This is a genomic window from Microvirga brassicacearum (genome assembly GCF_008757455.1).
Classification (GTDB): Bacteria; Pseudomonadota; Alphaproteobacteria; order Rhizobiales; family Beijerinckiaceae; genus Microvirga; species Microvirga brassicacearum.
This window is the reverse complement of the sequence record NZ_VCMV01000013.1, coordinates 478,920-591,623: the sequence shown is the minus strand read 5'-3', so window position 1 is coordinate 591,623 and position 112,704 is coordinate 478,920. Positions and strand designations below refer to the sequence as shown.

Here is a 112,704-nt window from a genome sequence, read left to right as displayed (position 1 = left end):
CGGGTGTGTTGACCGTCGATCAGTCGTTTCGCGCCATCCACTGGACGACGGTCATACTGGTAGGTGCGATGATGCCGCTCTCGACAGCGATGGATCAGACCGGCGCGGCCGGCGTGATGGCCGAAACGCTGGTCGCGTTGGTGGGGGATGCGGGTCCATATGCCCTGTTGGCCGGCTTGTTCCTCTTGACCGCCATTCTCGGGCAGTTGATCAGCAACACGGCGACTGCACTGATCGTGATCCCGATCGCCGTCGCTGCAGCCAACAGCATCGGCGTTTCTCCGAGACCGGTTCTCATGAGCGTCGCCGTGGCTGCGGCAGCCGCTTTTCTGACGCCGATTGCCACCCCCACGAACCTGATGGTGATGGCGCCTGGAGGCTACAAGTTCGGAGATTATTGGAAGCTTGGGCTCCCGCTTTTGCTCTGGTTCTTTGTCATCGCGACGTTTTATGTTCCTTTGATCTGGCGCTTTTAATGGGGTGCAGGCGGTCAGGGCTAAGAACGCTCTGATGCGGTGAAAGTGAACGAGGCCGGTAAGAATTCGAGCCGCCGCGATGCTTCATCTCAACTTAACGAGACCGGACAAGCACGCGACAGCCGGGAGGCTCAAAGCCCACCCGACAATGAACTGGAAATAAAAACAGTTTAGCGCCCGATGGCCGAGCGGCTTACGGTTCATGCAGGGTCACCGCCTTGGGCTCGTCGCATCCTGGTGGACCGCTCACAACCCGTTCAATCTGCTGTTCTTCGTGCCACGTCAGCGCCATCGCTCCTCCAGTGCAGAGGCGGCGACACCGCTACAGGATCCTCGGCATACGAGGGATCGGATGCGTCGCGTACGTCAATTGTCCAGCGTGGCCAAGGTGATTGCGAGCATGCAACCCTGCCGAAATTCCGACAGTTCGACATATTCATTCACAGTATGAATTTCATGCTGTCCGGCACCGATCGTCACCGTCGGGACGCCGTGCTTGTCGAGCCAGTTGGCGTCCAATCCACCATTCGAGAATAGAAAAGTCGGCTGCAGCCCAAGCCGCTTGACCGCCTCGGCTGCACGCGCGGCCGCCGGGCTGGTCTCGTCGAGCTTGAAGGGCGGGTAGGCGGCGGAGTGTTCGAACCTGACCTCCGCGGTCACTCCGCCAGCGTCCTTTATTTCGCCCTGCGCCTTGGCAAACGCGTCTTTGTAGCCATCCGCAATTTTGGCAGCAAAGGCCGCTTCCGGACTGCGAGCCTCGCCTTTGACGTAGACGTAGTCGGTGACGACATTCGTCGCATCGCCGGCAGGCTGGCCATCCCTGCCGCCGAAGATGCCGACATTGCTGGTACCGTTGCCATCCGGCTTGACGACCTTGCCGAACCAGCCCGCGCGGTGTGCATCGGTGATGGCGACCGCTGCCACCAAGGTTGCGGAGATGCCCTTTTCGGGGGCGACTCCGGCATGCGCCGCCTTGCCTTTGATTTCGACTTCCCAATTCTCCTGGCCCACGGCCCCGATGAGCAACTCGGAGGGCAATTTGCCGTCCACGTTGAAGCACATCGTAGCCCCGCCGAGGTCCGCAGGCTTGAGTTCGCGGGCGCCGTGTAGACCGCTCTCCTCACGCACCGTGAACAGCAGCGTGATCGGCGGATGTAGCAGCTTCTGCTTCAGAAGCGTCTCCACGAGCGTGACAAGAACAGCGCAGCCAGTTCGGTTGTCCCCGCCAAGAGCGGTTGATCCATCGGAGACGATGCGGTCACCCTCGCGTTTTGGCTTTGCTCCGGCGCATAACGGAACCGTATCGAGGTGCGTCGCGAATAGAAGCCGCGGTCCTGGTCGGGTCCCGGGCAGATCGACAATCAGGTTTCCCGTTTCCGTCGGCACCGGGATGCGCGTGTTGGCATCGTCGAAGCGGATCGCCGATGCCGGCACTCCGAGCGCCTGCAGGTCCGCCGAAACCGCAGCAGCAATATTCGCCTCATGACCCGTAACGCCCTCGATCGCGAGATACCGCATCAGCCGATCCTCGGCCGCTTTCGCATCGAGAGGGATATTGGTTTCGCTCATGATCTCATCCCTTAGGCTTCACGTCACGAAAGTCGGCGCGCCGCCACGTCGACCGCCAACGCGCACTCAGAGTCCCCACGGCAATCCGAGCCACTGCCAGATGGCGAAGAGAACCGTCCAAAGGACGAACATCCACATGACATATGGCAGCATGAGCGACACGATGGTGCCGACGCCGGCATTCTTGTCGTATTTCTGCGCAAATCCGACAACGAGCGCGAAATAGGCGTTCAGCGGCGTGACCGCATTCATCGGCGAGTCGCCAACGCGATAGGCCGCGAGAACCGCTTCGGGCTCCACGCCCAGCTTGATCAGGAGCGGCACGAAGATCGGCGCGAAGATGGCCCATTTGGCGATGGCGCCGGTGAGCAGCAGATCGATGATCGCGACGACGACGATGAAGCCGATCAGCAACGGCAGGGCTCCGATATTCGCCGATTGCAAGACCTCCGCCAGTTTCAACGCCATGACCGTTCCCATGTTCGTGTAGGTGAAATAGGAAACGAACTGACTCAGCACGAAGAACAGGAAAATCGTGCCGCCGAGACCGGTGATGGCTTTCTCGATCGCCTTGATGACGTCGGTGAGCGTCCTGACTGTGTTGGCGCCGATCCCGTACATCCATCCGGTGACAAGGAACGTCAGCATGATGAGCGCGATGAGGCCATTCATGAAGGGCGAGTTGCCGATGAGCTCACCGGTGTCCGGGTTCCGAAGAGGCGCCCCGGCCGGCACCGTCAAGAAGCCAAAGACGATCACAAGACCGATCAGTCCCATGAGGGCAAATCTCAAACCGCGGCTTTCCGCGGCCGAGAGTTCTCCGCTTTCAGCTGGTTTGGCGAGACCGGCATGCTGGTCCGGCTCGTAAGTCCCCAAGCGCGGCGAGATGATGCGATCCGTGATGAAGGCGATGACCACCGTCAGGAACAGGACCGACGCGATGGAGAACCAGATGTTGGAAGCCAGACCGATCGACTTGTTCGGATCCACCAGATGGATCGCGTCGTTGGTGAACTCGACAAGGACGGCATCAAGCGGCTTGATCAGCATGTTGACCGTGAAGGCGCCGGCGACGGCGGCAAAACCGAGTGCCAATCCTGCAAGGGGATGACGTCCCACGCTGATATACGCAATGCCGGCCAGCGGAATCAAAACGAGATATCCCGCGTCGGCCGCAATGCTCGAGAGGATGCCGACGAACGACAGGATATAGGTCAATGCCCAGGCTGGCGACACCATGACCAACTTGCGGATCAGCGCGTTGACGAGCCCCGATTCCTCGGCGACGCCCGCGCCGATCATGGCCCCGATCATCAGACCGACGGCGGTGAAATTCATGAAGTTCGGAATTAGCGAACTGTACATGAAGCGGATGCCATCGACGTTGAGCAAACTTCGCAGCTCGGTCGTGACTTGTTCGATCTCGTGGGTTTCGGCGTTGATTCTCTCAAGCGTCACCGCCGTACCCATCAGGCTCAGAAGGTGCGACAGGACGATGACGATGGCGATGAGGATCAGGAAGATCACGACTGGGTGCGGGACCATATTCCCGACCCTCTCGACGACGTCGAGAAACTTCTGCATCACAGTCTTCGGTTCAACGGCTGTTTGGCTCATCGCATCACCTTCACTGCGCACGTCTTCACCGGCACCAAATGCACGCCACTAGAATTAGCCGTCAGGTCGTTGGCACCAACCTACAAGCGCGGCACAAATGCGCAAGTCCACAATGAATAGAGAGCCGTCCAATCCGCGCGAAAAATGCTTTGAATCTCAATGTACGCCAAGTGGTCCAGTAAAATTGACTAGCCCCGTGCACTTCGTCTTGTGAGATATATTGTTACGCAACCCGCAACAAAAAAATCATCTCACGCCTTTCTTGGCCAGACGCTATACCTGGCCAAATCCAAGTGATCCATACGCAGCCACGCGATTTCTGGTCCATCGGAGCGTGTTGATTATTATCTTCATGATCTCAACGACTTGACGTCAGAGGCATCGTCCATCTTGGTTCGCGCGGCAGCTCCCTCTTTCAGAGGCAGGCTTATTGTCTCGGGTGCAGGCCAAGCCGTGACGGCTCGCCATGCGCAGTATTGAACGCGCTTGAGAAGCGTCGTGCGGCTCGCATGAACTGATAGGGGTAGTTCCCTCAAGAAGTCGCGCCCACATGACGAGAGATGCTGGACCGCGGAAAGCTCCGCGAGTTTTCTGTCTGCTCGAGGCCCTGCATGATTCTCAGCACGTTGTAAGATATGTAGGCGCTGATCTCCGCATCCCCGTTGAACAAACCGCCGGCATTCGACAGGAAGAATACTCCAGCCTGTGATGCATCTGTGCCGGGATCGGAGCTAGGCAGGAATGCCATGAAACTCGAATATCCCGCCAAGTCGCCGTCCTTCCAGACGCACGCGAAGGTGTCGGTTGTCTCTGGTGTCAGGAACCACCCGAGACCGAGACTATCCTTCCACGGGGTCGTTACCGTCGTTGAGGGCGACTGAAGTGCCGGGAGCAGCGGGGACAGGATCGGATCCGTTTGAAGTCCCATGTTAAACCGGAGCCATGTCATCATGTCGTTTGGCGAGGCAACGATACCGCCGGCGCCGTTATAGGCCGGGAAGAATGGCCACCCCGGTTGAACAGGTGAGGCCACATTCTGAGAGTAATCGAAGCCTCGCGGCAGATGATTGATTCTTACCTCATCGAAGAATTTCGACGACATCGAGAGCCGATCGAAGATGTAGGTTGCGGCCAGATTCTCGAACGTACTGCCCTCACCTGCGATCGTGGGAAGAACGGCTCCCATGATGCCAAATGCCAAGTTTGAATAACGATAAGTCGCATCCGGCACTTGGGGATGAAGGGCATTCATGCTGAGATATCCGAGCATGCCTTGCGTTGAATACGGCTGTGCCAGGTATGGGAGATAGTCCCGGGCGTTCGCGTTATCCGTCGGCAGGCCCGATGTGTAGTTGATCAACGACACAAGCGGGATCGCGTTGAATTGCTGCGCGATATCGAGGCCAAAGTCACCAACGACTGGGGAGGGATCCGTGACCTGCTGGATGAGAAGGGCATAGAGCGTTGCGGTGAATGTCTTTGAGACGGATGCAATCTCGAACGGGGTGTCGCTGGTGAAAGGCAGCGCGAAGCCGTTCTGGTTGAGGAGATTCCCCGCAAGGTAAATGTTCTGGAAGTCAGGCCCGACATATCCGATTGCGAACCCGAGTCCCTGGGACTGTTGCGCAAGATAAGGAGCAACGAGATTGTCGAGTTGCTCAGTGGTAGGTTCGATGATCGACATGCTTGGCCCTCCTATCGCATCATTTACGACAGCCAAGCTTGTTGCAATCAGACTCTTTGCGTCAATTCAGAGAATCCGCATCGTTGTGTCCTCCCTAATTCATCGAGGACGCGTGCGCCGCCTCAGCACAGGCAAGCCGCTCGGCTTTGTTGCGGTTCCGGCTGATGCGTTGCGGGCAGGCATGGCTAAAGCCGAATTGCCTGAGAATGTCGTCAACAGTTGAGTGAGCATCCAGAACGACTTCGCGGCTGGGGCCTTCAACATTGTAACGGGCGATGTTGAACGCCTCGCAGGCCGTATTCCGAAGTCGCTTCGCTGAAGGGGAGCTGCCGTGCTCAGTCGCGCGCCATGCAACACTCCGCTGGGGAGCGAAAAAAAGGTCGGCGCGGCGGCAAGGCAACGGAGTGCGGCCAGAACGTCAGAGTCGCGATGGTTTCGCGACTCTGCACTCATTTGCTCGGTTGTGCGTCGGTTCGTTCGAAGCGTTCAATAGCAACGGGGATAAGGATAATAGCCGCACGGCGGAGGCGGCGGGGGAGCGTAGGGGTTATAATACGGTGCTGCGACCGCAGCTCCGACCGCCGCGCCCGCGACAGCCGCTCCTACAGCAGCCCCAGCGCCCGCACCGTACCAGGCGCCGCGATAAACGGGAGCATGCCAGTAGGCGCCTCCGCGATATCCTCCGCCAGCGGCGACACCGTGGAAACCGCCAGCGCCGCCCCACCGAGCCGCAAAGAAGTCAATGAACAAGGCGGCGGGTCCGGTCGCGCCGTTGAGCTTTCCTTCGAGGATGGCGACATCGAAGGTGAGCGTGGTGCCTTCCAGCTTGGCGGATTTCAGGGTCACGACTGCGTCGGCCACATCCGATCCATTCCCACCCAGCACCGATATGGTGGCATTCGGTGGATCGATGGCGAAACTGTCCTTGCCTTGATCCCATTGCATGATGAACTGTTCTGTCGTCACGTGTCCGGCGGCGCGGACCGGGCGGTCGGCAAACACAATCGAGTTTGCCGAGACGCCGGTCAGGATGAGTTTATCGCCTTCGAGGCGAGCCCCCGCCGAATTGATGACAGCAAGCGACGGCTCCGGCGCGGTCGCGGTGGCCACCCCTATGGTTTTCTGAAGAGGGACGTGAGTCTTCTTGGCCGCGTCTTGTGCCACGGCTTGGCCAGACGCCACCGCGATCCCTGTCAGCAGAAATGCCGCATGGACCAGATAATTGAGATTCATAATCGAGTTCCTCTGTCACTATGAGATGCATCGTCAGCGGGGGCTCCGACGAATCGGAGCGGAGATCGGTTTTTACCGACGCCAGCAATTTTGCGCGCAAGTTCCAGATTCCTGGTCGAATGCAAAAACCTGCTTCGATGATTCCTTCTGATGACGGACCACCTCATCGCAGTTGCGCATGGTAGAATGCCGATCGCGCAGTCCGTCCGCGGGATCATATGCCTATTATAGCCACTGGAGCAACGGAGGAGTCGCTCAAGATGTGCCCTCGTGTTGAACGCAATCTGTTTCGAGTCGGGGCGCGATCTGACCGGCAACCTCCCGCCGCTGCCGGGCATCTTTCCCGACTACGTGGCGCGATGGGCGTTCGGACCTCGCGCGACTTGCTTACGAAGTGCCCGCCTGCCACCGATCGGCAGGCGGACCACTTCAAGACAGCTTGGTAAAACCAGTTGTCGATTATCGCGGAGCCTGGAGTTGTTCCTGGATCATGCGGTTCAAACCGCCGCGAATGCGCTCGAGGTCCAACCCTTCGCTCAGTGATTTTTTAGTCTTGATTTCGTCCATCATGCTTTCGAGGATGTTTGCCGGATTGAAGCTCGGTGGGAACGAGCGCGGGGGAAACTCCTTGAACGTCGCCACGAACTGGAACACCTCGTCCATCATCCCGTAGGCGCTTCCGACGTGATTGAGTTGCCAATCCCAGAAGGTGTTGGATGTGATGTCGGCGCGTTCGAACGGATCTTGCATCAGGTTGAAAATCTTCTGCAGACGGAGCGTCGTGAAGGGTTCGGCCCACACGGCCATCGTCCCCTCTTTCCGCTGCTCCGAGAAGACGTATTTGTAGTCGCCCTGACGCATCCCGACCAGCAGGCCGTCATCGTCGGAATAGAAAAATTTGTTACGCGCGGTTTTGGCACCGTTATTGTTCGCTGCGCTGCCGCTTACATTGCGCAGGAAAGCGGATTGATCGTAGCCATCCAAGTGAACCTTGTAGTTGATTCCGTTCGCCGTATAGCCCCCCTTGAGCTTGTTCACGATGTCCGGCTCGCCCGCGATCGCACAGAACGTGGGGATCCAATCATTGTGGCTCATGAGTTCATTGGTCACCGTGCCAGGCTGGATCGCGCCCGGCCATCGTACCAAGCAGGGCACACGGAAGGCACCTTCCCAATTGGTGTTCTTCTCGCTGCGAAACCATGTCATGGCTCCGTCGGGCCACGTGTTCATGTGAGGCCCGTTGTCGGTCGAGTAGACGACGATTGTGTTCTCGGCGATGCCCATGTCGTCGAGAGATTTCAGTAGGTTTCCGACGATATCGTCGTGCTCCATCATGCCGTCGATATATTCGCTGTCGCCATGAGTATAGCGCCCGCGGCGCTCCGGTCGAACATGCGTGCGTAGGTGCATCCGCGTGCTGTTGAACCAGACGAAGAACGGTTTTCCGGACGATTGCTGCCGCTTCATATAGGCGATAGCGGCTTCCGACGTTTCATCGTCGATCGTTTCCATGCGCTTTTTGGTGAGCGCACCCGTGTCTTCGATCGTTTGCTTGCCGATCTTTCCGAAGCGTGGATCGATCGTGGGATCGTCGATGTCGCTCGCCTTACACCTGAGGACACCGCGCGGCCCGAACTTAGCTTTGTAGGAGGGGTCTTTTGGATAATCGGGAAGTTCCGGCTCTTCTTCGGCATTGAGATGGTAAAGATTGCCGAAGAACTCGTCGAAGCCGTTCACGGTGGGCAGCGACTCATTCCGATCACCAACGTGGTTCTTCCCGAACTGGCCGGTGGCGTATCCGAGATTCTTGAGCAATCCTCCAATCGACGGATCCAGCTGGCTCATGCCCATCGGCGCGCCGGGAAAGCCGACCTTGGTCAACCCGGTGCGAATGCCGTGCTGGCCGGTGAGGAAGGCGGCCCGCCCGGCGGTGCAGGATTGCTCGCCGTAATAGTGTTGGAACCGGATGCCTTCGCGGGCAATGCGATCGATGTTCGGGGTCTCGTAACCCATGAGGCCGTTGGAATATGCGCTGATGTTTGCGATGCCGATGTCATCACCCCAAATGACCAGGATGTTCGGCTTCTGTCCGGGCGGGCTCGCTGGCGTCGGACGCGCGAGTTGCGTCTGCGCAGCTGCCGGTGCCCCAGTGACGGTTGCAGCCGCCATGGCAGTGCCGGCAAGCAGGATATTGCGGCGGCTCAAGCCTGCTGCCGATCGATCCTCGCTTAGCTCGTTGTCTCGGGACACATCGTGGCTCATGATCCATTCCTCTCTCTAACGACGCATCGAAAACGGAAATGGCTGCTCGACATGTCGACGGGCTGAGCATGTCGCGCGCCGGGCGCGCGCAGGTGCATGACGAGACCCGGCTCGGCAGGTAAACTAGGTCGAAATGCGCAGGCGCGTCAAAGTTGTTCCTATGCAGTTCTGGCGATCTAGGCCGTCTGGACGGTCCGGTCCGCGTTGCAGATCAATTCGCAAGAGAACGGAAAATCGCGGCATCCGTCTGTCGAAGGTGTTCGCGCACATTCACGGACGTGAACGCCCCCACTCAAGGCCACAGGTGCCGCAACCGGGGATGTTCCTGAATATCCTTTATCGACGTGAAGGCGGCCCCGTCCCAACCGACGCTCCTCGCCAGGTCAACAATCTCAGGCTGATCGTCGAAGAACAACGGTCGCTCCCCCGCACTGATCCCAAGCGAGCGATTGATTGCTTCGAAGAACCGTACATCGTTCTTTGCGTACCCGATTTTGGCGCTGTAGAAAATTCCGTCAAAGAGCCTTGAGAAACCCAGCTCATTCCAGAGGTAGTGAGCGCGGTTGTGCTCCTGCCCGGTCGCAACGAACATCGGTGCTCCGCTGCGTTCCCTGATCTCCTCGACCAGGCTGATAACATCCGCATTCACGTTCGAATCCTTCTCGAACCAGTAGCGCATGAAATCGTCTACGCTGCCGTCGTAGCCCACCTGCGGAAGAGCTTCGGCCAACGCGTCTTTCAAATCGAGGCGACCCGAGACGCACTCAAACATCGGCGACGCGGATCGGCTACCGGGAGCGCCAAAAAACAGTTTCTGGAAGGCCTCGCGGTCGATTCCGAGATCGGCCTCGATCATCGCGTCCCATGGCTTGCGCAACGTGTTGTTTGCATGCCAGCCGTCGATGAGCACCCCATCAACGTCGAAAAAGATCATCATGACATCACCTGCCGGAATTCCTCTCGGGCCGATACCATGAAACGAGGCTGGGTGTTATTGGCCGCTTCTTCGATGAGGTTGCGGCGGAACTTGGACGGACGTTCGACTTCTCCAAACGTGCCGAAGAGCGAGAAGGGCGAAGTCCTCGCGGGTCGGGGTCCAAAATCGCGGCTGGATCTAATGGCGAACAGTCGAACGCGAGAGCGCGCAGTTCATGCACTTGAGGACTGCGGTGATGCAGCATCTGGTGTCAAACACAACCAACGCTCCGCGCCTTGTCTGAGGCAACGAAGTGGGTCCTCGCCTCACGATCACCATGCGGTAGAACGCGGTGGCAGCTCCAGTCCAGGAACCTGCGCCAGACCCGTAACGAGATGCTCTACAAGAGCACGGACCTTACGGGGGACAAACCGCCCTGACGAATACACCGCATGCAGATCCATCGGTGGATAGGCATAGTCTTCCAGGACCCGCACCAGCTCGCCGTTCTCGAGCAAGTCTTGGACTAGTGGCAGTTGCACACCGCCGACGCCGAGTCCTGATCGCAGCGCCTGCACGAGAACGAACGAATTATTGGCCCGAAAGCTCGATCTGACAGCAACCGTGACCGGACCCTGAGGACCGATCAGGGTCAGATGCTCGCCCGCAGACGTCCAGCTAAAGCGGACATGGTCGTGCCGGGTCAGCTCGTCCGGAGTTGCCGGATTCCCATGGGCCGCGACATAGCCCGGTGAAGCAACGAGGATGCGCGATACGGATCCGAGCTTCCGCGCAACGAGACTTGCGGAGGCGAGTGTTCCGAGACGGAACGCCACGTCCACGCCTTCTCCAATCAGATCAGCGACATGGTCGCCGAGGATCAGCTCGACCGTGAGACCCCGATGTTCGCGGTGGAACTCCACAATGAGCGGAGCAAGGTATTTCTGGCCCAGTCCGCTGGGCGCCTGCACGCGCAGACTGCCCTTGAGTTCGCTTGAGAGACAGAGGAGGTCTTCCTCGACCTCCGCCACCTCGTCCAAGATCTGCCGGGCCCGGGCGAGGTAGGTCTCCCCGCTCGCCGTCAGCGTCAGCTTTCGCGTGCTGCGATGAAACAGGCGAGTGCGGAGATGGCGCTCGAGGCTTGCGATCTGCTGGCTCACGGCCGGCTGGGTGAGGCCGAGCTCACGGGCAACCGCCGACAGGCTGCCCAGTTCCGCCACCCGCACAAAGGTGGCCATTGCCGCGAAGCGGTCCATAGGTGTTTATCTCTAAGTTCTGCTTATGGACGATAGTCGAAACACCCGCCTTCGCAAACCACGGTGAATGGCTCATGTCTTCTCCCGACAACACGCTCACGCAGCGCAGAACAGGAACTCGACATGGAATACAGACGTTTGGGAGCCTCAGGCTTGAAGGTTCCAGCCCTGAGCTTTGGAGCCGGAACCTTTGGCGGTCAGGGACCCCTCTTCGGCGCCTGGGGCCAAACGGACGCGCAGGAGGCACGCCGGCTGATCGACATCTGCCTGGAGGCCGGTGCCACGCTGTTCGACACCGCCGACGTGTACTCCAATGGAGCGTCCGAGGAGGTCTTGGGCGCCGCCATCAAGGGGCGCCGCGACTGGGTTATTATCTCGACGAAGACCAGCCTTCCGATGGGGGATGGACCAAATGATGCAGGCTCCTCCCGCTCCCGTCTGATCAGGGCGTGCGATGCGGCTCTGCGCCGGCTCGGCACCGACTACATCGACCTCCTGCAACTGCATGCCTTCGATGCGGGCACGCCTGTCGAAGAGGTGCTCGCGACCCTCGATGACCTCGTGCGAGCTGGCAAGATCCGGTATGTCGGCGTCTCCAACTTCTCGGGCTGGCAGGTGATGAAGTCGCTGGCTGTTTCCGACAGGCATGGTTGGTCGCGCTACGTTGCCCATCAGGTCTACTACTCGCTGATCAGTCGCGACTACGAATGGGAGCTCATGCCGCTCGGATTGGATCAGGGTGTCGGCGCCTTGGTGTGGAGCCCGCTTGGCTGGGGACGGCTGACCGGGAAGATCCGGCGGGGCCGGCCGTTGCCGCAGGGCAGCCGGCTACACGAGACCGCCGAATTCGGCCCTCCCGTCGACGATGAGCACCTGTTCCGCGTCGTGGATGCGCTCGATGAGATCGCGAATGAAACCGGCAAAACCATACCGCAGATCGCCATCAATTGGCTGCTGGGACGCCCGACGGTGTCGTCGGTCATCATCGGTGCTCGCAACGAGGAGCAGTTGCGCCAGAACCTGGGTGCTGTCGGCTGGACGCTCACCCCAGATCAAGTGGCGCGGCTGGATGCGGCCAGCGCTGTCACGGCACCCTACCCGTACTTCCCTTACCACCGTCAGGAAGGCTTCGCGCGATTGAACCCGCCGGCAGTCTGAGGATGCACGCAACTTAAGGCCTACAAAAACTTCATTTGTTTGGATCAGCGTTGGCGACCGTTAGTGTCCAATGCCGGAAAGGTCGCCCAGTCAGAAACAAGGGCCCGGCATTCGCGCGGTGCAAGTTCTCGGATGCATCGCGTGAAGGTCGGGTTGGGGGTTAAGGTGCGCGACGACTCGCTCTGGCTCGACAATCGGTTCTTTTAAAAGCCTGGGCAAGAAGGGTAGCGAGGCGAGTCCGGCCAAGCTCAAGGGCGCGTATTTCACGATCGGCGACAAGGCCAAGGATGCCGATGACTATCTGATCTACAACAAGAAGAACGGCAAACTCTATTATGACGCTGACGGCAGTGGCGACGGTGCGGCAATCCAGATCGCCACGTTATCTAAAAGTCGCATAGACGAACAAGGACTTCTTCGTCATGTGATACTTGCGGGGCGGCGGTTCTACGGCCGGAACCTATTCCCTTGCTACCGACCGTCGCGCGGGCAATGCCCTGGCGGTGTTTTTATCCCCATCAGGCAGCCTAATCGGCACGCTAAAGCTGATGCGGTTGGCGTGGCCGACTTTGTGGCCGCGCCTTTCAGCGCCAGCGCATCCTTCTTCGCGGCATGGTAGAACCGATACACGATCCGGCCGTCGCTGAGGTCGAACGAAGTTCAGGTCCCTCAGAAATCGAGGACGGTTTGGATAGCCGTGGGCGATTACCAAGGCCAGCGTATCGAGGTGAAGGGCTCAACCGACGGGGCAACCTTGCGGCCTAGTGAAAACTGTTGAAATGCAGGGAAATCGGCCCCAACGGCGTGCAACACACTCTCGGGCAATAAAAATCCCGCCAAGTCGTTGACCAAGCGGGCTTTTTAAAATGGTAGCGGAGGAGGGATTTGAACCCCCGACACAAGGATTATGATTCCTCTGCTCTGACCAACTGAGCTACTCCGCCCCAGAACGGGCCAAGCCCGCGTCAGAGGCCGCGATATAGGGAAGATTTTGTTGCCGTGTCAAGAATGAGCAGCGAGGTTTCGGGGGGATTTGGCACCCGAGAAAAGCGGCGCGACTTCTCCCAACCGGCGCGAGGCTCATCGCCCGACCGCTCAACGCCTCGGACGCCTATGTCAGCCCTTCGGCTTGTCGCGCCAGAGCTGGAACCCCTCACTGGCGATCGCCTGCTCGATGGCACGACGCGAGAACCGGTGGGGCGGCGCCGCGCGCGCTTGCAGGGTACCGGTAAGGCCCCACGGCCCGTATTTGGCCGGGAGCTTGCTGCCGGCCTCATCGTCGGCGAAAGCGTGAAGATCGTCCCTCGCCTGGGAGATGAACATGAAGATCCTCATGGAACGTTCCTTCGTGAGAGCAGCAAAACCTGTCCGAGTGAAGATAGCGCTCAGCAGAGAGAAGTCAGCTTGACGGCGTCAGCGCGAAGCCCGAACCGATCCGCCAGATGCCACTGAAGCTCCCGTGCCGAATGATACAGGTAGGTGCAGTCCACAAGATGGCTGATATCGCGTTTGGCGCCGAAATCCTGGGTCCAGATACCAGCGAGCGTGAAACCGGTCGTCCAGCCGTTGCTTCCCGCCGTTGGGCTAAAATGAAATTGCATGTCGAAGTCTTTTTTTTGCAGGCGTGGCCTGAGGCCGTCCGCCGAATGGAATGGGAGTCCCAAAACCGATGGTCGGAATGCGCCGACTCTGTCGAATGTCAGGAAATTCTTTGCTGCGGCACTCGGACCTGAGGGCTATCGACGTCCGTCGATCACCTCGTCGTTGGGCACGAGCCGCAAAGTCACAGCGATTATTCTCGATTTGAAGAAACGTCGAAATCATAGACCGCATGGTCGAAACGGTCGTGATTCGAACATCCATTCTAGCTGCAACGAACTCTATATATCCAGTGACAATGGAAATTGCAAGTTTGTTGTCTTATTTCCTCCGTTTCGACCTTGCTTTCGGCCTCTCCGGGTCAGTTTTTCTTCCGGATTCGCATCAATTTAAAGAAACCCATCGGGAAAAGGGATTTCAGTTCCACCACGTCCATGAAGCCGGTGCCGCGTGCCCACTCCTCCACCCGGGAGGCTTTGAAGGCGGAGCTCCAGCCGATCGCCTTCATCAGCGGCGAGGCGAACTCTTCCAAGGCGGCGACCGCCCCGGCGGGCTGGCCGAAATGGTTGGCCAGGATGATCTCACCGCCCGGTCGGAGTACACGGGCGAACTGGTCGAGGGCCGCCTCCGGCTCCGGCACGAGCGTAATGATGAACTGGGCGGTGACGGCGTCGAACATGCCGTCGGGAAAGGACAGATGGGTCACATCCATCACCTGCAGGCTCTTCACATGGGAAAGACCGCGCTTGTCGACCTTCGCTTGCGCCCTGCGCAGCATGTCCTCGGATAGGTCCACGCCATAGACCTCAGCCTCCGGCGGGTAATAACCGAGCGCCAACCCGGTGCCGACGCCGGCTTCCAGAACCCGCGGGCCGCAGGCAAAAGCCGCATTGACGGCGGCGCGGGCGGCAGGTTCGGTGAGCTTGTCGTAAACGACGTCGTAAATCGGGGCCCAGCGCGCGTAAGCCTTGCGCATCGGGGCCGTCGTCGGTCCGTCCGTCATGTAGAATCCCTGGTCGAAGTGTCAGGCGGCGGCGGGCGCTGCCTCGGCGGAGGTGCGGGCGATCGTCCCTCCTCCCAGAACCCGGGCGCGAGGCAAATCACTCTCATAGATGACACAAGCTTGACCGGGAGACACCCCGTCTTCCGCCGATAATAGCTCGACCGTTGCCGCGGTCCCATCGTGTCGGAGGATTGCGGGTCGCGGTTCGCGGGTGGAACGGACCCGGACGGCCACTTCAAGGCCGGCATTCCCGAGGCTCTCCACGGGTACGTCGCCCAGCCAATTGACGTCGGTGATGCGGATCATCCTCGTCGCCAAAGCCTCGCGGGGGCCGACCACGACGCGCGCCGCCTTTGCCTCAAGCCGGATGACGTAGAGAGGCTCGCCGGTGGAGACGCCAAGTCCTTTCCGCTGGCCCACCGTATAATGGATGATGCCGTTGTGCTGGCCGAGGACCCGGCCGTCGAGATGGACGATGTCGCCGCCTTGCACCGCGCCCGGCTTCAGCCGCTCGATCACGTCGCTGTAGCGCCCCTGCGTGACGAAGCAGATGTCCTGGCTGTCTGCCTTCTCGGCGACGGTCAGCCCGAACTCGCGGGCAAGCGCCCGGGTGTCGTCCTTCGGCAGCTCGCCCAAGGGAAATCGAAGCAGGTTCAACTGCTCCGGCGTCGTCGCATAGAGAAAGTAGCTCTGATCGCGGCCCGGATCGGCGGCGCGGTGCAGGGTGCGCCGCCCATCGGGCAACCCGCGGCTGGCGACGTAGTGGCCGGTCGCCAGAACGTCCGCGCCGAGCTCCCGCGCTGTCTCGAGCAGGTCTCGGAACTTGATGGAGCGGTTGCATTCGACGCAGGGGATCGGCGTCTCCCCATCAAGGTAGCTCTGGGTGAAACGGTCGATGACGGCCGCGCGGAAGCGGGCCTCGTAATCGAGCACGTAATGCGGAATCCCGATGGCTTCGGCGACCCGGCGCGCATCGTGAATATCCTGGCCTGCGCAACAGGCGCCTTTTCGATGCGCCGCCGCACCGTGATCGTAGAGCTGCAGGGTAATTCCAAGCACGTCGTAGCCCTCCCGTTTCAGGAGAGCGGCAACGACGGAGGAATCAACGCCACCCGACATGGCGACGACGACCCGCGTTTCCGACGGGTCGCGGGGAAGGCCGAGAGAATTGAGCATCACACCATCCAGAGGCGCCGTTCAAGGCGGCGCACGGGAAGCAGCAAAGAGATCTCTATAAGCGCTGCGGCCGTGGAATTCCAGAGCGCCAAGCAACATCAAAGAACGAGCTCTTAACCATTATGGCGAAATAGCGGCAGACAGGTAAGTTGCGTTCTGCGCTTAGGAAAACATTAAGTCCGGCCATGTAATTTGAGGTTCTACGAGGTCGTTGAATTTTTGTGTGAGCGTATCATGACCGAACCCCACCGCCCGAGGGTCAAGTATGTCATTGGGCCCGACGGCAGTCCGCTAACGATTGCTGACCTACCGCCTTCCAGTACTCGACGCTGGGTCATCCGTCGCAAAGCAGAGGTCGTGGCCGCTGTGCGCGGCGGTCTTCTCAGCCTCGACGAGGCCTGTCAGCGCTACACGCTGACGACCGAGGAATTCCTGAGCTGGCAACTTTCCATCGACCAGCATGGGCTTGCGGGACTCCGCACGACGCGGATCCAGCAATACAGGCAGTAAGAGCCATTACTTCCAAAAAAGGCATCGCTCGACTTGAGCGGTGCCTTTTTTGCTTGGTGAGTAAGACGGGCGGAAGCTTTCACTTCCGTTAAGCTATTCCTAACCACGATCGGTGCTAATCGGGCGGCACAGTTGCGGTGAAAGCAGGACCCCATTGCCTTTGGCCTTTGATACAGCAAGCTCCCCCGCCTCTTCCGGCAACCTGCGATTTGTCGGGCAGACCGTCGCCGATGTGGAACGTCACCTGATCCTCGACACGCTTGACTACTGCAAAGGCAACAGAACGCACGCGGCAAGGATTCTCGGAATTTCAATCCGCACCCTTCGCAACAAGCTCAACGAGTACAACGAGGCGGGAATCCGGGTGCCGGAGCCGGGCCAGATTCGCCCGCTTCCTTGCGTCTGAATTTGCTTAGCGCTTGCGCAGCCAGACGCTGGTCTCGTGGGCGTCAGGGCGGATCGGGATCTCGGCCAGAATGGCCGGCGCGGCCGGTCCCACCAGATGCCGGACGACAAAATGGCTGGCGAAAACCAGTTCGTAGCCGCCTCCCTGCAGAAGCGCGCCCACGACCATCTGCTCGTTATAGCCGCGCCAGTTCCAAGTCTCCGGGTAGGCGTATGGCAATGTGATATCGTGGATATGCACAAGCGCGCCCGACGCAAGGCGAGGCAGGACGTCGAGAAAGAGACGATCCACGTCAGTGCCGGGCATCGCGATGTGGCTCGAATCGACGAACAGCACATCGCCGCTCCCGATCGCGGCGAAAATCGCAGGATCAGCCTCGTGCAGCAGCACCGGGAGATGCCGCACTGCGAGGCGAGCAAGCGCTGCCCGCGGCGCGGGATCGATACAGACGATTTCCGTTGGGAGCGCCCCGTCCCGCACAGCCCGGGCAAGAAAGCGGGTGGAATGACCTGAGCCGATCTCGACGATCCGCCGTGGCTTGTGCGTTCGAACGATCGCATAGGCGGCAGCGGCATCGAGGCGCGGGAACCAGTCCTGATCGAAGCGGGCTTGATCGTCGTCCTGCTCGATGGCCCGCAGGTCGGCCGAGAGCGCGTTGATCTGCGCCAGAACCGCCGCGAACGATGACGATGCAGCCTCGAACAGGGGCTGGAGGGCCGGATAATCGAGCGCTGTGACGCTCTCCGCGTAACGGTAGGGGATAAAGAACCCGCGCTGCCTGAGCCCGAGCACCGTCGACAGACCAAATCCCGATCGGCGCCAGAAGGTCCTCACGGTCAGATCAGATCAGCGGGGACGGCGGCAGCGGCCCATCTCCGGGCGCCAGCCGTCCGCGCCAGGCCTGGGCCAACCGGGCGCGCTCGAAGAGCACGACCACGACAAGCGAGAGGGCGAAGGGGATCAGCAGATAGAACAGGCGAAAAACGATCAGCGCCGCCAGGACATCGGGCTTCGGAATGTCCGGCATGGCAGTGAGAAAAACCAGCTCGAAGACGCCGAGACCGCCAGGCGCATGGCTGACGAGCGCCGCCGAAAACGAGGCTAGAAAGACTGCGAGGACCACGACGAAGTTCGGCTCCAGATGGGCCGGCAGCGCGAAATAGATGATGCCGGCAGCGCCAAGCAATTCCAATGGTGCAGCCAGAAGCTGGCGCACCATGATGGTCGGGCGCGGGTATTCGAGCTTGGCCCTGCGGATGACCACCGGCGGCAGGTGCAGGATCGAACCCACCACATACAAGACGACGAAACCGAGAAGAAGCATCCCGACAATTCGGGCGGTGGCGGGGTTGGTCAAGGCAGCCGGGAGAAAGTCCTCCAGGCGGTGAAGAAGAGTGGGATCGAGTGTCAGAACCGCTCCGCCCAGCAGGATCGTGCCGAGGCCGAAAGTGAACGAACACAGGGCGACCAGCACGGCGATCTGAGGCGCTCCGAGGCCCTTCGACGTGTAGGCGCGATAGCGGACCACGGCACCGGAGAATACGGAAGCCCCGATATTGTGGGAAAGCGCATAGGTGGTGAACGAGGTGACCGAAACGAAAAGCCACGAGATGTGGCGGACGCCAAGATGGAGGAGCGCGATCCGGTCATACCAGGCGAGCGCCAGGTAGGCCACGATGGTCGAGGCCCCCGCCAGCGCGTAGCGCTGGCCCGGAATCGCCGTCAGACTGTCCCAGACATCGTCGAGAGAGAGCCCGCGAAGCTCACGATACAGAAGCCAACAAGAGACGACGACTGCGACAAGCCCGATCAGAGGCCAGATAAACTCACGCACATTTTTCATCGACGTCGTCAGTCTCCTTCAGCGACGATCCTTGTGTGCCAGAATCCCGTTGTTCTGCAAGGGGCATAGGCCCCGGTTTGTCCCTACCGACCGCCCAAGCTTCAAGAATGCGGCTCGGTTCGCGCCGGAGCAGGGTCGCTGAAATCACGCCGAAAATGCCGTCGGCAGGCTGACGCCTGATGCGCCCACCCGCCCTGGTGTGCGCATTGGCCGCCTCAATGGCCACACTGAACGCCTTCGGCTCGAGCAGCATCGACCCGAGTCCTTTCGAGTGTTGCCGATTGCTCTTGGGGCTGGCTCGTGAGAAATCCATCATTCTCAGTGCCAGGAGGACCATCCATGACGTCGCCGGACTCGATCCTCCTCAGTCTTGAGGGATATACCGACATTCCCCCCGGCAAGGTCGCGTCGATCGTCACATATTTGGAAATGCACGAGCCGCCGGCCACATCCAGAACCACGCCGCTGGGTGGGTACGCGCTCGAGCGGCTGACCCACGATCTGGGCCGCTACCGCGCACTCTTCGCCCAAATCGGCGAGCCGTGGCTCTGGTTCGGTCGCGCCGTCATGGACGATGCGAGTGTCAGCGAAATTCTCCGCCATCCCGATATCGAGGCCTTTGCGCTCGTGCTGGACGGTGTCGATATCGGGCTGCTGGAACTCGATTTCCGGCCCGAGAACGAGGTGGAACTGGCGTATTTCGGGCTCGTGCCGGGCACGACCGGCAAGGGGATTGGGCGGGCCCTCATGGAGGAAGCGATTCGACGCGCCTTCGAGCGGCCCGTGAAGCGCTTTTTTGTCCACACCTGTTCGCTCGACCATCCCGGCGCGGTCACGTTTTATGTGAGATCGGGCTTCCGGCCATATAAACGCGCGGTCGAAATCGCCGATGATCCCCGCCTCGAAGGTTTTTTGCCCCTGACCTGCGCGCCTCAGGTCCCGATCATCCATCCCCGTGACCCTGGCGCCCAACAGAAATAGGCGCGCTACCGCACGCTCATTCCTTGTTGGACTCTGACTCGAGAATGAATGCCGTCAGGCGGACGCGCGCATGACGCGCCGCTGCGCCAGATGGCTGATAACAGCCTGATCCCGAACCGCATCAAGACTGCGCTCGCGGTCGTCCAGGCTCTCGGCCTTCTTCAATTCCTCAAACGCCTCGCCGAGTTCGGCCTTGGCGTCGTCGAGTTGTGCGTGCAGGTTTGCGCCCGACTGGCGCAGATTGTCCCGGCGCTGCGCAGCGGCACGCGCATAGGTGGGGTAAGCGAAGTGGTTCGGGTCGGAGATTCCGGCCTTCTGCTCCTCCATGGCGATCTCCCGATCGAGATCAGCCGCCATGCGATCGAACTCTGCGATCATCATGTCGATCTGTGCGACCCGCCGACGTTTTTCGTCGACCTGAAAGCGCTTGAGGCGGATGAGCGTGTCCCGCGACTTCATATTGATTGAACTCCACACGTCGCTGTTTCATGTGCCCGGCTGATCGCTCAGTTACCCGCCGGCCATGCGCTACCATCTCGCATGGAGGTTGACCGTTCCTTACCGAAGCCGACGAAAGACACTAGCCCGCAGCCTTGCGCCCGACGCGGCGAGCTCCCGGCGGGAAGCATCAACCTTTCATTTACCCCTTTCGTTAAGACTGCGCGGGAGCCAGGCCGAGACCTCGGAATCGGACCTGCGCGAGGCTTTTCCGCCTCGTCGGCGAAGCTTTTTGGAAGGCAATGGGGTTTACGGATGGCAAGCCACCTGTCCGGCAACGGGCGCTACGAACAACTGATGTCTGGCATCAGGTCGTTAATCGCTTGCATGTGCGAATCAGGGTTTGTTAACCATTCCGTATTAGCGTTGCGAATCAGTTCAGAGGACATCCGCGACACGCCCTGTCGCGGGTGGGCAGCCAGAGGCTGTTCGGTGGTCCATGGGCAAGGGCTGGGGATTTAACATGCGCGTACTTCTTATCGAAGACGACAGCGCAACTGCGCAAAGCATCGAGCTGATGCTGAAGTCCGAGAACTTTAACGTCTATGCGACGGATCTCGGCGAAGAGGGCATCGACCTCGGCAAGCTCTACGACTACGATATCATCCTTCTCGACCTGAACCTCCCCGACATGTCGGGATATGAGGTTCTCCGCACCCTGCGGGTCGCCAAGGTGAAGACGCCGATCCTCATCCTGTCCGGCATGGCCGGCATCGAGGACAAGGTGAAGGGCCTCGGCTTCGGCGCCGACGACTACCTCACCAAGCCATTTCACAAGGACGAGCTGGTCGCGCGCATCCACGCCATCGTGCGGCGTTCCAAGGGCCACGCGCAATCCGTCATCACCACGGCCGACCTGGTGGTCAATCTCGACACCAAGACGGTCGAAGTCGGCAGCGCCCGCGTTCACCTGACCGGCAAGGAATACCAGATGCTGGAGCTGCTCTCGCTTCGCAAGGGCACGACCTTGACGAAGGAGATGTTCCTCAACCACCTCTATGGCGGAATGGATGAGCCGGAGCTGAAAATCATCGACGTGTTCATCTGCAAGCTGCGCAAGAAGCTCGCCAATGCGTCGCAAGGCAAGAACTACATCGAAACGGTATGGGGACGCGGCTACGTGCTGCGGGAGCCGACCGAGGCCGAGCAACGCATCGCGGTGTAATTTGCCCTCATACGGAACAAAAGCCCGGCTCGATGCCGGGCTTTTTCGTTAGACGTGAAGCTTCCTTCAGACGGTCGCCGAGCGAATGGTGACCTCGTCACCCTCGATGCTGAAGGCGACGTTCATGCCGGCGGCGCGTGCCACCTCGCCCGCGTAATAGACCTGGATCCCGTGCGCATCGACGGTTCCGCTTTCAGAATGGCCCGCCAGAAGGTCTTCGGCGTGGGCGGGGATGCGGGCGTTGATGCCTTTCGAGTTGATCAGGAACTCGCATTTTTCAGCATCGCCCGAAACGTGAACGGAAATCGAGCCGCCGCGCGGGATCGCCGTGGTGGCGATCATGATCAGGTTGAGCAGGAGCTTGACCCGGTTCTTCGGGAACAGAAGACGCGGGGCAGACCATGTGAACGAAACCTTGTCGTCCTGAAACATGCCACGCGCGACCTGCTCGGCATCGCCCAGGTCGATAGAGGCACCGGCCGATCCTGCGGCGCCGAAAGCGAGCCGCGCGAATTGCAGGCGGGCAGAAGCCTGGCGGGCGCTCTTTCCGATCAATTCCAAGGCAAATTCCCGCATCGAGAGGTCGTTGTCGTCTTCGAGAACCTCAAGCCCATTCACGATCGCTCCGACGGGCGAGATCACGTCGTGGCAAACGCGGGAGCAGAGAAGAGCGGCGAGGTCGAGCGATTCGAGCGAGATCGTTGCCATGAGGGCTCCAGAAAGACCGTGATTCGGCTAAATCCACCGACGTTCGAGGATTCGAACTGCCTTGAGGTAGCCGAGAAGAGAAGAAGACGTGAACCCGGATAACCGGCAATGAGTTCTTTGAAAAGCGGGCAAAAGAATCGACAGGCCTCGCACGAACGGGCACAAAGTCACCATGCGCCTTGATGATCAGGATGCCAACTCGATCGCCTTGAGCCTGGCGCCGATCGCCATCGGGGCCGGGCGCCTGCTGCGTCGCATGGAATGCGCCTTCATCGAAAAGCGCATCAAGGAAGACGGCTCTCCCACCACAATGGCCGATCTCGCCGCCGAGCAGTTGATCATTCGGCTGCTGGGCGAGGCATGGACAGGAGTGCCGGTCGTCGCCGAGGAAACGGCGAGCGACGTGCAGCCGGACCAATTTTTCTTTCTCGTCGACCCCCTCGACGGCACCGGCGATTTTATTCACGGCACCGGAGAATACAGCGTCAATATCGCGCTGATTCATGGCACCCGTCCTGTCGCCGCCGTGGTTGCCGCCCCGGCGTTGGCGCGCGTCTGGATCGCCGGGGATACGGCGCTGATGGCGGAGATCCCGCCGGAGGGCCATGACGGCATGGAGTGGCGGCCCGTCAGTGCCCGCACGGCTCCGGAATCCGATCTGATCGCCCTTGTCAGTCGCCGGCATGGCGACCACGCGACCGAAGCATGCCTGTCCGCTCTCTCCATCGGCACCCGCCGAATGACCTCCTCGGCGCTGAAATTCTGCCTGATCGCCTCGGGGGAGGCCGATATCTATGTGCGCTGTGGGCCGACGATGGAATGGGACACCGCGGCGGGCGATCACATCCTGAGCCGGGCCGGCGGGGTCGTGATCGGGCCTGGGGGCCCTCCCCTCACCTACGGCCATGCGGATCGCGGTTATTTGAACGGCCCTTTTGCGGCTTTGGGTGACGCGACAATCGCACCGCGGCTGTCCCTTCCGGTCACTTGCTCACCGGCGAAGGCCATGTCCTAGCGGCACGTCGGCGTAGACGGATTATTAGGGTTGATGGTCTTAAAATCGCACCATCGGCGGCATAACCGCCGGAAGTCCCTGGACGGATCTCGACCACATTGCCCGCATCCGTTCAATTTCATGCGGAGTCGCCCGAGCGGCGTCTCCCGCGAGGAGATTGCCTATGCGCTCGCGATACACGCTCATTGCCGCGGCCACTGCGGTGGCGGTTCTCGGTGCTCTCCCGTCAGGCGCGTCGGCCCAGCCGCTTCAACCGGCCAGGGCTGCCTATTCGAACCCCGGCGATCCGAACTCCTACCGGTCGGAGGATCTCGTCCAATCCGGCCACCAGTTCTTCGGATCGGCCTCTCGCGGCCTCGCCCTGACGGTTCAGGAAGCGGTCCGTCGGTGGGGCGAGCCGAACGGCTACATTCTCGGTCAGGAGGCGGCCGGCGCCTTTTTCGGCGGCCTTCGCTATGGCGAAGGCAAATTATTCACCCGCAACGCCGGCGAACGCCCGATTTTCTGGCAGGGGCCCTCTCTCGGCTTCGATGTGGGTGGCGAAGGCTCCCGCACCATGATGCTGGTCTACAACATGCCCAGCACCAACGCGCTTTATAAGAGGTTCGTCGGCATCGATGGCTCCGCCTATTTCATCGGCGGCTTCGGCATGACCGCGGCGGCGGCGGATGAAATGGTGGTGGTCCCCATCCGGACCGGGGTCGGAGCGCGGCTCGGCGTCAATATCGGCTACCTGAAATTCACCCCGGAACCGACCTGGAATCCCTTCTAGGACAAGGTTCGGCAATCTTGACGTGTTGATCCGGGGCATTTTCAGGCCAGCCGGACATCACAACCGGCTGGAAAGCGGTCGAGGATGCGCTACAACGAGCTTTCTTGAGCACTGCTCTGGAAAGCCGCGCAGGCACGAGGCAAGGTGCTTGAGCTTCTGAGTCAAGCAGCACCTTGGAGTGTGTGTCCGCGTGGTCGAAACCGTCATGATTTTCGTATTGGGGTTTTTGGCCGCGACCCTGATCGCCCTGCTCATGATTCCGGCCATCAATCAGCGGGCGGAGCGCTTGGCCCGGCGGCGCGCCGAAGCGCTGTTTCCCATGTCGATTGCCGAACTGACCGCCGAAAAGGACCATCTGCGCGCGGAGTTCGCGGTCCTGCAGCGCCGGATCGAGCGAAGGGCCGAAGAGGCACAGGCCGTCAAACATCAGAGCATGGCGGAACTCGGCCGCCGCGCCATGCACCTTGAGACCCTCGACAGCACGCTTGCCGAACGCAACGAGACGGTAGTGAGGCTCGGGAGCGATTTGGCTGAGGCGCAGGGCGCGCTCGCAGCGTGCGAAACATCGCTTGCCGAAACCACGGCCGCGCTCGCGGACCGCCGCGAGATCCTGGCGGCACTTGAGATTACCCACCGGGCGACAGTCGACGAACTCGCGACCATGAGACGGGATCGCGATCAGTTGCGAGCCTCCCTTTCGGTAACGACCTCGGAGTTGACCCGCACCTCCCATACCCTCGGCGAACTCGAGGACTCCTATGCCAGGATCGACGCGGCGCTCACCGCGGCCTTGAGTGAAATCGATGCGAAACGCATCACGATCTCGGACCTCGAAACGCGCCTGATGACCCAGAGCGCACGCGGAGACGACTTCGAGCGGGCCTTGAGCGAACGCCACAGCGAATTGTCGGACGAGCGGAAGCGGCTGGCTGTGCTGGCCAAGAGCCTGACCGCCGAGCAGGAACGAGGCCTGATCCTGGAACAGCATATTCGCGAGGTCGAAGCCGAGCGCGACGGGAAGGCGATGGAACTTTCGGCGCTTGCGCTGCAACTCGAGAACGCCCGTTCGAAGTCGGCAGAACATGCCGCGCGAGCCGCGCAAACTGCATCAGCCGAGAACGAAGAATTGCGCCTGCGGATCAAGCAGTTGGCCGATCAGATTCTCGCTGCCGGCAAAGCCGCCGCGCAAGGCGAGAGCAAAAGCGTGAAGAACGGCGGCAAAGCCAGCAACCGATCGGCGAAAGGCGCCGGCAGAAACTCGGGAAAACGCAAGCGGCCGGCGTAAGAGCACTTATTTCGGATCCAGTGTCCGATCCCGTGCGCCGGGACTGCCAGGCGGCGGGATCACGGGTGTGGTGCCCGGATCAGGCACAGGCGCCGGAACCGTCATCTCGGGCGTCGCGTCGACAGGCGGCCGGATGACGCCGTCACTCCTTCGCAGCTTGTCGCTCAGCGTCGAACCTGTCTCGGACGGATCCTGCGGCTCGATTTTTTCCGCAGGCATGTCCTTGGGTGCGGGCATGTTCGGCGCCTGCGGCGGCAAAACCGGCGTCTGGGCGAGAACTCCGCCGCCGGCGAAAGCCAGGACGCCCGCGGCAATAATGAAACGCTTCATGGATCCGCTCCTTTAGAAAGGAACGGACCACATTTGGCTTGGGTTCCGATAGGCTATTGAGCAGCCTCGGCGGGCACGCGGGCCATGTCGAGATAGAGGTGCCGCAATCTTTGCGTCAGGGGACCTGGCTTACCATCACCGACGGGGCGCCCGTCGATGGACACGACAGGCAGTACGAAATTCGACGCGCTGGTCAGAAAGGCTTCCGCGGCATCGTAGGCCTCCTGCACAGTGAACAGGCGCTCCTCGAGGGTGATCCCGGCCTCTTTCGACAACCTCAGGAGCGATTTTCGCGTGATTCCAGGCAGGATTGCGTTCGACAGGGGACGCACGACGATGTTGCCCGCTTTGGTCACGATGAAGGCGCTCGAGGAGCCGCCCTCGGTGACAAAGCCATCTTCCACCATCCACGCCTCCTGTGCGCCCGCATCGCCTGCAGCCTGCTTGGCGAGAACCTGCGCGAGCAGCGACACCGATTTGATGTCCCGTCGTCTCCAGCGCTGATCCTCCACGGTGATCACCGCGACGCCGGTCTCGGCCGCCGGCGAATTGGCGATGGACTTCGCCTGGGTGAACATCATCACCGTCGGATCGACGGCCTTGGGGAACATGAAATCTCGTTCCGCCACCCCGCGCGTAATCTGGATATAGAGAAATCCTTCCGCGACGCCGTTCCGACGCACCAGTTCTTCCTCGAGACGTGTCCACTCGGCGCGGGAATGCGGGTTCGTGATCTGGATCTCACGCATCGAGCGTTCGAAGCGCTCCAGGTGCGGCTCGTTATCGACGAGATGTCCACCCAGGATCCCGACTCCCTCATAGACGCCATCGGAGAACAGGAAGCCCCGGTCCATGACCGAAACCTTCGCCTCGTCGGCAGGCAAGAATGCACCATTCAGAAAAACAACACGCGCCATGGAAACCTCGGACCTTGCAAAACCATTCCACCTCTAAGCCTCGCCGCGCGGAGTGTAAATCTGCGTCACCGCAAGCCTGAACGGAATTGGCCGCATGATGAGATTCCCGTTATATCCGGTCTCGGTCTTGTTTGCGCTTGTCGGTTGGGCCGCGGCGACACCCGGCATGGCTGCGGGCGAGGCCGCGCGACGCTGGTTCGTCGAACAAGGTTATGCGCCCCCTAACGCCGGCCGTGTGGTGGCCTGCCACGGATATGGGTGCTCGCGGCGTTTATCGGTGATGCTCGACACCAGCATCATTCCGCGCGCGGCAGCGCTGTTGAAGGCGAGCAAATCGGCCGCGGCAGAGCGGCAAGCAGTGGGGGAAATCGTACGGGCTTACACCGCGCAATTGGCGCGTGAACTCGGCGGCCGTCCGGACAGTCCAGGGTCACCGCCGCAGATGTCGGGCCAACACGGGCAAATGGACTGCGTCGACGAGACCGCCAACACCACAAGCCTGCTGGTCGAGTTGGAAAGTCGGGGATTGCTCGCACACCATCGCGTCGAGCGGCCACAATCGCGCGGACTGTTCTTCGATGGTCGCTATCCACACGTGACGGCGGTGATCGCCGAAACAAAATCCGGGTTGGAGTGGGCGGTAGATCCCTGGCGGCAGGCTCCAGGGCAGAAGCCGGATATCCTGCCGCTCTCGCAATGGCGGCAGGATTCCTGAGATCGGCTGGTTACTTCTTGAGATGCTGGGCGAGGTGCTTGTTCATCTCGAACATCGTCACCTTGTCCTTGCCGAAGATCGGCTTCAGCTTCGCGTCAGCCAAAATTTCACGCTTGTTGGCGGGGTTCTGCAGGTTGTTCTTCTTGATGTATTCCCACATCTTGCTCACCACCTCGCCGCGCGACAGCGAAGCGGAACCCACCACAGCGGCCAACTCCTTGGACGGCTGAAGGGGTTGCTGAAGAGCATTGGGCTTGGACCCGGCCGCTTTGGCCGCGGCTGGCTTCTTCGCAGCTGCTTTTCCGTCTGTGGTCTTGGTCGCCATGGAGTCCTCCGAAAGTGATGGAATTACGTCTCGTCACCCGATGTGGGTTTTGAACCGTCAGTTGGTCTGCCTATGGCCGAGGATGTGGGACTCGTAAAGAGCCTGCGCCTCTGCGGCCGGGAGTTCGATACCCTTCGAGCTTATGGTTGCTCTCGGGTGGCAGCAAGATCGATTTGAGGCAGTCAAGCCGTTTTGGGAAAGTGGAGAATGTCCGCCGACGGCGTCTTTGTGGCCGCGGTCTCGTGCTGGGGGACCCGTTTGGTCCGAAGAACCGCCGATTGGACGTGGGACACGATCGCCTCGTTGGGACAGGGTTTGGCAAGGAATGCCGCACCGGGCGGAAGGTCGCCCCGCGCCGGCCATTGGCGCCCCGACAGAACCAGAATTTCGATATCTGGCCAGCACTTGCAGACGGTTTGGGCGAGTTCAAATCCGCTGTTGCCGCAGGGCATATCCACATCGGTCAGGAGCACATTGACGGTACGTCCTGCCTCGAGGATCGTCTGCGCCTCGAGGGCATTGGCGGCCTCGATGACCTTGAAACCCGACTCCTCCAAAAGCTCGGAGAGAAACAGACGAATAAGTGGCTCGTCCTCGACTAAAAGAACTGTGGACTGGTCTTCAGCCATTGAATCCGTAACCGGCTAGGCAACGACTTCTCGAACGCAAGCCCCGTTGACATCGTTCCATCGGGTCAGAAAAAACCTGTGCATCGTTTCCGATTCGGCAGACCGCCCCCTGACCGCGAGGAAATTTCCGCAGGGAGCCCCCTAGATGCTTTGGGCTCAGTTTGGCTTTCCCACGAGTTCGCAACAACGGTCTACCGACCGCAAGATCGTCGCTTCCTCATAGGGTTTTGGAATAAAGTCCATCGCTCTTAGCGGTTCGGGAATATCCGAGGGCGGCGACGCCGAAACGAACGCAAAGGGGATGCGGCGGTCCCGCAACTCCTCCGCGATGGCAAAGCTCTTGCCGTCTGCCACGTCCACATCGAGCAGGGCATAATCCAGATCCTCCGACAGATGGGCCCTGGCGTCGCCCGCGGACGTGACCGCTCCCACCACCTGGTGACCGTCACCTTCGAGGATGTATTGGAGGTCCATGGCGATGAACGGGTCGTCTTCCAAAATAAGTACGCGCACTGCACTACTCCCGGCCAGCGCCACCTGCCGAACAAAACAACACTGGCGCGAACACTTGGTGAACGTGAGGACAAGGCCACGCGTTCCGCCGAAAGCACCGCTACGTCAAGCATTTGCTCCATTACGGTAAACGGGGAATGAAGCTTCTCTGGCGAGAAGCCCTTGAAAAGGCCCGCAGTCGCCCCCATTTCCCGTTTAGCCGATGGGGCAATGCTCCATTGGACGCGGTCACGATGCCGAGGGGATGACGCCGAATGTACGCGCATCTTTTCGCCGTGGCCGTTTTGATTCAAAGCCACCGTGGCCCGTAAACGAGAAAAAGCGCCGGCGCCGGCGCTTTTTCTCGTTCGGGTGAAGTGGCATCAATGCCGGTTCATGCCCTCACGGTCAGGCTTGAATTCACTTTCATGCTTGCTGAACCGAGGATCTTCGCCTTCGAAGGTTTCTTCCACGAACTCGCGGCCCTTCTGGGTCGCCTCGCGGGCGTAGCGGACCCCCTGATGGCGTAACTCGTCGGCCCACTCGCCAAAAGCCTCATTCTCGCGTCTGGTCCGCGGCAGCAGGGCACCGATGAGCAGACCCGCCGCGAGTGCGACCAAGCCGACCACCATCGGATTTTCCGACACGTATTCCTGAACGCCTCCGGTCACGCGGCGCGCGGATTGGGCCGACCGCTGCCGCATCCGGGCAAGGCGCTCGCTCCTCGATTCATAAGCGTCGGAGGCCCACTCCGACACGCGGCCATAGGTATCCTCGGCCCATTCGGTTGCGCCCTCAAGCGCCTCGCTGGCCTTCTCTTTCACCGCTCCGGCTGTTTCGCGAGCGCTCTCCGTTATTCCGCCCGCGCCATCTCTTGCTGCGTCGAGTGCGCCCCCTCGGTCCTGACCGCCGGTCGCGGTTTGGCCCCGGTTGCGATCCGTGACCTGTCCGCCGAGCGGCTTGGACGTGTGGGATGCCAAGGTGGCGCTCTGGACGGATTTCGAAGCGTCACCCCCTTGGCCGTCTTTGCTCTGCGGCGGGGTTTTGTTGGTGTCGTTTTTCTGATCGGCCATGGAAAACTCCTGTTCTATTCTCAAATGCGGATATTCGCTGCGCGCCGGCGGCCTTCGAGGTCCTCGCGCGATTGAAGCGTGGTCGCCCCCGTCTGGTACAACCGGGGCTCAAGCGGTGCGGGCGGCAAATCTTCATCGACCGCGACCCGCGGCGAGCGCGTAGGTGCCTGTTTGGGTTTCGGCCCCAACCGATGGAGCAGCAGCCCAACCCCGGCTGCTACGAGCAGAATCGGAACAGGATTTCGTTTGATCGTGTCGAGTGCGTGGTCGAAGACGGGCGCGAACCGACCGCTCCGCGCGGTTCCGAGAAGATCATCCACAACCCCCGAAACCGTGAGCTTTTCCTCCAGCCGGTCCAGCGTGATGTCGAGCTTGGCCCGGCTTTGCTCGACTTCCCGCTGAAGTTCTTCAAGCGTTTGCGTCATCCGGCGACCCTTTCGGAAAGAACCTCGGCATCGCGTTTCACGGATCGGACAGCTCGATTCGGCACCAGCGACGCCGCCGAAATCGCGTGGCGACCGTAGAGCACCAAACCGACGGCAATGACCGCCATGACACCACCGACGATCAATGCCGACAGGGCCCGCGAATCAAGAAGGGTCGCAAGCCAATCGACGAGCGCCTCGGTGAAAAGCATCAGGGCGGCAATCGCGAAAACGGCCGCCGCGACCATCATTCCCAATCCCAGGAACATCCTTCGGACGTTCTGTGTCATCTCGGTTCGGAAGAGCGTGAATTCCTTCTGGGCCAGATCCCCGCTCTCGCGGAGAGCTTCGCCGAGCAGCGTCTTGATGGTCTGATTGACTTGGCCTGACATCACACTCCTCCGTCAGGCGCGCTGCCGCGCAGAACCGGCTTGGCGGTCAGGCGAATTGCGGTTTTGTTGTTGTCCGTCGCGCAGGCCTTCGGATGTGCTCTTGATGAAACGCGCCGTTGCGAAACCGAGAGCGAGCGCAGCCGCCCCGAAAACCGCCGGCCGCCGACGAACCATATTCTCTACATCGCTGAAAATATCCGCGAAGCTTCTGTCGCGAATGGATTCGGCGAGTTGCTCGAGCCCTTCGGCAGCGCTGTCCACAACTGCCTGGATGTTGGGGCGTTCGTCAAATGAACTGGTCGATTCTCGCAGGGAGGTCGCGAGATCGGCCACGGATTGCGCCACGTCGGCCTTGCGTTTGTCCGCATAGTCGCTGGCCTGATCCTTCGCAGAATCGATGAAGTGTCGCCCTTGCGATACTGCGGCTTCGGCAATCCCACCCACGTCGCTTCGCAGCGCGCCCCACTCGTCGGTTCCCGCGCCGGACGGTTTTGTCTGATCGCTATCCTGTTGCCCTACGCTCATCGTTCACCCCTCACAATCGCCAAACGGTAACCGCCTGACGGTCGGCTGGTTCCCCGAACCTGCCGGCTAAACCACTCGGACGGCTCCGAATTTCAGTCGTGCAACGTTTGTAGACGTAAGACGTTCAGTCGAATAGCCGAGAGCGGCAGCAGGCGATTTCAGATGAGCGACGCCCTTTCCAAACGAGTGAGCGAACATCGCGCTGGCGAGACGGCGCGCGGTCGCAATGCGGTCCAGCCGCACCACATCCCCTGGCGCGGGTGGAAGGACATCCTGTACCGCCTCTGGAACGAGGTGTCCGAGGATCGCGTCGGCACAGTTGCGGCCGGAACGACGTTTTTCCTCCTTCTGGCGATCTTTCCAGCACTTGCTGCCCTTGTGTCTCTCTACGGTCTTGTCGCTGATCCGGTCACGATGGCCGACCATGTGGCGGATATGAAAGGCTACGTGCCAGCCGCTGTCATCGACCTTGTCGGGCAGGAGCTGCAACGGCTGAACCAGAATCGCGGCACGGCGCTCAGCATCGGTTTCGTCAGCGGCATCCTGATCGCGCTGTGGAGCGCCAATAATGGCGTCAGGGCGTTATTCGACGCCCTGAATGTCGCCTACGACGAGACTGAAAAGCGAGGTTTCTTCAAGCTTCTCCTGACATCCCTTTGCTTTACGCTCGGCGGCCTCGCGTTCGCGATCGTGCTGTTGAACGTGGTGATCGGCGTGCCGCTGATCGTCCGGTTTCTTCAACTCGGGACGATCGGCGAATTGCTCGTGACGATCCTCCCGGCGCTGGTTCTGTTTGCGGTAGCGCTGCTGGGCCTTGCGATGCTCTACCGCTTCGGGCCAAGCCGGGCGAGGCCCAAATGGCGCTGGGTCACGGCGGGTTCTCTCGGTGCAGCGGTGGTCTGGTTGGTCTTTTCGGTGCTGTTCTCGTGGTACCTGTCCAAATGGACGGATTATTCTGCAACCTACGGATCCCTCGGCGCGATCATCGGCGTGATGATGTGGATCTATCTTTCCCTATGGGTCGTGCTCGTCGGCGCGGAGCTCAACGCCGAGATCGAACATCAGACCGCGCAAGACACCACAGTCGGGCCCGATAAGCCGCTGGGAAGCCGCGGCGCGTTCATGGCTGACGACGTCGGTCAATCGCAGCCGTAGCAGGCTCGGTGCTGGCAGCCAGCCATTCGACGAGATCCGCCACCTTTCGGCGAGCCTCGCCGTCCTTCAGCCGAACAAAGCTGCGAGCGAGCCTGTCGCTGTCGGCGATTGCCATGAACTCCGCCATCCCGCGCTTTTCGGCGGAAGGGAGACGGACGCCTGCTTCTGCCAAACCATCGAAAAAGAACTCGATGCCCACATCGAGAATGCCGGCGATCTGCAAGAGCCGGCTGGCGCCGATGCGATTTGCGCCTTTTTCATACTTCTGGACCTGCTGGAAGGTTAGGCCGAGCGCATCCCCCAGCGCCTCCTGGCTCATTCCAAGCGCCATGCGGCGCCGGCGAACACGTGTGCCGATGTGCCGGTCGACCGGAGTTGGCGACTTTTTCTCCACGGATCTCCCCCTCGGCGACAGAGCCAGACCTAGTCCTTATTCGCCTAATTTCCAAAACTAAAAGTAGATTTATTATTATATTCACCTTTAGATTGAATTCAACTATGGAGGGGCATCGTGAGCGGGGGCATGTTCAGCTATGCCGACGAGGCTTTTGCCTTCGTCGAAAACCTCGATCGCTTGGCGACACCGGCCGCCATCCTCGACGCGATGGAGACGTCCCTGTCGCGATTCGGGTTCGACAGCTTCATCGTCGCCGGTCTGCCTGGCCCAGGGGAAAGGGTTGAACGGGTCGTGCTTCTGAAAAAATGGCCGGCAGGATGGTTCGAGATCTACATCAACCGGGACTACATCCGCCATGATCCGATCATCCGCCGCTGCCGTAACGCCGTCCAGCCGTTCGAGTGGGCCGACGCTCCCTTCGATCCGAAAGCCGAACCCCGCTCGCTCGAGGTCATGAATCGAGCAACCGATTTCGGCATGAAGCGAGGGTTCTGTCTGCCGATCCATGGCATCAACGGCTACGAGGCCTGCATTTCCATGAGCGGAACCGATCTCGATCTCACATCCAGGACGAAGCCCGCGCTGCACCTCATGAGCATGTACGCTTTCGAGCGCATCAGATCTCACCTCAACCCCGCTCCGATACCCGGATTGAAGCGTCTGACCGGCCGCGAGCGCGAAATGCTGGCCTGGGCCGCCGCCGGCAAATCGGCGGCGGACACCGGCGATATCGTGGGAATCACCGAGCGGACGGTGACGGCGCATATCGTCAGCGCCTGCCAGAAACTCGAAGCGACAAACAAGACACAGGCCGTTGCAAGGGCGCTTCAATACCGCCTGATCAGCATCTGACCCTGTAGGATCCTACAATATCTTTCCGTGTGACGGCGCGCGACTATCCCCCAGCTCCAAAAGCAAAAGGGGGTATGATTCATGACGCTAATCCATGCAGTTACGACGCACAACAAGTCGCTATACGAAGATCAACTCGCTCAATATTTCCGGCTCCGGCACGATGTCTTCGTGAGCGAGCGGGGATGGGAGCAATTACGACGACCGGACGGCGTCGAACGCGACGAATATGACAACCTCAACGCGGTCTATCTGCTCGCGCTCGATGGTGAACGCGTGGTGGGAGGGCAGCGACTTTATCCAACCGCCCTTCCCCATATGATGAGTGAGGTGTTTCCGGGACTCGCCACTCGCGGCGTCCCGCGCGCAGCCTCAATCCTGGAATGCACGCGCTATTTCGTCGTGAAGGAGCGTCGAACCGGGCGAACGGATTGCCGGCTTCTCGCGGCGATGCAGGAATACTGCCTCGAGGCGGGTATCTCGGCGGTCACCGCGGTGGTGGAAATGTGGTGGTTGCCGCGTTGGCAGCAGGTCGGTTTCAAGGTGCGGCCGCTGGGTCTTCCCACATTGATCGAGAACGAACCCTGTATGGCCGCGCTGATCGAGGTGTCCCAACGAAGTCTCGATCAGGTGCGGCAGGTAGCAGGCCTTCGCGGCTCCAGTCTTCACCGCGAGAACGCGGCTGCGACGCATTACGAACGGGTGCCCCATGTCGCGGCGTGACAAGGCGTTTCCACTTAAATCCTTTCTTCAGGAGGAGATGACGCTGGCGCTCAGCGATACGATGCTGAATTCAATCGCCCTGTTGCCGTCGGTCACCCGATTGCGACTTCTGGCCTTTCTCCATTTTGTGGACGAGCCGAAATCACTTGCGGCGGAACTCAACTTCGCGGATTCCGGCGATCTGCGTCTCACGTTGATCGCGCGGCAACCCGCTGAATCCGGTAACAAGCATTAGCATGTTGCCTGGAACAACACGTTGTCTCGTGGCGTTCGTCACGAGCACAACAGGGAGAGTGACGTGGCGAATGGAATCTCGGACCAGCACGGTCGTGCTGAATTGAGCGCGGCGGAACGCGCCGCCTACATCATCGCCGGACTTGCTCTCGCGGCCGCCGGCGTGAAACCGCGTCCGAACCCATTGCTGAATGTCGTGGCGCTCGCCGGGGGCTCCTATCTCGCTTGGCGCGGCTACATGGGGACGTGCCCCGTGAAGGCCGCTCTCTATGGCGCGACGGGGAGCGCCGGCCGCATCACCGACGAGTCATGAGTTTGCGTCTGGGACCGCAGGAAGCGCGCGATCCCAGACGCAAATGTTCATCTTCGCAGCGCTAGTAGGTCGACGAAGAGCGACGGCCCGCGATCACGCCCCAGATGAACAGCACAACGATCGCGCCGACGATGGCACCGATGAATCCCGCACCCTCATCCGCCCGGTACCAGCCGAGCGCCTGTCCGAGATAGGTCGCGACGAATGCGCCGACGATGCCGAGGATCGTCGTCAGGATGAACCCGGATGGCTCGTTCGGCCCGGGCATGATGAACTTGGCGATAACGCCCGCAACAAATCCGATGATGATCGTCCAGATGATACTCATAATGGGATCCCCTTTGACTGGCCCATCTGGAAACGCGCAAGTGCGGTTAAGGTTGCGGCAAGTTGACACTGCGAGCCAAGAAATCCATCACTGCCGTTGTTTTTATGTCGTTATAACGAACCAGACACACCTAGTATTCCCACTCTGCGCCCACACCGAGAGACGTATTCCCATCCGCGTTGACTTCACCCTGGACGCGGATTCTCCGCGTGACATCGATGTCGACGGACACGCCGCTTTCCTCAGTCGAGGCTCCCGCCTTGACCCCGACGCTGACGCGATCGCTGATGGCGCGCGATATGCCGACTGTCGGCCCCCCAGCGGCTCCAAGCGAGATATCCAGGCCCTGTACGCCAAGGGACTTTCGCAAGCTTTCGAATGCATCGTCGCCACCACCGGAGAACTGGGCGGCCGCTTGGGCGAGGGTCAATGCCTGTGTGACCGAAAGGCCGCCAGAGGCCTTCGAGAAGAGGATGCGCGAGAGCACCTCATCCTGAGGCAGGTCCGGATCAGACGAGAATGCGAATTGCGGTTCGCGCGCCGACCCTGTGACCGACACACGCGCTGTGACCTCCCCGGCATTCGTTTCCGCTACGAAATCGAGCTCCGGCGTCAGGTCTCCCGTAAAGGTCAGCAGGCCACGGGTGAAATCGAGTCGAGTCCCGATGACCGTCAACCGGCCCCGCCGCAATTCGAAAGCTCCGATGGCAACAGGATCCTGCAACTTGCCGGTCAGTCGCAGATCACCGGCCAGTTCCGCATCGATTCCGCGGCCACGAACATAGACCCGATTCGGTGCGCTGAGCACGAGATCGAGCGTCGCGTTGAAGGCCGGCGCGCGCCGCGCATTCGCCCGCGCGCGCGCTTCCATCGCAAGGCGCTTCGCCACGATGGGCGGCGGCTGCACGTGTTTCGTGCCCGCAATCGGACGCACTGTTGCCGGCAGCCTCTCGGGAACAGTGACATCCATCGACACGATATGCACCTGTCCGCTGATGCGCGGATCCTGCGCAAGCGGGCCAGACAGCGCGAGCGCCAGATCGGCGACGATCGTCATGAGATCGTTGGACACGAGTTCTGCCCGCCGTCCCTCGATGCGGATCTCCCCCGGGAAACCCGCCGCGGGATCAAGCGTCACGCGGCCGCTTGCCGAGATCGTGCCGTTGTTGCGCGTCGCTGCCGTAAGGCGTTCGATCACGACCTCGGTTCCGCGCGCGGCGAAGCGACCCTGAATGTTGTCCAGGCGGACACCCTGTAGCGCATCGCGGAAGCTACCGCCGTTGACCGTTACCGAGCCGTTGACCGCCGGTTCGGCGACCGCACCGGTGATCCGCATGTCGATCGCGGCGGCGCCCGCAACCTGACGGCCTTCTGCCGAGAGGAAGCTATTGGCGACGGAAAGATCGAGACGACCCTGGAGAGAGAGATCGAGGGGTTGCTCCGTGTTGCGCGGCACGCGGCCATTCACTCGAAATGTTCCGGCACGTCCGGCATTGATCGTACCATCCACACTCGTTGAACCATCGGAAAGCCGGCCTTGCGCCGTCACGGTGATCGGTGGCACCCCGAACCCCTGCCCCTGAGCTGCGGCGAGCCGCGAAATCTGAACGCGCCAATCGCCTGTCGGTGCATCCGCGGTTCCACCGATCTGTGCGCTGCCCTCAAGCGTTCCGGACAGGTCGGTCCCGGGAACGATGATATCAGCCGCGGATAACGGCACCGCCTTTGCCGCCAATCGCAGGTCCAGCGTGGATCCTGCCCGGCCATCGGCGCTGATCGTTCCGCCATCAACCGAAAGCTCGAGTCTCTGAACGATCACTCCGCCATCCGCAAAAGTGATGGCCGCAGGGCGCGCTAGCGCAATCTGACGCCGGTCGCGCCGCGCCGTGAATGCCGTGATGTCGAAACGCAAGGGAGTCTCGGGGACAAGCCGGCCGCTGGCATCAAGCTCAAATCCCCGCGCGCGCGCCGTGAGAACGATATCGCTCGCAGTGGCCGTGCCTTTGGCCCCGAGCCTGATCTGAGAGAAGGTCTCTCCCCCAATGACAGCCCTATCTGCGGCGATTTCAGCGTTGATGATGGGTCTGGCGTAGAGATCCGCGAGCGAAGCCTTTGCGCTCATCCGATCGACCGAGACACCGGCGATCCGCATGCGCTCACCCTGAGCGTCGAGTTGCACGTTCTGCCTGCCGCCCGTCGCATCGAATACGAGGTCGGCTCGCACATCGCCCGACAACGGCGTCAGCACAAGAGGCGAAAGATCGTCCAGATCGCGCGCGTCGACGTTAAGGCGTCCGGTTGCCAAATCAGCAGCATCCAAGGTGAGATTGCCGCGAATATTCGCTGAACCGACGACCAGTTCCAGAGGGTCGAGAAGCCACCCACCTTCGGCGCGTTTCGCCAGGTGCAGCGCACCGGTCGTGCGCTTCCCGTCGACGAGCCCCGAGAGGGTGCCGCGGATATCGATCGGGCCTAAAAGGCTCATGGCCGTGGCATCGAGGGCGAGACGCGGGATGGGCCGGCCCAGCGCGGTAGCATCGCGAAGTTCGGCATGGAACGCGGCATTGGGTCGTTCCAGTGTGCCGGTGACCTGCGCGGTCATGGCGGCCTTGCCGGTCAAGCGCCTATCGGCGCGGCGCAGATCGGCGATATCGATCGCAGCATTCACTGCGACGTTTTCCGGCGTCGCATTTCCGTCAACACGCGCGGTCGCGTGCGCGCCAGTCAGTTGCAGGTCGTCGAAGCCAAATCCCCCTCGCGGCAACACGCGAACGACACCGTTCGCAGCGAGCTGGCCTCCCGCCCATCCGTCGATGGCGTTCAACCCGGTCGAAAATCGCGTTGCCTTGGCGTCGATTGTCGCGACGAGCGCCGCTTTCGACATGAGGCCCCGGACCTGCGCGTCAAGATCGAGCGCGCCGCGGAGACGGAGGGACGCGAGATCGCCAAACCGGGACAGGTCGGGTGCATTCACGCTCAATGTGCCGGCAGCGTCCTCTGCACCAAGGCGCCCCGAATACCGTGCGTCGATTGACGGGCTTATTAAGCGTGCGGTCTCCACGTCGGCAACGCCATCCGGAGATGCTGTCGCGCGGATCGTCAGCGTCATTTGGTCGCCAACTGCCCGAGCCAAGGCCGGATCTGCGAATGCAACGCCCATCGCGCTCGCGTCAGCAGTGATACCGATGCGTGTCGTGCTCTCGGAGAGAGCGCCGTTTGGCGATACGCTGAAGGTCGCATCGAGCTTCCCGAGCCGACCGATCGGAAGCTTGACATCCTCGGCCTGAAGGTTGCCGGCCACTTGAGGAGAGGAGAGTTGACCGGTCACGGATCCGTTGAAGGCGAGCGTCTTGATTTCCGCACCGCCAGCGACCGTCTTCTCCTGATCGGTCGGAACCGCGCGGGCGGAGAGCTTGAGATCGACCGCATTGTCCGCGTTCATTCTGCCGGACGTATCAAGCCGTGCGGTGCGCGACACGACAGACAGCTGGGGGATAGTGATGGTTCCATCATCCGCAAAGACCGCTTCGCCATCGAGTTCAGTCGTTCCGGCGAAAACAGGCGCAACCGGCGCTGGCAGAAGCCCTTCGACTTGTGCATTGAGATCCAGTGCGAGACGCCGACCGGTCCCCTGACGTTGAAGGGTCGCCTGGCCTGCGGCTCCAATGGTGTCGCCGGCGTTGAACGTGAGTTTTGCCCCGAAGGCATCGAGCGTTCCGGTTCCGGCAAGGTCGAGCCTCACCGGCGGCAAGCCGGGAATATTCGCCGCGCGCGCGAGAATTCCGCCCGCCGGTTCATTGAGCGCCAAAGTGAGGTCGAGTTTCTCGACTGCGTAATTCAGACGCGCAACGAGCGTACCCGGAGCATCCAGACGACGGGCATCAAAACGCAAGTTCAACCCCTCCGTGGGATCGCCCAAGGAGGCCGCGCCGGAGGCCGTCAATTGTGCCGCCACTCCGATCACCGGCTCTCCGAGCGCCAATTCTCGCAGCAGAAAATCGGCGATCTGCACCTTTACGGGCAGTTCTGGCAGAAGCGGCTGGTCCGCACCTGGATCGGTCTCATCCGCGGCAATCGGGCGACGCAGAATTTCGAGCTTGCCGATCTCGAGCTTGTCGACCTCCAACCGCCGCGACAGGAGCGCGAGGCGGCGCCACACGAAACGAACCCGGTCCAATCGGAACCAGACGCCGTCCTCGTCCGAAATGGTTATGTCGCGGATCGTCGCATCAGACGAGAGCGCGCCTTCGACGACGCCGATCGACACCCGTGTGGCGGGCGTCGACAGAGCGCGCGAAATGAGACCTGACAAGAACCCCTTGTCGGCCTCGTCACTTCTCGTTCCAAGGGTCAGCGCGAGAAAAATAGCCGCGGCGATCAGGAGAAGTGCGGGGATGAGGAAACGGCGCATCGTCGTCATCAGAAGGCCTGCCCAATGCTGACATAGATGGAAACGGGTTTGTCGCCGGGGCGGCGATCGAGCGGAGCCGCCACGTCCAAACGGATCGGACCGATGGCCGTGTAGTAGCGAAGGCCCAAGCCGGCGGAGAAGCGCATTTTGTCGTCAAAATCGGGGAACCCTGAATCGAAAGCCCCGCCGGCGTCCACGAAAGGCACGATACCAATTGTATCGGTCACCCTGATGCGCGCTTCCAGCGATCCTTCAAGCAGGCTGCGCCCGCCGACGACGAACCCGAACGGCCCCTGCGGGCCGATACTCTGATAGCGAAAGCCGCGCACAGACCCGCCGCCGCCCGCAAAGAAACGAAAATTGGCCGGGATCTCGTCAAGCGGCGCGCCGAGGATCGATCCGAGCCCGACCCGACCCGCGAGAATAAAGCGCGCATCCTCATCCAACGAATAATAGGCCGAGGCCGAGGCCTTGCTCACCGTCATTCCGACAGTCGAGCCGAGAAATGTCGGATACGGCACGATCGAGGCGGTAACGCGCATGCCCCGTGAGGGATCGAGCGGTTTGTCGGTCGAATCGTAAGTCAGGGATACGGGCGTGCCGACGACCAGATAATCAATCTGGCCGAGCACATCGCTCGTCTGCCCTTTTTGGATCTGCAAACCGGCTTGCATCGAGAATGTGTCGCTGAACCGGTGCCGAATGAAGCCCGTCAAATCGGCAAGGCGGCTCGTATAACCGCCGAAGCGATCGCCACCGGTGCGGTCCCGCTCCAGAAGTCCGTCGATGAGGAGATCGTTTCGCGTGCCGTAAAGAGCGGGTTTCAGGAAGCTGATCCTGAAGCGACCACCGATATCCGATGGCTCGAGATCGCCGATCCGCTTGATGCGTGTGCCGTCGTTGCGCGGCGCGAGAAAAATGTCGGACTCAAAACGCAGCCGTTCTGCTCCACCAAAGAGGTTCCGATGCTCCCAGTAGCCGTGCAGCGCCGGTCCGTCGATGGTTGAGTATCGTGCCGAAAAACCAACGACGCGCGGCTTTCTTTCCGTGACTTCGACAAAGACCGGCAATTGGCCCAAAGCATCGAGTGTTTCGGATTCACGGATGCGCACCGAGCCGAGGGCTTGTATCCGACCGACGGATTTTCGCATGTCGGCGATGGCCTTGGGCGAATAGGCGTCGCCGGGCTCCACATAGACGAACGAGCGAATGACGGCCGGATCCACATTCTCAGCGCCGGTGATCGAGATCTTGCCGATAGGCGCCACGGGACCGGGTGCCAGTGCGAACGACACATCCATAATCCGCGCCGGATGGAAGACCACCGGGTCGATCGACACGGCCTTCGCCAACGGACGAGATTGAGCCCGAAAGTAATCCACCATTCTGGCCTGCGCGGCCCTGAGATCGGCCGCGCGCGCGGGATCGCCGGGCGACAGCCCAATCACCTTGGAAGGGAGTTCCTGATTCGTAAAATGCCGACGTGTCTGGGCGTTCTCGGTCTGGATATTACGGAGCTCGAAAAGCGGGCCCGGATCGACGCGAGCGGTGATCGGCACCGCGGCACGCGCCCGGTATGCTTCTGCAGCTCGCGCGGCACGCCCCGCGTCGTCACCGAGGCTAAGGGGAACTCCCGCGATATCGAAGACTAGCGTGGCGTTGTAGTAACCAAGCCCCCACAGAGCATCGAGCAAGGGCCCAAAATCCGCCTGCGTCCGTCGCACCAGCGAATCTCCGTCTGCCGGCGCTTCATCGCGCAAACGATACAGCGTCGAGGTATCCTTCAGCGCTTGCTCGATTGCTTTCTTTTCGCCGGCGATTGCGAAGGTGAGGAAATAAGGTAGCGATTGCGACGACGCAGCGGGCGGGGTCTCTTTTGACCCGAACAATCGAAAAAAATCGAACGCCTGCGCTTCGCTTCTCTCAATAAAGGCGGTGTACGCGACAAAACATGCTGAGATTGAGAGCGCTTTGCGCCACGGCGATCGCTGCATCCAGTTCTCCAAACGTCGCAGACAGCGGCAACATTGCGGAATTTTTGTGATTGTGGCGAAGCAACCGTATCCAATGAGCCTCAGCATCGATGAAGGATCGGTGGCATTGCGGTTCAGCGTTAATAAACGCTTGCAGCTTGAGGAGGCAATCATCGTGGGCTCGCAGCGCGGCCCAGCGTCCCCAGTATTTTCGGCTGAGCGGTTGGTCAAATCGCCGATGCGCTGTCCCGGACGGTTGTTATCCGCCAAGCTCGCCCCATTTTTCAGACATGACCCGGAAAAACAACACTGACGACACCGCTCCAATGCCCGCCAACCTGAACAATGCCATCCAGGCTCATCTCGGAGAGCAGTTACGGGCTCTCTATGGCGACCCCGCATTACAAAAAATCCCCCGGGATCTGACGCAACTGATTGCGCGGGTGTCCCAGGTCATTCGCGCCCACCAGGAGCCGGTCGATCAGGACTTCATCGACGGGATCATGAGCAGCATTCCCAACCTGCGTGGCTTCGCGATTTCGTTGACCAAGAATGTCGATCGGGCGGAGGACCTGGTTCAGGACACAGTGCTGAAGGCGCTGAGCAAGCGCGAGAGTTTTCAGGACGGCACGAACCTGCGGGCATGGTTGTTCACGATTTTGCGGAACAACTTCTTCTCCACCCACCGCAAGAAGGGACGCGAGGTGGAGGATGCGGACGGTGCCCACGCCGCCACCATGATCACCATTCCCGACCAGCATGACAAACTCGTCCATCAGGATCTCCAGGCCGCATTGGCCCGCCTGTCTCCTGATCAGCGAGATGTCATCATTCTCGTCGGGGCAGAAGGCATGTCTTACGATGAAGCCGCCGCGGCACTCGGCTGCGCCGTCGGAACCGTGAAGAGCCGTGTCAACCGCGCGCGCAACCGTCTGGCCGAATTGATGGGACTTGCGGGGGAGGAAGGCATCGGCGGATCCCGGTCAAGGAGCGCCTGAGGCACAGTGTCCTCGTGAGCGCCCTCGATAAGAAAATTGTGCAGTGCAGCAACTCTTCTTTCCGCGTCGTGTTATTCCTTCTTCAGGATGGACATGATGGCACGATTAGGTAATACAGTTGCGCGACTGCTACGGCAGCAATCCGATTGGGGAAAAAGGTTTTCGAATGGGCTGGAGCAAGCCGTCCCGCCGTCCGTGAGGGGCACCGGGCTGCTGGAGGAAGTTCAGGATAGCGGAACGAATCCCGGCAACTTGCGGATGTTCCGTTATATTCCACGTATCGTTCAGCCGAAGCCGCCGCTCGTCGTCGCTCTTCACGGCTGTACCCAACAAGCCGCGGCCTATGCCGACGGCGCAGGCTGGGTCGAGCTCGCCGACCGTTACGGGTTTTGTCTGTTGATGCCGGAGCAGCGCCGCGCCAACAATCCCAATCTGTGTTTCAACTGGTTCGTTCCCGGCGATACCACGCGCGGTTCCGGAGAAGTCCAGTCCATCCGCCAGATGATCGCGCGCACGGTCGCCGATTGGGGCATCGATCAAGCCCGTGTGTTCATTACCGGCCTGTCGGCCGGCGGCGCCATGACGTCGGCGATGTTGGCCACCTATCCCGAGGTTTTCGCCGGCGGCGCGATCATCGCCGGCCTGCCGTATCAGAGCGCAACCAATGTTCCGAGCGCTTTTCAGGTGATGGCGGATGCGCGCATCATGCCGGCGGCCGGCTGGGCGAACCTGGTGCGCTCGGCCTCCCCTCACGAAGGCCCGTGGCCAAAAGTCTCGATCTGGCAGGGGGCGGCGGACCAGACCGTGGATCCCCAAAACTCCGGCGAGATTGCCAAGCAATGGACCCAACTCCACGGGACCGGTCAGAAGCCGGACGCGGTCGAGAAAAACGGAATCTACACGCGACGCGTCTGGAACGACGCGGCCGGCGAGCCGGCGGTCGAGGAATATGTCGTGGCAGGCCTCGGGCACGGGACGCCGCTGGCAACTGGAAACGGTCAGGAGCATTTCGGAACAGCCGCGCCCTTCCTGCTCGAAGCCGGCCTCTCCTCCAGCCACCGCATCGTAAAATTCTGGGATATTGCCCAAGGCGAGCCGACGCGGGTTTACGAGCCGGCCGCTCCGGCAATCCGCAGCACTTCGGATCAACCGCTTCGGATCCCGCAAGTCGGCGCGCAAAAGGAAAATGGGCGAAGCGTTGAACGGACCCGTCGCGCGAGCGCCCCGCCCGCGCGTTACGATATCGCCGCTATCATCAATCGCGCGCTCAAGAGCGCCGGGCTCATCAAGTAACTGCCGTCGTCGTTTCAGCCGAATGCGCCATTGGTCCGGGCGCGATGCTGCGCCTTTTTCTCAACTGCGCCTGTCGGAACTGTCCTGATCGCAGGAAGTTGAATCGACGGATCAACATTCCTCCACAGGAGTCCTGAATGGCCACGAAAGAAAAGACGCTTGAAGACCTGTTTCTCCATACCCTGAAAGATATTTATTACGCCGAAAAGCAGATCCTCAAAGCATTGCCGAAGATGGCGAAGAGCGCGGAATCCGAGGAACTCCAGGCTGCTTTCGAAACCCATCGCGAGCAGACGCAGGGCCAGATCGAGCGGCTGGAGGAAGTCTTCAAGATGCTTGGAAAGCCAGCGCGCGGCGCCGCCTGCGAGGCAATCAACGGCATCATCGAGGAAGGCAAGGAAGTCATGGAGGACTTCGCCGACAGCCCCGCTTTGGACGCGGGCATTCTCGCCGCGGCTCAGGCTGTCGAACATTATGAGATCACCCGCTACGGCTCCCTGAAGACCTGGGCCGGCGAACTGGGCATGAAGGATGCGGTCAAGCTTCTCGACCAGACTCTTCAGGAAGAGAAGGAAACCGACGTCCTTCTCAGCAGACTTGCCGAAGCGCGCGTCAACATAAAGGCCGCCTGACGCCTCTCCGGTCGCTCACTCAGATCACCCCTGCCGCCCGGCAGGGGTCTTTGCTATCGGACAATGTCGCTCCCGACATTTCATGGACGTGGGCCGGGAGTCGCCTGTCGTCCACCGGTATCGAGAACTTCGGTCGTTGGACGGTCGCTTCCAGGAGCGACTTCTTCGTGCCACCGGCCCTTTGCGTCCTCGTACTCGATGGGCGAGGTCTCTCCCGGAGTCTGTTGCTCGCTCGCTGCCCGTTCAGCGGCGTTCAGCGCCTCTTGGTGCGTAGCAAACGGTTCGGAAAAGACGCCCTGCGTCTTGTAAGCCCAGCCACCGTCGTGCTCGACAATTTCATACTGAACCTTCGTCACGACCGTTCTCCTTCTTGCGACCGAGAAGTGGAGATTTGCTCAGTGTTACTCCGGTAGGCATCCGTGCATTCGCCGCGGGCCACGATGAGAAGCATGCCGGCAGCGGGAGTTTGGTATCCGGCAACGGCGGCAGACCACCGGCCGGGTCGCGCCTGGCCCGAAAACAGCTGACGAACGACGTCCTGCGCCCGTTTGACGGAGTACGGATTGCACATGTGGAGAGGCTACCACGCCATTCGCCGTTACGGAATTGCCGCAGGGGTGGGACGGCGCGCTCTACTTCCGTGCCTTGCGAGCCGCATAGCGGGCATCGCGTGCAGCCTTGCGTTCGATCTCGAGGGCTGCCTCGTTAGCTTGACGCTCCACTGCTGCCGTCTCTTCGGCGATAGCAGCCTCCCGCTGAGCTTGCTCTTCAGCCGCACGTCGCGCCTTGTCTTCCGCCGCGCGGGCAATTTCCCGTTCTGCGAGACGCTCATCGCGGGCTTTGCTGAGGGCTTCACGGGCGGCCCTCCGCTCGGCCACGGCCGGGTCGTCCTGGCTGGGGCGGGACTTGAATTTCTCCAGCAGGGCCTTCTTGGCATCCGCCGCAGTCGTCAGTCTCTCGTTGAAATCCTTCTTGAGGCTCTTCACGTCGTTCCTTTGTCGTAAGCATTGCGATCGGCAAGAATGCCAATTGTTGCGATAGCCCTACGACTTTGGGCTTTCTTCATCAATCTTAAAGTGATGTCTTGTGGGTTTCGGCGCATCGACAAGCTGGACCGTCCAGGATCACCTGAAAAGCGGCCTCTGGTCCGCCCTCTCGGCCGAGTTCCCGGATTTGCCGCTTAGAAGACCCGGCGGCTGGCGACGCCGAAGTAACATAATCCATCGCCTGGCTTGGCGGTCCGGTTCGGGAACACGATGTATCCAGCGCCAGGCGCCGTCACTGCGTCGCCGTTCGCGCGGCGCGCGATGACCTGACCTGCCGCCACCGGGTCGCCCGTCTTCCACGCGCCCTCGATACGATCTCCCTCGGCCTGGCAAACAAACATGTCGACGATCTGAATGGCCGTTTTCATCGCCACCGGTGGTGGCGCGGCATCGATCAGGCGGAGATGCGCGAGCGCGTTCACGATCGCCACGTATCCCACTTCGGCCGATTCAGGGTCGTCATGCGCGCCGCATTCGAGGGTGACGCCGTACCCGCCCGAGAAGCGCATATATTCGGTCGTCCCCACACCTTCCGAGATCGTCCGGTTGGAAAAGCCGAGGCGCGCACGTTCGTGGAGAAAGCGGCCGTACACGTCGAGCCAGCCATGGATGACCACGCTCGTGCCAAGCCTCGCGGCGAACTCCCCCTCCGCTTTGGCAAAGCGAAATGGTTCGACGCTGCCGTTGTTGTCGAGCGGCCCGGCGAAGATAAACGGAACTCCCTCGCCGCTGAAGGAATGGATATCGAGCAGCACTTCATGCTCGCGCAGCATTGGACAGATGAGATTACCGATCCGGTCCTCGTAATCGTGCGGTATCGTCTTCTCGCGCAGATCACGATTGAGATTGCGATCGCCCTCGCGCGTGGCCTGATGATAAGCCTTGAGGTTCGCAACAGGAACGAATGTCACCTGCCCGCGCCGGATCGGCAAACGACCGGAGCGGCAATCCGCGATGGCGCGGAGGATGGCGTTCGGGCCGCAGGTCTCGTTGCCGTGAACGGCGCCCATGACAATGAGCTTCGGTCCTCGATTGAGACCCGCGAAGCGTATGGTCTCGAGCGGGCCTTCGACGTTTGTCTGAACATCGATCATCTTTGGCAACTTCCTGAAAGGTGAATTTGAACGTTACGCCGGCTCTCAGGCAAACTCGCCGACACGGCGACAGCGGACGAGATGATCCTCGGCGATGGCCTCGAGAAGCGGGGCCGGAGGAATGCGGCAGATATCGCGAGCCTCTGGACAACGGGGATGGAACCCGCATCCGGTCGGCGGATTCAACGGGTTGGGTATCTCGCCGGTGATCTTGACGCCCGTCGTGCGCGAGAACGGATCCGGGATCGCCGCGATCAGCGCCCGCGTATAGGGATGCTGCGGATTCGTGAAGATGGTTTCCCAGCCGCCGGTCTCGACGATGCGCCCGAGATACATCACCGCCACGCGATCGCTCATGTGCTCGACCACGCCGAGATCGTGGCTGATCATCACGTAGGAAAGGCCGAGGGTTTCCTTGAGTTCAAGCAGCAGGTTGATGATTTGGGCCCGGATCGACACGTCGAGCGCGGAGACCGGCTCATCGAGAATGATGATCTTGGGCCGCAGGATGAGCGCGCGCGCAATGCCGATGCGCTGGCGCTGGCCGCCGGAAAATTCGTGCGGAAAACGCTCCGCTTGGTCGGTCCGCAATCCCACATGCTTCAGGACATCTGCAATGCGATCATCGATCTCGCTCCGGCTCGTGACACCGTGGAGGCGGAGCGGCGCTTCCAGGGTCGTACGCACGGTCTGGCGCGGATTGAGCGACGAATAAGGGTCCTGAAAGACCATTTGAGCGAACCGGGCACGATCCTTGCGGTCCTTGCCGGCACTTCCGCTGACATCGTGTCCGTCGAGGATGATGCGCCCGCGCGTGGGCGCCTGAAGACCGAGAAGCGAAAGCGCGAGCGTCGATTTTCCGCACCCGGATTCGCCCACGAGGCCAAGGCACTCGCCGCGTTTGAGCTCAAGATCGACACCATCCACCGCGTGCAGCCATCGGCGTTGGCCGCCAAAGAGACCGCCGCCCATGGGAAAGTGAACGGCCAGATTCTCGACCCGCATGATCGTATCGCCGTGCGTCTCATTCATGATGATGGCACCTCACGGATCCGCCGTTGGGGAGCAACGTCACCTCCGGATCGGCGGCGACACAGATCTCCGTTGATGCGCGGCAGCGCGGATGAAAGCGGCATCCCGCGGGGAAGGCCGCGACCGGCGGCACGACGCCGGCAATCTCCATCAAGCGATGACGGCCTTGGCGCGCGCGGGCTCCCAACAGCGGCAGGGAGGCCACCAAGCCGCTGGTGTAGGGATGGCTCGGCGCACGAAATACGTCTTCGGCCGCGCGTTCCTCCACGATCCGTCCCGCATACATGACACCGACCCGTCGGCACATATTGGCGATCAGGCCGAGATCGTGGCTGATCATCAGCACGGCTGTGCCCCGTTCTGCGCACAAATCTCGGATAAGGTCGAGAATCTCCGCCTGCACGGTCACATCAAGCGCGGTTGTCGGCTCGTCGGCCAGCAACAGATCCGGACTGCACGCAAGTGCAATGGCGATCATCACACGCTGGCGCATGCCGCCCGACAGCTGATGCGGGTAATCCTTGACGCGCCTTTCCGGCGCCGGCACGCGAACGCTGGCAAGCGCCTCGACCGCTTGGCGCTCGGCATCTCTCCAGCTTGCGCCCTTGTGCAGCACGAACATCTCGGCAATCTGCCGACCGACCGGCGAGAGCGGATTGAGCGCCGTCATCGGCTCCTGAAAAATCATCGAAATCCGATCGCCGCGCAATTGACGCATCTGCGCCGGCGACAAGGATTGGATCTCGCGACCGTCGAAGCGGATGATGCCGCCGCCGATGCTGAGAGGATGACGCAAAAGGCCGATCAGTGCGAGAGCCGTAATGCTCTTGCCGCAACCGGATTCGCCGACGAGACCAAGCGTCTCGCCGCGTCCGATGGTGAACGAAACGTCCTGCACTGCTGGAAATTTCGTATCGCCGATCGAAAGATCGATCCGGAGGTTCTCGACTTCGAGGAGTGGTTTTTGGCTCATGCGCGACGCGTCCGCGATTGCGGGTCGAGAATGTCGCGCAAGCCGTCACCCAGAAGGTTCAGGCCCAGCACAGTCATGAAGATTGCAAGACCCGGAAAAACCGAAATCCACGGAGCGGTGGTGATCTGGTCGCGCGCATCGGACAGCATGCTGCCCCAGCTCGGAAAAGGAGGCCGGATGCCGAGTCCAAGGAACGACAGCGATGCTTCCGCAAGGACGGCGCCGCCCATCCCGAGCGTCCCGATGACGATGATCGGGCCGAGCATGTTGGGCAGAAGCTGCGTCAGCATGATGCGGATATCACCGTAACCCAGCACTTTCGCAGCCTGCACATAGCCCTGGCTCTTGAGCGACAAGGCCGAGGCACGTGCGAGACGACAGGTGAACGACCAGTTGGTAAGCCCGAGCGCGATAAGCAGGCTGGTCAAGCCCGGCGTGAGAATCGCCATGATGGCGAGCGCGAAAATCAATGACGGAATGGCAAGCATCAGGTTCGTCAGGCCGTTGACGAAATCGTCCCACCAACCGCCCCAGTAGCCGGCCGAAAGCCCGAGGCAGACGCCGATGACCGTGTTGATGAGCTGCGAGACGATGCCGACGGTCAGCGAAATGCGCGCGCCGTAAAGAACGCGACTGTAGATATCACGACCCTGGGCGTCGGTCCCGAACCAGAATTCTCCGCCGGGCGGTTCCTCTGCGAACATCAGGTTGGCGTCCATCACCGGATCGGTATGAGCAAGCAGGGGCGCCAGAATTCCCGCAAGGATGACGGTTGCAAACAGCACACCGCCGATCAGCAAATTGGCTCTGATCTTCATGGTGTCCTCAGGTGTATTTGATGCGCGGATCGATGATGGCGCAAAGGACATCGACGAGCGTGTTGACGAGAAGGAAGAACATCACGATCAAAAGAATCGCACCTTGGACGACCGGAATATCGCGCAGGGTTACGCTGTCGACGAGGAGCGAACCGAGCCCGGGCCAGGCAAATAGCTTCTCGATCACCACCGCCTGCCCGATCACCGTGCCGAATTGCAATCCGATCGTGGTCAGCACGATGACGAGCGCATTGCGTGCAAGATGCCATTGCACGACGCGCCACTCGCTCATGCCCTTGGAACGGGCCGTGCGGACAAAATCGGCATTCATGATTTCGAGAACGGCCGCGCGCGTCGTCCGCGCCAGCAAAGCCAACGGCGCGACGCCGAGCGCGACAGCGGGCAGAGTCAGGTAGCGCAATCCTCCGTCCCCATATCCGAAGCTCGGCAACCATCCGAGCTGAAGCGCGAAGAAGTACATCATCAGCAGCCCGAGCCAGAACTTCGGCACCGACAGCCCTGATACCGCGCCGACCATCGACACCGTATCGATGATGGAGCCGGGCCTCAACGCGGCGATGAAGCCGAGCGGAACACCGATGACGATCGAGAACATCATGGCGGCAAAAGAGAGCTGCAAGGTCGGCCACATCCGATCCGCCAAAACCGACGAAACCGGTTGCCGTGTGCGAAACGACATGCCGAGGTCGAGCTGCGCAAGTTGAGCAATGTACTTGCCAAAGCGCACATAGACCGGATCGGCGAGGCCGAATTCCTTGTTCATGCGCTCCATGACCTGCGCGTCCAGCATTCCGCGCCCATCATCGCCCATGCTGGACGCGAAGGTGCCCGGAATGACGCTGAACATCACGAAGATCAGCAACGCTACAGCAAGAATGATCGGTATGGTCTGCAGCAAGCGCCGCACGATAAAAGACAGCATTCATCACTCCCGATCCTGACATCCTGGAGAATTCCTCTCCGGATGCCAGGATCTGCCTGTCCGCCTGAGCTGTCGCTCGGTCCTTGGCTTATTTTGCCGCCGGCGAAGACTCTTCGACCCACAGCTCCTCAGGATACTGGATCGCGAGTTCGGTAGCGTTCGGCTGCAAGCCCTTGAGCCAGGGCTGGTAGGCCATGACGGCCTTGTTGTAGTTGAAGAACCACACCGGAGCTTCTTCCTGAACGATGGCGTTTGCCTTCTTCAGGAGCTCGATCCGCTTCTCGCCTTCGCTTGCGGCCGCTTCGTCCAGAACCTTGTCCAGATTCGCGTTTTTAAATGCGGTGTAGTTGCAGGCGGATTGCGGCGTGGCCGAATGGAAGCATTTCAGAGCCTCCAACGGGTCGGGCCCGGAGGTGTTCGACCAGATGTAAGCCTGGTATTCGCCCTTGCTGACGACTTCCGACAAGACCGTGCCTTCAACCGGCTTGATCTTGACCTTGATGCCGACCTTCTCGAGCATCGGGATGACCGCTTCGACGATGGGGATGCCCCAGCTCTCGTTGGAAGTCGCGGTCCATTCGAACTCGAATCCGTCCGCGTATCCGGCCTCAGCCAACAACTTCTTGGCCTTCTCGGGATCGTACGCGTAGGGCTTCAGGTTCTTGTCGTAGGCGGGCGAGGAGAGCGGCAGCCAGCCCGTGGCCCGATAGGCCTTGCCTTTGACCAGACGCTTGATGATCAGGTCTGAATCGATCGCGTGATTGATCGCCTGCCGCACGCGCTTGTCGGCGAACGGCTTGAAGTTCTGGTTCATGCCCATGTTGCGGGTATAAACCTCGGCGACTTCGAGCAGACCCTTGGAAAGCGCCGGGTCACCCTGATAGGCGACGTATTGCGCTGGACCAAGGATGGACGTGTCGATTTCCTTGTTGCGGAATGCCACATCGCGAGCGGCCGCCTCGCCCATGATCGAGATCGATACCTTGTCGGCATAGGGTTTGCCGGGCTTGTAGAATTTCTCCCAGCGCTCGCCCACAAGGCGCGAGCCGGGCACGTATTCGAGGAATTTATAAGGACCGAGGCCGATCGGCTTGCTGTTGAACGACTCCTTGACCGCCTCGTCGGCGGGATAGATCGACGTCATGGCCGCGTGGAAATAGAAGCCGGGATCGACCTTGCTGGTCAGGGTGATCTCGAGCGTCGTATCGTCGATCTTCTTCAGTCCCGAGATGGTCTTTGCCTGCCCCTTCTCGACATCGACCGCACCCTTGATGATGCGCACATAGCGCGCTCCAGGATAAGCCTTCGTACCGTCCATGAGCCGGTTGAACGTCCAGATGATGTCGTCGGCGGTCATTTTGCGACCGTGATGGAAGATCGCATCGTCGCGCAGCTTGAACGTGTAGACCAACCCGTCAGGGGAAGCCGTCACGCCCGTCGCAAGCTCAAGCACCGGCTTGTTGGCGGCCGAATCCCAGTTGTAGAGCGTGCGATGGATTGCCTTGGCGTAGATCTCGTCCTGAGCGCGGTTCGACGTATGGATGTCGAGATTTGCGAAACTCGAGCCATACGGCGCGGTCAGGCGGATCGTCCCGCCCTTTCGTGGCGTCTGCGCTTCTGCAATTCCGCCCATTGTGAGGGCGAGTGCCGAGGCGATAGCGAATGTCTTAAGCACGATAGATCCTCCCAAGCTTTTGCTTTCACGGGCCTGTCGGCGTCAAAGCCGCCCGCAAATTTCGACCACTCCGGTCGTTGAGTGCAGTCAGGTGTCCAGGCGCGTCCCCTGATTGTTTTTAAGCGACGCCAAGACGATCGTGAACGATCACACCGCCGCGGATGGTAAGATCGCAATGCGTATTGTCAAGGATGTCTTCAGGCGTGGCTTCGAGCAGGTTCCGCGAGAACACCGCAATATCGGCGAGTTGACCGGGTACCAGCCGGCCCTTGACGTGTTCCATCTTTTGCGAGAAGGCACCAAATTCGGTGTAAGCCTGAAGCGCCTCTTCGATGGAAACGCGCTCATCGGCGTCCATGACCGTGCCCTTCCAGGTCTTTCGGGTCACCATCGTGTAGAGATTAGGGAACGGATTGGGCTGGCAGACTGGCGCGTCGCTGCCGGTCGCAGGCTTTAGGCCGAGATCCATCCAGGTCCTGAACGGATAGCTGCTCAGTGCCCGTTCTTCACCAAGCACCGACACATAGGCATCGCCGAAATCATAGATGAACACCTGCTGCGGACACGGATAGATGCCGGCCTTGAGCATGCGCTCATGCTGCTCCGGCGTCGAGAAACCGCAATGCTCGACCCGGTGCCGTCGATCGGGATCGGGATGGGCCGCGAGAGCTTTCTCGTACGCGACGATGAGTTGTTCGATCGCCGCATCGCCGATGGCGTGGCACGCAAGTTGGTATCCCTTCGCGTGCGCATCCATTACGAGAGCATTAATCTGCTCGTCCGGCATCATTTGCACGCCTGTCGTGCGGTCGTCGCCGAGATAAGGCTCTGACATCCACGCCGTGCGTCCGCCAGCCGAGCCGTCGAGAAAGAATTTGACGGCTCCGACCATCAACATGTCGTCGCCGGTTCCGGAAATCAGCCCCGCATCATAACATTGCGGAACAATGCTGCGTTCGGGGTCACCGAGCAACACGAGCCAAGTGCGGACAGGGAGCCGTCCGTCGCGCTTCGCGCGATGATAGGCGGCGATTTCGCCGAACCCACCGCGCTGCCCGACCGCGGCATCCATGCAACTCGTGATGCCATATGACAGGAGGTGCTGACCGCCTCGCTCGATCCCTTCCACGAGATCGTCCTCATTCGGCGGCGGGATGACCGCCCACACGGGCGCGCGCGCATTCTCCGCCAGAAGGCCGGTGAGCCTGCCGTTCTGCTGCTCGATCAAACCGCCCGGCGGCGTTGGAGATGTCTCGTCGATGCCGGCCAGGTCCAAAGCGCGCGAGTTGCAGATCGAGACATGGCCGCATGCCCGCACCAGCATCACGGGATTTTCGGGTGCGGCTTCATCGAGTTCTTCGCGCAGGGGATGACGCCGCACATCAAGCTTCGTCTGGTCGTAGCCTCGCGCCAGCACCCACTCCCCTGGGCGGAGCGTCTGCGCCCGCGCCTTGATTCCCGCCATCAGCGCCGCAAGAGTCGGGGCGGCCTTCGGGCTTGCATCGACCCACTTCATGGTCAAACCGAGTGAGACCAGATGCAGGTGTGCATCGTTCAATCCGGGAGTAGCGAACTTGCCCTGAAGGTCGATGACGCGTGTCGACCGTCCGATCAGCGGCGCAATGTCGGAGTCGCGGCCGGTTGCAAGAATGCGGCCCTGCCAAATGGCGACCGATTCCACCACGCCATCATTGCGACCGCACCAGATCGCGCCGTTTCGCAACACGAGATCAGCCTTGGGGGACGCCGAGCTGTCCTTTTCGCGCGATCCGTCAACACCATGAGTCATAAGATTTTTCCTGCCTTGCATCAAATTTTAGAGCGGATCGAGAGGCCAGATCGGCCGCCGGATCTTCTTGTAGGGACGTTCCTTGAAATTTCGGGTCGACAGCGCGCCCGTATCGACCTCGAGAACGTCCCGCGCGATCGGCTCGAACGCGGCGCGGAAATGCTGCATCGACTTCACGATGATGGTTGACTTCCGGGTCGGATCGACACCGAGGGACGTAAATTGCCCGAGGTCGGTAGCTTGTCCATTATGAGTGATGACGATGATCTCGACGCCACCGACGCGCAACAACGCGCTCAATCCGTAATTGCGACGAGCGCCGCCGCCCATCGGGCCGTAGGCAATGAAACTGCCATCTGTGATCGCCACTACATGCGCGGTGATTTCGAGCGGGCCGCCCCCCATTGTCGGGTCGACCTTGCCGCCGAGTTTCAACGTCACACGGTTCCCGACCCCGGCGGCTTGCGCTTCGAGAACGGCCTCCGCATCGCGGATGGCGTGAAAGCCGACATTCTGCAGATCCGCGTCGAGCACGGCTTTCAAAAGCCGCGTTGCATCGCCGTATGCGCCGGAGCCGGGATTGTCCGAATAATCGGCGATGACGAGCGGTTTTTTCTCACCCGTGCCGGCTTTCGCCTTCGCGATCGCCTCGTCGAGGGGTGTGAAGTGAATCGACGAAAACGTCCTTTGCTCCCATGCATAATCCATGAGGTCCTCGGCAATCGCCTGGGCCGACGCATGGTCGTTTCCCGTCACCGCCACAGACGGGCCGATGTCATGAACGTCGGCGGAAGAGAAACCCGCTTGCACGCTGACGACGAGCGCCTCTCCGGCGGTTTCAATCTGGTCGCCGCGACGCAGCAACTCCATGAACGGCGGCGATGTTGTCCGACCACCATCGAGTGCATACAGAATGGGACGGCGCGCAAGCGCCACCCGAGGCGTCACCGTGCCGGCCATCGCCTTTTCGAGAAGTTCAGCGGCCTGCCACGTCCGCTCATATTGGTCGATATGGGGATAAGTCCGATAAGAGATCAGCGCGTTTGCGTTGTCGGCCATCTTCTGAGTGACGGTCGCGTGCAGATCGAGAACGGCGATTATGGGAACGCCGCCGCCGACACGCGTCCGGATGCGCAGAAGCAGCTCGCCCTCGCCATCATCGTGGCTCTGGGTCGACATCGAGCCATGAAGGTGAAGCAGGATTCCATCGACGCCGTCGCACCTATCCAGGATGAGCTTCGACATCGCCTCGAAACACGCATCCGTCACGCGCCCGGACGGGTTTGCCGACGCGGCCAACGGGTGCACGACGTCCCAACCGAATTTCGCCGCAGCCTCAAAAGCTGCACCGATCGAGGTCCGCGTGCCCTCGAAGGCCGGGCGGATATCCGCATCGGCGTAATAGCTTGAATTACGGAACGCATCTTCGTCGGCGAGCTGGACGCTGAAGGTGTTGGTCTCGTGCATGAACTCCGCGACCAGAACGCGTTTTTTCATGATGTCTTTCCCGTGTTTCCGCGCGGCGGAATCCTGTTTGCCAGTGATGTGTTGCGCGCGGCGTTTCCCCGAGCGAAGCCATCGAGGGCATCGCTTTTTTTTGGATCGTGACAGAGTTGAGACAATTCTCCAATGGAATTCTTGGTCAATCGACGTTGCTAATTTGCGCAACAATGGTGCAAATTGCCAAATCGGCAACACCCTCTATTCTCCGCACGGCCACTCCTCCGTTCTCCTCGGCAAAGGACTTTCGATGCAGCCCCACCCTATGGTTGCGCTCAGCGACGGCCGTTCAATCCCGCAGCTTGGTTTTGGCGTTTGGAAGGTACCAAACGAGGAGGCGTCCTCGACGGTGCAGGAAGCCATCAAAACCGGGTACCGGATGATCGACACCGCAGCGATCTATCGCAACGAGGAAGGTGTCGGCCAAGCAATCGAAGCCACGCCGACGCCTCGCCGCGAACTTTTTGTGACGACGAAGCTTTGGAACGCCGACCAAGGCTATGATTCGACACTTCGTGCTTTCGACGAGAGCCTGCGCAAGCTGAGGCTTGATTATGTCGATCTGTACCTGATCCACTGGCCGCTTCCGAAGAGCAACACCTATCTCGAGACGTGGCGCGCGTTCATCAAGATCCAGGAGGATGGTCGCGCCAGGTCGATCGGGGTCTCGAATTTCACGATTCCAACCCTGCGGCGGATGATCGACGAGACCGGCGTGCCGCCGGTCCTCAACCAGATCGAACTGCATCCTCGCTTCCAGCAGCGCGAATTGCGCGAATTTCAAGCGAAGAACGGGATCGTCACCGAGTCATGGTCCCCCCTCGGACGCGGTGCGTTCGAGGACAAGGCGATCAAGGCGATCGCCAGCAAACACGGCAAGACCCCGGCTCAAGTCGTGCTACGCTGGCATCTCGAGAGCGGTCTCGTGGTGATACCGAAATCGTCCACGCCGTCGCGCATCCGAGAGAATTTCGACCTTTTCGATTTCGCGCTCGACGTCGACGACATGGCGGCCATCGGCAAGCTCGACGACGCTTCGGGTCGCGTCGGCCCACATCCCGACGAAATGGAGTAGGATTGCGGAAGCGCCGGGGCAATCATACCGCCGTTCCGACGCCATGCTGAGCAAAAATTACATTATGTCCGATCAATCCGTCCGTTTCGAAACCGAAGGCGATATCGCTTTCATCGTTATCGCCAACCCACCGGTGAATGCGGCCTCGATAGCCGTTCGCGCCGGCCTTCGCGAGGCCGTGGTCAGGCTTGCGGCGGATAGCAGCCTGATCGCCGGCGTGATCATCGGGGATGGCAAAACCTTCGTCGCCGGGGCCGATATCAAGGAGTTCGGAAAGCCGCCTCTCGCCCCGGAGCTCCCCGCCGTCATAGAGGACATTGAACGTTGTCCGAAACCTCTGGCCGCGGCCATACATGGAGCGGCCCTCGGCGGCGGATTCGAGCTCGCACTCGCCTGCGACGCCCGCATTGCCACTCTCGAGGCCGTGGTGGGTTTGCCCGAAGTTCAACTCGGCTTGATCCCGGGAGCGGGCGGCACGCAGCGCCTGCCGCGATTGGTGGGCATCGCAAAGGCAATCGACCTTGTCGTTTCGGGGAAGCGACTGCGGGCGCCCGAGGCCTTGGCACTGGGCATCATCGATCAGATTGCGGATAGCGGCTCGTTGCGCGAAGCCGCGGCCACCTTTGCGCGTGGCTCACGGAAACGCGTACTCGGGACCCTGCGCGTCCCGGCGGATTTGCCCGGCGACATCACGATGGCCGAAGACGCAGCGCTCAAAAGCGGCCGCGGTCGGGAAGCCGTACGCGAGGCGGTGGAGGCCGTAAAACGCGCAGGGTCGATGCCCTTCGCGGCTGCGCTCCAAGAGGAGCGGTCGGTCTTCCAGCGTCTCAGAAACGGCGAGGAAGCGGCTGCGTTACGCTACAACTTCTTTGCGGAGCGTCAGGCGGGCAGGCTTAAGGACAGGGCCCATCCGCGCGAGGTGAAAACGGTCGGTGTCGTCGGCGCGGGCACGATGGGGGCCGGGATCGCTGCGGTTTTTGCCGCCGGCGGCTTTGATGTCGTCCTGACAGATGCGAAAGCGGACATTCTCGAGCGAGCCAAAAGCCGGATCGCGGAAGCTCTGGGCGATCTCGTCCGCGGTGGAAAAATTGAAGCGCGCGCGGCCGACGAGGCGCTGGCCCGCATCGGTTATTTTCACGATCTGACGGCGGTAGCCACTGCCGATCTTGTGATCGAAGCGGTGTTCGAGGAGTTGCGCGTCAAGTCGGACGTGCTCCAGCGCCTCGGCGCGATCGTCAGGAAAGATGCCGTCATCGCGTCCAACACGTCCTACCTCGATCTCGATTTACTGGCCGAGGCGACAGCACGCCCCAGCGACGTGGTCGGCCTGCATTTTTTCGCGCCCGTGCACCGCATGCGCCTCGTGGAGGTTGTGCGCGGCGCCATGACCGCGCCCGATGTGCTCGCAACAGGTGTCGCGGTCGCCAGGGCGATCGGAAAACTACCCGTCATCGCTGGGGTTTGTGAAGGTTTCATCGGCAACCGCATCTACGCAAAATATCGCGCCCAATGCGAGTTCATGCTTCAGGAGGGCGCGCTTCCGAACGAGATCGACCAGGCCATCGAGCGCCTGGGTTTCGCCATGGGACCGTTTGCGGTTTCCGACCTCTCCGGGCTCGACATTGCCTGGCTGACGCGCAAGCGCAAGGCCGTGGATCGCGATCCGCGCGAGCGCTACGTCGCGATCGCCGATCGCCTGTGCGAAATGGGACGGCTCGGACGAAAAGCCGGCGCGGGCTGGTACGATTATGCGGAGACAACTTCCGGCCGTGGCAAGGCTGATCCGATCGTCAACACCATCGTGAGGGAAGAGGCCGAAAAGCACGGGCCGAGCCGGACATTCACCGACCACGAAATTCAGCAGCGGGCCCTTGGCGCGATCGTCAACGAAGCGGCCTTGATCGTCGAGGAGGGCATTGCGCGATCCGCGGCCGACGTGGACCTGGTAATGGTCAACGGCTATGGCTTCTCGAAATTTCGCGGCGGCCCCCTCTTCGTCGCATCGCGCATGGACAACGCAGAGGTGATCAGCATGATCGATGCCGTCGATCAGGCGGTCGGCTTCGGTTTCAAGCGCGGCGACAGCATCGGGCTTCTCAACGCGATTCGAGGTTGAGCTCCGCGCCTGGACCAGAGGCAGCCCCGCGGCGCTCGGCGACGAAGGGATGCTCAGGTCCGGGTGATTCATTCGCTGAGAAATGGCGCGCCGCGAAGAGAAACTGGGCAGTCAATCGACGATCCGTCGCGGGCCGTCCGCGAGCAGACTCTCGGCTTGTTCGACCATGATATTGATCACGCGCGCAGCCGACTCCACGCTCTGGATCACGCCGACCGCTTCTCCCATGAGCACACCGGTGTTTTCAGCGTCGCCGGTGTGGAAAGCTTCCCAATAAAGCCTGCTCTGAGCCGTCAGCGTGGGCTCTTCAGCCAACTGATCTTCGTGGCCCTGCCACGCGGCGACAAATCGATTGTTCAGCACGCGGGCGACGAATTCGCTTGTCGGCCAACGATAATTGCGGGCGATGTCCACCGTAGTGGTCTTGATCGTCCGATCGCCATCGGCGGCGACGATCGCCTCACGAAACCCGTGCGGCGCGGCAGATTCCGCAGTTGCAATGAACCGCGTGCCGATCAGCACGCCGTCGGCACCAAGCATCAGCGCCGCAGCAAGCGACCGGCTGTCGCCAACGCCGCCTGCCGCAACGACAAGCGTCTCCGGCGCTATTTGCGCGACAAGATCGGCAATCTCGGGAACGAGCGTGAAGGTCGAGCGGTGGCCGCTATGGCCGCCGGCTTCGTTGCCCTGCGCGACGATTACATCCGCCCCGACATCGAGTGCCTCGCGGGCATGCAACATCGACTGGACCTGGCAGATGATCGGCACTCCCGCTTCCCTGACGCGCGCGGCGAGGGGCGCGGGCGAACCGAATGAAAACATGAGTGCCGCGGGTTGCCGCGCCAACACGAGATCGAGCAGATGCGGCTTGGTTGCCAGCGACCAGGTGATAAAGCCACATCCGACGCGCGCACTGCCCGCCGCGGCAAACTCCTTGTCCAGCCAGGCTTCATCGCCGTAGCCGCCGCCGATCAGACCAAGCCCACCGGCATTCGACACCGCAGCAGCAAGCCGCCCGCCTGCCATCACGCCCATCGGAGCGAGCAGGATGGGATGCCTGATCGCAAAACGTTCGGTCAATCGGGTTCTCAGGGGCACGGCTCGCGCTCGCCGAATCGTCGAAAGGATGCGGAAAATGCAGAATACGCAATGCACCATAGCAGGATTGTGGTCCCGCCTAAACTCGAGCGAGGAAAATCAAACTGCTTTGAGCGCTGTATCCTTCCCTGGACCGCAGGTTCCGGCTTACAGGCAAGATAAAGGCGCAGCCCCGGGCGCGAACCACCTGGCGAACGGATGACAGCACGAGGCGCGTCCGCGGCGAGATCGGCGCAGTGCTTATTCTAGACGGTGAAATGGCGCGCCCGAAAGGATTCGAACCTCTGACCCCCAGATTCGTAGTCTGGTGCTCTATCCAGCTGAGCTACGGGCGCCTGCGGTCGCTGCGCTGCAAGTGCGGCATCGACCGGAGGCGGCTGATTAGATCGTTCTCGCACGCTTGGCAAGCCTGTTTCTGCGGAGATTCGTCTGCGGCCGCCTATTGGCTCCCGTCATCCGCCTGCCGATCCGGAATGGTGAGGCGGAAACAGGTTCCCGATGCCCCTTGGTCGAGCGTGATCGTGCCGCCGTGGAGGCGGACGATTTCGGCGACGATCGGCAGGCCGAGACCGGTCCCGCCCTTTCGATTCGAGACCTGGAAGGGGGTGAACAGATCGGCGCGTAGCCGCTCGGGGATGCCAGGACCGTTATCCCTGACGCACATGACGACATTTCTCGCCTTCCGCACGGCCGCGACCTCGATCTGCGGAATGCTATCGTTTGCACCGGCCTGGCTCAGCGCCTGCACGGCATTGCGAACGAGGTTCACGAGAACGCGCGAGAGTTGGTCCTCATCCGCATCGACCACCAGATCCTCTGGCACCTCGGCCTTGAAGACGATCCCGAGTTCCGGGGCCAGATCCGTCAGGTTGGCCAGGTCGGCGACGATGGGCGCGAGGTGCAGGCGTCGTCGATGCGGGAGGCGCTCTGCCGCGCGGCCATAAGCCAGCGTGGTTTCGCAGAAGGCGATCGCGCGGTCGAGGGTGGCGACAAGGCGCGGGGCGATCCGCTGGACGGTCTCATCGGTGACACGGTCGAGACGGTCCGTCAGCAGGTGGGCGGTTGTGAGCATGTTGCGCAATTCGTGATTGATTTTGCTCACGGCAAGCCCCAGCTCCGCCAGGCGCCGCTTGTGCCGCAACTCGTCGGCCAACGTCGTTTCCATCTGCGCCAGCGCCTGCTCGGCGAGCCCGATCTCGTCGCCGCGATCGGTTGGGCGGATGACCCGGGAGGCATCCTCGGGGTTGTTCGAAAAATTCGCGATATTGCCGGTCAAGCGACGCACCGGGCGCACGATCACCCATTGCAGTACGAAATAAAGAAAACTTGCGGTGATCACCGAGATCAGCAGCGAAACAAGGAGGATATTGCGGGAAAATTCCAGCATGGCGGACCGCAACGGGTGCGGGTCGAGGATCAGTTCGACGAAATCCACACCCATGCCGGCGCCCACGACCCGGAGAGACTCGTTACTGGTGTCGAAAAGCGCCTCGAACGTATCGCGGGTCTGGGTCGTCCAGGACGTATCCCGCAGGTCTACGGTTTTGCCGACCGTGGCGGGCATATCGCCGGCGGCGAGAAGAGATCGCCTCCCTCCTCCGCGAATGGCGATCGCCTTGGCACCGACGCCGGCCAAGAGGCGCATCTCCAGCTCTTCCGGCAGGCTCTCTTCGGTGGCAGCGTCCAGCACGAGGGCCGCGATCTGCGCCGCAGCGAGCCTGTCGCTGAGCCACGCCCGCCGAAAGTTCACCACCGACGGCACGTAGATCAGCACCTCCGCCACCATTACGAAGAGAATCGTCAGCAGCAACAACCGGGCGGAAAGGCCGAAATGCCGGAGAAGGCCGAGAGGGGCGATATGGGACCGGTCGAGTTTCATTCCGGCTCCTAACTCCAAAGCCGGACAAAGCTGAGCGCCCGGCGCAACAAGGGTGCCTGGGCTGAAAGCTTCAGAAACTCCACCGCTATGGCCTTGGTCGCCTCTGAATAACCGGGATGCGGGCAAGCGGGGTCCGCCAGAGCGGAAACGGGCAGGCTCCGCTCCATCGCCAGCGCCCACGGCACGATCAAATCGTGGGCGCGCCGACCGATGATGGAACAGCCAAGAATTTTGCCGGACGGAGTCGCGACGGCCTTTATGTGACCGGGTGTCGCATGATCGGCGAGAGCCTGGTCATTGTCGGAAAAAGGCGCGCGCAGGACGCGGATCATAGAGAACTTCGCCCTCGCCTGCTCTTCGGTGAGGCCGACCGACGCCAGTTCCGGATCGCAATGGACAATCCGCGGAACCGGCGAAGGATCAAACCCTGTCGGGAGGCGCAGAACCGCGTTGCGGAAGGCGACGCCCGCCTGGCGAGCCGCCGCATGATTGAAGTGCCCGGTCGAATCGCCAACCGCGTAGACTCGTGAGTTGCTGCTGCGCATGCGCCGGTCGACGATGATGCCACCGGGTTTTGCCTGAATCCGCCCGGCTTCAAGGTGCAACCCCTCGAAACGTGGAACTCTCCCCGCCGCGACGACAAGATGGCTTCCCTCGACAGACGGCTCCCTGCCCTCGCTAAAATGGGCGACAATCTTGCCGTCACGCTGCTCGAATCCTGAAATCTCGGTGCCGAACCGAAAATCGATCCCTTCCTGGGCCAGATTTCGCTGTAGGACAGTGACGATCTCTGGATCTTCGCCGGCGAGAAGCCTCTCCTCAGGCGCCATGACGGTTATATGCGCGCCCAGGCGCCGATAAGCCTGTGCGAGCGACAAGCCGGCCGGATCGCCGCCCAACACCATGAGATGGCGGGGGCGTTCGGCGAGATCGAGAATTGTCTCCTCCGTCAGGTAGGCGACCGTGTCCAGGCCGGAGATCTCCGGGACGAGGGGACGGGATCCGGTCGCGATCACGAACCGGCGTGCCTTGATCGTCTTCTTCCCAGTCAAGACGGTATCCGGGTTCCTGAACTGCGCGCCGCCCTCGATCACCCGGACGCCCATGGCCCGGTAGCGATCGAGTGACCTCATCGGCGCCTGGCGCTCCACGGCGTCGCGCATGTGGGCCCGCATGGCGGAAAAATCGATCTCGGGCTCTTCACCTTGAAGCCCGATACCGAACCGAAATCCATTTCGAAGGGCATGGGCGTGGTTTGCCGAGGCTCTCAGGGCGGCCGCCGCCAGATCCCGATCCCCGGCGCTGAACGTGTCATCGGCGACAAGCACGATGGAAATTCCCATGAGGGCGCCGGCGGCAGCGATCGAAAGCCCTGCCGGCCCCGCTCCGATAATGCACAGGTCGGGCTGGAGAACCGTATCGCCGCTTCTCGGGGGCTGCTTCACCCTTTTGTCTCCTCGCGCAGAGCCTGCCATTTCCTCACAATGATGGGACCAAGCGCCAGGAGGCCAAGCAACCCCAGAGCTACCATGAGTTGGGGCGTGAGCAAGCTCTCGGGGCGAAAATCCATGTCGCAGCCTGTTTTCCCCAGCGCGAGGCACTCCGCCAGTTGCTGCTCGTGCGCCACAATGGCCGCCTCGAGCCCCGAACCTGCCGCTGCGAACGCATAGCAGATTGGGACCACGCCGATCTGGGTGGCGAGCAGAAATGTCTTGAACCGCATTCCAAAGACGGCGGCGGCCAGGTTCGTGATCCAGAACGGCATGATCGGGAGCAGTCGGAGGAAGAGCAGGTACGAAAATGAATCGGCCCGGAAGCTGGCGGCGAATCGCTGAATTCGCGGCCCGGCTCTCCGCAAAATCGGCTCCCCGATGGACGTTCTGGCGACCAGGAAGATGCTCGCGGCACCGAATGTCGATCCGATGGCCGCCAGAGCGCCCCCGAGCGGCCAGTCGAACAGGAACCCTCCCGTCATCGCCAGAAAGACAGAGACAGGAATCGAGAGCGCCACCATGGCCGTGTAGATCAGCAGGTACAGGGCAGCCGTCGCCACGGGATGTGCGGTCACGAAGCCGCGCATCGCCATATGATGCTCGACCAGCGTCTCGAAGGTGAACGACCGGTGCAATCCGGACATGAAAAAGGCGCCGAGAAGCAACACGACCAGACCGAGCGGCAGGAAACGCAAGGGGCGGGACGCCACCTTTCCCTCCCCGGGTTTGTTCCTTGTGCCGGCCACTCTGGCTCCTTTGCTGCGATCCATTCCATCTAGCGGAGCGAGCCATTTGCGCCTAGATGATCGAGCCTCGCCCAACGTTACTTCTGAGGCAGGTCGCACCCATACGAGCGTTGACTTTGAGCCGTCATTCCGTCATAAGCCCGCATCTGACGGCGCTCGGTTCGGGCGCTGATCGCATTTTAGAAACAATTTTGGGGCGAAAGCTCTCTAATTCAGACGGGCGCGAGCCAATGAGCACCGCTGCCCCTCATTCGACCGGAGAAGTGCCGTGAAGAGGACGTATCAACCGAGCAAGCTCGTTCGCAAGCGCCGCCATGGCTTTCGTGCGCGCATGGCGACGAAGGGTGGCCGCAAGGTGATTGCGGCCCGCCGCGCTCACGGCCGCAAGCGCCTGTCGGCGTAACCCGGCGTCTTGGGCCCGATGCGCGAGCCTTGCGCAGGTTCGATCGGGCGCCTCAAGAAACGACCTGACTTCGTCGCGGCGGCCTCGGGCCGCCGCTTTCATACGGAGCGGATGACGGTGCAGGGCCGCCTCAGAGAGGCGGATTGTGGGCTCCGGATTGGGTTGACTGTCACAAAACGAGTGGGTCATGCCACCGAGCGCAACCGGATCAAGCGGCGGCTGCGGACCGTCTGCCAGAAAGCCGGCCTCGATTACCGTCACGTCGATGCTGACATCGTGATCATTGGTCGGCGCGACATCCTGACCGCAGACTACGATTTGCTGATCGACGATCTTCGGCGTGCGCTTCGGGCGGTCACGAAGCCCAAGAGTACACGGTCGGAGGACCGTCCGCCCTCCTCCTCACCTCCCACCAACGGCGAGCGTCGCGGAAATTCCCATGCGTAACGAAAACAAGAACCTCATCGTGGCTATCGCGCTGTCGATGGCGATCCTGATCGGCTGGCAGTATTTCTTCGCCGCGCCGGAGGCTGAACGGCAACGTGCCGCCCAACAGCAATCGGCACAGGTCAATCCGAATGCGCCCGCCACGTCCGGAACACCGGCTCAGGCGCCCGCTCCTGGAGCCGTCCCGTCGCCGCCGGCCGTTTCCGTCGCCGAGTCCCGCGAGGCCGCCTTGTCGCGCTCGCCCCGCGTCGCCATCGACACTCCGGCCATCCGCGGCTCGCTCAACCTGCGCGGGGGGCGGATCGATGACGTCCTGCTCAGGAATTTCCACGAAACAGTGGACGCCAACAGCCCGAGCATCGTGCTCTTCTCGCCCTCCGGCACGCAAAACCCCTATTACGCCGAGTTCGGCTGGGTCGGCGCGCAGCCCGATTCCCTGCCGGGTCCCAACACTCTCTGGGCGGCCGATAAAAACGCCCTGACGCCTGCGAGCCCCGTGACTTTGACATGGGACAACGGACAGGGCCTAGTCTTCCGGCGCGTGGTCTCGGTCGACGACAAGTTCATGTTCACGGTCAAGGATTCGGTCGACAACCGCGGTTCCGCGCCGGTGACGCTCCATCCGTATGGTCTGGTCTCGCGCCACGGGACACCGACGACCCTCGGGTACTACGTCCTTCACGAAGGCCTGATCGGCGTATTGGGTGATCAGGGGCTCCAGGAATTCACCTACGCCACCCTCGACAAGGGTGAGCCCGTGTCCGGCCAGAACACCCTGGGCAAAATCTGGGACAACGCCGTTGGTGGCTTCGTCGGTATTACCGACAAATACTGGGCGGCGGCTGTCGTTCCGGACCAGACACAACCTTTCCAAGGCTCGTTCACGGCGCGCCAGGATCCGGCTGGAAAAGTCTATCAGGCCAATATCCTGGGAGGCGTCCAGACCCTTCAGCCCGGTGCCACCACCGAAACGACGAAACGCCTGTTCGCCGGCGCGAAGGAAGTCGCCGTCGTCGATCAATATCAGGACACGTACAGCATCAAGAACTTCGACCGGCTGATCGATTGGGGGTGGTTCTATTTCATCACCAAGCCGCTCTTCAAGGTTCTCGACTTCTTCTACCGCCTCGTCGGCAATTTCGGCGTCGCCATCCTGATCGTGACCGTCATTCTGAAGATCATCTTCTTCCCGCTCGCCAACAAATCTTATGCCTCCATGGCAAAGATGAAGGCGGTGCAGCCGGAAATGACCTCGATCCGTGAACGCTATGCGGATGACAAGCTCAAGCAGCAACAGGCGCTGATGGAGTTGTACAAGAAGGAGAAGATCAATCCGGTCGCCGGCTGCTGGCCGGTGCTGATCCAGATCCCGGTCTTCTTCGCGCTCTACAAGGTATTGTTCGTCACCATCGAAATGCGCCACGCGCCGTTCTTCGGCTGGATCCGCGATCTCGCGGCGCCGGACCCGACATCGGTCTTCAATCTGTTCGGGCTTCTCCCGTACAATCCGGGATCGGTTCCGATGATCGGCTCGTTCCTGATGCTCGGCGCATGGCCGCTCATCATGGGCATCACCATGTGGCTCCAGATGAAGATGAATCCGGAGCCGCCGGATCCGGTCCAGAAGCAGATCTTCGCCTGGATGCCGGTGATCTTCACCTTCATGCTCGGCTCGTTCCCGGCCGGCCTCGTGATCTATTGGGCCTGGAACAACCTGCTGTCGGTGACGCAGCAAGGATTCATCATGCGGCGTAATGGCGTGAAGATAGAGCTGTGGGACAACCTGCGCGGCCTCTTCGGCAAGAAAAGCCCGGCGAAGGGTTGATCCCGTGACCCTGTGAAATGAAAAACCCCGGATCGCTCCGGGGTTTTTTTGTCTGCCCGCCTCGCCTTTGCCCATCCGTGTCGCGCGCTATATGCGTGGGCGAACCAAGGCGAATGGCAACGGTTGCATGGCATCCGCACGGAAGCGCAAAAACTCGCCCGCGGACGACTCCGCCCCCCGTGAACATGAGTTGAAACTGGTTTGCAATTCTCGCGACATCGGCCACCTGCTCCACAATCCGGTCATCGCCGATGCACAGCCGCTTCCTGACAGCAGCGGCATTCTCACGGCAATCTATTTCGACACGCCCGATCAGGCCCTGCGGCGCGCCGGAATGTCCCTCCGCATCCGGGAACACCAGGGACGCCTCGTCCAGACCATCAAGGCCGAACAGGGGCCGCGCGGAGTTGCGTTCGACCGCGCAGAATGGGAAACGGAGGTCGACGGCACGCTCGACCAGACCGCAGCGAGAAAAACGCCGCTGCAGCCGTTCGTCGATGATGAAGCAACCCGCGTTCAAATTCGACCGCTCTTTACAGTCAGAACCAGGCGCCATGCGTTTCTGGTCGGGCGAGACAATTCCGCAATTGAACTGGTGCTCGACCGAACGATCGTGGCGGCGGGCGAGCGATCCGATCAGGTCACGGAAATCGAGCTCGAACTGAAGGACGGTGAACCTCGGGCACTTTTCCTCACCGTGAAGGATCTCCTGGGCGCCGCACCGATGCGCCTTTCGATGCTGGCGAAATCCGAACGGGGATATCGCCTTCTGGATGCCTTTCCGGCACAGCCGGTCAAGGCGGCGCATGCTGCTGTGCCGGCGGGGGAGCAGAGCGCGAACGCGTTTCAGATGATCGCCGCTGAAACGCTGTCGCAGATCGTTCAGAACGAGGAGTTGCTGCGATCCTACGGGGACCCTGAGGCGCTGCACCAGATGCGTGTGGGCTTCCGGCGCCTGCGAACCGCCCTGTCATTCTTCAAGGAGATGCTTGCCGGATCGGAGACCCGGGGGATCCGGAAGGAGTTGCGACGAGCTGCGAAGCTGTTGGCGGAGGCCCGCGACCTCGACGTCCTGCATCAGCGCCTTCACGAAAACGGCACGTTGGAGTCGTCGCAAGCCGCCCTGGATGAAGTCGAGGAGCAGCGAAACCGCGCCTACGCAACGCTGGCGCAAAATCTCGACAAGCCCCGCTTTAAAAAGGCGCTGCTGCGAGCAGCGATCTGGATTGAAGCGGGCACCTGGCTCACCGACGCCTCGGCGAGAACCGTTCGCGCGCGAGACAGGCCTGTCGAAAAGCTCGCCAGGAGGGCGCTCGCCAGGCGCTGGAACCGCATTCGACGCGATGCGAAACGCATCGACGATCTCTCCACCGAGAAGCGGCACAAATTTCGGATGCGCATCAAGGCGCTGCGGTACGGCTCCGAGTTCTTTGCGGATACCTTCAAGGGACGGGCCAGGGGATCGCGCCGAAAATCCTTGCTGAAATCCCTCGAACAGCTCCAGGACATTCTCGGCGAGATGAATGACCTGACGGTCCGGCGGCGCCTTTTGCCGTCCCTCGTCGACAGCCGAGCAGAAGCCGACGCGGCGCGACTCCAGACATTGATGCGCCGCGCAGGGGTCGCGGCGCGTCGGCTGCGGTCCGCGAAACCTTTCTGGAACTAGAACATCCGAGCAGCTGCCGAGGCGCCGATCTTCGATGCGTCTTGAAGAACAGCGCCGGAGCGTCGATAAGGAGCCCATGAACGACATGGATCCTGATACCGACCCCTTTATCGAAACTGGCCGCAAACTGTTTGCCGGCGAGGCAGATTTCATCTGGGCGGCGAACTCCCTGACGAACCTGCCCCCCATGTCCAAGGTGGAGATCGCCTTCGCGGGCCGCTCGAACGTGGGCAAATCGAGCCTCGTGAACGCTCTCACGGGGCGCAATACCCTCGCCAGGACCTCCCACACGCCGGGGCGAACGCAGCAGCTCAACTTCTTCGACATCGGCGGGCGCTTTCACCTCGTCGATATGCCCGGCTATGGTTATGCGGCAGTCGAAAAGGCCAAGGTTCAGGCCTGGACGAAGCTGATCCATGATTACCTGCGGGGCCGCTCCAGCCTCGCGCGGGTGTATCTGCTCATCGATGCTCGCCACGGCATCAAGCCGGTGGACGAGACCTTGCTGGAAACGCTCGACAAGGCAGCCGTCTCCTACCAGATCGTGCTGACGAAGGCCGACGAGTTGAAGCCTGGCGGGATCGAGGAACGGCTCGCTGAAACGGCCGTTAACATCGCCAAACGCGCCGCGGCTTTCCCCGAAATCATCCCGACGTCGAGCCGGACCGGCGCCGGTGTCGCCGATCTGCGGACCTCGGTTGCGCGGCTCCTGAGCGAAAGAGGCGCCGGATGAGCCTGGCCGACCGCACTCTCGCCGCTCTCGCGGCGCTGGCGGGATTGGCGGGCGTCGCTCTCTCGGCCGCGGCCACGCACATGACCGGAAACGGCTCGCTTCAAATCGCGGCGCAATTTCTGCTGTTTCATGCCCCGGCTCTCCTGGCCCTCGTCGCCCTGATGGCGAGCGCCGCCATCAACCTCAAGCTGGGGCGGCTCGCGGGCTATGTTCTGGCTCTCGGTCTCGTGCTGTTCTGCGGCGACCTCTCGCGACGGGCCTTGTCCGGTGTCGCGCTGGCGCCGATGGCCGCGCCAACCGGTGGCGTCCTGCTGATGCTCGGCTGGATTTTGGCGGGCGCTGCTGCTTTTGTTCGCCCCAGATCTTGAAGCGCCTGTTTCCAGACCGGCCCGGCTGGTCTAGAACGCATCCCGTTTCGTTCACCTCCCGAGCCGGAGTCGTCCATGTCCGAATCGCCTTCCCGGGTTGAGCAATTGCCCGACGTCCACGTTCAGGCGGAAGTGCTCGTGCAAGCGCTGCCTCATATGCAGCGCTACGACCAGGAGGTCGTCGTCATCAAGTATGGCGGCCACGCCATGGGTGATCGGGCAGCGGCGGAGGATTTCGCCGAGGACGTGGTTCTGCTCGAGCAATCGGGGATCAAGCCCATCGTGGTGCATGGCGGCGGCCCGCAGATCGGCAAGATGCTGGAAAAGCTCGGCATCAAGTCCGAGTTCAAGGCCGGCCTGCGGGTCACAGACCAAGCGACCGTCGAGGTCGTCGAGATGGTGCTGGCGGGTTCCATCAACAAGCAGATCGTCGGCTGGATCGGCGCCGAGGGCGGAAAGGCCGTCGGCCTTTGCGGCAAGGACGGCAATATGGTCACCGCCCGCAAGGTGACGCGCACGATGGTGGACCCCGATTCGAATATCGAGAAGGTGCTGGACCTTGGCTTCGTCGGGGAACCCGAGAAGGTGAACCGGGCGGTTCTCGACCAGGTGCTCAGCGCGGAGCTGATTCCGGTTCTGGCGCCGGTCGCCGTCGGTCAGGACGGCCAGACCTACAATGTCAATGCGGACACCTTCGCGGGTGCGATCGCGGGCGCCATGATGGCAAAACGCCTTCTGCTCCTGACGGACGTGCCAGGCGTCCTCGACAAGAACAAGAACCTGATTCCCGAGATGACCATCGACGATTGCCGGCGGCTCATTGCCGACGGCACCATCACCGACGGCATGATCCCCAAGATCGAGACCTGCATCTATGCCCTCGAGCGGGGCGTGGAGGCGGTGGTCATCCTCGACGGCAAGGTGCCCCATTCAGTCTTGCTGGAGCTGTTCACCGACCACGGCGCCGGCACCCTGATCCGCCGCGCCTGAGGGTCTTTAAATCGGCTCTCCGCGAGCGTATATTGAAACAGTGGGGCCCCGGCGGCCCCATTGTCATCTTTGGATACCATGAGAGCCCTCCCTGTCGACGGACACACATTGACTGCCTCGGATTCCCGACCGTTCTCGCATGTGGACACGTGGATCTTCGATCTCGACAATACGCTCTACCCGCATACGTCCTTGATCTGGCCTCAGGTCGACGAGCGCATCACGCTCTACATTGCCAACCTGTATGGGATCGACGGTCTCTCGGCGCGGGCGCTCCAGAAGTATTTCTATCACAAGTACGGCACGACCCTGCGGGCACTGATCGATGAGCACGACATCGATCCTTATGACTTTCTTGATTTCGCACACGACATCGACCATGCGGGCATCGAGCTCAATGCCAGCCTGGGCGAGGCGATCGAGAAGCTTCCCGGCCGCAAGCTGATCCTCACCAACGGCTCACGAAAGCATGCCGAGAACGTCGCGCGGAAGCTCGGGATTCTCGACCGTTTCGAGGATATCTTCGACATCGCCGCCGCCAATTTCGTTCCCAAGCCGGACCGGCGCGCCTACGAGACGTTCCTGGAGAAGCACGCGGTGGAACCGGCCCGCTCGGCCATGTTCGAGGACATCGCCAAGAACTTGGTGGTTCCTTACGAACTGGGAATGACCACGACCCTGATCGTGCCCCAGACCGTCGATCCTTTCCGCGAAGAGTTCGAGCAGGAAGCGGTCAGGACGCCGCATATCGACTACGTGACGGATGATCTGGCGGATTTCCTAAGGGAATGCGTGGCACGCTAGATTTCACGCCTAAAGGCGGCATGATAGCTCTCGGCGAAAGCCTATTGATCGGCCAAGATCCTCCTGTATGGTATGTTATCACATCATACAGGGTGCTGCCGTGGTCGATTACAATCCCTTCACCAATATCTACACGCTGGAACCCGGCGAGCTCGATTTAACGATCCCGGAAATACCGAATAACCCGAATGCAAGCGCAATCGGAAACGAGCTCAATAACACCATCACCGGGAACAGTGGAAATAACAGCATCTTAGGTGGGGACGGCTTAGACACGCTCAACGGCGGGGATGGTGCAGATAGCCTGATCGGAGGCGCTGGCAAAGACGTCCTCGATGGAGGGGTTGGGGCAGACACGCTCGAGGGCGGTGGCGGCAGCGACCTTTATCATGTCGACGACTCGGGTGATCTCATTATTGAGGCCGAGGGCGAAGGAGCCGATACGGTCTTTGCCTCGATTAGCCTGGACCTGAGCTTGGTCGCATTCTCCAATGTCGAAGACGCGATGCTCACCGGGCCGGGAAACTTGGATCTCACCGGCAACGGCCTCGCGAATATCCTCGTCGGGAACAGTGACAACAACTTCATATTTGGCGGATTGGGCGACGATGTCCTCGACGGCGGCGGCGGTTTGGATGAACTGGCCGGCGGTCAAGGCAACGACACATATTATATCAACGACGCCAGCACGGTCGTGACTGAAAATGCCAATGAAGGGGCTGACACAATATTCTCGACGATCGACATCGATCTGAATTTGACTGAGTACGCCCATATCGAACAAGTTATTTTGTTCGACGAGGACGATCACAATCTTACAGGGAACAATGACGCCAACGCGCTCTATGGCAACACCGGTGTCAACAGCATCGTCGGTGGTGCGGGCAACGATACGCTCAAAGGCTGCGGAGGGGCTGACACGCTGGAAGGTGGGCAGGGCGACGACATCTATCTTGTTGACGATACGGACGGTACACTGACGGAGCTTGTCGGCGAAGGTATAGATCTGGTGGTTGCGTCCATCAGCTACACTCTCGGCGACGGCGAGTTCGAAAGACTGGAACTGGCCGATCATGGCAACATCGACGGCACCGGCAATGACCTCGACAACCAGATCATCGGCAACGACGGAAGTAACAGGCTGAACGGCGGTGTCGGTGCGGACACTCTCGCGGGCAGCCTCGGCAACGATACTTACGTGATCGATGATGCTGACATCATCGAAGAATTTGCACTTGAAGGTACCGACACGATTGAGATCACCGCCGCCTACGCGGCGAATGCCTACACGCTCGGGGCATTCCTCGAGAGTGTCACGGTAACGGGCACGCGCGATTTCAATGCCACCGGTAACACGGGCGACAACCTCATCGTCGGCAATAGCGGCCGGAACACCCTCACGGGCGATGCCGGTTCCGATACGTTGATCGGCGGCGGCGGTGACGACATCATGGTCGGTGGCACCGGAGACGATCTCTACATCGTCGATTCCACTAGCGATATGGTGACTGAGTTAGCCGGCGGCGGCTCCTTCGATCGCGTTATCACCAGGGCCAACTACACGCTCGCAGCCAATCTGGAATATCTCGCCATGGAGAATGGCGCCGGCAACATCAGCGGCACCGGCAACGCGCTCGACAACACGATGTTCGGCAACGACGGAAACAATGTCATCGATGGCGGCGCAGGTCGCGATCAACTCAATGGCGCGACAGGCAACGATATCGTTTATGGCGGAGACGGTGACGATACGATCAATGAATCCGGCGACGGCAGCGACGTTCTTAACGGCGGCACGGGCAATGACGATCTTCGGGCAGAAGGCGGCAACGACGTCCTGGATGGTGGAACGGGCGCCGACCAGCTGAAGGGCGGATCAGGCAATGACGTCTACGTCGTCGACAACGCCTTTGATGTTGTGCTGGAAAGCGCCGGCGAAGGTACGGATAGCGTCACCGCCAGCGCAAGCTTCAATCTCACCGCCGGAGCATCGGTCGAGAAGCTGGTGGCCAATGCCGGAGGCGCCTCGATCAATCTCGGTGGCAACGAGGCAATCAACGCGATCATCGGCAATGCCGGCAGAAACAAGCTGGCGGGCATGGACGGCAACGACCTGCTGACCGGCGGCAAGGGCAAAGACATTTTCGTGTTCGAGACCAAGCTGAACAAGAAGACTAATCTCGACAAGATAACGGACTTCAGCGTCAAGGATGACAGCATCCAGCTCGACAACGCGATCTTCAAGAAGATCGGCAAAGGCACGCCGCTCAAGCCCGGCAAGCTGAACAAGGCCTTTTTTGCGCTCGACAAGCCGAAGGATAAAAACGACTACGTCATCTACAACAAGAAGAAGGGCGTCCTGTCCTATGACGCCGACGGCTCGGGCACGGCGAAGGCCACGGATTTCGCGGTCTTGAAGAAGGGACTGTCCCTGACGGCCGCCGATTTCTTCGTCATCTGAACCACCCACCGACAAAAAAATGAAGCCTCCCCGTTTCCGCGGGGAGGCTTCATTCCAAGTGGCAGAGACCAGCATTCTGGCGTCAGGCAGCCTTCGTGTTGATCTTGCTCTCGGCGATCCGCGTCAGCTTCTGATCGGTGGCCTTCTCCTGCTCGAGGATCTGATGAAGCACACCGGCGCAATCGTCACGGCCCAGTTGTTTCGCCCAGGCGACTAACGTGCCATAGCGCGTGATCTCGTAATGTTCGACAGCCTGCGCGGCTGCAAGAAGCGCGGCGTCGAGAACCTCCGGATCTTCCACGTCGCCGGCAATGTCCTGAGCTTCATCGATGATGCCGTCGATTGCCGGGCAGGTAACGCCCTGGGGATCGTGCCCATGCATGCGGAAGACCTGCTCGACCATTTTGACGTGCTGCTCGCTCTCGCCAAGATGCGTCTGAAAAGCCTGTTTCAACTGTGGATCGCTGGCCTTTTCGACCATATCAGGGAGCGCGTTCGTGATCTGCTGCTCGGCGTAATAAATGTCCTGAAGCGTATGAATGAAAAGGTCGTCCAACGTTTTGATGTCTTTAGAAAAAAGACCCATGGCGCGTTTCCTTCATGCTGGAGTGGAACGAACGGCGAGCACATCGTGCTGATCGAGGCTTCGCATTGCGTCTAGAGAACGTCGTGACGCGCGAGCAGTTCCGCTCAGTGGGCCGATTGAGAGAGGCCTCCGCGACGGCGGCAGCGCTAGTCAACGGCTCGGAGGTTGCGCCCCTGCAAGCGCAGCAATTCGACCTTGGCGGCGGATTCGCCGTCCTCGAATTCGAGCGTGTCGATCGAACGCCCCCGCTTGACGATCTTGTCAGTGGAAATGCGCACCTGCGAAATATCGTCCTGCGCCTGCTGGAAGTGCGTGGCGAGTTTGGTCACGCGTGTGTCGAGCCGTTCCACATCCTCGACAAGCTTCTGAACTTCGATCTGGATGACGCGACCTTCCTCGCGAATACGCGCATCTCGCACGAGCGCCTGCATCACCTGAATGGCCATTGCCAGCAACGAGGGTGACACGATCACGATGCGGGCTCGGTGTGCTTTCTGCACGACATCGTCGAAATGCTCTGAGAGATCCGCATAGATGGATTCCGCCGGCACGAACATCATCGCCATGTCCTGCGTCTCGCCCGGAATGAAATATTTGTCCGCCATATCCTTCACGTGGACGAGCATGTCGCTGCGAACCTTGGCGGCCGCGCGGATGCGTGCCTCTTCGCCCTTCGCGTCGCGAAACTGCGTAAATCCTTCCAGCGGGAACTTGGCGTCGACGACGAGGCCGCGCTCGTCCCCGGGCAGGTGCACGAGGCAGTCGGGGCGTGTCCGGTTCGACAAGGTCGGCTGGAACGCGAATGCGCCATTCGGCAGCCCGTCGCGGATGATCGCCTCCATGCGCCCCTGCCCATAGGCGCCACGGCTCTGCTTGTTTGACAGCACATCCTTGAGGCCGACGATTTCTCCGGTGAGATCCTTCAGGTTCTGCTGCGCCGCATCGATGACCGCCAGACGCTCGTGAAGCTTCGACAGGTTTTCGTTCTGATGGCGGCTCGTCGTCTCCAGCCCCTGCCCGACCCGATGCTGCAACCCGTCGATACGCTCCGAGATCATGCGCACGAAATCATTCTGGCGCGTTCCGAAGACCTCCGCGACGGTTTGCATCCGCCCGGTCATCTCGGCCTGCAGGCGGGTCATTTCGGCGACCTTGTCGTCAATTTCCCGGGCCCGTTCGGCGGAAACAGCAGCCTCAACCTCCCGCTCCCGTCGCGACCGCAGGAGGAGGATTGTCAGAACCATCAGAAGCCCAAGGCTCGCCACCGCCATGGTGATCGCAGCCTCTCCCCAAGTGAGAGAGAAGGAGCCGGCAGCGAGGGCGATATCGTTCATGAATCGGAGCATTCCAGTTGACGCTGCCATCCGAACATAAGACGAACGATTTGACCATCCCGAGCCAAATGCTTATCTCCGGCAATCATGACCATAAGACCCCTCATCATCCTTCCGGATTCCAAGCTCCGCCTCGTTTCCAAGCCGATCACGGCGGTGACCGACGAGGTCCGGCGGCTTGCGGACGACATGCTCGAAACCATGTATGATGCCCCCGGCGTGGGCCTCGCGGCCATTCAGGTCGGCGTTCCCGTGCGGATGGTCACCATGGATGTGTCGAAATCCGAGACCGAGCCCCAGCCGATGGTGCTCATCAACCCGGAAATTCTCTCCGCCTCCGAGGAGACCAGCACCTATGAGGAAGGCTGCCTGTCGATTCCCGAATATTACGAGGAGGTCGAGCGCCCCGCCCGTGTGCGCTTTCGCTACATGAACCTGCAGGGCGAGACGATCGAGCAGGAGGCCGCAGACCTGCTGGCGACCTGTGTGCAGCATGAGATCGACCACCTGAACGGCGTCCTGTTCATCGATTACCTGTCGAAACTGAAGCGGGACCGGGTGATGACCAAATTCAAGAAGGTGGCCAAGCGCGAGGCAAGCGGCGCATGAACCTCCGGGTCGTCTTCATGGGAACGCCGGATTTCGCGGTCCCGACCCTGGCGGAGATCGTCGGCCAAGGCCACGACGTGGTTGCGGTCTATACCCGCCCGCCGGCTGCTGCCGGACGCGGCATGGAACTCAAGCCCTCGCCGGTTCACCGGATGGCGGACCAGTTCGGGCTGCCGGTATTCAATCCCGTGACACTTCGCACCGGGGAGGCGAGCGCGACCTTTCGCGATCACGAGGCGGACGTCGCCGTCGTGGTGGCTTATGGCATGCTGCTGCCCGCCTCCATCCTCGACGCCCCTCAACTCGGCTGCCTGAATCTTCATGCGTCGCTTCTTCCCCGCTGGCGCGGCGCGGCGCCGATCCAGCGGGCGATCATGGCAGGCGATGTCGAGACCGGGATCGCTGTCATGAAGATGGAACAGGGCCTCGATACCGGCCCGGTCGCCATGACCGAACGTGTCGCCATCACCCCGGACATGACTGCCGGCGAACTTCACGACCGCCTGATGGGGCTCGGCGCGGACCTGATGGTGCGGGCGCTTGCTGCCCTGTCGCGCGGCGGCCTCGGCTTCACACCCCAACCCGAGGCCGGCGTGACCTATGCGCACAAGCTGCGCAACGAGGAATCGCTGATCGAGTGGTCTCGGTCCTCGCAATCCCTGCACGACCATGTGCGCGGCTTGTCGCCTTTCCCCACCGCATATTTTCTGGCGGATTTCGGCAAGGGCACGGAACGCGTGAAAGTTCTGCGGACCCGCGTCGAGGAAGGCGGCGGGGAGCCCGGCCTCCTGCTGGACGATCAGGGGCTCGTCGCCTGCGGCACGGGTGCGCTGCGCTTGCTGCAGGTGCAACGCGCCGGCAAAGGCCCGGTGACGGGGGCCGAATTTCTACGCGGCGTCAGACTCGGTGCCGGAGCCACGCTCATATGAGCGTCGGCCTGCATATCCGCCCGGAAGAACATTCCGATGAAGCGGCCATTCGCTCCATGGTCGCTGTCGCTTTCAAGAGCAACGCGGAGGCCGATCTCATCGACCGGTTGCGGCGCGAGGGCGACCTGACGCTGTCTCTGGTCGGCACGCGCGAGAAACCGGTCGGGCATGTGGCCTTCTCTCCCCTCCATCTGAAGGACGCTCCGCAGCTGAAAGCCTGCGCATTGGGGCCGCTCGCGGTGCTCCCCGGACACCAGAATAGCGGAATCGGAACGGAGCTTATCGAGGAAGCCCTGCGGCAATTGCGGGAGGCAGGGTTCGATCTGGTGCTGGTCCTTGGCGAGCCCGCCTATTACGGCCGCTTCGGATTCACCACTGAGGCCGCCCGGGCGCTGAAGACCCCTTATGACGGGCCTTATCTCCAGGCACTTCACCTGTCGGCAAAGGCAACCGGGGCGCGCGGCGCCGTCGTCTATGCGGATGCCTTCACTGGATTGTCCTGACATGCCGCGGTACAAGCTCGTCGTCGAATATGACGGAACGCCCTTCAACGGCTGGCAGTATCAAACCAATGGCTTGTCGGTGCAGCAGGTCATCGAGGAGGCAATCGAGCGATTTTCGGGCGAGAAGGTGCGCATCCACTGCGCCGGCCGCACCGACGCCGGCGTCCATGCGACGTCTCAGGTTGCTCATGTGGACCTGGCAAAGGACTGGCGTGCCGATACGGTGCGGGACGCCACGAACGCCTATCTCAAGGCCCTGCCCGTGTCGGTTCTCGCCGCGCAGGCTGTCCCGGATGGCTTTCACGCGCGCCTGTCCGCCATCAAGCGCCACTACGTTTATCGCATCGTGAACCGCCGCGCCCCGCCGGCGCTGGAGGCTAACCGTGTGTGGCACGTCGCGTGGCCTCTCGATGCGGCTAAGATGCATGAGGCAGCACAGTCTCTTCTGGGGCAGCACGACTTCACCACCTTCCGCGCGTCCGAATGCCAGGCCAACAGCCCGATCCGCACGCTCGACCGGCTTGATGTGGAAAGAATCGGCGAGGAGATCCGGGTCCATGCCTCGGCCCGCTCCTTCCTGCACCATCAGGTGCGGTCCATCGTCGGAACTCTCGAGCGCGTGGGGGTCGGCCGCTGGTCGGTGGATCAGGTTCGCGCGGCCCTCGACGCTCGTGACAGAACCCGCTGCGGTCCCATGGCGCCATCCACCGGGCTTTATCTGATCGGCGTCGATTATCGGACCTAGGCCAGCAGAGCCCGGGTGGACGCGCCGATGAGCAGGTTGAGCACCAGGCCGAGACTGACGATCGCCAGCGCGAGGATGTTGGGTACGCCGAGGGTCATCTTCGTGGCAAACCATTGCGCCCGAACGACGATCACGAAAAACGCGAGCGTAAACAATCCGGCCAGTGGCGGCGGCGCCCACCCGATCAACAGAAGAAGAGCCGGCATCGACATGACCAGCATACCGGCGACCGAGATCCAGTTCATCACGATGACGAACGGCACGTAGCGTGATGTGAGGCCGAGCGCGCGGGAGAGCCAGATCATTGCGACCGGAAGAGCAATGAAACTCGCCACATGCCCGAGGCCCACCACCAGATCGATCCAGACGCTGTCGAAGAGAGAGCTTTCCGCCAGCCGAAATCCGAGCCGGAGCCGCTCAAGCGCCAAAGACACGATGAAGGCCGGGAGGGTGAGAAGGATCGCCTCGAACGAGTGCCAGAACCCCCGTTCGCTCATATCGAACGCCCGGAGGCCCTCGACCCGGTTGTGAAGGAGTTCCAGCGTACCGCGGAACGAGCGATTGACCTCTTCGGCCGTTACGATCATCGGGCGATCCCTCAAAGGCGACATTCTCAACGGCCAACCAGCGTCCGTCGGAAATCGTTCCCCCAAGGTTAAACTTTAGTCGAAGACAGTCGTGCGATCAGCCGACGCAAAATAGGTATCGAGAATCCGGCGGTAGATTGCTGCAAGGCGGTCGAGATCGGCAACGGCGACCCGCTCGTCGACCTGATGCATGGTCTGCCCGACAAGCCCGAACTCGACCACCGGGCAATGCCGGACGATGAAACGCGCATCCGACGTACCGCCGGTGGTGGACAGCCTTGGTTTATGGCCGGTCTCAGCCTCGATTGCGTCGGCGACAAAGCCGACAAAATCGTTGGGAGGCGTGAGAAACGCGACCGCGTTGGTCGGCTCCAGAACCAGTTCGTAGCGCACTTGGTTGCCGGCCGCTTCCCGCAGACGCCGATCAATCTCGTGGCCGAGGCTCTCAGGCGTCCAGATATCGTTGAAACGGACGTTGAACGTCGCGCGCGCCTGCGCGGCGATCACGTTGGCGGCGGGGTTGCCGACGTCGAAGGTGGTGACTTCGAGGTTGGACGCGTCGAAATGCTCCGTACCCGCATCGAGGGGATCGCGCAGGAGACCGTTGAGCAGGCGCATCATGCTGGGAATCGGGTTTTCGGCCAGATGCGGATAGGCCACGTGGCCCTGCTTGCCCTCCACGACGATGCGGCCGGTCAGCGAGCCGCGGCGCCCGATCTTGATCATGTCGCCGAGTTGGTTGGGATTGGTCGGCTCGCCAAGGATGCAGTGATCGAACCGCTCGCCGCGCGCCCTCGCCCATTCGAGAAGCTTGACGCTGCCGTTGACCGCCGGCCCCTCTTCGTCGCCGGTGATCAGGAAGCCGATGGAGCCTTTGAAATCGGGCTGAACCGCGAGGAATTCGAGCGCAGCCGCCATCATGCAGGCGATCCCGCCTTTCATGTCGACCGCGCCGCGGCCATAGAGCTCGCCGCCGTCGATCACCCCACTGAACGGATCATGCCGCCAGCGCGCCGCATCGCCGGGCGGCACGACGTCCGTGTGACCGGCGAAGAGCAGATACGGCTCACCAATCCCATAGCGGGCATAGAGATTCTCGACGTCGGGCGTGCCGGGCTCGGAGAAGATCGGCCGATGCACCTCGAAACCGGCGTCCCGCAGCACCGATTCGATGAACGCGAGAGCACCGCCTTCGTCCGGCGTTACGGAGGGGCAGCGCAAGAGCGACTGGGCGAGGGCGAGGGCCGTGGTGTCCATGATCTCAGTCGCGCAACAATTCGTTGATCGCCGTCTTGGCCCGCGTCTGTGCGTCCACACGTTTCACGATGACGGCGCAATAAAGCGAAGGGCCAGGGCTGCCATCGGGCAGCGACTTTCCGGGGAGCGAGCCCGGCACGACAACCGAGTAAGGCGGCACGCGTCCGACGAAGACCTCGCCGGTGCTGCGGTCGATGATTTTTGTCGAAGCACTGATGAAGACGCCCATGGAGAGCACCGAGCCCTCGCCGACGACCACACCCTCAACCACCTCGGAGCGCGCACCGATGAAGCAATTGTCCTCGATGATGGTGGGATTGGCTTGCAGCGGCTCCAGAACACCGCCGATGCCGACGCCGCCCGATAGGTGAACGTGCTTGCCGATCTGCGCGCAGGATCCGACCGTGGCCCAGGTATCGACCATCGTGCCCTCGTCCACATAGGCGCCGAGATTGACGAAGGACGGCATCAGCACTACGCCGGGCGCGATATAGGCGCCGCGCCGCACGGTGCAGTTGGGGACCGCGCGAAAGCCCGCAGCCGTGAACTCGCCGGCGGACCAGCCGTCGAATTTCGACGGAACCTTGTCCCACCACACGGCGTCGCCAGGGCCGCCCTTGATCACCGCCATGTCGTTTAGGCGAAACGACAGCAGCACGGCCTTCTTCAGCCATTGGCGCACCTGCCACTCGTCCGCGACCTTCTCCGCCACGCGTGCCTTGCCGGAATCGAGCAGTTGGAGCGACATTTCGACCGCATCTCGGACCGCGCCCCTAATGGACACGTTCACGTTGGCCCGGTCTTCCCAGGCGGTGTCGATGGTTGCGGCAAGATCATGATGTTGCATGGAGAACTCGAAGAAGCGGGTTGCGCAAAGGGTGGCGAAACCCTTGCTTAGCAACCGCTCCGCGGCCTGTCACCCTGATGGTGCGCCTCGCGATCCGTCGTCAGAAGCTCGTGCGCTGGCGGATTGCCGCAGAGAGCGTTCCCTCGTCAAGATAGTCGAGTTCGCCGCCCACTGGCACGCCGTGGGCCAGTTTGGTCACTTTCACCGGCAGGTGAGCCAGAAGTTCGGTGATGTAATGCGCCGTCGTCTGGCCGTCGACCGTGGCATTCAGCGCCAGAATGATCTCGGAGACCTCGGCGTCGGACGCCCGCGCCACTAGGCGGTCGAAATTCAGATGCTCGGGGCGGATCCCGTCGAGGGGCGAGAGAACGCCGCCCAACACATGATAGCGCGCGGTGACGGCGCCGGATCGCTCCAGCGCCCAGAGATCCGACACGTCCTCCACCACCACGAGAATCGACGGATCGCGGCGCTGGTCGCGGCAGATGGTGCAGGGATCGGCGGTATCGACGTTGCCGCAGGTCGAGCAGACGATGATGCGCTCGCTCGCCACCCGCATCGCGTCGCTCAACGGCGTCAGCAGCGTATCGCGTTTCTTGATGAGATGAAGGGCCGCGCGCCTCGCGGAGCGCGGTCCGAGGCCTGGCAGGCGCGCCAGTAGCTGAATTAGACGCTCGATCTCGGGGCCGGCAACGGATTGCGCCATCAAGCCCTCAGAACAGCTTCAGGCCGGGCGGGAGCGGCAGACCCTTGGTGAGATCCGCCATGCGGTCCTGCGTCACCCGGTCGGCCTTGGTCCGCGCATCGTTCATGGCCGCGACGATAAGATCCTCGAGGATCTCCTTCTCGTCGGCGTTCAGGAGCGACGGATCGATGCTGATCGCCTTGAGGGCGCCCTTCCCCGACACTTTGACGAGAACGACGCCGCCGCCGGCGGTCCCTTCGACTTCGATGGTCTCGAGCTCGGCCTGTGCGTCCTGCAGCTTCTGCTGCATGGCCTGAGCCTGTTTCATCAAACCCATCATGTCGCGCATCGCATCGTCTCCTTAGATCTTACAGATCGTCGTCGCCATCGAGGTCTTGTCCGTCGAGCCCGAGAGGCGCCGGATCAGCCGGACCACCATCCCCGGTCTTTTCCGAGCGGTCGACCACGTTGACGATCTGGGCGCCCGGGAATTTCGCCAGGACCGCTTGCACCAGCGGATGGTTCGCCGCCCCCTCCTTGCGTTCCCGCTCCACGGTCTCGGCCTGATGGTGCAGCGTCGGCGCTCCGGCATCCGACGACAGGGCCACCATCCAGCGCTGCCCGGTCCATTGCTGGAGAGCGCGGGAGAGGTCGTTGGCGACGGTTCGATTCGCGCCGTCGACGAGGCTGAACTCGATATGCCCTTCCTCGAATCGCACGAGATGCACGTCTCGCTCAAGGGCCCGCTTCAGCACGATGTCGCGCTGCTCGCCGGCCATCGCCACAACGTCCTCGAACCGGCGAAGGCGGATTGCGGGCGTCGCATCGGGAGCAGGTTCCGGCCTCGGCTGCGGTCGCGCCTGCGAGGTCGCCAGCGCCATGTTGCCCGAGACCGACGATCCGGCGGGACGCGGCGGCGAAGGGGCGCTCGGCGGCGCGCCGACATTGACCGGGCTGCCGTCCTTCAGCGCGCGCAAGGCCTCATCCGGCGTCGGCAGATCGGCCGCATAGGCAAGGCGCACCAGCACCATCTCGGCTGTCGCCAGCGGCCGGTTGGACGCCTGTACCTCGGGGATGCCCTTGAGAAGGATTTGCCAGGCGCGCGACAGCGAACGGACCGAAAGCGTCCGGGCGTATTCGAGCCCCCGGGTGCGCTCGGCTTCGGAAAGCACCGGATCCTTCGCGGCGTCGGGGATGAGCTTGAGACGGGTCACCACATGCGAGAAGGTGGCGAGATCGGAGAGGATCACCGCCGGGTCGGCCCCCGCGTCGTATTGCGCGCGCAATCCTGCAAAAGCCGCCGGGACGTCCCCGCGCATGATGGCTTCGAAAAGGTCGATAACCTGCGTCCGATCGGCAAGGCCCAACATTTCGCGAACGGTATCGCCGGTGACGACGCCAGCGCCATGGGCGATGGCCTGATCCATCAGCGAAAGCGAATCACGTGCCGAGCCCTCGGCCGCACGGGCAATCGAGGCAAGCGCTTCCGCATCGGCCTGGACGCCTTCGGATGTGCAGATCCGTCCCAGATGCGCGACCAGCTTGTCGGCCTCGATCCGGCGCAGATCGAAGCGCTGGCAGCGGGACAGGATGGTGACGGGAACCTTGCGGATTTCGGTGGTGGCGAAGATGAATTTGGCATGCGGCGGCGGCTCTTCGAGCGTCTTCAGGAAGGCGTTGAACGCCTTCTCGGACAGCATGTGAACCTCGTCGATGATGTAGACCTTGTAGCGCGCCGTCACCGGCGAATAGCGGATGCCGTCGATGATCTGGCGAACGTCGTCGATGCCGGTATGCGAGGCAGCGTCCATCTCGAGCACGTCGACGTGACGTGATTCCATGATGGCTTCGCAATGCAGGCCCAGATCCGGCATATGAATGGTCGGAGCGCCCGAGCCATCGGCCTTCTGGTAATTGAGGCCGCGCGCCAGGATGCGGGCCGTCGTGGTCTTGCCGACGCCGCGTACCCCGGTCAGCATCCATGCTTGCGGAATGCGCCCGGTTTCGAAGGCGTTCGACAAGGTACGGACCATGGCCTCCTGGCCGATGAGGTCCTCGAAGGTGCGGGGGCGGTATTTGCGGGCCAGAACCCGGTAGGGCGAGCCCGCGGCGGCCGGCGGCTCAAGCGGAAAGCCCGGCAGAGCCGGCTCGTCATTCAAGGGCGTGCCGGCTGCGGTTTCGTCCATCGGCCAAGGTGCTTTGGGATCAATTTGAGACGCCCGAAAAGCGCCGGGGTGGGAGGCTGGACGAAGACCCGTTCGGTCTCGTTAGGGCTGCTTCCTTCCGGACCTGACCCAGTTGGCGAGTGAGACGTCCCTCGCCAACCTCCCGCCGCCTATATGGAGTTTTCGATAGCGGAACGCAAGTTGGAACGAGCCCCATGATGGGTCTTGATGAGGTTGGGGTAGGCACCGGCCCGAAAGCTCAGCTAACGTGGCTGCATGACCTCAGATTTTCAACTTGATTCCCGGCTCGAAGCCGACACGATCCCGGTCGGAGACCTGTCCCTCTGCTCGGTCCTCTTGCTGAACGACGCCCGTTTTCCATGGTTTGTTCTCGTGCCGCGGCTGGCAGGCATGAGCGAGCTGACCGATCTTTCCGACGAGCAGGCGCAGGAGTTGATGCGGGAGATCCGGCTGGCAACGGCGGTCATGACCACTCTGGCAAAGCCCGATAAGGTGAATGTGGGAGCGCTCGGCAATATCGTGACGCAGCTTCATGTACACGTTATCGGGCGTTTCCTGTCGGATCCCGCCTGGCCCGGGCCCGTCTGGGGCCACGGCTCGAAGACCCCCTATCCCCACCATGCCGCAACGGCGCTGATCGAGCGCGCTGCAGGCCTTTTCGCAGCAGCTTGATTCGCATGAACACCCCTCTCGGCTACATCAAGAACTCCCTCACCCGCCATAGTGCCGAGAGAGATCCCGAAGCTCTCGAGCGTCACCATCAGAACCGCGATGGCGCGGTCATTCTCGTGGCGGGAGGCGTGCCGATCCTTCAAGCGGGTGAGCCGGGTACCTGCCTGCTGCCCTCCTCGATTCTGGAACGGCTGCACGGCCATGACGAGCAGGTGTTTCTCGGCACCCTGGGAGATCGGCCCGTCGTCGCGACATTGGCGTCGGGTGAGGCGGCCGATCTCTTCCGCGACGACCCGGCCTTCGCGGTCACCGATTTGCGCACCATCGCGGTCTCCGGCCTCGTGCCGGAGGGCGAGCTCGGCCTCCTGGCGATGGCGAAATCAATGCTGGACTGGCATTCACGCCACCGCTTCTGCGCCAATTGCGGCGCTCGCACGATGGTGGCGCATGCGGGCTTTCGTCGCGACTGCCCGGCCTGCGAGACGCAACATTTCCCGCGCACCGATCCTGTGGTGATCATGCTGGTGACGCACGGCGACAAGTGCCTGCTGGGGCGGCAATCCCGGTTCCAATCCAGAACCTATTCGTGCCTCGCAGGATTTCTCGAGCCGGGCGAGACGGTCGAGGATGCAGTCCGCCGCGAGACCTTCGAGGAGGCGGGCATCCGCGTCGGCGCGGTGCGCTACCTCGCGTCGCAACCGTGGCCGTTTCCGTCATCGCTGATGATCGGCTGCGCCGGGGAGGCCGAGACCGTCGACATCGTCATCGACAAGACGGAGCTCGAAGACGTCCGCTGGTTCTCCAAGGACGATATCGGGCAGATGCTCGATGGGACGCATACCGAGTTCGCAGCGCCCTCCCCCATCGCGATCGCGCATCACCTCCTGCTCGAGTGGATGCGGCGTTAAGCGTTACTCCGCCGCTTCCTTGACTTTGTCGCGAAACGGATCCGCCGGATAAACGCCGAGAATCCGCATTTCGCGGGAAAAGAACTCCAGTTCCTCCAGCGCGCGTTTCAGGCTGACATCCTCGGGGTGGCCATCCACCTCGGCGTAGAACTGGGTCGCCAGAAATTCGCCTTCGAGCATATAGCTCTCAAGCTTGGTCATGTTGATGCCGTTGGTCGCAAAACCGCCGAGCGCCTTATAGAGCGCCGCCGGGAGGTTGCGGACGCGGAAGACAAAACTGGTCACCGTCGGCGCGTCCTTGGCCGGCGCCCATTTGGGCGTCTTCGACAGGATCACGAACCGGGTCGTGTTATGCGTCTCGTCCTCCACATCCTCGGCCAGGATTTCAAGGCCGTAAATCGCCGCCGCCATGCGGGGCGCGAGGGACGCCTTGGTGGGATCCCCCCACTCCGCGACCTCGCGCGCCGAGCCCGCAGTATCGCCGCTCACCACCGCTTTCAGCCCGAGCTTGCGGATGATCTTGCGGCATTGTCCGAGCGCATGAACGTGGCTGTGCACGCTCCTGATGGTCTCAAGGCGCGTTCCCGGCAGACCCATCATCTGGAAATGGATCGGCAGGAAGTGCTCGCCTACGATGTGGAGGCCGGAAGTGGGCAGCAGGTGATGAATATCCGCAACGCGGCCCGCGATCGAATTCTCGATCGGGATCATCGCAAGACCCGCCTGCCCCTCGGACACGGCGGCGAACGCATCCTCGAATGTCGCGGAGGGCAGCACCTTCCAGTCGGGGACAACCTCCTCGCACGCGATATGGGAATTGGCCCCAGGTTCGCCCTGGAATGAAATGACCTTGTTCATGGCATTCTCCGGGCCGCCAGCATCTCGCGCGCCCTTTCGAGATCGTGTGGTGTATCGACGCCCAGCGGCACGTCATCGACGATCACGGCGTCGATGCGCATTCCGGCCTCGAGAGCACGAAGCTGTTCCAGCTTTTCGCGCATCTCGAGCGGCGACGGCGGCAGGCCGACAAAGCGTTGCAGCGCCTTGCGGCGATAGGCGTACAGGCCGATGTGGTGGTAGAGCGGACCCTCGCCGTAAGGGGCGGTCGCACGCGTGAAATAAAGCGCGCGAAAGCGCGTCGGCGACAGGGGCGAGCCCACCATCTTGACTACGTTGGGATTGGCCCGCTCGTCATCCCGCCGGATCGCGGCAACCAGGGTCGCGAGATCGACGGCGGCGTCCGAAAGCGGAACGATCGAACTCGCGATCGCCAACGGATCGATGGTCGGCAAGTCGCCCTGCACGTTGACCACGACATCGTGCCGTCCCGTCGGGTCGAGCTTTTCCACAGCTTCGAAGATCCGGTCCGAGCCTGAGACATGATCCGAGCGGGTCATGACGGCAAGACCGCCGACCCGCGTCACAGCCCGGGCGATTTCATCGGAATCGGTTGCGACCGCCACGGGTCCGATGCCGGCTTCCATGGCGCGACGCCAGACATGCACGATCATCGGCTCGCCGCCGATATCAGCCAAGGGCTTGTTCGGCAGCCGGGTCGCCGACAGGCGGGCGGGGATCAGGATGACTGGGTTGGACATGGTGCTTTGTGTGAGAAAAGGCCGCGCCTCCATACCAAGGCGGCTTTGGATTGTCATGGTCGCGGTCGAAACAACGCCGGAACGGATAGCACGCACGCTTTGGCGAACCAAACTCCGAACTGCGACCACGAGACCGAGCGAAACCCCATTGTCAAACCCCCGTCTCTGCGGCTAAGCAACGCCACGGTCGCGGGTTACCGCCCGCGCCAAACCCTTCCGTTGCGCTGGATCGCCGTCTTCCTGAGGCGAGGAGAGCTAAATTCATGAATATCGAGACCAATAAGATCGCGGGCGCAGTCTTCGGCTCGCTCCTCTTCGTGGTCGGCGTCAACGTCATCGCCGGGGGCCTGTTTTCGCCGCATCGGCCGGCCGTTCCAGGATACGACCTTCCGGCGCCCGAACAGGCGGCTGTCGGGGGGGCCGGTGCACCCGCCGCTCCCGCGGAGCCGCTCCCCGTTCTCCTCGCCAAGGCAGATCCGGCAAAGGGCGCATCGGCGGCCAAGAAATGCCAAGCGTGTCACAGCTTCGAGAAGGGCGGCGCCAACAAGGTCGGACCGAATCTCTACGGAGTTGTCGACCGCACGCTCGCCTCCCATGAGGGATTCAACTATTCGGCAGCCCTGAAGGGCAAGGGCGGCGAGTGGACCTTTCAAGCGCTCGACGACTTCATCCACGCTCCCAAAAAGGCCGTTCCGGGCACGATCATGGCCTTCGCGGGCGTGGCGCAGGCGCAAGAGCGCGCGGACATTCTCGCTTATCTTCGGAGCCTGTCCGATACTCCGGCCCCGCTGCCAGCCGCGCAATAATCCGGCGCCTTACCTTTGTTTCATGAACAGCCGGGCCTTGTGTCCGGTTTTTCTTTTATGCGCTATCCCTTGCGCTCGGCGCCGCGGGCGCAAAAATGTACCGCACCGCCAAAAGAAGTCGGGCAGAGGAGACATCTTGTGATCCGCATCATTCTGCCGGGCCTGATCGTTGCCTGTCTTGCCGCGTCACCCGTCTGCGCGCAGGAGGCCAAGCCGCCGACCTCCAGCCAGTGGCGGCACGGATCGGCGCTTCTCGACACGCCTAAATACCCTCCTGACTTCAAACACTTCGACTATGTGAACCCGGACGCGCCCAAAGGCGGGCTCGTGCGCCTCGGCGCTCAAGGCACGTTCGACAGCTTCAATATCGTTGTCGCGGGGGTGAAAGGCGCACCGGAACAGGGCCTCGGGTTGATCTACGAGACGCTGACCACGTCCTCCCTCGATGAACCGAGCGCCTCTTATGGGTTGCTGGCGGAGGCGTTCTCCTATCCGGACGATTATTCGTCGGTCACATTCCGGATGCGGCCGCAGGCCCGCTGGCACGACGGCAAGCCTGTCACGGTCGAGGATGTGATCTTCTCGTTCGAGGTTTTGAAAGCGAACAGTCCCACTTACGCATTTTACTACGGCAACGTGATCAAGGCGGAGAAGATCGGGGACCGCGAGGTCAAGTTCACCTTCGATGAGGCAGGCAATCGTGAACTCCCGCAAATCATGGGGCAGCTTCTGATTCTGCCGAAGCACTGGTGGGAGGGAACGGCTCCGGACGGACGCCAGCGGGACGTGACGCAGACGACGCTTGAGCCGCCCCTCGGGTCGGGCCAATACAGAATCAAGAATTTTGCCGCCGGTCGCAACGCCGCCTACGAGCGCGTGAGAGATTATTGGGGCGAGACCCTCAACGTGAATGTCGGGAAATACAATTTCGACGAGATCCGCTACGAGTATTATCGCGACGCGACGGTGCTGCTGGAAGCGTTCAAGGGCGATCGCATCGACTTTCGCGTCGAGAACAGCGCCCGCAACTGGGCGACCGGCTACAACTTCCCTGCGCGCGAAGACGGCCGCGTGATCCTCGAGGAATTCCCAGCGCGCGCCTCCGGCGTGATGCAGGCGTTTGTCCTGAATCTCCGGCGGGAGAAGTTCAGCGATCCGCGTGTGCGGCGCGCGCTCAATCTCGCCTTCCCGTTCGAGGATATCCGCAAGACGATCTTCTCGGGTCAGTACGAGCGCGTCTCGAGCTACTTCCACGGCCTTGACATCGCCTCCTCGGGTTTGCCCGAGGGGCAGGAGTTGGCGATTCTCGAATCGGTTCGCGACAAGGTTCCGGCGAAGGTCTTTACAGAGCCATACATGAATCCGGTCGGAGAAACGCCCGAGGCCGTTCGCAACAATCTCCGCGAAGCCGACCGCCTGCTTCGCGAGGCCGGCTGGGAGTTGAAGGACCGCCGGCGCGTGAATGCAAAGGGCGAAACACTGACGATCGAACTTCTCGGTGACAGCCCGAATGACGAGCGCGTTTTTCTCCCCTACAAATCGTCGCTGGACCGGCTCGGTATCGTCACGTCGGTGCGAATTGTCGACGATGTCCAACACGTGAACCGAACGCGCTCTTTCGACTTCGACATCGTGTCGGGAATCTGGGGTCAGTCGCTTTCCCCGGGCAACGAGCAGCGCGAATTCTGGGGATCGCAAGCCGCCAAACGGGAAGGCTCGCGCAATCTCGCGGGTATCTCGGATCCCGGCGTCGATGCGCTGATCGACCGGGTGATCTTCGCGCGTGATCGTGCCGAGCTTGTGGCGGCCACCAAGGCACTTGACCGGGTTCTGCTCGCCCATGACTACATGGTGCCGCAATGGACATATGGCATGCAGCGCACGGCACGTTGGAACCGTTTCAGCCGCCCTGAAACGCTTCCCCGCTACGGCGCCTCGGGCTTTCCGACCGTGTGGTGGTTCGATCAGGCGAAGGCCGAGAAAACAGGAGCCATCCGATGAGTTTTCCTACGCGCAGAGGCGTCATCATCGGAGGCGCTGCCGCAAGCTTTGTCGCGTCTCGCGCGGGCCGTGCCTTGGCGCAGGGCTCGACCGGGGAAGTCCACGGCATGTCGAGCTTCGGCGATTTGAAATACGGCGCCGACTTCAAACATTTCGACTATGTGAACCCGGCCGCACCCAAGGGCGGAACGCTGGCAATCCAGCTCAGACAATCGATCGGCAACCAGAACTTCGACACGTTCAACACATTGAATGTGTTCGTCCTCAGGGGCGACGGAGCCGCGGGAATACCGGCGACATTCGACACCCTCATGGTGGGCTCAGGCGACGAGCCAGACGCTGTCTATGGTCTCGTGGCGAAGAGCGCGGAAGCCTCCGAAGACAGACTCACCTATCGCTTCCGTCTTCGTCCGGAAGCGCGCTTCCACGATGGTTCCCGCCTCACCGCAGCGGACGTGGCGTTCTCTCTGCTTGTCCTGAAGGAGAAGGGACACCCGATCTACCGCTCGATCCTGGCGCAGATGGCGGCGGCAGAGGCCGAGACGGAAGATCTGCTCGTCGTTCGCTTCTCGCCCGAGCGCAGCCGCGACCTTCATCTCGTGATCGCCAGCATACCGATCTTTTCGGAGCGCTATTGGCAAGGCCGCGATTTCGAAGCGGCCACGCTGGAGGCTCCGCTCGCTTCGGGACCCTACAAGGTGGGACGGTTTGAGCCGGGCCGATTCATCGAGCTGGATCGCGTGCCGGATTATTGGGCAAGGGACCTGCCGGTGAATGTCGGCCAGAACAATTTCGATCGCATCCGCTACGAATATTTCCGCGACCGGACTGTGGCCTTCGAGGCTTTCAAGAACGGGACGCTGAATTTTCAGGAAGAGTATACCTCGCGGATCTGGGCGACTGGCTACGATTTTCCGGCTCTGCGCGAGGGGCGGGTCAAAAAGGAGACCATCCCCAACGATTCACCTGCGCCGATCCAGGGCTGGTATTTCAACACCAGGCGCGACGCCTTCAAGGATCCCCGAATCCGCGAAGCCATCGGCCTCGCGTTCGACTTCGAGTGGACCAACGCCAACATCATGTACGGGTCCTACAAGCGCCTGACGTCGTATTTCGAGAATACCGACATGAAGGCGGAGGGGATTCCGTCACCCGAGGAGCTCGCGCTGCTCGAGCCGTTTCGCAAGACGTTTCCAGCCTCGGTTTTCGGCGAACCATACACCGCTCCCGTCTCCGACGGATCCGGCCAGGATCGCCGATTGCTGCGGCGCGCCGACGAGCTTTTGCGCGAGGCAGGATGCAAGCGGGACGGAAGCATCCTCAAGCTTCCCAACGGCCAGCCCTTCACCATCGAGTTCCTCGACTTTCAAAGCGCTCTTCAGCCCCATACGCAGCCGTTTCAGGCCAACCTCAAGAAGCTTGGGATCGAGGCACGCTCGCGCATCGTCGATGCGGCTCAGTACCAGCGACGCATGGACGAATACGACTTCGACATGGCCAGTCGTGCACTCTCCGGCGCGGGGACGCCGGGCGACAGCCTGCGCATCGTCTATGGCTCGCAAGCCGCGAAGACGCCGGGGAGCCGGAACATCGCGGGCATCGCCGACCCAGCAGTCGATGCCCTGGTGGAGCGGATCGCGAACGCGAAGACCCGGCAGGAACTGGTGGTGGCATGCCGCGCACTCGACCGGGTTCTCCGGGCCGGCCTCTACTGGGTGCCCATGTGGTACAAGGCCAATGATTGGCTGGCCTATTGGGACGAATTGGATCGGCCCGCGACCAAGCCGGAGCTCAGCTCAGGCGCGCCCGCGACCTGGTGGCACGATGCCGTAAGGGCAAAGCAGATCGGACGAGGCTGACGCTTGAATTTGGCGTTCCACTCTATGTTAGGATAGGGCTTGAACGACCTGTCCGGCTGTGTGACCCCCATTTAGGCCGCATGAGCCGCAAAACCGAAAGAGCCTGATGCTCGCATATATCGCGCGCCGCATCCTTCTCATGATCCCGACGCTGTTCGGCATCATGCTGATCTCGTTCGCCATCGTGCAATTTGCTCCCGGCGGCCCGGTCGAGCGGATCATCGCGCAGCTCCAGGGCCAGGATTCCGGCGCAACCTCGCGCATCTCGGGCGGAGGCGGCGATTTTTCGGGAGGGCAGAGTACGACGGGCGGCGGCGTGTCCGACCAATCCTCGTCTCGCTATCGCGGCGCACAGGGACTCGATCCGCAATTCATCAAGCAGCTCGAAACGCAGTTCGGCTTCGACAAACCGGCCCCTGAGCGCTTTTTCAAGATGCTGTGGGACTACGCGCGCTTCGATTTCGGCAAGAGCTATTTTCGCGACATATCGGTGTTGCAGCTCATCGGCGAAAAGCTGCCGGTCTCGATCTCCCTCGGCCTGTGGATGACACTTCTCTCCTACGCCATCTCGATCCCGCTCGGCATCAGAAAAGCCGTCAAGGACGGCTCGTCCTTCGATGTCTGGACATCAGGTGTCGTCATCGTCGGCTATGCGATCCCCGGCTTCCTTTTCGCCATCCTGCTGATCGTGCTTTTCGCCGGCGGCTCGTTCTGGCAGATCTTCCCGTTGCGCGGGCTGACATCCGAGAATTGGGCGCAGCTCTCGCTCGGCGGCAAAATCCTTGACTATCTCTGGCACATCACGCTGCCGATCATCGCCATGGCGCTCGGTGCGTTCGCGACCTCGACCCTGCTGACGAAAAATTCCTTCCTCGACGAGATCCGCAAGCAATATGTCATCACGGCGCGCATGAAGGGTTTGTCCGAGAGGCAGGTTCTTTACGGCCACGTCTTCCGCAATGCCATGCTGATCGTCATCGCGGGCTTTCCGGGAGCTTTCATCGGTGCGTTCTTCGCCGGCGCGCTGCTGATCGAGACCATCTTTTCTCTCGACGGGCTGGGGCTTCTCTCGTTCGAGTCGATCGTCAACCGCGACTACCCGGTGGTGTTCGCCAACCTCTACATCTTCTCGCTCGTCGGGCTTGCGGTCAATCTGCTCTCCGATCTCACCTACACCTGGATCGACCCGCGCATCGATTTCGAGACACGGGAGGTGTGAGATGAATGAAACCATCACTCTCCCGTCACCCGCGCAAGCGCCCGTCGCGCCGCCGCTGCCGAAGCAGGGTGTGATCAAGCTGTCACCGCTGAACCGGCGCCGATTTCAGAACTTCAAGGCCAATCGACGCGGCTACTGGTCGTTCTGGATTTTTCTTGTCCTGTTCGTTCTGAGCCTGTTCGCCGAGTTTCTCGCGAACGACAAGCCCATCCTCATCTCCTACAAAGGCGAGCTGCTGTCGCCGGTTCTTGTCGATTACCCTGAGGAGAAGTTCGGCGGTTTTCTAGCCCAGACCGATTACCGGGATCCGGTCATCTCGAAGGAGATCGACGAGAACGGATGGATTCTCTGGGCGCCGGTCCGCTTCTCCTACAACACGCACAATCTCGACCTGCCCGTTCCCGCGCCCGCTCCCCCCACCTGGATGCTGAGCGATGAGCAATGCCGCCCCATCGCTCAGCGCAAAGGCGGCGTGGGCTGCCGCGACATCGAATGGAATTGGCTTGGCACCGATGACCAGGGCCGCGACGTGGTGGCGCGGCTGATCTACGGCTTTCGCATCTCGGTGCTGTTTGGTCTCATCCTGGCCGGCATCTCATCCGTCGTCGGCGTACTGGCCGGCGCCGTGCAGGGCTATTTCGGCGGCTGGGTCGATCTGATCTTCCAGCGTTTCATCGAGGTCTGGACGGCCATCCCCGCCCTATATCTTCTCATCATCATCTCGGCGATCATCACGCCAAGTTTCTTCGTGCTTCTCGGCATCCTGTTGCTGTTCTCGTGGGTTTCCCTCGTCGGCGTCGTCCGCGCCGAATTCCTGCGCGCCCGCAACCTCGAATACGTGCGCGCCGCGCGCGCCTTAGGCCTCTCGAACACGGCGATCATGTTCCGGCACCTGTTGCCGAACGCGATGGTGGCAACGCTGACCTTCCTGCCGTTCATTCTCAACGGCTCGATTGCGACCCTCACATCGCTCGACTTCCTCGGCTTCGGCCTGCCACCGGGTTCGCCTTCGCTTGGCGAAATGCTCGCGCAAGGCAAGGCCAACCTGCAGGCGCCGTGGTTGGGGTTGACCGGCTTTTTCGTGATCGCTCTCATGCTGAGCCTGCTGATTTTCATCGGCGAGGCGGTGCGTGATGCGTTCGATCCGCGCAAGGCGTTCCAATGACCGAGCCGCTTCTCTCCATTCAGGATCTGTCCGTCGCCTTCAGGCAAAGCGGCAACGACACGCTGGCGGTGGACCGCATCTCGTTCGACATCCAGCACGGCGAGACAGTGGCGCTGGTGGGCGAATCAGGATCCGGAAAGTCCGTCTCGGCGCTCTCCATCCTCAAGCTGCTTCCCTATCCTTCGGCCCATCACCCGTCCGGTCGCATTTTGTTCAAGGGCAACGACCTGATCGCTGCCGATGAGAACGCCATGCGACGGGTGCGCGGCGAAGACATCACGATGGTGTTCCAGGAGCCGATGACATCGCTCAACCCGCTCCACACCATCGAGCGGCAAGTCGGTGAAATTCTCAAAGTCCATCGCGGAATGTCCGATCGGGATGCGCGGATCCGGACGCTCGAACTCATGTCGCTTGTGGGAATCCGCGACGCGGAGAGCAGGCTCGGCGCCTATCCGCATCAGCTTTCCGGCGGGCAGCGTCAGCGCGTGATGATCGCCATGTGCTTGGCAAACGAGCCGGACCTCCTCATCGCCGATGAACCAACGACGGCGCTCGACGTGACGGTGCAGGCACAGATCCTGAAATTGCTGGCGGAACTGAAGAGCCGGTTGAACATGTCGATGCTCTTCATCACCCACGACCTCGGCATCGTGCGAAAAGTGGCGGACCGCGTTTGCGTGATGTTGAAGGGCCAGATCGTCGAACAGGGACCGGTCGAGGAGGTGTTCGGCAACCCGCGGCACGAGTACACCAGGAAACTCCTCGCCGCCGAGCCGAAAGGCCGCGCCAATCCTGTGCCGCGCGATGCGCCGACGGTTGTCGAAGCTGGCCCCATCAAAGTCTGGTTTCCCATCAAGCGCGGCTTCCTTCGCAAGACCGTCGGGCATGTGAAGGCGGTGGACGGTGTCTCGGTTCGCATCCGAAAGGGCGAGACGGTGGGGGTTGTCGGCGAGTCAGGCTCGGGCAAGACCACGCTCGGGCTCGCCGTCATCCGGCTGGTTTCGTCCGAAGGGCCGATCGTCTTCCTCGGCAACCGCATCGATGGTTTGCGCTCGAACGACATCCGCCCGATGCGCAAGGACCTTCAGGTGGTGTTTCAGGATCCTTATGGTTCGCTGTCGCCGCGCATGTCCGTCGCCGAGATCGTGGCGGAAGGGTTGCAGGTTCAGAACAAGGATCTGAGCTATCTGGAGCGCCGCGATGTCGTGGCACGCGCTCTGTTCGACGTCGGCCTCGATCCGGCGACCATGGACCGCTATCCGCATGAGTTTTCCGGCGGCCAGCGGCAGCGCATTGCGATTGCCCGCGCGATGGCGCTGGAGCCCCGCTTCATCATGCTCGATGAGCCGACTTCGGCGCTCGACATGTCGGTGCAGGCGCAGATCGTTGAACTGCTGCGCGACCTGCAGAAGCGCCGTGACCTCGCCTACATGTTCATCAGCCACGACCTGCGGGTTGTCCGTGCCCTGGCGAACCACGTGATCGTGATGCAAAATGGCAAAGTCGTCGAAGAGGGCTCGGCCGAGCGCATCTTCGAGGCACCGCAAACCGATTACACGCGCGCGCTTTTCGCGGCCGCCTTCAATCTCGAAGCGGACGTTATCGACGCGGTCCGGCAATAACCTCAGCAACAGGCCCATGCACACGCATCATCATCACGCCGGTCATTCTCACGGACACGCTCACCCGACAGGGCATGGACGCGCCTTCATCATCGGCATCGTTCTCAACCTAGCGTTCGTCGTCATCGAGGCGACCTATGGTTTCCTTGCGGATTCGATGGCGCTGCTGTCGGATGCCGGGCACAACCTGAGCGATGTTCTCGGCCTCGCGATCGCCGGGGGCGCAGCCCTGCTGGCCAAACGGGGCGCCACACCACGCTTCACCTATGGCTTGAAATCCAGCACGATTCTGGCGGCGCTCTTCAACGCGCTGCTCCTGCTCGTGGCGGTTGGCGGCATCGTATGGGAATCGATCGAACGGCTGCTCAACCCCGCCCCCGTCGCGGCCGTCACGGTGATGATCGTCGCCAGCATCGGGATCCTCATCAACGGGTTCACGGCGTGGCTTTTCGTCCGCGGCAGCCAGGATGACATCAACATCCGCGGGGCGTTCCTGCATATGGCGGCCGACGCTGCCGTGTCGCTCGGGGTGGTTCTTGCGGGTGCGTTCATCCTTTGGACGGGAGCAACCTGGATCGATCCCTTGATCAGCCTCGTCATCGCCGGCGTCATCGTCTGGACCACCTGGGATCTGCTGCGGCAATCGTTGACATTGTCGCTGCAGGGGGTGCCGAGCAATATCGCCATGCCGAAGGTCCGGGCAGCGCTTGAAGCATTGCCCGGCGTCGCGCGGATTCATCATCTCCACGTGTGGGCCGTGAGCACGACCGAGACAGCCCTCACCGTGCACCTCGTCATGCCGGGCGGCCATCCCGGCAACGACTTTTTGTCCGCCGCGCAAAAGTCTCTGAAAAGCCGATTCGGCATCGGTCATGCGACGCTTCAGATCGAAGTCAGCGGTGTGACAGAGCATGGCGGGCACGAGACTTGCCCTCTCGATGCCGAGGATCATGCGCATCATGACCACGCGCATGACCCGGCGCGTGGGCACGCTCATTCCGGCGGCCACAAGCATTAGCCTTTTGCTCGGCCGCATTGTAATGCCGTATCGATTACGTGTCTGCCAAGACGAAGGACGTCACCATGCCGCGTGCTCTCATCATTGTGCTGGATTCCGTCGGCATCGGCGGCGCGAAAGATGCGCATGAATACGGCGATGCCGGCGCCGACACGGTCGGGCACATCGCCGAAGCCTGTGCGGCGGGCCGGGGCGATCGCGCAGGCTTGCGGCAAGGGCCGCTCCGGCTGCCGCATCTGTCGGATCTCGGCCTCGGCCTTGCCTGCGAAGCCTCGACCGGCCGCATGCCGCAAGGGCTCGCACCTCCGGGCCCGGTTACGGGGGCATGGGGTTACGGGGTGGAGACGTCGAAGGGCAAGGATACACCCTCCGGCCACTGGGAAATCGCCGGTGTGCCGGTCGATTTCAACTGGGGCTACTTTCCAAACACCATTCCGTCCTTTCCCCCCTTTCTCACCGATGCGCTGATCGCACGCGCCAAGCTGCCCGGCATCCTCGGCAACAAACATGCCTCCGGCACGGAGATCATCGACGAATTGGGTGCCGCGCATCTCGAGACAGGCAAACCCATTTGCTACACGTCGGTCGACAGCGTGCTGCAGATCGCAGCCCATGAGGAAAGCTTTGGGCTCGAACGGCTTTACGACCTTTGCCGGATTGCGCGCGAACTCTGCGATCCGCTCAACATCGGGCGCGTCATCGCGCGGCCCTTCGTCGGCTCGGTGGAAGGCGGGTTCAAACGCACCGGCAACCGCAGGGATTTCGCCACCCAGCCGCCCAGCGACACCATTCTGGACACGCTCATAAAAGCTGGGCGAGCAGTCGTCACAATCGGCAAGATCGGCGACATCTTCGCCCATCGCAGCACGGGTCAAGAGATCAAGCCGCACGGCAACGATGCCTGCCTCACGGCTGCCATCGAGGCCATGAGCCATCTGCCGGATGGCGGCCTCGTCTTCGCCAATCTCGTCGATTTCGACAGCGAGTACGGCCACCGCCGCGACATTCCGGGTTATGCGGCGGCTCTCGAAGCGTTCGATCGTCGTGTGCCTGAGATCAGGGCGTCCCTGCGCAAGGGCGACCTTGCCATCATCACGGCCGATCACGGCAACGATCCGACATGGCGCGGCACCGACCACACCCGCGAGCACGTGCCCATCCTCTGCTTCGGGCCGGAGGTCGAGCCCGGATCCATCGGGCGGCGAGCGAGTTTTGCGGATATTGGCGCGCAAGCGCTTGCGCATGTTGGTCTTCGCCCACCCGGAAAAGGGGAGCCTTGGCCCTGAGGCGGTCAGGTCCGACCCAAGCCGGTGGCGGCGCATTCCCTGAGGCGAGGTCGCGTCGATTGCAGCGGCATTCTAAGCCGTTGACGCCGCCGTTACTTTGGATCAGATTCTGACAGATCGTCAGGAGGCTCTCCGCACGATCGTCTGGGGAGTCTTCCCGCTCTTGCGTGGAAGATGAGTTAATGAATTCGCCCAACCGCTCGACGCATATCAGGCTGACCTCCCATCCCGAGCCGAACACCGCCACCGCGCGACGCCCTGTCGCCTGGGCTGCGGGCGATCCGAAGGCGCGCGGGCCCATTGTCGGATCGGTGACCAATCCGGCGGACCGCAACGTCATCGGCGCCCATGGCGGGTCTTATGCGCTCTACCGCGCGCTCGCGATCTCGGCCCGTGCGCTCAATCCGCTGACCCGGCCTGATCTGCACAACACCCACCCCACCGCCACCATCGGCCCGCATCCGCAATGGTCTGAGCCCGGCAAGATCGTTTCGCTCGACCCTTGGGGCCACATGGTGGGTGAGATTTACGCCGAGGAAATCGCCAGCGGCATCGATATCCGTCCGACCATCGCCATCACGAAGGCGCGGCTGAACATGCCGGAAATCCTCGGCGCCATGAGCGCCAAACGCCTGAAGGCCGACGGGGTCGTGCTGCACGAAACGGGCGACATCTCCGTCACCAAGGTGGCGATCGATCCGGTCTGGTATCTGCCCGGCGTGGCGGCGCGGTTCGGCACCTCGGAAGGCGAATTGCGGCGCACCCTGTTCGAACAGACCGGCGGCATGTTTCCCGAGCTGGTGACCCGTCCGGACATGAACGTTTTCCTTCCCCCCATCGGCAACATCACTGTCTACATCATGGGCGACGTGACCGGCTTGGGTGATCCGAAGCGGCGTATCGCCTGCCGCGTTCACGACGAGTGCAACGGATCGGACGTGTTCGGTTCCGACATTTGCACTTGCCGCCCTTACCTGGTGCACGGCATCGAGGAATCGGTGCGGGAGGCGCAGAACGGCGGTGTCGGCGTCATCGCGTATAATCGCAAGGAGGGCCGCGCGCTCGGCGAAGTGACGAAGTTCCTCGTCTACAACGCCCGCAAGCGCCAGGAAGGCGGAGATTCCGCCGCAACCTATTTCGAGCGTACGGAATGCGTCGCAGGCGTTCAGGATGCGCGGTTCCAGCAACTCATGCCCGATGTGCTGCACTGGCTCGGCATCCGCCGCATCGATCGGCTGATGTCCATGTCGAACATGAAATACGACGCCATCGTGGGTTCGGGCATCGAGGTCGTCGAGCGCGTGCCCATCCCGCCCGGCCTCGTGCCGCCCGACGCGCAGGTGGAGATAGAAGCCAAGAAGGCGGCTGGCTACTACACCTCCGAAGGCCCGTCCGACGCCTCCGATCTCGATCAGGTCAAAGGCCGCGATCTGGAGCGCTTCTAGCGCTTAACCTTGACTTGAAGTCGTTCGGGCGGGGACGTCCCCGACAAGCGGGGATGTGTGATATCGCTTCCCTTCAGTGAGCGAGCGGAGCTTGGCGTGGCGGAACAGTCGATCCTTACTTCAGAGGCGCAGGCGGCGAAAAGCCTCTTGAGCGCAGCAGCCGTCCGGGAGCGCGCTCACCGGATGCTGCAACTGGCGCTGGACGATCGCCTCGATCATTTTCGCGTCGATCTCAGACGCCTTGATGCCTGCGCCGACGAGGTCGTGGCGACGATCCGGGATGCTTATCCGTCCCTTGAGATCCCCTTCCATGCCCGATGGCGGCATTTTTCGGCCGGCGGTCATGAGAGATGGGGCGCAGTCATGCACAGCGCTCCCTGGGCCGAGGCTGGTCAGATGGGACGGGCCGCCTTCGATCTCGCCATCGTGTCGGTTCTGCTCGATGCCGGCGCCGGTGCTGACTGGTGCTACATCGAGGGACGAACGGGCGAGACCTATAGCCGATCCGAAGGTCTGGCCGTGGCAAGCTTCGACATGTTCATCGCCGGGGCCTTCTCGAGCGATCCAGAAGACCCTTTCCGCGTCGATGCCGACGTGCTGCTCACGTTGACGGCGGATGACCTTGCAGCGGGTTTTCAGGTAACTCCGGCAAATCCGATCATCGGGCTGGAAGGACGGGCGGGCCTGCTCAACCGACTTGGGCGCACGGTCGTCATCAATCCCGACATTTTCGGCCAGCACGACAATCCGCGGCCCGGCGGCCTGTTCGACGTCATCGTGGCGACCGCGGAGGAGGACCGGATCAGGGCCACGTCCATCCTCGATGCACTTCTGACCTATCTCGGTCCGATCTGGCCCGGACGGATTGCGCTCGCCGGCACCGACCTGGGCGATACGTGGCGACATCCCGCACTCCAAACCCATGATTCGACCGACGGCCTGGTGCCGTTCCATAAACTCTCCCAGTGGCTCTCCTACTCGTTGATCGAGCCGCTGGAATGGGCGGGCTATACCGTGGTGGACATGGACGAACTGACGGGACTTCCCGAATATCGCAACGGCGGCCTTTTTCTGGATACCGGCGTCATCGCCCTGAAGGACTCGACCGAGGCGGCGAAACCCCACACGGTCGATTCCACCCTCGTGGTGGAATGGCGGGCGCTGACGGTGGCTCTCCTCGATTTGATCGCCGATCCGATCCGGCAGAAACTGGGCCTGGACCCGAGTCGCTTCCCGCTCGCAAAAGTGCTCGAAGGCGGCACCTGGGCGACGGGACGCCGGCTGGCGAAGGAACGGCGAGGCGACGGCTCGCCCCCTCTCGCTGTCATCAGCGACGGGACGGTTTTCTAGGTGGCTGACAAAATGACAACAAATGAGGGCAAGGCCATGCAGGGCGTTACCGTAGTCGATCATCCGCTCGTTCAGCACAAGTTGACGCTGATGCGGGAGAAGGAGCGGTCGACAAAGGGTTTCCGGCAGTTGCTGAACGAGATCGGCATGCTGTTGTGCTACGAGGTCACGCGCGACCTGCCCATCGAGCGGATCAAGATCGAGACGCCGTTGACCACCATGGAGGGCGCTCAGATTGCCGGCAAGAAGCTTGTCCTGGCGCCGATCCTGCGCGCAGGCGTCGGCTTTCTCGACGGTATGTTGACTCTCGTTCCGGCTGCCCGCGTGGCCCATATCGGTCTTTATCGTGATCCCGAATCGCTGCAGGCGGTCGAGTATTATTTCAAGGCGCCGTCGGATCTCGCCGATCGCATGGTCCTTGTGCTCGATCCGATGCTGGCGACGGCGAACTCGGCTGTGGCGGCGATCGACCGGCTGAAGGAGCGTGGCGCGAAGGATCTGCGCTTCGTTTGTCTGCTGGCGGCCCCCGAGGGCATCGAAAAGCTGCGCGGTGCTCATCCGGATGTCCATATCTGGACTGCCGCCATCGACGATCACCTGAACGACCACGGCTATATCCTGCCGGGGCTCGGGGATGCGGGCGACCGCATGTACGGAACGCGCTGATCCTCTGGCCGGTTAAGTCTTCGTCGAATCTGAGCGGGGAAAGTTGCCTTGCGTTTCATTGTTGCCGATTGGGGAACGACGCGCTTTCGCGCCTATCTGGTTGAGGACGAGACGATCCTTGACGAGGTGGCATCGGAGGACGGCGTTTCCGCCTTGCAAACGGGTCAGCATCGGGACGTGTTTCTCCGCAATTGCGGCCGTTGGCTGGGCGCCGAGCCTGATGCGCCGGTCCTGCTCGTCGGGATGGTCGGCAGCCGTGAAGGCTGGGTCATGGCACCCTACGCGACGTGCCCTGCGGGACCGGTCGAGATCGCCCGTGCGATGATCCCAGTGGAGATCGGCAACGGCCGAAACGCCTACATCGTGCCGGGGCTTTTTTGCGAGCCGGCCCCGAAGGCCGCCGATGTGATGCGTGGCGAAGAGACGCTCGTGCTGGGGTCCGGCGTCCGGGACGGCCTTATCTGCTCTCCGGGCACCCATCCGAAATGGATCACCATGAAGGATGGGCGCATCGAGCGCTTCGCCACCTACATGACCGGCGAGATGTATTCGCTGCTGCTCGAACATTCGATGATCGGCCGCCCGGCGACGGAACCAGAGGATCCAGCGGGCTTCGATCTCGGTCTTGACGCAGCAGAACGCAATTCCGGCGCGACGGGGGACCGGCGCGTCGGGCTTCTCCACCTTCTGTTCGGTGCTCGCGCGGCCGTCGTCTCGGGCCACATGAAACCGAACCTTCTCCGACCTTACCTGTCGGGACTTTTGACCGGAGATGAACTGAACGGCGCCTTGTCGCAATTTCGTCACCCTTCTCCGGTGACTATCTTGGCCGATCCACCACGGGCCGATCTCTACATGCGGGCATTGGCGCGCCGCGGCGTTGAAACGACCATGAGATCTCCCCGAACGGCTCTCCTCGCGGGATTGACCCGTATTCTCCGCGAGGGCGCCATGACCCAAGGTCAGGCTTTCTGACCCATCTCGCCCACCCTATTTGCCATGGTGGGTGGTCAGCACTCATTCATCGCGGTACCCTAAAGGTCACGCACCGACCCACCTCCACATCCGGATGGACCATGTTTCCCAAGCCCCAAGTCGCCTTGTCGCCCAACACCTTTGAGTATGAATCATTTCCTCTCGTGAAGCCGACCGGATTCCGCGAATACGACGCGCGCTGGCTCTTCGAGAAAGAGATCAACCTGATGGGAGTTCAGGCGCTCGGGATGGGTCTCGGCACGCTCGTCCACGAGATGGGGGTTCGCCCTGACATCGTGACCGGCCACGACTTTCGAGGCTACTCGTCGTCCATCAAATATGCGCTGATTTCCGGCATGATGGCCGCAGGTTTGCGCGTGAAGGATGTGGGCCTCGCGCTCTCGCCGATGGCATATTTCGGCCAGTTCGAACTCGATTGCCCGGCCGTCGCCATGGTCACCGCCTCGCATAACGACAACGGCTGGACCGGCGTGAAGATGGGCGCGAACCGCCCGATGACGTTCGGGCCCGAGGAAATGGGCCGGCTCAAGGACATCGTTATGAACGCAGCCTTCAAGCTGCGCGAGGGCGGCGCCTATGAGTTCGTGGCCAATTTCCGCGACCGCTATATCGCCGATCTCACCGACCGGCCGAAACTGAAGCGCAAGCTGAAGGTCGTGGCCGCATGCGGCAACGGCACCGCGGGCGCGTTTGCGCCGCAGGTGCTGGAGATGATCGGCTGCGAGGTCATCCCGCTGGACGTCAATCTCGACCACACGTTCCCGCGCTATAATCCCAATCCCGAAGACATGAAGATGCTGCACGCGATCGCCGACAAGGTGCGCGAAACCGGCGCCGATGTTGGCCTCGGCTTTGACGGCGATGGAGACCGCTGCGGCGTCGTCGACAACAATGGCGATGAGATCTTCGCCGACAAGATCGGCGTCATGCTGGCGCGCGACCTGTCGAAGCTGCACGCCAATGCGCAATTCGTCGTCGACGTTAAATCCACCGGCTTGTTTGCAACCGATCCGGTGTTGAAGGCGCAAGGAGCGAAGACCGATTACTGGAAGACCGGGCATTCCTACATCAAGCGCCGCGTCAACGAATTGTCGGCGCTGGCAGGTTTCGAGAAATCCGGCCATTTCTTCTTCAACAAGCCGGTCGGACGCGGCTATGACGATGGCGTCCTGACGGCCATCGCCGTTTGCGAAATGCTCGACAGAAATCCCGGCAGGTCGATGGCCGACCTCTACAACGCCGTGCCCAAGACGTGGGGTTCACCCACCATGGCGGCAAAATGCGCCGACGAGGTGAAGTATGGCGTCGTCGATCGCGTGGTCGAACGCTTCGCGCAGATCAGCCGGAATGGTGAGAACGTCGGCGGGCATCCCATCGTCGATCTCATCACCGTCAACGGCGTGCGCGTCGTGACCGATGACGGCACCTGGGGTCTCGTGCGCGCATCCTCCAACAAACCCGAACTCGTCGTCGTCGTCGAAAGCCCCGTCTCCGAGGCGCGGATGCGCGACATGTTCAAGGTCGTTGACGACGTGCTGCGCGAAAACGCGGAAGTCGGCGCGTATAACCAGACGATCTGACATTTCGAACAATGCCCGGCGCGGGTTGTTCCCGCCGGGCAGTGCCTTTTTCATTTCCGAGTGTCCTCATGGCTCATCCGCTCCTCGCGTCCCCTTCCGAATCCTCGCTTCCGATGTGGCTTGCGACCGAAAGCAATTGGCACGGCATTTGTGAAAGCCTGCCTGCCAGCGCGCGAACATTCGCGAAAGCTCAAGGTTTTGAAGGCAAGGCCGGAAGCCACTGCCTTTTGCCGGATTCCAATGGCGGACTTGCAGGCGTCGCATTCGGTGTCGATGGTGACGAGGCGGGACGGGCCGATCCATTTCTCGTGGGGAAGCTCGCCACACTGTTGCCCGAGGGCGTTTACAGGTTCGAAACCAGGTCGGCGGATCCGACTCTCGCGGCCCTGGCATGGTTGCTGGGTTCCTATGCGTTCAACCGCTACCGCAATCGCGCTCCAAAATCGGTGAGACTGGTCGTTCCTGAAGGGGTCGACGCGGATGAGGTTTCGCGCATCGCTGATGCGGTGAACAACAGCCGCGATCTCGTCAACACGCCCACCAGCGATCTCGGGCCGGATGGAATTGAAGCCGCCGCCAAAACTCTGGCCGACAGGCATGGCGCATCATTCGCCAGCATCATTGGTGACGATCTGCTCAAACAGAACTTTCCGATGATCCACGCGGTCGGGCGTGCATCGGCCGTTGCGCCGCGCCTGATCGATTTCACGTGGGGCAACACATCCGCGCCGCGTATCACGCTTGTCGGCAAAGGCGTGGCGTTCGATACCGGCGGCCTCGATATCAAGCCCCCATCCTCGATGCTGATGATGCGCAAAGATATGGGCGGCGCGGCCGCAGCGCTCGCGCTTGCCGACATGATCATGGGCGCGAAGCTGCCCGTTCGGCTGCGGGTGCTGATTCCGGCCGTGGAGAATTCGATTTCGAGCAACGCGTTCCGGCCAGGCGACATTCTGGCGAGCCGCAAGGGCATCAGCGTGGAAATCGGAAACACGGATGCGGAGGGCCGGCTCATTCTTGCCGACGCGCTGACGCTTGCCGACGAGGAAAGCCCTGAACTCATCGTCGATTTCGCCACCCTCACGGGGGCGGCGCGCGTGGCGCTGGGGCCGGAGCTGCCGCCGTTCTTTACCGACGACGACAGCTTGGCGGCGGAGATCGCCTCGCACGGGATCGCAGTGAACGACCCGGTCTGGCGGCTGCCGCTTTGGTATCCCTATCAATCGCTGCTCGACTCGAAATTCGCCGACATGAACAACACCGGCGGACCAATGGCGGGCTCGGTTACCGCCGCCCTCTTCCTCCGCAGGTTCGTCTCGGTCGCCAAGGCCTACGTCCATTTCGACATCTTTGCGTGGAACAACGCCACCCGGCCGGGGCGGCCCGAGGGTGGTGACGTGCAGGCGGCGCGGCTCATGTTCTCGCTTCTGAAGACACGCTACGGTTCGTGAGGCTTGCGCCCTCATTTCGGGTGCAATAATACGGATCCGAAACGAATGGGGCAGCGATGCCTGTTGAACTTCGGCCCTCGCAAAGTCTCCGGCTCTGGCACGATGTCCATCTCGACCTCGTGCATCAGGGCGGGGACCTGTCGTCGCGCCAGATGGCCATCCTGTTGACGATCTATCTTGAATCGCCGCCGCACACCGTGCGAGGGCTTGCACAGAAGCTCGGCGTTACCAAGCCGGTGATCACGCGGGCGCTCGACACGATGGGAAAGCTCGACCTCGTGTCTCGACGTCGAGACGAACGCGACAGGCGCAACGTCATCATCCAACGCACAGTCGCCGGCGCCTTGGCGGTGGAACGTCTGGGGGATATCATCTCAGTCCGCGCCAAGGAATTACCGCGATGAATTTCGACCGCCGCATCACGCCCTTCCGCACCGATCTCGCCGCCGAGCGGCTGCGTGGTCAGGTCGAAGCGGAGCGGTACACAACCGGAATCCCGAAGCGGCTCACCACGTCGTTCCAATCCTTGCATCGCCATCCCTCTGCCGATGCTCCCATCGACACGCAGGTCCTGTTCGGAGAAGTGGCGGACGTGTTTGAAGAGCGTGAGGGCTGGGCCTGGGTTCAATTGCAGGACGACGGCTACGTAGGCTATCTCCCGGCGGGTTCGCTCGGCGATGCTGGGACGCCGCCGACCCATCGCATCAAGGCGCTTCGCACGTTCGTTTATCCCGGTCCGAACCTGAAGCTGCCGAACCAGGGATTGCTGACGTTGAACAGCCGCGTCACCGTCACGGAAATCGAGGGCGAGTATGCGTGTCTCGGCACCGGCGGATACGTGATGGCGGCGCATCTGAGCGACGTCAGCGAGCACGAGACCGACTTCGTCGCTATTGCCGAACGCTTCCTCCACACGCCGTATCTTTGGGGCGGGAAAACCAGCATCGGCATCGATTGTTCGGGTCTTGCGCAAATATCTCTTCTCGCAGCAGGCATTCACGCCCCGCGTGACAGCGACATGCAGGAGAGTGCGCTTGGCACGCCCGTCGCAATCCGGCCGGATCTGAGTGGCCTGCAGCGCGGCGATCTGGTGTTCTGGAAAGGTCACGTGGCGATCATGCTCGACGAGACTCGTATGGTCCACGCGACCGGCCACACCATGACCGTCTCGATCGAACCGCTCGCCGTCGCCGAGGAGCGCATCCGGACCGTCAGCTACGGTCCCATCACGGCGATCAAACGCCTGTCGACGCTGGGCGCTTAAGCGCCGATCCGCTCCAGCACGGTGTCCTTGCTCTCTACCGGACCTTCGCCGAGCGTGTAGGCGCGCTGCAGCGCACGCGCAGCAGCGTCCGCCTCGGCTTCCGTCCGCGCATGCACGATGCCGAGGGGACGCTCGTGGTCGACCTGTTCGCCAATCCCCGCAAGATCCGTCAGACCAACGGCGTGGTCGACGGCGTCCTGTGGGCGCGTCCGACCGCCGCCCAACGCAACCACGGCGACGCCGGTCTCGCGCGTTCGGATCGCATGGACCGTGCCGTGCCGCTCGGGATGAACGGCGCGGACGACCGGTGCGGTTTTCAGGTGGTGTTTCGGGCGCTCGACAAGATCGTGCGGCCCGCCGAGCGCCACCACCATCCGCTGGAAGATTTCCGCTGCTCTCCCCGATGCGATGGCGTCTTCGATCCTGGCGCGCGCATCGGCGATATCCGCCGCGAGTTTTCCGAGGACGAGCATCTCCGCGCTCAGTTCCACCGTCACTTCATGGAACCGTGCCTCGCGCCGACGGCCGGAGAGATAGTCGGCGATGTAGGCCACTTCGACGGCGTTGCCCGCATGCGATGCCAGCGGCTCATTCATGTCGGTCAGCAACGCGCTCGTGGGCAAGCCCGCGCCGGTCGCAACCAGCACGAGGCTTTCAGCGAGCTTGCGGGCGTCGGCGGCATTATTCATGAACGCGCCCGAGCCGAATTTCACGTCCATCACGAGGCCATGCAATCCCGCGGCGAGTTTTTTCGACAGAATGGAGGACGTGACAAGGTCGATGGATTCGACCGTCGCCGTCACGTCACGAATGGAATAGAGGCGCTTGTCGGCAGGCGCGAGATCGGCCGTCTGCCCGATGATGGCGCAGCCCACCTCACGGGTCACACGCCGAAAAGTCTCGATATCCGGTTGGGACATGTAGCCGGGAATGGAATCGAGCTTGTCGAGTGTCCCACCCGTGTGACCCAGCCCCCGACCGGATATCATCGGCACGTAACCGCCGCACGCGGCAACCGCGGGAGCCAGCGCGAGACTGACCGTATCGCCGACGCCGCCGGTCGAATGTTTGTCCAAAACGGGACCAGGAAGATCCCACGTGAGAACTTCGCCCGAATCCCGCATCGCGCATGTCAGCGCGACCCGCTCGGGAACGGACAGGCCGCGGAAGAACACCGCCATGGCGAAGGACGCAACCTGGCCCTCCGAGACGCGACCGGACGTCATGCCTTCAACGAAGCTCTGGATCTGCTCGGCACTGAGTTCACCGCCATCGCGCTTGCGGCGGATGATTTCCTGCGGAAGAAAGTTCATATCAATAGGCTCCGGCGGGCATCGTTTCGGCCCGCCCTTCGATGATGGCGATCAATGCGTCATAGATACTGCTCGCGCCGATGCGGAAGGTTTTCGGCGTGGCCCAATCGGGACCCATGATGCGATCGGCAAGGTCGAGATAGATTTTTGCATCGGCCAGAGTACGGATTCCACCGGAGGGCTTCAGCCCCACAGGTTGGCCCGACGCTTTGATGGCATTCAGCATGATCTCGGCGGCGTCAGCAGTCGCGGAAACGGGCGTTTTTCCCGTCGAGGTCTTGATGAAATCAGCGCCCGCCAAAATCGCCAGGCGGCTGGCCTTTTCGATCAGCGCAGGCTCGACCAGCTCGCCGGTCTCAAGGATCACCTTGAGGAGGCGGCCCTGATCGACCTTCTCGCGCACCGCCTCGACCATAGCGATGGCAACCGCGAGATCGCCGCGTCGCACCGCATTGTATGGCAGAACGAGATCGATCTCGTTTGCGCCGTCTGCCAGCGCCTCGCCCACATCGTCGCAAACACGTGCTACATCCTCACGGCCAGCGGGAAAATTGACGACCGTTGCGACGCGAACCGCCGAGCCCTTCAACGCATCGGCCGCCTGCCGGACGAATTGCGGCCAGATGCAGACCGCAGCGACCGGCCCGTGCGGATCCATCGCTTTGCCGCAAAGCACATCGATTGCCGAGTCTGTGCAGTTATCGGTCAGATCGGTGAGGTCGAGGCTGCGCAAGGCGCGTGTGGCAATTTCAACGTCGGGCATCACCGAAGCTCCGCAACGAATGAACGAACGAGGCGCTTGAATTCTGCCGAGGCTCCGGCCGCCGTATCCTTGGTTTCCTGATGCGATGGCGACGCGCCCTCGATTCCGGCGGCGAGATTGGTCACCAGCGAGATCGCCGCAACCTTGAGACCATAATAACGCGCGAGAATGACTTCCGGCACCGTCGACATGCCGACAAGATCACCGCCCAGAATCCGGGTCATGCGGATCTCTGCCGGTGTCTCGAAACTCGGGCCCGACAGCCACGCATAAACACCCTCCGGCACAACGATCCCGGACCTCTTGGCCGCGCGCTGCAACGTCTCGCGCAGCGCCGCATCGTAGGCGTCGGTCATCGACACGAACCGTCCCTCGGTGTGATCGCCCATGAGCGGGTTTGCACCGGAAAGGTTGATGTGGTCGTTGATCGCCACCAGGCTTCCCGGGCGGATATCAGGACGAACCGACCCGGCGGCGTTTGTCAGCACCACGACGGGGATGCCGAGTTCCCTGATCACGCCGAGCGGCACGCGCATGGCGCCTGCGTCGCTCGTCTCGTAATAATGCGCGCGGCCCTGAAACAGCAGCACGCGCTTGCCCTCAAGCATGCCCGCAACGAGCCTGCCGGCGTGACCCGAAACGCCGCTCCGTGGAAAATGCGGAATATCCGCATACGATAGGGCGCGAGCGTCGCTCACCTCATCGACGAGCGGGCCTAATCCTGTACCCAGCACGAACGCCGCATCGAACGGTCCCGCCAGGCCACGGGCGCGAATGAAAGCAGCGGCGTCCTCAATATTCTGGCTCATCGTCATCATCTCTATCGATCGATCAGGTTGTCGGGGCCGAATGAATGCGGCAGCAATTCCTCCAGCGTGAAACTGCGCCTTATCCCGTCGGGTCCCGCCACATGAATGATTGTGTCCGGCGCGGCGAACTCGCGAATGCGCTGGCGGCACCCGCCGCATGGTGTCACGAGATGCGCGCCCTCCCCCATGACAACGATCGTTGCAATCCGGTCGCCACCGGCAGCGATCATCGCCGAAATGGCACCAGCTTCGGCGCAAGTGCCGACCGGATACGCCGCGTTCTCGACATTGCAGCCCGAAAAGATCCTGCCATCCGGCGTCGCGAGCGCGGCGCCCACCTTGAACCGCGAATAGGGCGCATAAGCCCTCGCCTGAATTGCTCGAGCGGCTTCAAAGAGAGCATCGAGATCGGACATGTCAACGCTCCTTGACATAAGGAATGCCCGACGCGCGCGGCGGCGTGGCGCGCCCGATGACGCCGGCGAGCAGGATCACGGTCATGAGATATGGCAAAGCCTGGATCGCCTGCACCGGAACTTCGCCGATGCCCGGCAGGACGATTCCCTGCAGGCGAATTGAAATTGCGTCCAGAAGGCCGAAAAGGAAGCAGGCGCCCAGCGCAGGCCATGCGCGCCATTTGGCGAAGATCAACGCCGCCAGAGCGATGAAGCCTTTGCCCGCCGTCATGTTCGGCAGAAAGCCGGCCGATTGCGCCACCGACAGATAGGTGCCGGCCAAGCCGCACAGGACGCCACCGATGATCACAGCCGCATAGCGAAGTCCGGTGACGGAAATTCCGGCCGTATCAACCGCAGCCGGATTCTCGCCGACGGCGCGCAGGCGCAGTCCGGAACGCGTTCGCCCGAGGACGAACGCCGTGAGGGGCACAGCGAGCAGCGCAAAGAACACCAGCGCTGAATGACCCAGAATCGCGTCGCCGAAACGCTGCTCGCCTTCAAGCGGCGGCGTGCGGCCGCCCTGCCCGTACCACGCATTGCCGACAATCGCAGTCAGGCCCGCGGCCAGCATATTGATGGCAACGCCGGAGACGATCTGATTGCCGCGCTGGCTGATGGATGCGAAGCCGTGAACGAGCGCGAAGGCCACCGATGCTCCCAGGCCGGCGAACAATCCGATCCACGCCGAGTCGAAGGCATGAGCCGCGGCCGCCGCCGCAAAGGCTGCCACCAGCATCTTCCCCTCAAGCCCGATATCGACGACACCAGCGCGCTCGGACCATAAGCCGGCGAGGCACGCGGCGAGGAGCGGGATCGACAATCGCAGTGCCGAATCGAGGATCGTAATGAAGCTCGTGACGTCCATGCTCATGCCCTCGCCAGAGCGGGACGTGGGAGCAGCCGCGCGACAAGGCGCCGGAACAACCCGTCAAGCGCCCCCGCGAACAGAATGATGATCCCGCCGATGACGATGATCATGTCGCGCGTGATTGCGGGCTGTTCGAACGCCAGTTCCGCACCGCCCTGATAGAGGATGCCGAAGAGCAGGGAAGCCAGCACGATGCCGGCGGGATGCGCGCGTCCCATCAGCGCCACCGCGATGCCGACAAAGCCATAGCCGGCCGTAAATTCGAGCAGCAGGCGATGCTGGTACCCCATCAACTCGTTCACGGCGAGGCCGCCGGCGAGCGCGCCCGAAATCACCATTGCGATGATGATGACGCGGGCCGGCGAGATCCCCGCATAGATCGCGGCCGTCGGGCTGGAGCCGACCACGCGGATCGCATATCCGAGCCGCGAGCGATAGATCAGAAGCCACACGGCAACACATGCCGCGAGCGCGAGCAGGAGAGTCAAATTGAGCTGCGACGGCGGGATGTCGATGCCAAATGCTGCGAATACCTCGTGCATGAACGGAATGTGCGATTGCAGCGGGAACTCGCGCGTTTCAGGGTTCATCGATTGCGGCTCGCGCAGCACGTTCACCAGCAGATACACGATGAGAACGCTGGCGAGCCAATTGAACATGATCGTCGTGATGACGATGTGACTGCCGCGCTTTGCCTGAAGATAACCCGGGACGGCCGCCCAGGCCGCGCCGAACGCGGCGGCGCCGAGGATGCCGAGCGGCGCAAGCAGGAAACCGGGCAGGAAGCTGAGATTGTTGACCGTGAGCGCAATCCCTAACCCCGCCAGCGTCGCCTGCCCTTCGCCACCGATATTGAACAAGCCCGCATGGTAGGCGACGGCGACGGCGAGGCCGACGAAAATAAAATCGGTCATGTAGAAAAGCGTGAAGCCCAAGCCTTCGCCGCTCCCAAGACTGCCCTGCAGAAGCAGTCGCGTCGCCGTCAAAGGATTTTCACCGATGCCGAGAACCACGAGGCCCGCCACCAGGAATGCCGCGACAACGGAGACGGCAGGCACCAGAACCGTGTCAGCCCATCTCGGCAGATCGATGGGGACACTCACTTGACGCTGTCCGGCAGGAACATGTGGCCTTGCTCATCGAGCGGAAACGCCGGATTCCACGCGACCTCCCAGAGATGTCCATCGGGATCGGCGAAATAGCCCGAATAGCCGCCCCAGAAAACGTCGTGCAATGGCTTGACCGCCTTCGCACCGGCCGCGATCGCCAAGGCATAAACCTCGTCCGCTTCTTCCTTCGAGCGCGCGTTATAGGCAAGCGACACCGCCGAAAAGCCGGTCGGCTTGTCTTCGATCCCGGCGTCCTCGGCAAGATCGGCGCGGCTCCACAAGGCCAGCGCCAATCCGTTGGCCTGAAAGAACACGACTTCCGGCTGGCTCGCCGACGACGCCTTCCAGCCCCATGCCTCATAGAAAGCGCGCGCTCTGGCGAGGTCGGACACGCCCAGGGTGACGAGGGTCAAACGTGGTTGCATCATGCTGCCTCATCGTTGACGCCGGCCATCAGCAGGCCAAGATCCTGTTCGCTAGCTTCGGACGCCTTGCGTTCGCCGGTAATTTGGCCGCCGCACATGGTGAGAATGCGATCGGACAGGTTCATGATCTCTTCGAGTTCCACGGAGACCAGCAGAATTCCGACACCTGCATCCCGGAGGGAAATCAGGCGGCGGTGGATGAACTCGATGGCCCCGATATCGACGCCGCGGGTCGGCTGTCCCACGAGGAGCACTTTCGGGCTGCGCTCGATCTCACGCGCCAGCACCATCTTCTGCTGATTGCCGCCGGAAAATTTCGACGTCTTCAGCCGCGGCGCCTGCGGACGCACGTCGTAATGCTCCATTTTGGCGGCGAGATCGCCGATCATGCGGGCGTGATCGAGAAGCGGGCCGCGCCCCAGCTTGCGGTCATCGGTGAAGCCGAGGATGGCGCTCTCAAATGCCTGGAAGGAGGGCACGAGGCCCATGCGCAGGCGATCTTCCGGCACATGCAGCAGGCCGAGCTGGCGCATCCGGTGCGGGT

General features: G+C 61.8%; 113 protein-coding genes, 2 tRNA genes, 1 other RNA gene and 1 pseudogene (2 of these 117 running past the window's edge). 53 read left to right on the top strand and 64 right to left on the bottom strand.

Annotation, left to right across the window (positions count from 1 at the left end; translation table 11 throughout):
• Positions 1-476, top strand: partial view of an SLC13 family permease gene (locus FEZ63_RS10385; protein WP_150943969.1) — the 3' end only. 1,339 nt of this gene lie to the left of the window's left edge; the window shows 476 of its 1,815 coding nt (coding positions 1,340-1,815); its start codon lies off the left edge, out of view; the stop codon is at positions 474-476.
• Between the two features lie 366 nt (positions 477-842).
• Here FEZ63_RS10385 and FEZ63_RS10380 read toward each other — a convergent pair whose 3' ends face one another.
• The 3 genes from FEZ63_RS10380 to FEZ63_RS10370 form a co-directional block, all read right to left on the bottom strand.
• The gene (locus FEZ63_RS10380; protein ID WP_150943968.1) at positions 843-2,045 is read right to left on the bottom strand and encodes a M20/M25/M40 family metallo-hydrolase; all 1,203 of its coding nucleotides are present in this window, start codon (positions 2,043-2,045) and stop codon (positions 843-845) included.
• A gap of 66 nt (positions 2,046-2,111) precedes the next feature.
• A complete protein-coding gene (locus tag FEZ63_RS10375; RefSeq protein WP_150943967.1) occupies positions 2,112-3,662 on the bottom strand; it encodes an AbgT family transporter in 1,551 nt (516 codons plus the stop codon).
• 532 nt (positions 3,663-4,194) lie between these two features.
• Positions 4,195-5,346: a serine hydrolase domain-containing protein gene (locus FEZ63_RS10370; RefSeq protein ID WP_150943965.1), complete on the bottom strand. Its 1,152-nt coding sequence runs from the start codon at positions 5,344-5,346 to the stop codon at positions 4,195-4,197.
• On the opposite strand from FEZ63_RS10370, the gene FEZ63_RS10365 reads away from it, so the two are divergent.
• Positions 5,336-5,569 carry a hypothetical protein gene (locus FEZ63_RS10365; protein ID WP_150943963.1) on the top strand — a complete coding sequence of 78 codons (234 nt, stop codon included), beginning with the start codon at positions 5,336-5,338 and terminating at the stop codon, positions 5,567-5,569. The genes FEZ63_RS10370 and FEZ63_RS10365 overlap by 11 nt on opposite strands.
• A gap of 263 nt (positions 5,570-5,832) precedes the next feature.
• Here the strand turns inward: FEZ63_RS10365 and FEZ63_RS10355 are convergent, their stop codons facing one another.
• The 4 genes from FEZ63_RS10355 to FEZ63_RS10340 all read right to left on the bottom strand — a co-directional run bounded on the left by FEZ63_RS10355 (position 5,833) and on the right by FEZ63_RS10340 (position 11,013).
• Positions 5,833-6,579 carry a hypothetical protein gene (locus FEZ63_RS10355; protein WP_201274129.1) on the bottom strand — a complete coding sequence of 249 codons (747 nt, stop codon included), beginning with the start codon at positions 6,577-6,579 and terminating at the stop codon, positions 5,833-5,835.
• Positions 6,580-7,038: 459 nt separating this feature from the next.
• Positions 7,039-8,841, bottom strand: a complete 1,803-nt coding sequence (locus FEZ63_RS10350; RefSeq protein ID WP_150943961.1) for an arylsulfatase — start codon at positions 8,839-8,841, stop codon at positions 7,039-7,041.
• Positions 8,842-9,133: 292 nt separating this feature from the next.
• Positions 9,134-9,778: an HAD family hydrolase gene (locus FEZ63_RS10345; RefSeq protein ID WP_150943960.1), complete on the bottom strand. Its 645-nt coding sequence runs from the start codon at positions 9,776-9,778 to the stop codon at positions 9,134-9,136.
• Positions 9,779-10,089: 311 nt separating this feature from the next.
• On the bottom strand, positions 10,090-11,013 hold the full coding sequence (locus tag FEZ63_RS10340) for a LysR family transcriptional regulator (RefSeq protein WP_150943958.1): 924 nt from the start codon (positions 11,011-11,013) through the stop codon (positions 10,090-10,092).
• Positions 11,014-11,136: 123 nt separating this feature from the next.
• Here FEZ63_RS10340 and FEZ63_RS10335 point away from each other — a divergent pair, with 123 nt between their 5' ends.
• Positions 11,137-12,171: an aldo/keto reductase gene (locus FEZ63_RS10335; RefSeq protein WP_150943956.1), complete on the top strand. Its 1,035-nt coding sequence runs from the start codon at positions 11,137-11,139 to the stop codon at positions 12,169-12,171.
• Positions 12,172-13,038: 867 nt separating this feature from the next.
• Here FEZ63_RS10335 and FEZ63_RS10330 read toward each other — a convergent pair.
• The 5 genes from FEZ63_RS10330 to mnmA form a co-directional block, all read right to left on the bottom strand.
• Positions 13,039-13,115 (bottom strand) — tRNA-Met (locus FEZ63_RS10330).
• 172 nt (positions 13,116-13,287) lie between these two features.
• Positions 13,288-13,506, bottom strand: coding sequence for a hypothetical protein (locus FEZ63_RS10325; RefSeq protein ID WP_150943954.1), 219 nt, complete (start codon positions 13,504-13,506; stop codon positions 13,288-13,290).
• Between the two features lie 50 nt (positions 13,507-13,556).
• Positions 13,557-13,772 (bottom strand): hypothetical protein, encoded by a 216-nt coding sequence (locus tag FEZ63_RS10320; protein ID WP_150943952.1) that lies wholly within the window; start codon positions 13,770-13,772, stop codon positions 13,557-13,559.
• Between the two features lie 359 nt (positions 13,773-14,131).
• Complete coding sequence (locus FEZ63_RS10315) at positions 14,132-14,773, bottom strand: class I SAM-dependent methyltransferase (RefSeq protein ID WP_150943950.1); 642 nt, start codon at positions 14,771-14,773, stop codon at positions 14,132-14,134.
• Between the two features lie 21 nt (positions 14,774-14,794).
• Positions 14,795-15,949 carry a tRNA 2-thiouridine(34) synthase MnmA gene (mnmA, locus tag FEZ63_RS10310; RefSeq protein ID WP_150943948.1) on the bottom strand — a complete coding sequence of 385 codons (1,155 nt, stop codon included), beginning with the start codon at positions 15,947-15,949 and terminating at the stop codon, positions 14,795-14,797.
• Positions 15,950-16,183: 234 nt separating this feature from the next.
• Here mnmA and sciP point away from each other — a divergent pair, with 234 nt between their 5' ends.
• Positions 16,184-16,459 carry a CtrA inhibitor SciP gene (gene sciP / locus FEZ63_RS10305; RefSeq protein ID WP_150943946.1) on the top strand — a complete coding sequence of 92 codons (276 nt, stop codon included), beginning with the start codon at positions 16,184-16,186 and terminating at the stop codon, positions 16,457-16,459.
• Positions 16,460-16,670: 211 nt separating this feature from the next.
• Positions 16,671-16,865: pseudogene (locus FEZ63_RS10295) on the top strand (helix-turn-helix domain-containing protein); the annotation flags it as partial.
• Positions 16,866-16,871: 6 nt separating this feature from the next.
• Here FEZ63_RS10295 and FEZ63_RS10290 read toward each other — a convergent pair.
• The 3 genes from FEZ63_RS10290 to FEZ63_RS10280 are packed head-to-tail and all read right to left on the bottom strand — an operon-like array spanning position 16,872 to position 18,961.
• Positions 16,872-17,699, bottom strand: coding sequence for a class I SAM-dependent methyltransferase (locus FEZ63_RS10290; protein ID WP_150943944.1), 828 nt, complete (start codon positions 17,697-17,699; stop codon positions 16,872-16,874).
• A 7-nt stretch (positions 17,700-17,706) separates the two neighbouring features.
• Entirely contained in the window at positions 17,707-18,708 is a 1,002-nt protein-coding gene (locus tag FEZ63_RS10285) for a lysylphosphatidylglycerol synthase domain-containing protein (RefSeq protein WP_150943942.1), read from the bottom strand.
• Entirely contained in the window at positions 18,692-18,961 is a 270-nt protein-coding gene (locus FEZ63_RS10280) for a hypothetical protein (protein WP_150943940.1), read from the bottom strand. The genes FEZ63_RS10285 and FEZ63_RS10280 overlap by 17 nt, the downstream gene beginning before the upstream one ends.
• Before the next feature lie 86 nt (positions 18,962-19,047).
• Between FEZ63_RS10280 and FEZ63_RS10275 the strand changes: the two genes are divergently transcribed.
• Complete coding sequence (locus FEZ63_RS10275; RefSeq protein WP_150943938.1) at positions 19,048-19,689, top strand: GNAT family N-acetyltransferase; 642 nt, start codon at positions 19,048-19,050, stop codon at positions 19,687-19,689.
• Positions 19,690-19,743: 54 nt separating this feature from the next.
• Here FEZ63_RS10275 and fliJ read toward each other — a convergent pair whose 3' ends face one another.
• Positions 19,744-20,148 carry a flagellar export protein FliJ gene (fliJ, locus tag FEZ63_RS10270; protein WP_150943936.1) on the bottom strand — a complete coding sequence of 135 codons (405 nt, stop codon included), beginning with the start codon at positions 20,146-20,148 and terminating at the stop codon, positions 19,744-19,746.
• A 502-nt stretch (positions 20,149-20,650) separates the two neighbouring features.
• On the opposite strand from fliJ, the gene ctrA reads away from it, so the two are divergent.
• On the top strand, positions 20,651-21,352 hold the full coding sequence (ctrA, locus tag FEZ63_RS10265; RefSeq protein WP_150943934.1) for a response regulator transcription factor CtrA: 702 nt from the start codon (positions 20,651-20,653) through the stop codon (positions 21,350-21,352).
• A 66-nt stretch (positions 21,353-21,418) separates the two neighbouring features.
• Here ctrA and chpT read toward each other — a convergent pair whose 3' ends face one another.
• The gene (gene chpT / locus FEZ63_RS10260) at positions 21,419-22,060 is read right to left on the bottom strand and encodes a histidine phosphotransferase ChpT (RefSeq protein ID WP_150943932.1); all 642 of its coding nucleotides are present in this window, start codon (positions 22,058-22,060) and stop codon (positions 21,419-21,421) included.
• Between the two features lie 172 nt (positions 22,061-22,232).
• On the opposite strand from chpT, the gene FEZ63_RS10255 reads away from it, so the two are divergent.
• The 3 genes from FEZ63_RS10255 (at position 22,233) to FEZ63_RS10245 (ending at position 25,132) form a co-directional block, all read left to right on the top strand.
• Positions 22,233-23,075, top strand: coding sequence for a 3'(2'),5'-bisphosphate nucleotidase CysQ family protein (locus tag FEZ63_RS10255; protein ID WP_150943930.1), 843 nt, complete (start codon positions 22,233-22,235; stop codon positions 23,073-23,075).
• A gap of 163 nt (positions 23,076-23,238) precedes the next feature.
• The gene (locus tag FEZ63_RS10250; protein ID WP_150943928.1) at positions 23,239-23,847 is read left to right on the top strand and encodes a DUF1134 domain-containing protein; all 609 of its coding nucleotides are present in this window, start codon (positions 23,239-23,241) and stop codon (positions 23,845-23,847) included.
• Between the two features lie 205 nt (positions 23,848-24,052).
• Positions 24,053-25,132 carry a coiled-coil domain-containing protein gene (locus FEZ63_RS10245; protein ID WP_150943926.1) on the top strand — a complete coding sequence of 360 codons (1,080 nt, stop codon included), beginning with the start codon at positions 24,053-24,055 and terminating at the stop codon, positions 25,130-25,132.
• Between the two features lie 6 nt (positions 25,133-25,138).
• Here FEZ63_RS10245 and FEZ63_RS10240 read toward each other — a convergent pair whose 3' ends face one another.
• Together FEZ63_RS10240 and FEZ63_RS10235 are read right to left on the bottom strand one after the other, a co-directional pair.
• Positions 25,139-25,462 carry a hypothetical protein gene (locus tag FEZ63_RS10240; protein WP_150943924.1) on the bottom strand — a complete coding sequence of 108 codons (324 nt, stop codon included), beginning with the start codon at positions 25,460-25,462 and terminating at the stop codon, positions 25,139-25,141.
• A gap of 53 nt (positions 25,463-25,515) precedes the next feature.
• Positions 25,516-26,379 carry a D-amino-acid transaminase gene (locus tag FEZ63_RS10235; RefSeq protein WP_150943922.1) on the bottom strand — a complete coding sequence of 288 codons (864 nt, stop codon included), beginning with the start codon at positions 26,377-26,379 and terminating at the stop codon, positions 25,516-25,518.
• A 94-nt stretch (positions 26,380-26,473) separates the two neighbouring features.
• Here FEZ63_RS10235 and FEZ63_RS10230 point away from each other — a divergent pair, with 94 nt between their 5' ends.
• The gene (locus tag FEZ63_RS10230) at positions 26,474-27,094 is read left to right on the top strand and encodes a hypothetical protein (protein ID WP_150943920.1); all 621 of its coding nucleotides are present in this window, start codon (positions 26,474-26,476) and stop codon (positions 27,092-27,094) included.
• A 10-nt stretch (positions 27,095-27,104) separates the two neighbouring features.
• On the opposite strand, the gene FEZ63_RS10225 is transcribed toward FEZ63_RS10230, so the two are convergent.
• The 7 genes from FEZ63_RS10225 to FEZ63_RS10195 all read right to left on the bottom strand — a co-directional run bounded on the left by FEZ63_RS10225 (position 27,105) and on the right by FEZ63_RS10195 (position 30,955).
• A complete protein-coding gene (locus tag FEZ63_RS10225; protein ID WP_150943918.1) occupies positions 27,105-27,419 on the bottom strand; it encodes an SWIB/MDM2 domain-containing protein in 315 nt (104 codons plus the stop codon).
• Between the two features lie 182 nt (positions 27,420-27,601).
• Positions 27,602-28,048 carry a response regulator gene (locus tag FEZ63_RS10220; RefSeq protein ID WP_150943915.1) on the bottom strand — a complete coding sequence of 149 codons (447 nt, stop codon included), beginning with the start codon at positions 28,046-28,048 and terminating at the stop codon, positions 27,602-27,604.
• A 156-nt stretch (positions 28,049-28,204) separates the two neighbouring features.
• On the bottom strand, positions 28,205-28,561 hold the full coding sequence (locus FEZ63_RS10215; RefSeq protein ID WP_150943913.1) for a response regulator: 357 nt from the start codon (positions 28,559-28,561) through the stop codon (positions 28,205-28,207).
• 362 nt (positions 28,562-28,923) lie between these two features.
• Entirely contained in the window at positions 28,924-29,613 is a 690-nt protein-coding gene (locus FEZ63_RS10210; RefSeq protein ID WP_150943911.1) for a hypothetical protein, read from the bottom strand.
• A gap of 20 nt (positions 29,614-29,633) precedes the next feature.
• Complete coding sequence (locus FEZ63_RS10205) at positions 29,634-30,038, bottom strand: DUF3618 domain-containing protein (protein ID WP_150943909.1); 405 nt, start codon at positions 30,036-30,038, stop codon at positions 29,634-29,636.
• Positions 30,035-30,430: a phage holin family protein gene (locus tag FEZ63_RS10200; RefSeq protein WP_150943908.1), complete on the bottom strand. Its 396-nt coding sequence runs from the start codon at positions 30,428-30,430 to the stop codon at positions 30,035-30,037. Before FEZ63_RS10200 ends, FEZ63_RS10205 begins: the two co-directional genes overlap by 4 nt.
• A 12-nt stretch (positions 30,431-30,442) precedes the next feature.
• Positions 30,443-30,955 (bottom strand): hypothetical protein, encoded by a 513-nt coding sequence (locus tag FEZ63_RS10195; protein ID WP_150943906.1) that lies wholly within the window; start codon positions 30,953-30,955, stop codon positions 30,443-30,445.
• A 162-nt stretch (positions 30,956-31,117) separates the two neighbouring features.
• Between FEZ63_RS10195 and FEZ63_RS10190 the strand changes: the two genes are divergently transcribed.
• Complete coding sequence (locus FEZ63_RS10190; protein ID WP_150943903.1) at positions 31,118-32,110, top strand: YihY/virulence factor BrkB family protein; 993 nt, start codon at positions 31,118-31,120, stop codon at positions 32,108-32,110.
• On the opposite strand, the gene FEZ63_RS10185 is transcribed toward FEZ63_RS10190, so the two are convergent.
• Positions 32,076-32,504, bottom strand: coding sequence for a helix-turn-helix domain-containing protein (locus FEZ63_RS10185; RefSeq protein ID WP_150943902.1), 429 nt, complete (start codon positions 32,502-32,504; stop codon positions 32,076-32,078). The two genes, FEZ63_RS10190 and FEZ63_RS10185, sit on opposite strands and share 35 nt — an antisense overlap.
• A gap of 117 nt (positions 32,505-32,621) precedes the next feature.
• Between FEZ63_RS10185 and FEZ63_RS10180 the strand changes: the two genes are divergently transcribed.
• From FEZ63_RS10180 to FEZ63_RS10165, 4 genes are all read left to right on the top strand, one after another.
• Positions 32,622-33,359: a LuxR family transcriptional regulator gene (locus FEZ63_RS10180; protein WP_150943900.1), complete on the top strand. Its 738-nt coding sequence runs from the start codon at positions 32,622-32,624 to the stop codon at positions 33,357-33,359.
• 81 nt (positions 33,360-33,440) lie between these two features.
• On the top strand, positions 33,441-34,082 hold the full coding sequence (locus FEZ63_RS10175) for an acyl-homoserine-lactone synthase (RefSeq protein ID WP_150943898.1): 642 nt from the start codon (positions 33,441-33,443) through the stop codon (positions 34,080-34,082).
• Positions 34,069-34,317, top strand: coding sequence for a hypothetical protein (locus tag FEZ63_RS10170; protein WP_150943896.1), 249 nt, complete (start codon positions 34,069-34,071; stop codon positions 34,315-34,317). Before FEZ63_RS10175 ends, FEZ63_RS10170 begins: the two co-directional genes overlap by 14 nt.
• Before the next feature lie 63 nt (positions 34,318-34,380).
• Positions 34,381-34,629 (top strand): YgaP-like transmembrane domain, encoded by a 249-nt coding sequence (locus tag FEZ63_RS10165; protein WP_150943894.1) that lies wholly within the window; start codon positions 34,381-34,383, stop codon positions 34,627-34,629.
• Positions 34,630-34,690: 61 nt separating this feature from the next.
• On the opposite strand, the gene FEZ63_RS10160 is transcribed toward FEZ63_RS10165, so the two are convergent.
• The 3 genes from FEZ63_RS10160 to FEZ63_RS10150 form a co-directional block, all read right to left on the bottom strand.
• Entirely contained in the window at positions 34,691-34,957 is a 267-nt protein-coding gene (locus FEZ63_RS10160) for a GlsB/YeaQ/YmgE family stress response membrane protein (RefSeq protein WP_150943892.1), read from the bottom strand.
• A gap of 130 nt (positions 34,958-35,087) precedes the next feature.
• Positions 35,088-39,377, bottom strand: a complete 4,290-nt coding sequence (locus FEZ63_RS10155) for a translocation/assembly module TamB domain-containing protein (protein ID WP_150943890.1) — start codon at positions 39,375-39,377, stop codon at positions 35,088-35,090.
• On the bottom strand, positions 39,377-41,362 hold the full coding sequence (locus FEZ63_RS10150) for an autotransporter assembly complex protein TamA (protein WP_150943888.1): 1,986 nt from the start codon (positions 41,360-41,362) through the stop codon (positions 39,377-39,379). The genes FEZ63_RS10155 and FEZ63_RS10150 overlap by 1 nt, the downstream gene beginning before the upstream one ends.
• Before the next feature lie 73 nt (positions 41,363-41,435).
• Between FEZ63_RS10150 and FEZ63_RS25155 the strand changes: the two genes are divergently transcribed.
• The 4 genes from FEZ63_RS25155 (at position 41,436) to FEZ63_RS10135 (ending at position 44,264) form a co-directional block, all read left to right on the top strand.
• The gene (locus FEZ63_RS25155; RefSeq protein ID WP_201274144.1) at positions 41,436-41,654 is read left to right on the top strand and encodes a hypothetical protein; all 219 of its coding nucleotides are present in this window, start codon (positions 41,436-41,438) and stop codon (positions 41,652-41,654) included.
• 13 nt (positions 41,655-41,667) lie between these two features.
• Positions 41,668-42,339 (top strand): sigma-70 family RNA polymerase sigma factor, encoded by a 672-nt coding sequence (locus tag FEZ63_RS10145; RefSeq protein WP_244622730.1) that lies wholly within the window; start codon positions 41,668-41,670, stop codon positions 42,337-42,339.
• An 87-nt stretch (positions 42,340-42,426) separates the two neighbouring features.
• On the top strand, positions 42,427-43,632 hold the full coding sequence (locus FEZ63_RS10140; RefSeq protein WP_476738960.1) for an extracellular catalytic domain type 1 short-chain-length polyhydroxyalkanoate depolymerase: 1,206 nt from the start codon (positions 42,427-42,429) through the stop codon (positions 43,630-43,632).
• 137 nt (positions 43,633-43,769) lie between these two features.
• Positions 43,770-44,264 (top strand): YciE/YciF ferroxidase family protein, encoded by a 495-nt coding sequence (locus FEZ63_RS10135; protein WP_150943885.1) that lies wholly within the window; start codon positions 43,770-43,772, stop codon positions 44,262-44,264.
• A gap of 80 nt (positions 44,265-44,344) precedes the next feature.
• Here FEZ63_RS10135 and FEZ63_RS10130 read toward each other — a convergent pair whose 3' ends face one another.
• From FEZ63_RS10130 to FEZ63_RS10085, 10 genes are all read right to left on the bottom strand, one after another.
• Positions 44,345-44,620: a DUF2188 domain-containing protein gene (locus tag FEZ63_RS10130; RefSeq protein ID WP_150943883.1), complete on the bottom strand. Its 276-nt coding sequence runs from the start codon at positions 44,618-44,620 to the stop codon at positions 44,345-44,347.
• Positions 44,621-44,896: 276 nt separating this feature from the next.
• Complete coding sequence (locus FEZ63_RS10125) at positions 44,897-45,250, bottom strand: DUF6481 family protein (protein WP_150943881.1); 354 nt, start codon at positions 45,248-45,250, stop codon at positions 44,897-44,899.
• Between the two features lie 194 nt (positions 45,251-45,444).
• Entirely contained in the window at positions 45,445-46,404 is a 960-nt protein-coding gene (locus FEZ63_RS10120) for a succinylglutamate desuccinylase/aspartoacylase family protein (RefSeq protein WP_150943879.1), read from the bottom strand.
• A 45-nt stretch (positions 46,405-46,449) separates the two neighbouring features.
• Positions 46,450-47,436 carry an ABC transporter ATP-binding protein gene (locus FEZ63_RS10115; protein ID WP_150943877.1) on the bottom strand — a complete coding sequence of 329 codons (987 nt, stop codon included), beginning with the start codon at positions 47,434-47,436 and terminating at the stop codon, positions 46,450-46,452.
• On the bottom strand, positions 47,429-48,409 hold the full coding sequence (locus FEZ63_RS10110; RefSeq protein WP_150943875.1) for an ABC transporter ATP-binding protein: 981 nt from the start codon (positions 48,407-48,409) through the stop codon (positions 47,429-47,431). The genes FEZ63_RS10115 and FEZ63_RS10110 overlap by 8 nt, the downstream gene beginning before the upstream one ends.
• Positions 48,406-49,227 carry an ABC transporter permease gene (locus FEZ63_RS10105; RefSeq protein WP_150943873.1) on the bottom strand — a complete coding sequence of 274 codons (822 nt, stop codon included), beginning with the start codon at positions 49,225-49,227 and terminating at the stop codon, positions 48,406-48,408. Before FEZ63_RS10105 ends, FEZ63_RS10110 begins: the two co-directional genes overlap by 4 nt.
• A gap of 7 nt (positions 49,228-49,234) precedes the next feature.
• Positions 49,235-50,170 (bottom strand): ABC transporter permease, encoded by a 936-nt coding sequence (locus FEZ63_RS10100; RefSeq protein WP_150943871.1) that lies wholly within the window; start codon positions 50,168-50,170, stop codon positions 49,235-49,237.
• 88 nt (positions 50,171-50,258) lie between these two features.
• Positions 50,259-51,803: an ABC transporter substrate-binding protein gene (locus tag FEZ63_RS10095; protein WP_150944185.1), complete on the bottom strand. Its 1,545-nt coding sequence runs from the start codon at positions 51,801-51,803 to the stop codon at positions 50,259-50,261.
• A gap of 160 nt (positions 51,804-51,963) precedes the next feature.
• Positions 51,964-53,634, bottom strand: coding sequence for an amidohydrolase (locus FEZ63_RS10090; protein WP_150943869.1), 1,671 nt, complete (start codon positions 53,632-53,634; stop codon positions 51,964-51,966).
• Between the two features lie 27 nt (positions 53,635-53,661).
• On the bottom strand, positions 53,662-55,131 hold the full coding sequence (locus FEZ63_RS10085) for a M81 family metallopeptidase (protein WP_150943867.1): 1,470 nt from the start codon (positions 55,129-55,131) through the stop codon (positions 53,662-53,664).
• 253 nt (positions 55,132-55,384) lie between these two features.
• Between FEZ63_RS10085 and FEZ63_RS10080 the strand changes: the two genes are divergently transcribed.
• Together FEZ63_RS10080 and FEZ63_RS10075 are read left to right on the top strand one after the other, a co-directional pair.
• Complete coding sequence (locus FEZ63_RS10080; RefSeq protein WP_150943865.1) at positions 55,385-56,209, top strand: aldo/keto reductase; 825 nt, start codon at positions 55,385-55,387, stop codon at positions 56,207-56,209.
• Positions 56,210-56,273: 64 nt separating this feature from the next.
• Positions 56,274-58,325 carry a 3-hydroxyacyl-CoA dehydrogenase NAD-binding domain-containing protein gene (locus FEZ63_RS10075; protein WP_150943863.1) on the top strand — a complete coding sequence of 684 codons (2,052 nt, stop codon included), beginning with the start codon at positions 56,274-56,276 and terminating at the stop codon, positions 58,323-58,325.
• A 111-nt stretch (positions 58,326-58,436) separates the two neighbouring features.
• Here the strand turns inward: FEZ63_RS10075 and FEZ63_RS10070 are convergent, their stop codons facing one another.
• From FEZ63_RS10070 to FEZ63_RS10050, 5 genes are all read right to left on the bottom strand, one after another.
• Positions 58,437-59,405, bottom strand: coding sequence for an NAD(P)H-dependent flavin oxidoreductase (locus tag FEZ63_RS10070; protein WP_244622728.1), 969 nt, complete (start codon positions 59,403-59,405; stop codon positions 58,437-58,439).
• A 276-nt stretch (positions 59,406-59,681) separates the two neighbouring features.
• Positions 59,682-59,758: transfer RNA gene (locus FEZ63_RS10065), tRNA-Arg, on the bottom strand.
• A gap of 104 nt (positions 59,759-59,862) precedes the next feature.
• Positions 59,863-61,302 (bottom strand): sensor histidine kinase, encoded by a 1,440-nt coding sequence (locus FEZ63_RS10060; RefSeq protein WP_150943859.1) that lies wholly within the window; start codon positions 61,300-61,302, stop codon positions 59,863-59,865.
• Between the two features lie 8 nt (positions 61,303-61,310).
• On the bottom strand, positions 61,311-62,747 hold the full coding sequence (locus tag FEZ63_RS10055) for a dihydrolipoyl dehydrogenase family protein (RefSeq protein ID WP_162419723.1): 1,437 nt from the start codon (positions 62,745-62,747) through the stop codon (positions 61,311-61,313).
• A complete protein-coding gene (locus tag FEZ63_RS10050; RefSeq protein WP_162419722.1) occupies positions 62,744-63,505 on the bottom strand; it encodes a TVP38/TMEM64 family protein in 762 nt (253 codons plus the stop codon). The genes FEZ63_RS10055 and FEZ63_RS10050 overlap by 4 nt, the downstream gene beginning before the upstream one ends.
• A gap of 304 nt (positions 63,506-63,809) precedes the next feature.
• Here FEZ63_RS10050 and rpmH point away from each other — a divergent pair, with 304 nt between their 5' ends.
• From rpmH to FEZ63_RS10005, 9 genes are all read left to right on the top strand, one after another.
• Complete coding sequence (gene rpmH / locus FEZ63_RS10045; protein ID WP_027314822.1) at positions 63,810-63,944, top strand: 50S ribosomal protein L34; 135 nt, start codon at positions 63,810-63,812, stop codon at positions 63,942-63,944.
• Between the two features lie 18 nt (positions 63,945-63,962).
• Positions 63,963-64,391, top strand: coding sequence for a ribonuclease P protein component (gene rnpA / locus FEZ63_RS10040; protein ID WP_150943853.1), 429 nt, complete (start codon positions 63,963-63,965; stop codon positions 64,389-64,391).
• Entirely contained in the window at positions 64,384-66,216 is a 1,833-nt protein-coding gene (gene yidC / locus FEZ63_RS10035) for a membrane protein insertase YidC (protein ID WP_150943851.1), read from the top strand. The genes rnpA and yidC overlap by 8 nt, the downstream gene beginning before the upstream one ends.
• Positions 66,217-66,406: 190 nt before the next feature.
• Positions 66,407-67,882 carry a CYTH and CHAD domain-containing protein gene (locus tag FEZ63_RS10030; protein ID WP_162419721.1) on the top strand — a complete coding sequence of 492 codons (1,476 nt, stop codon included), beginning with the start codon at positions 66,407-66,409 and terminating at the stop codon, positions 67,880-67,882.
• Between the two features lie 76 nt (positions 67,883-67,958).
• On the top strand, positions 67,959-68,615 hold the full coding sequence (gene yihA / locus FEZ63_RS10025; protein ID WP_150943847.1) for a ribosome biogenesis GTP-binding protein YihA/YsxC: 657 nt from the start codon (positions 67,959-67,961) through the stop codon (positions 68,613-68,615).
• Entirely contained in the window at positions 68,612-68,983 is a 372-nt protein-coding gene (locus FEZ63_RS10020; RefSeq protein ID WP_150943845.1) for a DUF423 domain-containing protein, read from the top strand. Before yihA ends, FEZ63_RS10020 begins: the two co-directional genes overlap by 4 nt.
• Before the next feature lie 75 nt (positions 68,984-69,058).
• Positions 69,059-69,973, top strand: coding sequence for an acetylglutamate kinase (gene argB / locus FEZ63_RS10015; protein WP_150943843.1), 915 nt, complete (start codon positions 69,059-69,061; stop codon positions 69,971-69,973).
• 78 nt (positions 69,974-70,051) lie between these two features.
• Positions 70,052-70,777 carry a pyrimidine 5'-nucleotidase gene (locus FEZ63_RS10010; protein ID WP_150943841.1) on the top strand — a complete coding sequence of 242 codons (726 nt, stop codon included), beginning with the start codon at positions 70,052-70,054 and terminating at the stop codon, positions 70,775-70,777.
• Positions 70,778-70,877: 100 nt separating this feature from the next.
• On the top strand, positions 70,878-73,238 hold the full coding sequence (locus FEZ63_RS10005; protein ID WP_162419720.1) for a calcium-binding protein: 2,361 nt from the start codon (positions 70,878-70,880) through the stop codon (positions 73,236-73,238).
• Between the two features lie 82 nt (positions 73,239-73,320).
• Here the strand turns inward: FEZ63_RS10005 and FEZ63_RS10000 are convergent, their stop codons facing one another.
• Together FEZ63_RS10000 and FEZ63_RS09995 are read right to left on the bottom strand one after the other, a co-directional pair.
• Entirely contained in the window at positions 73,321-73,824 is a 504-nt protein-coding gene (locus FEZ63_RS10000) for a YciE/YciF ferroxidase family protein (protein WP_150943837.1), read from the bottom strand.
• A 146-nt stretch (positions 73,825-73,970) separates the two neighbouring features.
• On the bottom strand, positions 73,971-75,158 hold the full coding sequence (locus FEZ63_RS09995; protein ID WP_150943836.1) for a DNA recombination protein RmuC: 1,188 nt from the start codon (positions 75,156-75,158) through the stop codon (positions 73,971-73,973).
• Between the two features lie 87 nt (positions 75,159-75,245).
• Here FEZ63_RS09995 and def point away from each other — a divergent pair, with 87 nt between their 5' ends.
• From def to truA, 4 genes are read left to right on the top strand one after another with little or no spacing between them, the layout of a single operon-like run.
• Positions 75,246-75,767 carry a peptide deformylase gene (def, locus tag FEZ63_RS09990; protein ID WP_150943834.1) on the top strand — a complete coding sequence of 174 codons (522 nt, stop codon included), beginning with the start codon at positions 75,246-75,248 and terminating at the stop codon, positions 75,765-75,767.
• On the top strand, positions 75,764-76,696 hold the full coding sequence (gene fmt, locus FEZ63_RS09985; protein WP_150943832.1) for a methionyl-tRNA formyltransferase: 933 nt from the start codon (positions 75,764-75,766) through the stop codon (positions 76,694-76,696). The genes def and fmt overlap by 4 nt, the downstream gene beginning before the upstream one ends.
• Positions 76,693-77,199: a GNAT family N-acetyltransferase gene (locus FEZ63_RS09980; protein ID WP_150943830.1), complete on the top strand. Its 507-nt coding sequence runs from the start codon at positions 76,693-76,695 to the stop codon at positions 77,197-77,199. Before fmt ends, FEZ63_RS09980 begins: the two co-directional genes overlap by 4 nt.
• 1 nt (position 77,200) lies before the next feature.
• Positions 77,201-77,944 carry a tRNA pseudouridine(38-40) synthase TruA gene (truA, locus tag FEZ63_RS09975; protein ID WP_150943827.1) on the top strand — a complete coding sequence of 248 codons (744 nt, stop codon included), beginning with the start codon at positions 77,201-77,203 and terminating at the stop codon, positions 77,942-77,944.
• Here the strand turns inward: truA and FEZ63_RS09970 are convergent.
• The 7 genes from FEZ63_RS09970 to ffs form a co-directional block, all read right to left on the bottom strand.
• Positions 77,941-78,531 (bottom strand): ABC transporter permease family protein, encoded by a 591-nt coding sequence (locus FEZ63_RS09970; RefSeq protein WP_150943826.1) that lies wholly within the window; start codon positions 78,529-78,531, stop codon positions 77,941-77,943. The genes truA and FEZ63_RS09970 overlap by 4 nt on opposite strands.
• 75 nt (positions 78,532-78,606) lie before the next feature.
• Positions 78,607-79,788 carry a succinyl-diaminopimelate desuccinylase gene (gene dapE / locus FEZ63_RS09965; RefSeq protein ID WP_150943824.1) on the bottom strand — a complete coding sequence of 394 codons (1,182 nt, stop codon included), beginning with the start codon at positions 79,786-79,788 and terminating at the stop codon, positions 78,607-78,609.
• Between the two features lie 4 nt (positions 79,789-79,792).
• On the bottom strand, positions 79,793-80,635 hold the full coding sequence (gene dapD, locus FEZ63_RS09960; RefSeq protein WP_150943822.1) for a 2,3,4,5-tetrahydropyridine-2,6-dicarboxylate N-succinyltransferase: 843 nt from the start codon (positions 80,633-80,635) through the stop codon (positions 79,793-79,795).
• 100 nt (positions 80,636-80,735) lie between these two features.
• Complete coding sequence (gene recR / locus FEZ63_RS09955; protein WP_150943820.1) at positions 80,736-81,341, bottom strand: recombination mediator RecR; 606 nt, start codon at positions 81,339-81,341, stop codon at positions 80,736-80,738.
• A 7-nt stretch (positions 81,342-81,348) separates the two neighbouring features.
• Entirely contained in the window at positions 81,349-81,669 is a 321-nt protein-coding gene (locus FEZ63_RS09950) for a YbaB/EbfC family nucleoid-associated protein (RefSeq protein ID WP_150943818.1), read from the bottom strand.
• Positions 81,670-81,688: 19 nt separating this feature from the next.
• Positions 81,689-83,506: a DNA polymerase III subunit gamma/tau gene (locus tag FEZ63_RS09945; protein WP_150943816.1), complete on the bottom strand. Its 1,818-nt coding sequence runs from the start codon at positions 83,504-83,506 to the stop codon at positions 81,689-81,691.
• A 47-nt stretch (positions 83,507-83,553) separates the two neighbouring features.
• Positions 83,554-83,650, bottom strand: an RNA gene (gene ffs, locus FEZ63_RS09940) — signal recognition particle sRNA small type.
• A gap of 111 nt (positions 83,651-83,761) precedes the next feature.
• Between ffs and FEZ63_RS09935 the strand changes: the two genes are divergently transcribed.
• Positions 83,762-84,178 (top strand): HIT domain-containing protein, encoded by a 417-nt coding sequence (locus FEZ63_RS09935; protein ID WP_150943814.1) that lies wholly within the window; start codon positions 83,762-83,764, stop codon positions 84,176-84,178.
• Positions 84,179-84,183: 5 nt separating this feature from the next.
• The gene (gene nudC, locus FEZ63_RS09930) at positions 84,184-85,086 is read left to right on the top strand and encodes an NAD(+) diphosphatase (RefSeq protein ID WP_150943812.1); all 903 of its coding nucleotides are present in this window, start codon (positions 84,184-84,186) and stop codon (positions 85,084-85,086) included.
• A gap of 3 nt (positions 85,087-85,089) precedes the next feature.
• Here the strand turns inward: nudC and FEZ63_RS09925 are convergent, their stop codons facing one another.
• Positions 85,090-85,944: a prephenate dehydratase gene (locus tag FEZ63_RS09925; protein WP_150943809.1), complete on the bottom strand. Its 855-nt coding sequence runs from the start codon at positions 85,942-85,944 to the stop codon at positions 85,090-85,092.
• Entirely contained in the window at positions 85,941-86,684 is a 744-nt protein-coding gene (locus FEZ63_RS09920; RefSeq protein WP_150943807.1) for a 3-deoxy-manno-octulosonate cytidylyltransferase, read from the bottom strand. The genes FEZ63_RS09925 and FEZ63_RS09920 overlap by 4 nt, the downstream gene beginning before the upstream one ends.
• Positions 86,685-86,947: 263 nt before the next feature.
• On the opposite strand from FEZ63_RS09920, the gene FEZ63_RS09915 reads away from it, so the two are divergent.
• From FEZ63_RS09915 to FEZ63_RS09840, 16 genes are all read left to right on the top strand, one after another.
• On the top strand, positions 86,948-87,490 hold the full coding sequence (locus FEZ63_RS09915; RefSeq protein WP_150943805.1) for a c-type cytochrome: 543 nt from the start codon (positions 86,948-86,950) through the stop codon (positions 87,488-87,490).
• A 138-nt stretch (positions 87,491-87,628) separates the two neighbouring features.
• A complete protein-coding gene (locus FEZ63_RS09910) occupies positions 87,629-89,491 on the top strand; it encodes an extracellular solute-binding protein (protein ID WP_244622727.1) in 1,863 nt (620 codons plus the stop codon).
• Positions 89,488-91,350, top strand: a complete 1,863-nt coding sequence (locus FEZ63_RS09905; protein WP_150943801.1) for an extracellular solute-binding protein — start codon at positions 89,488-89,490, stop codon at positions 91,348-91,350. Before FEZ63_RS09910 ends, FEZ63_RS09905 begins: the two co-directional genes overlap by 4 nt.
• A 106-nt stretch (positions 91,351-91,456) precedes the next feature.
• On the top strand, positions 91,457-92,569 hold the full coding sequence (locus tag FEZ63_RS09900; protein ID WP_150943799.1) for a microcin C ABC transporter permease YejB: 1,113 nt from the start codon (positions 91,457-91,459) through the stop codon (positions 92,567-92,569).
• A 1-nt stretch (position 92,570) separates the two neighbouring features.
• The gene (locus FEZ63_RS09895; protein WP_150943797.1) at positions 92,571-93,734 is read left to right on the top strand and encodes an ABC transporter permease; all 1,164 of its coding nucleotides are present in this window, start codon (positions 92,571-92,573) and stop codon (positions 93,732-93,734) included.
• Positions 93,731-95,359, top strand: a complete 1,629-nt coding sequence (locus FEZ63_RS09890) for an ABC transporter ATP-binding protein (protein WP_150943795.1) — start codon at positions 93,731-93,733, stop codon at positions 95,357-95,359. Before FEZ63_RS09895 ends, FEZ63_RS09890 begins: the two co-directional genes overlap by 4 nt.
• A gap of 16 nt (positions 95,360-95,375) precedes the next feature.
• A complete protein-coding gene (locus tag FEZ63_RS09885) occupies positions 95,376-96,377 on the top strand; it encodes a cation diffusion facilitator family transporter (RefSeq protein ID WP_150943793.1) in 1,002 nt (333 codons plus the stop codon).
• A gap of 65 nt (positions 96,378-96,442) precedes the next feature.
• A complete protein-coding gene (locus tag FEZ63_RS09880) occupies positions 96,443-97,663 on the top strand; it encodes a phosphopentomutase (protein WP_150943791.1) in 1,221 nt (406 codons plus the stop codon).
• 182 nt (positions 97,664-97,845) lie between these two features.
• Positions 97,846-99,108 carry a GTP cyclohydrolase II gene (locus FEZ63_RS09875; RefSeq protein ID WP_150943789.1) on the top strand — a complete coding sequence of 421 codons (1,263 nt, stop codon included), beginning with the start codon at positions 97,846-97,848 and terminating at the stop codon, positions 99,106-99,108.
• Positions 99,109-99,204: 96 nt separating this feature from the next.
• The gene (locus tag FEZ63_RS09870; protein ID WP_150943787.1) at positions 99,205-100,458 is read left to right on the top strand and encodes a URC4/urg3 family protein; all 1,254 of its coding nucleotides are present in this window, start codon (positions 99,205-99,207) and stop codon (positions 100,456-100,458) included.
• Between the two features lie 36 nt (positions 100,459-100,494).
• Positions 100,495-101,124, top strand: coding sequence for a uracil phosphoribosyltransferase (gene upp / locus FEZ63_RS09865; protein WP_150944183.1), 630 nt, complete (start codon positions 100,495-100,497; stop codon positions 101,122-101,124).
• A gap of 48 nt (positions 101,125-101,172) precedes the next feature.
• Positions 101,173-102,099 carry a 2-dehydro-3-deoxygalactonokinase gene (locus tag FEZ63_RS09860; protein WP_150943785.1) on the top strand — a complete coding sequence of 309 codons (927 nt, stop codon included), beginning with the start codon at positions 101,173-101,175 and terminating at the stop codon, positions 102,097-102,099.
• A gap of 101 nt (positions 102,100-102,200) precedes the next feature.
• On the top strand, positions 102,201-103,700 hold the full coding sequence (locus FEZ63_RS09855) for a phosphomannomutase/phosphoglucomutase (protein WP_150943783.1): 1,500 nt from the start codon (positions 102,201-102,203) through the stop codon (positions 103,698-103,700).
• A 68-nt stretch (positions 103,701-103,768) separates the two neighbouring features.
• Positions 103,769-105,151, top strand: coding sequence for a leucyl aminopeptidase family protein (locus FEZ63_RS09850; RefSeq protein ID WP_150943781.1), 1,383 nt, complete (start codon positions 103,769-103,771; stop codon positions 105,149-105,151).
• A gap of 56 nt (positions 105,152-105,207) precedes the next feature.
• A complete protein-coding gene (locus FEZ63_RS09845) occupies positions 105,208-105,555 on the top strand; it encodes a MarR family winged helix-turn-helix transcriptional regulator (protein ID WP_150943780.1) in 348 nt (115 codons plus the stop codon).
• Positions 105,552-106,415, top strand: a complete 864-nt coding sequence (locus tag FEZ63_RS09840) for a C40 family peptidase (protein WP_150943778.1) — start codon at positions 105,552-105,554, stop codon at positions 106,413-106,415. Before FEZ63_RS09845 ends, FEZ63_RS09840 begins: the two co-directional genes overlap by 4 nt.
• Here the strand turns inward: FEZ63_RS09840 and deoA are convergent.
• The 8 genes in view from deoA to FEZ63_RS09800 are tightly spaced (at most 5 nt apart) and all read right to left on the bottom strand, a layout consistent with a single transcriptional unit that may run on beyond the window.
• Positions 106,412-107,728, bottom strand: coding sequence for a thymidine phosphorylase (gene deoA, locus FEZ63_RS09835; protein WP_150943776.1), 1,317 nt, complete (start codon positions 107,726-107,728; stop codon positions 106,412-106,414). The two genes, FEZ63_RS09840 and deoA, sit on opposite strands and share 4 nt — an antisense overlap.
• A gap of 1 nt (position 107,729) precedes the next feature.
• Entirely contained in the window at positions 107,730-108,491 is a 762-nt protein-coding gene (gene deoC, locus FEZ63_RS09830) for a deoxyribose-phosphate aldolase (protein ID WP_150943774.1), read from the bottom strand.
• A complete protein-coding gene (locus FEZ63_RS09825) occupies positions 108,491-109,306 on the bottom strand; it encodes a purine-nucleoside phosphorylase (RefSeq protein WP_150944181.1) in 816 nt (271 codons plus the stop codon). The genes deoC and FEZ63_RS09825 overlap by 1 nt, the downstream gene beginning before the upstream one ends.
• Positions 109,307-109,311: 5 nt before the next feature.
• Entirely contained in the window at positions 109,312-109,716 is a 405-nt protein-coding gene (locus tag FEZ63_RS09820; RefSeq protein WP_150943772.1) for a cytidine deaminase, read from the bottom strand.
• A 1-nt stretch (position 109,717) separates the two neighbouring features.
• Entirely contained in the window at positions 109,718-110,623 is a 906-nt protein-coding gene (locus FEZ63_RS09815; RefSeq protein WP_150944180.1) for an ABC transporter permease, read from the bottom strand.
• Between the two features lie 2 nt (positions 110,624-110,625).
• Complete coding sequence (locus FEZ63_RS09810) at positions 110,626-111,729, bottom strand: ABC transporter permease (RefSeq protein WP_150943770.1); 1,104 nt, start codon at positions 111,727-111,729, stop codon at positions 110,626-110,628.
• Positions 111,726-112,160, bottom strand: a complete 435-nt coding sequence (locus FEZ63_RS09805; protein ID WP_150944177.1) for a VOC family protein — start codon at positions 112,158-112,160, stop codon at positions 111,726-111,728. Before FEZ63_RS09805 ends, FEZ63_RS09810 begins: the two co-directional genes overlap by 4 nt.
• Positions 112,160-112,704: the final stretch of an ABC transporter ATP-binding protein gene (locus FEZ63_RS09800; protein ID WP_150943768.1), read on the bottom strand. It continues 979 nt past the right edge of the window; 545 of the gene's 1,524 nt are visible here — the last part of the coding sequence; its start codon lies off the right edge, out of view — the gene reads right to left on this strand; the stop codon is at positions 112,160-112,162. The genes FEZ63_RS09805 and FEZ63_RS09800 overlap by 1 nt, the downstream gene beginning before the upstream one ends.

Bases quoted from the DNA above. Each gene is read 5' to 3' on its own strand.
- FEZ63_RS09820 (WP_150943772.1), bottom strand. From the start codon at position 109,716: ATGTCCGATCTCGATGCTCTCTTTGAAGCCGCTCGAGCAATTCAGGCG.
- FEZ63_RS10275 (WP_150943938.1), top strand. From the start codon at position 19,048: ATGACGTCGCCGGACTCGATCCTCCTCAGTCTTGAGGGATATACCGAC.
- FEZ63_RS10235 (WP_150943922.1), bottom strand. From the start codon at position 26,379: ATGGCGCGTGTTGTTTTTCTGAATGGTGCATTCTTGCCTGCCGACGAG.
- FEZ63_RS10155 (WP_150943890.1), bottom strand. From the start codon at position 39,377: ATGACGACGATGCGCCGTTTCCTCATCCCCGCACTTCTCCTGATCGCC.
- FEZ63_RS09875 (WP_150943789.1), top strand. From the start codon at position 97,846: ATGAATTCGCCCAACCGCTCGACGCATATCAGGCTGACCTCCCATCCC.
- FEZ63_RS10240 (WP_150943924.1), bottom strand. From the start codon at position 25,462: ATGAAGCGTTTCATTATTGCCGCGGGCGTCCTGGCTTTCGCCGGCGGC.
- FEZ63_RS10095 (WP_150944185.1), bottom strand. From the start codon at position 51,803: ATGGGCGGAATTGCAGAAGCGCAGACGCCACGAAAGGGCGGGACGATC.
- FEZ63_RS10220 (WP_150943915.1), bottom strand. From the start codon at position 28,048: ATGGCTGAAGACCAGTCCACAGTTCTTTTAGTCGAGGACGAGCCACTT.
- FEZ63_RS09950 (WP_150943818.1), bottom strand. From the start codon at position 81,669: ATGCGCGACATGATGGGTTTGATGAAACAGGCTCAGGCCATGCAGCAG.
- FEZ63_RS10340 (WP_150943958.1), bottom strand. From the start codon at position 11,013: ATGGACCGCTTCGCGGCAATGGCCACCTTTGTGCGGGTGGCGGAACTG.
- fmt (WP_150943832.1), top strand. From the start codon at position 75,764: ATGAACCTCCGGGTCGTCTTCATGGGAACGCCGGATTTCGCGGTCCCG.
- def (WP_150943834.1), top strand. From the start codon at position 75,246: ATGACCATAAGACCCCTCATCATCCTTCCGGATTCCAAGCTCCGCCTC.
- rnpA (WP_150943853.1), top strand. From the start codon at position 63,963: ATGCGCGAGCCTTGCGCAGGTTCGATCGGGCGCCTCAAGAAACGACCT.
- FEZ63_RS10105 (WP_150943873.1), bottom strand. From the start codon at position 49,227: ATGAAGATCAGAGCCAATTTGCTGATCGGCGGTGTGCTGTTTGCAACC.
- FEZ63_RS10145 (WP_244622730.1), top strand. From the start codon at position 41,668: ATGCCCGCCAACCTGAACAATGCCATCCAGGCTCATCTCGGAGAGCAG.
- FEZ63_RS10010 (WP_150943841.1), top strand. From the start codon at position 70,052: ATGAGAGCCCTCCCTGTCGACGGACACACATTGACTGCCTCGGATTCC.
- FEZ63_RS10320 (WP_150943952.1), bottom strand. From the start codon at position 13,772: ATGCAATTTCATTTTAGCCCAACGGCGGGAAGCAACGGCTGGACGACC.
- FEZ63_RS09920 (WP_150943807.1), bottom strand. From the start codon at position 86,684: ATGTCCAACCCAGTCATCCTGATCCCCGCCCGCCTGTCGGCGACCCGG.
- yihA (WP_150943847.1), top strand. From the start codon at position 67,959: ATGAACGACATGGATCCTGATACCGACCCCTTTATCGAAACTGGCCGC.
- FEZ63_RS09895 (WP_150943797.1), top strand. From the start codon at position 92,571: ATGAATGAAACCATCACTCTCCCGTCACCCGCGCAAGCGCCCGTCGCG.
- FEZ63_RS10195 (WP_150943906.1), bottom strand. From the start codon at position 30,955: ATGAGCGTAGGGCAACAGGATAGCGATCAGACAAAACCGTCCGGCGCG.
- FEZ63_RS10200 (WP_150943908.1), bottom strand. From the start codon at position 30,430: ATGTCAGGCCAAGTCAATCAGACCATCAAGACGCTGCTCGGCGAAGCT.
- FEZ63_RS10150 (WP_150943888.1), bottom strand. From the start codon at position 41,362: ATGCAGCGATCGCCGTGGCGCAAAGCGCTCTCAATCTCAGCATGTTTT.
- FEZ63_RS09805 (WP_150944177.1), bottom strand. From the start codon at position 112,160: ATGCAACCACGTTTGACCCTCGTCACCCTGGGCGTGTCCGACCTCGCC.
- FEZ63_RS09855 (WP_150943783.1), top strand. From the start codon at position 102,201: ATGTTTCCCAAGCCCCAAGTCGCCTTGTCGCCCAACACCTTTGAGTAT.
- FEZ63_RS10135 (WP_150943885.1), top strand. From the start codon at position 43,770: ATGGCCACGAAAGAAAAGACGCTTGAAGACCTGTTTCTCCATACCCTG.
- FEZ63_RS09900 (WP_150943799.1), top strand. From the start codon at position 91,457: ATGCTCGCATATATCGCGCGCCGCATCCTTCTCATGATCCCGACGCTG.
- FEZ63_RS10335 (WP_150943956.1), top strand. From the start codon at position 11,137: ATGGAATACAGACGTTTGGGAGCCTCAGGCTTGAAGGTTCCAGCCCTG.
- FEZ63_RS10080 (WP_150943865.1), top strand. From the start codon at position 55,385: ATGCAGCCCCACCCTATGGTTGCGCTCAGCGACGGCCGTTCAATCCCG.
- FEZ63_RS09825 (WP_150944181.1), bottom strand. From the start codon at position 109,306: ATGACGATGAGCCAGAATATTGAGGACGCCGCTGCTTTCATTCGCGCC.
- FEZ63_RS10250 (WP_150943928.1), top strand. From the start codon at position 23,239: ATGCGCTCGCGATACACGCTCATTGCCGCGGCCACTGCGGTGGCGGTT.
- sciP (WP_150943946.1), top strand. From the start codon at position 16,184: ATGACCGAACCCCACCGCCCGAGGGTCAAGTATGTCATTGGGCCCGAC.
- deoC (WP_150943774.1), bottom strand. From the start codon at position 108,491: ATGCCCGACGTTGAAATTGCCACACGCGCCTTGCGCAGCCTCGACCTC.
- FEZ63_RS10325 (WP_150943954.1), bottom strand. From the start codon at position 13,506: ATGAGGATCTTCATGTTCATCTCCCAGGCGAGGGACGATCTTCACGCT.
- FEZ63_RS10280 (WP_150943940.1), bottom strand. From the start codon at position 18,961: ATGCTGCTCGAGCCGAAGGCGTTCAGTGTGGCCATTGAGGCGGCCAAT.
- FEZ63_RS10170 (WP_150943896.1), top strand. From the start codon at position 34,069: ATGTCGCGGCGTGACAAGGCGTTTCCACTTAAATCCTTTCTTCAGGAG.
- FEZ63_RS10350 (WP_150943961.1), bottom strand. From the start codon at position 8,841: ATGAGCCACGATGTGTCCCGAGACAACGAGCTAAGCGAGGATCGATCG.
- FEZ63_RS09815 (WP_150944180.1), bottom strand. From the start codon at position 110,623: ATGGACGTCACGAGCTTCATTACGATCCTCGATTCGGCACTGCGATTG.
- FEZ63_RS10230 (WP_150943920.1), top strand. From the start codon at position 26,474: ATGATGAGATTCCCGTTATATCCGGTCTCGGTCTTGTTTGCGCTTGTC.
- chpT (WP_150943932.1), bottom strand. From the start codon at position 22,060: ATGGCAACGATCTCGCTCGAATCGCTCGACCTCGCCGCTCTTCTCTGC.
- FEZ63_RS10175 (WP_150943898.1), top strand. From the start codon at position 33,441: ATGACGCTAATCCATGCAGTTACGACGCACAACAAGTCGCTATACGAA.
- FEZ63_RS10060 (WP_150943859.1), bottom strand. From the start codon at position 61,302: ATGAAACTCGACCGGTCCCATATCGCCCCTCTCGGCCTTCTCCGGCAT.
- FEZ63_RS09945 (WP_150943816.1), bottom strand. From the start codon at position 83,506: ATGGACGAAACCGCAGCCGGCACGCCCTTGAATGACGAGCCGGCTCTG.
- FEZ63_RS09995 (WP_150943836.1), bottom strand. From the start codon at position 75,158: ATGAACGATATCGCCCTCGCTGCCGGCTCCTTCTCTCTCACTTGGGGA.
- fliJ (WP_150943936.1), bottom strand. From the start codon at position 20,148: ATGAAGTCGCGGGACACGCTCATCCGCCTCAAGCGCTTTCAGGTCGAC.
- FEZ63_RS10075 (WP_150943863.1), top strand. From the start codon at position 56,274: ATGTCCGATCAATCCGTCCGTTTCGAAACCGAAGGCGATATCGCTTTC.
- FEZ63_RS25155 (WP_201274144.1), top strand. From the start codon at position 41,436: ATGAGCCTCAGCATCGATGAAGGATCGGTGGCATTGCGGTTCAGCGTT.
- FEZ63_RS10205 (WP_150943909.1), bottom strand. From the start codon at position 30,038: ATGACGCAAACGCTTGAAGAACTTCAGCGGGAAGTCGAGCAAAGCCGG.
- argB (WP_150943843.1), top strand. From the start codon at position 69,059: ATGTCCGAATCGCCTTCCCGGGTTGAGCAATTGCCCGACGTCCACGTT.
- FEZ63_RS09935 (WP_150943814.1), top strand. From the start codon at position 83,762: ATGACCTCAGATTTTCAACTTGATTCCCGGCTCGAAGCCGACACGATC.
- FEZ63_RS10120 (WP_150943879.1), bottom strand. From the start codon at position 46,404: ATGATCGATGTTCAGACAAACGTCGAAGGCCCGCTCGAGACCATACGC.
- FEZ63_RS10315 (WP_150943950.1), bottom strand. From the start codon at position 14,773: ATGACGGACGGACCGACGACGGCCCCGATGCGCAAGGCTTACGCGCGC.
- FEZ63_RS09890 (WP_150943795.1), top strand. From the start codon at position 93,731: ATGACCGAGCCGCTTCTCTCCATTCAGGATCTGTCCGTCGCCTTCAGG.
- FEZ63_RS10365 (WP_150943963.1), top strand. From the start codon at position 5,336: ATGATCGACATGCTTGGCCCTCCTATCGCATCATTTACGACAGCCAAG.
- FEZ63_RS09980 (WP_150943830.1), top strand. From the start codon at position 76,693: ATGAGCGTCGGCCTGCATATCCGCCCGGAAGAACATTCCGATGAAGCG.
- FEZ63_RS09905 (WP_150943801.1), top strand. From the start codon at position 89,488: ATGAGTTTTCCTACGCGCAGAGGCGTCATCATCGGAGGCGCTGCCGCA.
- FEZ63_RS09880 (WP_150943791.1), top strand. From the start codon at position 96,443: ATGCCGCGTGCTCTCATCATTGTGCTGGATTCCGTCGGCATCGGCGGC.
- FEZ63_RS09925 (WP_150943809.1), bottom strand. From the start codon at position 85,944: ATGAACAAGGTCATTTCATTCCAGGGCGAACCTGGGGCCAATTCCCAT.
- FEZ63_RS10085 (WP_150943867.1), bottom strand. From the start codon at position 55,131: ATGAAAAAACGCGTTCTGGTCGCGGAGTTCATGCACGAGACCAACACC.
- FEZ63_RS10380 (WP_150943968.1), bottom strand. From the start codon at position 2,045: ATGAGCGAAACCAATATCCCTCTCGATGCGAAAGCGGCCGAGGATCGG.
- FEZ63_RS10190 (WP_150943903.1), top strand. From the start codon at position 31,118: ATGAGCGACGCCCTTTCCAAACGAGTGAGCGAACATCGCGCTGGCGAG.
- FEZ63_RS10370 (WP_150943965.1), bottom strand. From the start codon at position 5,346: ATGTCGATCATCGAACCTACCACTGAGCAACTCGACAATCTCGTTGCT.
- FEZ63_RS10225 (WP_150943918.1), bottom strand. From the start codon at position 27,419: ATGGCGACCAAGACCACAGACGGAAAAGCAGCTGCGAAGAAGCCAGCC.
- FEZ63_RS09840 (WP_150943778.1), top strand. From the start codon at position 105,552: ATGAATTTCGACCGCCGCATCACGCCCTTCCGCACCGATCTCGCCGCC.
- deoA (WP_150943776.1), bottom strand. From the start codon at position 107,728: ATGAACTTTCTTCCGCAGGAAATCATCCGCCGCAAGCGCGATGGCGGT.
- dapD (WP_150943822.1), bottom strand. From the start codon at position 80,635: ATGCAACATCATGATCTTGCCGCAACCATCGACACCGCCTGGGAAGAC.
- dapE (WP_150943824.1), bottom strand. From the start codon at position 79,788: ATGGACACCACGGCCCTCGCCCTCGCCCAGTCGCTCTTGCGCTGCCCC.
- recR (WP_150943820.1), bottom strand. From the start codon at position 81,341: ATGGCGCAATCCGTTGCCGGCCCCGAGATCGAGCGTCTAATTCAGCTA.
- FEZ63_RS10090 (WP_150943869.1), bottom strand. From the start codon at position 53,634: ATGACTCATGGTGTTGACGGATCGCGCGAAAAGGACAGCTCGGCGTCC.
- FEZ63_RS10210 (WP_150943911.1), bottom strand. From the start codon at position 29,613: ATGGCCGATCAGAAAAACGACACCAACAAAACCCCGCCGCAGAGCAAA.
- FEZ63_RS10100 (WP_150943871.1), bottom strand. From the start codon at position 50,170: ATGCTGTCTTTTATCGTGCGGCGCTTGCTGCAGACCATACCGATCATT.
- FEZ63_RS09885 (WP_150943793.1), top strand. From the start codon at position 95,376: ATGCACACGCATCATCATCACGCCGGTCATTCTCACGGACACGCTCAC.
- FEZ63_RS10245 (WP_150943926.1), top strand. From the start codon at position 24,053: ATGATTTTCGTATTGGGGTTTTTGGCCGCGACCCTGATCGCCCTGCTC.
- mnmA (WP_150943948.1), bottom strand. From the start codon at position 15,949: ATGCTCAATTCTCTCGGCCTTCCCCGCGACCCGTCGGAAACGCGGGTC.
- upp (WP_150944183.1), top strand. From the start codon at position 100,495: ATGCAGGGCGTTACCGTAGTCGATCATCCGCTCGTTCAGCACAAGTTG.
- FEZ63_RS10355 (WP_201274129.1), bottom strand. From the start codon at position 6,579: ATGAATCTCAATTATCTGGTCCATGCGGCATTTCTGCTGACAGGGATC.
- FEZ63_RS10375 (WP_150943967.1), bottom strand. From the start codon at position 3,662: ATGAGCCAAACAGCCGTTGAACCGAAGACTGTGATGCAGAAGTTTCTC.
- yidC (WP_150943851.1), top strand. From the start codon at position 64,384: ATGCGTAACGAAAACAAGAACCTCATCGTGGCTATCGCGCTGTCGATG.
- FEZ63_RS09845 (WP_150943780.1), top strand. From the start codon at position 105,208: ATGCCTGTTGAACTTCGGCCCTCGCAAAGTCTCCGGCTCTGGCACGAT.
- FEZ63_RS10285 (WP_150943942.1), bottom strand. From the start codon at position 18,708: ATGAAAAATGTGCGTGAGTTTATCTGGCCTCTGATCGGGCTTGTCGCA.
- ctrA (WP_150943934.1), top strand. From the start codon at position 20,651: ATGCGCGTACTTCTTATCGAAGACGACAGCGCAACTGCGCAAAGCATC.
- FEZ63_RS10255 (WP_150943930.1), top strand. From the start codon at position 22,233: ATGCGCCTTGATGATCAGGATGCCAACTCGATCGCCTTGAGCCTGGCG.
- FEZ63_RS10160 (WP_150943892.1), bottom strand. From the start codon at position 34,957: ATGAGTATCATCTGGACGATCATCATCGGATTTGTTGCGGGCGTTATC.
- FEZ63_RS10000 (WP_150943837.1), bottom strand. From the start codon at position 73,824: ATGGGTCTTTTTTCTAAAGACATCAAAACGTTGGACGACCTTTTCATT.
- nudC (WP_150943812.1), top strand. From the start codon at position 84,184: ATGAACACCCCTCTCGGCTACATCAAGAACTCCCTCACCCGCCATAGT.
- FEZ63_RS10140 (WP_476738960.1), top strand. From the start codon at position 42,427: ATGGACATGATGGCACGATTAGGTAATACAGTTGCGCGACTGCTACGG.
- truA (WP_150943827.1), top strand. From the start codon at position 77,201: ATGCCGCGGTACAAGCTCGTCGTCGAATATGACGGAACGCCCTTCAAC.
- FEZ63_RS10345 (WP_150943960.1), bottom strand. From the start codon at position 9,778: ATGATGATCTTTTTCGACGTTGATGGGGTGCTCATCGACGGCTGGCAT.
- FEZ63_RS10115 (WP_150943877.1), bottom strand. From the start codon at position 47,436: ATGAATGAGACGCACGGCGATACGATCATGCGGGTCGAGAATCTGGCC.
- FEZ63_RS10020 (WP_150943845.1), top strand. From the start codon at position 68,612: ATGAGCCTGGCCGACCGCACTCTCGCCGCTCTCGCGGCGCTGGCGGGA.
- FEZ63_RS09970 (WP_150943826.1), bottom strand. From the start codon at position 78,531: ATGATCGTAACGGCCGAAGAGGTCAATCGCTCGTTCCGCGGTACGCTG.
- FEZ63_RS09915 (WP_150943805.1), top strand. From the start codon at position 86,948: ATGAATATCGAGACCAATAAGATCGCGGGCGCAGTCTTCGGCTCGCTC.
- FEZ63_RS10110 (WP_150943875.1), bottom strand. From the start codon at position 48,409: ATGAGCCAAAAACCACTCCTCGAAGTCGAGAACCTCCGGATCGATCTT.
- FEZ63_RS09850 (WP_150943781.1), top strand. From the start codon at position 103,769: ATGGCTCATCCGCTCCTCGCGTCCCCTTCCGAATCCTCGCTTCCGATG.